This is a genomic window from Flavobacterium sp. NPDC079362, assembly GCF_050267765.1.
Classification (GTDB): Bacteria; Bacteroidota; Bacteroidia; order Flavobacteriales; family Flavobacteriaceae; genus Flavobacterium; species Flavobacterium azizsancarii.
The window spans coordinates 1-115,343 of sequence record NZ_JBNNFM010000003.1; the positions used below are offsets into that span (position 1 = coordinate 1).

Genomic DNA, 115,343 nt, shown 5'->3' on the forward strand with positions numbered 1-115,343 from the left:
GAACGATTAAATCATATAATGAAGAATAGGGACTAAACTGAATTTGTTGCTGTTGAATTAACATCTAAAAAGCCTTATGATTACACCCAAAAGATACAAAAAAAAGAGTAGAAAACTTTTAGCTTCTACTCCTTTAATTAACAATTATTCCTGAAAAGGACTTTTTCAGTGCCCTCATTTATTTATTCGGGCTTTTCTATTTATTCTTTTTTTACATCAGTTTCTGAATAATAATCTCTTCTGTGATTCCTTCAGCATCTGCTTTATAGTTTTTAATAATTCTATGACGCAAAATTCCGGTTGCTACCGCTTTTACATCTTCGATATCCGGTGAGAATTTACCATTAAAAGCTGCATGTGCTTTTGCTGCCAAAATCAAGTTTTGTGATGCTCTTGGCCCCGCTCCCCAATCTAAATAATTTTTCACAAAATCATTTGACAATGCATTGTCCGGACGTGTTTTACTTACCAAAGTTACTGCATATTCAATCACATTATCCGCCACGGGAATTCTGCGAATCAAATGCTGAAAATCGATAATTTCCTGAGCAGTAAACAAAGGATTAATTATTGTTTTAACATCAGACGTGGTACGTTTAACTACCTGAACTTCTTCTTCAAAACTTGGATATTCCAGCTTAATAGCAAACATAAAACGGTCTAATTGAGCTTCTGGTAACGGATACGTTCCTTCTTGCTCAATTGGGTTTTGAGTCGCCAAAACAAAATAAGGCAAATCCAGTTTATAATTTTGTCCGGCAATTGTAACTGAACGTTCCTGCATTGCTTCAAGTAAAGCTGCTTGAGTTTTTGGGGGCGTTCTGTTAATTTCATCTGCCAGAACAATATTAGAAAAAATTGGACCTTTGATAAATTTAAAATGCCTGCTTTCATCAAGAATTTCACTTCCTAAAATATCAGATGGCATTAAATCGGGCGTAAACTGAATTCTTTTAAAATCTAATCCTAAAGCCTGCGCCAAAGTATTTATCATTAACGTTTTTGCCAATCCCGGAACACCTATTAAAAGTGCGTGTCCGCCTGAAAATATACAAAGTAAAATTTGATCTACAACTTCATCCTGGCCTACAATGATTTTTGCTATTTCGGTTTTTAATTCGTTTCTTTTTTGAACTAAATTATGAATTGCTGCTACGTCAGACATTTAGATATGTTTTTAAAATTGAAAAGAGTTAGCTTTATGAATTCATAAAACTAACTCTTTTTATTTATTTAATAAAAATTATTTTTTCAACCAATTGTATACAAAATTACAATCTCTGTATTCTCCAATAATCTTAATGTAAGTATCTTTTATTTTAGTATCAAACCACTTTGAGATGGTTGTGATTTGTTTTTCTTTCAATGCTAATTCTTTAATCTTAGTGTAATCTTTAGCATAATCTGCTGTATGAGCATCAATTCTATTAGTGATAGTAATTAACTTATATGTTTTTTTACCTTTATCATCCGTGTTCAGAATTGGCTGAGAAACTTCATTGTCTTTTAGATTAGAAACCTGGCTGTATAAAGTTGGATCCATTTTAGTCAACTCAAAACGAGTATCCTGAGTATTAGGATTTACTAAAGTTCCTCCGTTTGCTCTGGTTTCTTTTTCATCAGATTCAGTTCTTGCGGCTTCAGCAAAAGTAATTTCTTTGTTTACTATCTTATTTCTTATATTGGTAATTCTTTCTTTAGCATCCTTTAGAGCATCTTCAGATACTGTAGGCGAAATTAAAATATGACGTAATTCAACTTCCTGACCTTTTATTTTATCAATCATAATAATATGATATCCAAAATTAGTTTCAAATGGCTCAGAAATTTCACCTTCACCTAAACTAAAAGCAACATCTTTAAACTCTTTTACAAAAGGAGTTTTTCTGGTCATTTTGTAATACCCTCCATTAGGTGCTGATCCTGGATCCAGCGAATATAAAACGGCTTTTGTCGCAAAGCTTGATCCTTCAAGAACATCTTTTCTGATCGCGTTTAATCTGTCGATTACTTTTTGTTTATCTTCTTTTGAAACTTTAGGTTCTACAACAATCTGTGCTACTTCCATTTCAGCTCCAAAAGTTGGCAATTCGTCTTTTGGTATTTTCTTAAAAAAATTACGAACTTCTTCTGGTGTAATTTCAACTGCATCAACAATTTTTTTAGTCATTTCTGACGCCAATTTTTGTTCTTTCAAGATATCAGAAAAATAGGTTTTGAATTCCTCTACTGAATTCTTTTTATAATAAGCAACAACCTTGTTGATATCCCCAACTTGTTGAATCATATAATTCAATCGGTCATCCATCATACTTCTAACTTCAGCATCACTAACCACAATACTATCCTGAATTGCCTGGTGCGCATACAATTTATCTTCTAAAAGCTTACCTAACATCTGGCATCTTGTAATATCTTTTGTAGAACCTCCTGATGCAGAAATTTCTAAATATCCTTTATCAATATCAGAATCTAAAACAATATAATCTCCAACATTAGCAATAATACCATCAATTTTTTGCTTGTGTCCAGAAGGAATTTCAACTGGTTTCTTAATCACAGTATCTTTTATAATTTCCTGAGCTGAGATAATTGAGGTGAAAAAAAATAAAAAACACATTGTCAATATTAACTTGTAATCAATTGTTTTTAACTGTAATTTTTTTAATAACATTATTTTAAATTTAATTTGAATGTAAAGATCTTGCTTTAGAATTTCGTTTTAAACTAAAATCACTTTACAATGTATTTTCAATGTTTATCCTGAAAATACTAAATAATTAAGATCTAGTTCAATTTACCTTATAACGAACAAAAATAACAATTCAATTACATAATACAACTATCGGCTATACTATTAACAAAAAATTATATGGATGATCGTTGAATTTCATACAGGACAACTGTTTCTATGGGATTAATCTCTTTAAAAAAACGGCAGTAATCTTTACCACAATGCTCACAAAGATCGATTTGATGAATATTTTATATACATTCAAAAGAAGCAACTTTTGATAAAATAAAAAAGTTATCAATACTACAACGTTTTCGCTGTATAAACATTTTCTTATAAAAACAAACCGAATCAAAAAACACATACTTTAGATAAATAATTGATAATTATTAGGGGATAAAATTACGAATAGCATTTACAAAACCTTTAATAAATATCAAATTACAAACTTTATTATCTAACCTAAACCCAAGTCTAACTATGAAAAAACCTATTGTAAAGATTTATCTGCTTGCAGCAATTACTATATTCCTATATTCGTGCTCGCAGAACGAAACAAATGAAACAGATCTAAAAGCTTCAAGTCAGCAATTTGAGATCATTAATGTTACCCATCATGACGGAAAACCATTCAGCACCGGAACTTCCAGTTCATCCCTAACAGGAAAATATGTCGATAATCCGGGCGGAGGAGTTATGATGCAAGCCTTTTATTGGGATGTTCCTGCCGGAGGAAATTGGTGGAATACTGTAAATAGTAAATTAACCGCGTGGTCAAATGCCGGGATAGGATCTATTTGGTTACCTCCTGCTTCAAAAGCTCAAAATGGGGCATTCTCTATGGGATATGATCCAACGGATTATTTTGATTTTGGAGATTACAACCAAAATGGTTCTGTAGAAACCCGATTTGGCTCTAAAACCGAATTGGTAAGTCTGATCACAAATGCACATACGGAGAACATGAAAGTATATGCAGATATAGTAATCAATCATAACAGTGGCGGTCAATCAGAAGCTAATCCGTTTACAGGAACAAATACCTGGACAGATTTTAGCGGAATTGCTTCTGGAAAATTTAAACGTTCTTATAATGACTTTTATAAAAACAGTTATGGTAATAATGATGAAGGTGCTTTTGGCGGATTTCCGGATTTATGCCATGCAAATCCGTATGTACAGGATTGGTTATGGGGAAGAGCTGACGGGGTTGGAAAATATTATAAAAACACCATGAAATTTGATGGCTGGAGATTCGATTACGTTAAAGGATTTGGTGCTTGGGTTGTAAATGCCTGGAATGCTAATGTAGGCGGGTTTTCGGTTGGGGAATTATGGGATTCAAATGTAAACGTATTAAATGACTGGGCTAATAACGCCAATAGTTCTGTTTTTGATTTTGCTTGTTATTATAAAATGAATGATGCATTCGACGGAAATAATCTTGCATTATTAAATGACGATATGATGTGGAAAAGAAACCCCTATAAAGCGGTGACTTTTGTAACAAATCATGATACTGATGAAATTTCTAATAAATTATTAGCCTATTCTTATATTTTAACTCACGAAGGATATCCTACAATTTTCTATAGAGATTATGAAGAATGGCTGGATAAAAATAAATTGAACAATCTGATTTGGATTCATAATAACAAGGCTACAGGCACAACTTCGATTTTATATTCAGATGATGACGAATATGTAGCCCGCAGAAATGGATATAATGGAAACCCTGGATTAGTAGTGTACATCAACAATTCAAACACTTGGCAAGAAAGATGGATCCAGACCAATTGGGCAAACACTCAAATTAAAGACTTTACAGGAAATTCAACATGGGTACCAACCACACAAGCAGATAAATGGGTAGAAATTCAATGTCCACCCAAAGGTTATTCAGTTTGGTCAGTTAACCAATAATTTAAATTTTAATAATTTTAAGGCTGTTTGAATAAAAACAGCCTTATTTTTTTGAATGCTGGCTGATTTGTAATAAAACGAAAGTCTTCCTAATTTAAGAAGTGAATATTTTTATTAAGCCGTAATTAATAGTACTTTTGCAACCTATTTATACGAAATATGAGCTTTTTAAAAGAAATACAACGCAGAAGAACATTTGGAATTATATCGCATCCTGATGCCGGTAAAACAACATTAACGGAGAAATTATTATTGTTTGGAGGGGCTATTCAGGAAGCTGGTGCTGTAAAAAACAATAAAATTAAAAAAGGAGCAACGAGTGATTTCATGGAAATCGAACGCCAAAGAGGTATTTCGGTTTCAACATCTGTGCTTGCTTTTAATTACCAGGATAAAAAAATCAACATTCTTGACACGCCTGGTCACAAGGATTTTGCTGAAGACACTTTTAGAACTTTAACTGCTGTTGATAGTGTTATTGTTGTTATTGACGTTGCAAAAGGGGTTGAGGAACAAACAGAGAAATTAGTTGCTGTTTGTAGAATGAGAAATATTCCGATGATTGTTTTCATCAATAAGTTAGACCGTGAAGGAAAAGATGCTTTTGACTTAATGGATGAAGTAGAACAAAAGCTTGGTCTTACGGTTACGCCTTTGAGTTTCCCAATTGGTATGGGTTATGACTTTCAGGGAATTTATAATCTTTGGGAACAAAACATTAATCTTTTCAGTGGAGACAGTCGTAAAAATATCGAGGAAACGATCGCATTCTCTGATGTACAAAGTCCGGAATTAGAAAAAATAATTGGTCAGAAACCAGCAGATAGATTACGTGAAGAATTAGAATTAATCGATGAAGTGTATCCTAAATTTGATCGTCAGGATTATTTAGATGGGAAATTACAACCTGTATTTTTTGGTTCTGCATTAAATAATTTTGGAGTTAGAGAATTGTTAGATTGTTTTGTAGCAATCGCTCCGTCTCCAAGACCTAAAGATTCTGAAACTCGTCTGGTAGATCCTACTGAAGAAAAAATGACTGGTTTTGTATTTAAAATCCATGCTAATATGGATCCTAAACACAGAGACCGTTTAGCTTTTATCAAAATTGTTTCCGGAACTTTTGAAAGAAACAAGCCTTATTACCACGTTCGTCAGAAGAAAAATTTAAAATTTTCTAGCCCGAATGCCTTTTTTGCTGAGAAAAAAGAAATTGTCGATATTTCTTATCCCGGTGATATTGTTGGTTTGCACGATACAGGAAATTTCAAAATTGGAGATACTTTAACCGAAGGCGAAATAATGAGTTTCAAAGGAATTCCGAGTTTCTCTCCGGAACACTTTAGATATATTAACAACGCTGATCCTATGAAAGCCAAACAATTGGACAAAGGTATCGATCAGTTAATGGATGAAGGTGTAGCACAGTTGTTTACATTAGAAATGAACAACCGTAAAATAATTGGAACTGTTGGAGCGCTTCAATATGAGGTTATTCAATATCGTCTAGAGCATGAATATGGTGCAAAATGCACTTACGAAAACTTCCCTGTTCATAAAGCTTGCTGGGTAAAACCTGATGATGCTAAAAACAATGAATTCAAAGAATTTAGACGTATTAAACAAAAATTCCTAGCGCACGATAAATACGGTCAATTGGTTTTCTTAGCTGATTCTGACTTTACGATTCAGATGACACAAAGTAAATATCCAAGCGTGAAGCTATTCTTTACTTCAGAATTTGACTAAGTTTTTATTTAAAATACAACATAAAAAAAGCGCTAATTTATAATTAGCGCTTTTTTTTAATTTGAATTAAACCAACCTTTATAAGTTATTATATTCCAAAAATTAATCCTTTTCTACAAGGAGAAACCAATTTAGCACAATAGTTTCATACTAAGAAATTTAGTCGATGAAAGTAAAACTAAATCAGTTGAATTACATTTTACTCTTACCTTAAAAAAAAAGCCCCATTAAAAAAATAATGGGGCTTTAATAATTTATGCTTGTCCTGCCGGACCAAAATTAAGCGGTATTGGTGCTTGTTCCGTCTCTTTGATTTCGCCGTGGGCTGCTTCAAAACGATGAATATTTTCTCCAATTGCTTTTAATAATCTTTTAGCATGTTGTGGTGTCAAGACAATTCTTGACTTTACCTTGGCTTTAGGAATACCTGGCATAATACTCACAAAATCTAAAACAAACTCTGATGATGAGTGGTTGATAATCGCAAGATTAGAATAAATTCCTTCTGCAATAGTCTCGTCTAACTCAATATTAATTTGCTCCTGTTGTTGTTTCGGATTACTCATAGTTTCCTAATTAATAGATATATTCTTCTTTATTAGCCATCATTTCATTGTAATCGTCTTTAGATCCTACGATAGTATTATCGTATTCTCTCATACCAGTTCCCGCAGGAATTCTGTGTCCAACAATTACATTTTCTTTCAATCCTTCCAGATTATCTACTTTACCAGCTACTGCAGCTTCGTTAAGTACTTTTGTTGTTTCCTGGAATGAAGCAGCAGAGATGAATGATTTAGTTTGTAGCGAAGCTCTTGTAATACCTTGTAGAACTGGTGTTGCAGTTGCAGTAATTACATCTCTTGCTACTACTAAATTTTTATCATTACGTTTAAGTAATGAATTTTCATCACGTAAATCACGAGGCGAAATAATCTGACCTGGTTTCAATACCGCAGAATCTCCAGCGTCTTCAACTACTTTCATACCATATAATTTATCATTTTGAACGATAAAATCTTTAGTGTGAATTAATTGATCTTCTAGGAACAATGTATCTCCCGGATCTTGAACTCTTACTTTACGCATCATTTGACGAATAACTACCTCAAAGTGCTTGTCATTAATTTTTACCCCTTGTAAACGGTATACCTCTTGAATTTCATTTACCAAGTACTGTTGAACAGCAGCCGGTCCTTGAATTCTTAAAATATCATCTGGTGTAATTGCACCGTCAGACAATGGTACTCCTGCTCTTACGAAGTCATTTTCCTGTACTAAGATTTGGCTAGAAAGTTTAACTAAATACTTTTTAATCTCACCAAATTTAGATTCGATAACAATTTCACGGTTACCTCTTTTGATTTTTCCAAAAGAAACAACACCGTCAATTTCAGAAACAACCGCTGGGTTAGAAGGGTTACGAGCCTCAAGCAACTCAGTAATTCTTGGTAAACCTCCTGTAATATCTCCTGCTTTAGAAGAACGACGTGGAATCTTAACCAATACTTTACCTGCTTTAATTTTCTCTCCATTCTCAACCATAAGGTGGGCTCCTACTGGTAAGTTATACGAACGAATTAATTCACCTTCTTTACCGTAAACCAATAAAGTTGGAATTAATTTTTTATTTCTTGCTTCAGAAATTACTTTTTCCTGGAATCCTGTTTGCTCATCGATTTCAACCATGAACGATTGTCCTTGCTCTAAATCCTCGTAAGCAATCTTACCAGTAAATTCAGAAACAATTACACCATTATATGGATCCCATTTACAAATAGTAGATCCTTTAGTAACTACTTCACCATCCTTAACGAAAATACTAGATCCGTAAGGGATATTATGTGTATTTAAAACGATTCCAGTTTTCTCGTCAACTAATTTTAATTCAGTTGAACGTGATACTACGATATCTACCGCATTACCTTCACTATCCTCACCTTTTACAGTTTTTAAATCTTCAATCTCAAGTCTACCGTTAAATCTTGTAACAATACTAGATTCTTCAGAAATACCTCCTGCAACCCCTCCAACGTGGAACGTACGAAGTGTTAACTGTGTACCTGGCTCTCCAATAGACTGAGCTGCAATAACTCCTACTGCTTCACCTCTTTGTGTCATCTTACCAGTAGCTAAGTTTCTACCGTAACATTTAGCACAAATACCTTTTAAAGCCTCACAAGTTAATGGAGATCTAACTTCTACTCTTTCAATCGGAGAAGCTTCAATAACTCTCATGATTGCTTCAGTAATTTGTTGACCTGATTGAACTAATACTTCATTAGTAAGAGGATTAATAACATCTTGCAATGCAACACGTCCTAAAATTCTTTCTCCTAAAGATTCAACAATTTCCTCATTTTTCTTCAAAGCAGAAACTTCAACACCTCTAAGAGTACCACAATCTTCGATGTTTACAATAACATCTTGTGATACGTCATGAAGCCTTCTTGTCAAGTATCCGGCATCGGCAGTTTTAAGAGCCGTATCCGCAAGTCCTTTACGAGCACCGTGAGTAGAAATGAAATACTCAAGAATCGAAAGACCTTCCTTAAAGTTAGAAAGAATCGGGTTTTCAATAATCTCACCACCACCGGCAGTAGATTTTTTAGGCTTAGCCATCAAACCACGCATACCTGTTAACTGACGAATCTGTTCCTTAGAACCCCTCGCCCCAGAGTCAAGCATCATATATACAGAGTTGAAACCTTGTTGGTCTTCTCTAATATTTTTCATTGCTAATTCTGTCAACTGAGCATTTGCAGAAGTCCATACGTCAATAACCTGGTTGTAACGTTCGTTATTGGTAATAAGACCCATGTTATAATTCACAGAAATACCTTCAACTTGCTCTCTGGCATCTGCAATTAATTTTGTTTTTTGTTCTGGAATTCTAATATCACCAAGAGAGAATGATAAACCTCCTCTAAATGCGAATTTATAACCCATATCTTTCATATTGTCCAAGAAAGCAGCAGTAGTAGGTACATTAGTCACACTTAAAATGTGTCCAATAATATCTCTAAGGTTTTTCTTAGTCAATACATCATTGATATATCCGGCTGCTTCAGGTACTACTTCATTAAATAATACACGTCCTGCAGTTGTTTGGATAATCTTGTACACTAATTCTCCAGCTTCATTAAAATCTTTTGCTCTGATTCTTACACGAGCATTCAATTCTAATCTTCCTTCGTTTAATGCAATATTTACTTCTTCAGCAGAATAGAATGTTAAGTCTTGACCTAAAATTATGTGTTCTGGTGTAGAGATACGTTCTTTGGTCATATAATATAGACCCAAGACCATATCCTGAGAAGGTACAGTAATTGGCGCACCATTTGCAGGGTTAAGGATATTGTGAGAAGCTAACATTAATAATTGTGCCTCTAAAATAGCCTCTGGTCCTAATGGTAAGTGAACCGCCATTTGATCCCCATCAAAATCGGCATTAAAAGCCGTACATACTAATGGGTGCAACTGGATTGCTTTTCCTTCAATTAATTTTGGTTGAAAAGCCTGGATACCAAGTCTGTGTAACGTAGGAGCACGGTTAAGTAATACTGGGTGACCTTTAATTACATTTTCAAGGATATCCCAAACAACTGGCTCTTTTTTGTCTATAATTTTCTTAGCAGATTTTACTGTTTTTACAATACCTCTTTCAATCAATTTACGGATAACGAAAGGTTTGTATAATTCAGATGCCATATCTTTTGGCAATCCGCATTCGAATAATTTTAATTCAGGACCAACAACAATTACCGAACGAGCAGAATAATCCACACGTTTTCCAAGTAAGTTTTGACGGAAACGTCCTTGCTTACCTTTTAAGGAATCAGATAATGATTTTAATGGTCTGTTAGATTCTGTTTTAACAGCAGAAGCTTTACGCGTGTTGTCAAATAATGAATCTACAGATTCCTGTAACATACGTTTTTCGTTTCTTAAGATAACTTCTGGAGCTTTAATCTCCATTAATCTTTTCAAACGGTTGTTACGGATGATTACACGACGGTATAAGTCATTTAAATCTGAAGTTGCAAAACGACCTCCATCAAGTGGCACAAGCGGACGTAATTCTGGCGGAATAACAGGAACCACTTTCATAATCATCCACTCAGGACGATTTTCGCGGTTTAAGTTAGACTCACGGAATGACTCAACAACTTGTAATCTTTTTAAAGCTTCAGTTTTACGTTGTTTAGATGTTTCGTTATTAGCACTGTGTCTCAATTGGTAAGACAACTCATCTAAGTCGATACGTGCTAATAAATCCATAATACATTCTGCTCCCATTTTGGCAACAAATTTATTAGGATCCATATCATCTAAATATTGATTTTCTTGCGGAAGAGTATCTAAAATATTCAAATATTCTTCTTCAGTTAAGAAATCTAATCTTTGTAATGATTCTCCATCTGCATTTTTAGCAATACCAGCCTGGATTACTACGTATCTTTCGTAGTAAATGATCATGTCTAATTTCTTAGATGGAAGACCAAGGATATAACCAATTTTGTTTGGAAGAGAACGGAAGTACCAGATGTGAGCAATTGGCACAACAAGGTTGATGTGTCCTACTCTGTCACGACGTACTTTTTTCTCAGTAACTTCAACACCACAACGGTCGCAAATGATACCTTTGTAACGAATTCTTTTATATTTACCACAAGCACACTCAAAATCCTTAACAGGTCCGAAGATTCTTTCGCAAAAAAGTCCGTCACGTTCTGGTTTGTGCGTTCTGTAGTTGATAGTTTCTGGTTTCAAAACCTCTCCTCTTGATTCTTTCAAGATAGATTCAGGTGAAGCCAATCCAATTGAGATTTTATTAAATCTTTTAACCGGATTTTTATCTTTATTATTGTTTCTATTATTCATCATAGTTTTTACTATTGATTTATCTGCAATTAAAAAATTGATTTCGCTTTAGTCAAAAGTTTAAAAATCGAAAGTCAAAAGTCATTTTCAGGACTTTAAGACTTTAAGACATTTTACTTTATGACTTTAACACTACCTCGGATTACTTCTCTAAACTTCAAACATCAATGTTGAAGCGCTAATTATAAAACTTTTCAGGTCTAAATAAAAAATCGGAACGGGTTACGGGTATAAATCCTAAAAACTTTTATTTTAATAAACAGCTTCAGTCTCAGCTTCCAGTGTTGAACTGAATACTGAGACTGTAACTGAAAACTTTATTTATTCTTCTAAACGAATATCAAGTCCAAGACCTTTCAATTCATGCATTAATACATTGAATGATTCTGGTAATCCCGGTTCTGGCATAGACTCTCCCTTAACGATAGCTTCGTAAGTTTTAGCTCTACCAATAACGTCATCCGACTTAACTGTTAAGATTTCACGTAGTGTACTTGATGCTCCATAAGCTTCAAGTGCCCAAACCTCCATCTCTCCAAAACGCTGACCTCCAAATTGAGCTTTACCTCCAAGTGGTTGTTGAGTAATCAACGAGTATGGACCAATAGAACGCGCGTGCATCTTATCATCAACCATGTGTCCTAATTTAAGCATGTAAATTACTCCCACAGTTGCAGCTTGATGGAAACGCTCTCCAGTACCACCATCATAAAGGTGTGTATGTCCGAAACGTGGAACTCCAGCTTCATCAGTTAATTCATTGATTTGGTCTAAAGAAGCACCATCAAAAATTGGAGTAGCAAATTTTCTACCTAAATTTTGTCCAGCCCATCCAAGAACAGTCTCATAAATCTGACCAATGTTCATACGTGAAGGTACCCCAAGTGGATTCAATACGATATCTACCGGTGTTCCGTCTTCAAGGAAAGGCATATCTTCATGACGGACGATTCTTGCAACAATACCTTTGTTACCGTGACGTCCAGCCATTTTATCCCCTACTTTCAACTTACGCTTTTTAGCGATATAAATTTTCGCTAATTTCAAGATTCCAGATGGCAATTCATCTCCGACTGTAATAGTGAATTTTTCTCTTCTTAAAGCTCCTTGTAAGTCGTTTAGCTTAATTTTATAGTTATGAATTAAATCATTAACCATTTTATTAGTAGCATCATCAGCAACCCATTGACCTTTGCTTAAGTGAGCAAAATCTTCTACTGCGTAAAGCATTTTCTGAGTATATTTTTTACCTTTTGGTAAAACTTCTTCACCCAAATCATTCATTACACCTTGAGATGTTTTTCCGTTCACGATCAAGAATAATTTCTCAACCAATCTGTCTTTCAATTCAACAAATTTAGTTTCGAATTCCATTTCTAAAGCGCCTAAAGCATCTTTATCCTGAGTACGTTTACGTTTATCTTTTACGGCTCTTGCAAATAATTTTTTGTCAAGAACTACACCGTGTAAAGATGGAGACGCTTTTAATGAAGCATCTTTTACATCTCCTGCTTTATCCCCGAAGATTGCACGAAGCAATTTCTCTTCCGGAGTAGGATCTGACTCTCCTTTTGGTGTAATTTTTCCGATCAAAATGTCGCCAGGTTTAACCTCTGCACCAATTCTGATCATACCGTTTTCATCTAAATCTTTAGTAGCTTCTTCAGAAACGTTAGGAATATCGTTTGTTAACTCTTCATTTCCTAACTTAGTATCTCTAACCTCTAATGAATAATCATCAACGTGGATAGAAGTAAAAATATCATCACGAACTACTTTTTCAGAAATTACAATCGCATCCTCAAAGTTATACCCTTTCCATGGCATGAACGCAACTTTTAAGTTTCTACCTAAAGCTAATTCACCATTTTGAGTAGCATACCCTTCTGATAATACTTGTCCAAGAACTACTCTGTCACCTTTTCTTACGATTGGTTTCAAGTTGATACTTGTTCCTTGATTTGTTTTTCTAAATTTAATTAAGTTGTATGTTTTTTCATCAGAATCAAAACTTACCATTCTTTCTTCTTCAGTACGGTCGTATTTGATAGTAATGATGTTTGCATCAACATACTCTATAGTTCCATCTCCTTCAGCATTAATCAATACTCTAGAATCTGAAGCTACCTGACGCTCTAAACCTGTACCAACAATTGGTGCTTCCGGACGGATCAAAGGAACCGCCTGACGCATCATGTTAGATCCCATCAAGGCTCTATTCGCATCATCATGTTCCAAGAAAGGAATCAATGAAGCCGAAATCGAAGCAATCTGGTTAGGAGCAACGTCTGTATAGTGTACTGCAGAAGGTTCAACAACCGGGAAGTCACCTTCCTCACGAGCAATAACATTAGTCGCCGTGATTTTACCAGTCTCATCCATTTCAATGTTTGCCTGAGCAATCATTTTTCCTTCTTCTTCTTCAGCACTTAAATAGATAGGTGTACTTACTAAATCAACTACACCATCTGTAACTTTACGGTAAGGAGTTTCGATGAAACCCATTCCGTTAACTTTTGCATAAACACCAAGAGATGAAATCAAACCAATGTTTGGTCCCTCTGGAGTTTCAATCGGACATAAACGACCATAGTGTGTATAGTGAACGTCACGAACCTCAAATCCAGCTCTTTCTCTCGAAAGTCCACCAGGTCCAAGGGCAGAAAGTCTTCTTTTGTGTGTAATCTCAGCTAATGGATTCGTTTGATCCATAAATTGAGATAACTGGTTCGTACCAAAGAAAGAGTTGATAACCGATGATAATGTTTTAGCATTAATCAAATCGATTGGTGTAAACACCTCGTTATCTCTAACGTTCATTCTCTCACGAATAGTTCTCGCCATACGCGCTAAACCAACACCGAATTGTTGAGACAATTGTTCTCCAACTGTTCTAACACGACGGTTTGATAAGTGATCAATATCATCAATCTCTGCTTTAGAGTTGATCAATTCGATCAAATATTTTACAATGGTAATGATATCTTCTTTGGTAAGCACTTGCTTTTCCATAGGGATATCTAAACCAAGTTTTTTGTTCATTCTGTAACGACCAACTTCACCTAAGTTATAACGTTGATCTGAGAAGAACAATTTATCTATAATACCACGAGCAGTTTCTTCATCAGGCGGTTCTGCATTACGCAATTGTCTGTAGATATGCTCAACAGCTTCTTTTTCAGAGTTTGTTGGATCTTTTTGTAATGTATTGTGAATAATACCATAATCTGCCTGGTTATTATCCTCTTTATGTAACAAAATTGATTTTACGTTTGCATCAATGATTTCTTCAACATTATCTTTGTCGATAATAGTATCTCTATCAAGGATGATTTCGTTACGTTCGATAGAAACTACCTCACCGGTATCTTCATCAACGAAATCCTCGTGCCAAGTGTTCAATACACGTGCAGCAAGTCTTCTTCCAATATATTTTTTAATTCCTGTTTTAGAAACTTTAATTTCCTCTGCAAGGTCGAAAATCTCAAGGATATCCTTATCTCTTTCAAATCCAATAGCACGGAATAAAGTTGTAACAGGTAATTTTTTCTTTCTATCAATATAAGCATACATTACGCTGTTTATATCTGTAGAAAATTCTATCCAGGATCCTTTAAAAGGAATTACTCTGGCAGAATAAAGTTTTGTTCCATTTGCGTGGAATGATTGTCCAAAGAAAACCCCAGGAGAACGGTGTAGTTGAGATACTACCACACGCTCAGCACCATTGATCACAAAAGTACCGCTTGGAGTCATATAAGGTATTGTTCCAAGATAAACATCTTGTACAATAGTTTCAAAATCTTCGTGTTCTGGATCTGTACAGTATAGTTTTAACCTGGCTTTTAAAGGCACACTATAAGTAAGACCTCTCTCTATACATTCTTGAATGGTATAACGTGGTGGATCTACAAAATAATCAAGGAACTCCAGTACAAAGTTATTTCTAGTATCTGTAATTGGAAAGTTTTCCATGAAGGTGTTGTACAACCCTTCGTCGCCTCTTTCGTCAGATTTTGTTTCTAATTGAAAAAAATCTTTAAACGATTTTACCTGAACATCAAGAAAATCCGGATATTGAGGTATGTTTTTTGTAGAGGCAAAATTCAATCTTTCAGTCTGATTTGTTATCATCAATGGACAAAATTTTGATTAAAAAAAAGTAGTTTTTTGTGTAAAAACACAATGTTTAATTGATACCTTCTTTTTGTAATCAATACATCTTTAAAAATAACCCGGTAAAAATTGGTTAATTTTTTTTCTTCGTACTGATCAAAAACTTTTTCGTATTTTAAACTATTTGATAATAAAACTTGATATATTTTATTATACGAAAAATGGTTTAGGCCATTGAGTGTTAACTCAAGACCTAAACCTAGTTCTTAAAACCGAGTAAACTTATTTAAGTTCAACTACAGCTCCAGCTTCTTCTAATGATTTTTTAAGACCTTCAGCCTCTTCTTTAGAAACACCTTCTTTAACGTTACTTGGAGCACCGTCAACTACATCTTTAGCTTCTTTCAAACCTAAACCTGTAAGTTCTTTTACTAATTTTACAACTGCTAATTTAGAAGCACCAGCTTCTTTTAATACAACTGTAAATTCAGTTTGTGCTTCTTCAGCAGCACCTTCTCCACCACCAGCAGCAACTACAACAGCTGCAGCAGCAGGCTCGATACCATACTCGTCTTTTAATATTGTTGCTAATTCGTTAACTTCTTTAACTGTTAAGTTAACTAATTGTTCTGCGAATTGTTTCAAATCTGCCATTTTTTCTATCGTTTAAAATGATTTGTAAAATATAATTTATTTATTGTGCGCTATTTAAGCAGCAAGGAAATAAAATTTCCTGCATTTGTTATTATGCTTCAGTTTCAGCCTCTTCGCTGTTTGCGAATTGGTTTTGTAAAGCAGAGATAACTCTTTGTGCTGGTGATTGCAATAATCCAATAAGCTCTCCAAGAAGTTCTTCTTTAGATTTAATAGTTGCTAATGCATCTAATTGATCATCTCCAATATAAACTTCAGAATTAATATAAGCTCCTTTTAATAAAGGTTTAGCCGATTTTTTTCTGAAATCTTTAATTATTTTTCCAGGTGCATTTGCTACATCTGAAATAAATATAGCACTATTACCAGTCAATACTGAAGGTAAATCACCATAGTCATTAGCAGAAGCTTCCATTGCTTTTGCAAGCAATGTATTTTTTACAACCTCTAATTTAATACCTGCTTTGTAACAAGCTCTTCTCAAGTTTGAAGTCGTTTCTGCGTTTAATCCAGAAATATCAGATACATAAATAATATTTGTACCAGCTAACTGTGCAGTTAAATCTTCAATCGCGATTGATTTTTCTTCTCTAGTCATACTAAAAATTATTAACTACCAATTATACTGCTTTAGGGTCCAATGCAATTGCAGGACTCATAGTGCTTGTAAGGTGAATACCTTTAATATAGGTACCTTTAGCAGCAGTTGGTTTAAGTTTGATTAATGTTTGAATAATTTCGTGTGCATTGTCATAAATTTGCTCAGCTCCAAAAGAAACTTTACCAATTCCTGCATGTACGATACCAGTTTTATCAACTTTAAAGTCAATTTTACCAGCTTTAACCTCTGCAACAGCTTTTGCAACATCCATAGTTACAGTACCTGTTTTAGGGTTTGGCATTAAACCTCTAGGTCCTAAAATACGACCTAATGGACCTAATTTACCCATAACAGCTGGCATAGTGATAATAACATCAACATCTGTCCAACCATCTTTAATTTTTTGTAAATAATCGTCAAGACCTACATAATCAGCTCCAGCAGCTAAAGCTTCTGCTTCTTTATCTGGAGTAACTAATGCTAATACTTTAACGTCTTTACCTGTTCCGTGAGGTAATGTAACTACACCTCTAACCATTTGATTCGCTTTTCTTGGATCTACACCCAAACGAACTGCGATATCAACAGACTCATCAAATTTTGCAGAAGCTATAACTTTAATTAATGCAGCTGCATCTTTTAAAGAGTATAGTTTGTTCTTTTCAATTTTTGAAGCAGCCTCTTTTTGCTTTTTTGTTAATTTTGCCATTTCTTTCTCTTAATTAAAAAGGAGCATCTCCTGATACAGTTATACCCATAGATCTAGCAGTTCCAGCGATCATGCTCATTGCAGATTCGATTGTGAATGCATTTAAATCTACCATTTTATCTTCAGCAATTGCTTTGATAACGTCCCAAGTAACGCTAGCTACTTTTTTACGATTTGGTTCACCTGATCCAGACTTTAGCTTTGCAGCTTCCAATAATTGGACAGCAGCTGGAGGAGTTTTTACAACAAAATCAAATGATTTGTCTTTATACACAGTAATTTGCACTGGGCATATTTTGCCAGGTTTATCTTGTGTTCTAGCATTGAACTGCTTACAGAACTCCATGATATTAACCCCAGCAGCTCCTAAAGCAGGTCCAACCGGTGGCGACGGATTCGCAGCACCTCCCTTAACTTGTAGTTTAACTACCTTACTAATTTCTTTAGCCATTTTTTAAAAAATTTAACACTATAATCATAGGAAGCAATTATAGTGGTTATTATAGATGTAACAAAAATTATACTTTTTCAACTTGCATAAAACTCAATTCTAATGGTGTTTTTCTTCCGAAAATCTTAACCATAACTTCAAGTTTACGCTTTTCATCATTTATTTTTTCAACCGTACCATTAAAGCCGTTAAATGGACCATCGATCACTTTAACAGTTTCACCTAAGTTGAAAGGAATTGCACGAGTATCTGTATTTACAGCTAACTCATCTACTTTACCTAACATTCTATTTACTTCAGAAAGTCTCAAAGGAACAGGTTCTCCACCTTTGATCTCACCTAAAAATCCAATTACACTAGTAATAGACTTAATAATATGAGGTATCTCACCAACCAAGTTGGCTTCGATCATAACATACCCAGGAAAATAAACTTTATCCTTAGACATTTTCTTTCCTTCTTTTACAGTAACTACTTTTTCTGTAGGCACTAAAACCTGGGAAACATAATCACCCATACCTAATCTGGCAATCTCAGTTTCGATGTAAGCTTTGACTTTATTTTCTTGTCCGCTTACAGCTCTTACTACGTACCATTTTTTCACATTATTATCTGCCATCACAAAAAAATTATCCTTTTAACCAGTTAAAAAATCCAGCCAAAGCTTTTGCAAAAAATTCGTCTACTCCCCATGTTGCCAAAGCGAATAAGATCGAAAATACAGCCACAACAATTGTCAATTTTTGAACCTCAGCCCAAGCAGGCCAAGTAACATTTGACTTTAACTCTTCGAAAGCCTCTGATAAATAATTCGTAACTTTTGTCATTTGATATATTTTTTTATTGCACGGGCGGAGGGATTCGAACCCCCATCAACGGTTTTGGAGACCGCTATTCTACCCTTGAACTACGCCCGTAATTAAAAGCCAGTGATTTCAGTTAAGAGAATCAGCTGGCTTTTTATAATATTTATAGGATTATCCTACGATTTCAGTTACCTGACCTGCTCCTACTGTTCTACCACCTTCACGGATAGCAAAACGTAAACCTACGCTCATTGCGATTGGGCTTAATAAAGCAACATTAATTGTCAAGTTGTCTCCTGGCATTACCATCTCTACTCCTTCTGGTAAAGTAATAACTCCTGTTACGTCAGTTGTACGTACGTAGAACTGTGGACGGTAGTTATTATGGAATGGAGTATGACGTCCACCTTCTTCTTTTTTCAAGATATAAACCTCAGCTTTGAAAGTAGCGTGTGGTTTTACTGATCCTGGCTTAATGATAACCATTCCTCTTTTGATAGATTCTTTATCAACACCTCTTAACAATAAACCTACGTTATCTCCAGCTTCTCCTCTGTCAAGAATTTTACGGAACATCTCAACTCCTGTAATAGTAGAAGTTAATTTGTCAGCTCCCATACCAATGATTTCAACAGCATCTCCTGTATTAGCAATACCAGTTTCGATACGTCCTGTAGCAACAGTTCCACGACCAGTAATTGTAAATACATCCTCAACTGGCATCAAGAATGGTTTTGCAGTATCACGGATTGGCTCTTCGATCCAAGAATCTACAGCTTCCATCAATTCAAGAATTTTAGGAACCCAAGCAGGATCATTATTCAATCCTCCTAAAGCAGAACCTTGAACAACTGGTCCATTATCTCCATCATATTCGTAGAAAGATAATAAATCTCTAATTTCCATTTCAACAAGCTCTAATAACTCAGCGTCATCAACCATGTCAACTTTGTTCATAAAAACAACCATTCTAGGAATACCAACCTGGCGACCTAAAAGGATGTGCTCACGAGTTTGTGGCATTGGACCATCTGTAGCAGCAACTACTAAGATAGCTCCGTCCATTTGAGCAGCACCAGTAACCATGTTCTTTACGTAATCCGCGTGACCTGGACAGTCAACGTGAGCGTAGTGACGATTAGCTGTTTCATACTCTACGTGTGATGTATTAATAGTAATACCTCTTTCTTTCTCCTCTGGAGCGTTATCGATTTGATCAAACGATTTTGCTTGACAGTAACCAGCATCAGACAATACTTTTGTAATTGCTGCAGTTAATGTAGTTTTTCCGTGATCCACGTGTCCAATTGTACCTATGTTTAAGTGCGGTTTGGAACGATTAAAATTCTCCTTTGCCATTTTACTTAATTTTTAATCTTAGTTATATATTAATTTTCAATTTCCTACTTACTTGAGCCAACTACGGGAATTGAACCCGTGACCTCTTCCTTACCAAGGAAGCACTCTACCTCTGAGCTAAGTCGGCAGAGAGTTCTGATTTAGATTGCATTTCAAAGATTTTAGTTTTAAAACCTGAAATCTACGTCCTAAAACCTTAACTTCTTTTTGTGGGGAGAGCAGGATTCGAACCTGCGAAGTTCACACAGCAGATTTACAGTCTGCCCTCGTTGGCCGCTTGAGTATCTCCCCTTTTTTTTATCAATAATCGTATGAACAATTTCAAATCGCATTTGAAATTTTAGAGCCGGCGGAGGGACTCGAACCCACGACCTGCTGATTACAAATCAGCTGCTCTAGCCAACTGAGCTACGCTGGCAATATCAATAAAAAAGTCCGCTATTTCTAACGGACTGCAAATGTAGCTATTTTATCTTTTAATCAAAACATTTTTTCAAAAAAATTTTCAATTATATGTGTGCTCTTATTTTTTCTTTCCTTTTTACTAATACACGCTCTAAAGATTCTGCCGAAAGCTCAATCGCCTCTTCAAAGGTTTTGCACTGTTTTTTAACCAAAAAATCATCTCCAGGAACATTAATCTTAATCTCTACTGCCTTATTCTCCTTATCACTTGTTCTTTCGACTTTTAAAAAAATGTCAGCCGAAACAACTCGATCGTAATACTTTTCTAATTTATCCATTCTTTCCTGAATAAAATCCACTAATTTTCTGTCAACAGTAAAGTTAACTGCATGAACATCTACCTTCATAATACAAATTTTAGGGTTAAACATTTCAGAACTGTTATTTATTCCTCGGATGCGCATTACCATACACCTTTTTAAGCTCTGCCAAACTATTATGAGTATAAACTTGTGTGGATGCCAAACTAGAATGTCCTAACAATTCTTTAACTGAATTTAAATCTGCTCCATTATTTAATAAGTGAGTCGCAAAAGTATGCCGAAGCACATGTGGACTTTTTTTTACCTTTTCGGAGACTTTACTAAAGTATGAATTTATTAATCGATACACAAAAGATTCACTCAATTTTAACCCTTTTCCTGAAATAAAAAAATAATCACCATCGACTATCTTTTCAACGGAAGTTCTTTCCTGCAGATACAAATTAAACTGTTCGACAATAATTGGCAAGACAGGAATAATACGTTCTTTATTTCGCTTTCCTAAAACCTTAATCACATTAGAAGACAAATCGACATTGTATCTCATTAAATTTATCAGTTCTGCTCTCCGCATTCCTGTTGTATAAAAAAGATCAACAATAAGCTTATCCCTCACCTCCTCAAACCCGGATGGATCACCAAACTGCTGCATTAGATCTGCCAATTCTTTTTCAGAAAAAGGAATCTGCACAATTTTAGGCGTCTTCAAGGCCTTATGCCTCAACATTGGGCTAACTTCTATTTGTTTTGTTTTTAAAAGGAACTTATAAAACGCTTTTAGAGATGACATCTTTCGATTTACAGAAACATTTGAAATATCCTGATCAACCAGAGAAACAATCCAACTTCTTATCTGACTATAATTAACCTGTTCGATATTCTCCTGATCAAAATGAGTTTTATTGAATGTTTCAAAAAATGAAATATCATTCAAATAAGCATTAATAGTGTGAACTGAATACTTTTTCTCTAATTGAAGATAATCCCGAAATGCTTCTTTATTTGCTTTCATAAAATAAGTACTTTTTTCCCTCTACTTACAGCGAATATTATTTATCTCAAAATTAAGCATAAAAAAACCGTTAGTATCAAAATTTTGATAACTAACGGCAATTATTTCTGATAAGCTAATACTAACTTTCTAAACCATCTTTCATGTTTTGAATGTAAGCTGCTTTTTGAATTTTGATTCTATTTTTAACAGAAGGCTTAATAAAAGCAGTACGCGCTCTTAATTGACGAACAGTTCCTGTTTTATCAAATTTTCTTTTATAGCGCTTTAATGCTCTATCGATATTTTCTCCGTCTTTAATTGGTATAATTAACATAATATAGACACCCCCTTTCGTTAAGTGTGCAAAAGTATATATTAATTATTGATTTCGGGTTATAAATTATCAATTATTTTTTTCAAAGAAAAAAGAAGATAGAAAAAAGAGAATACACTTAAAAAAACCATCTCTTATTAATGAGACAATTAAGCAAGATTTATGCTTTATTCTTTATTCTTTTAATAAATTTCTAGAGATAACTACTTTCTGAATTTCGGTAGTTCCTTCTCCTATTGTACACAACTTCGAGTCTCTATAAAATTTCTCTACAGGATAATCTTTTGTATAACCATAACCACCATGGATCTGAACGGCTTCGTTTGCAATTCTAACACAAGCTTCTGAGGCATACATTTTTGCCATTGCTCCAAGTGTTGTAACGGGCTTATGTTGCTGCTTTAAGAAAGCTGCTTTATGAAGCAATAATTCCGATGCTTCGATCTCCGTAGCCATATCAGCTAATTTAAATGAAATTCCCTGAAAATTACTAATAGGCTGACCAAACTGATGTCTCTCTTTTGAATATTTAAGAGCAGCTTCGTATGCACCTTTTGCAATCCCTAATGACAAAGCTCCGATTGAAATACGTCCTCCATCTAATATTTTCATAGCCTGAACAAATCCCTGGCCTACTTCTCCTAATCTATTTGCATCAGGAACACGGCAACCATCAAAAACCAATTCTGCAGTTTCGCTGGCACGCATTCCAAGTTTATTTTCTTTTTTACCTGAAGTAAATCCTTTCATTCCTTTTTCAAAAACAAAAGCGGTCATTCCTTTTGAATCACCTTTTTCTCCCGTTCGAACTATTACAACTGCAATGTCTCCGGAAATAGCATGAGTTATAAAATTCTTAGCTCCGTTTACAATCCATTCATCACCATCTTTAACAGCTGTTGTATTCATTCCGCCGGCATCTGAACCTGTATTATGCTCGGTTAAACCCCAGGCTCCTATATATTCTGCGGTCGCTAATTTTGGCAGCCATTTTTTCTTTTGCTCTTCATTTCCAAAAGTTAAGATGTGATTGGTGCATAATGAATTATGAGCTGCGACTGATAAACCAATTGAAGGATCTACTTTTGAAATTTCCTCTACAACTGTAATATATTCATGATAACCTAAACCTGATCCGCCATATTCTTCAGGAACTAAAACTCCCATAAATCCCATTTCGCCTAATTTTTTAAACAAAGGAATTGGAAAAATCTGAGCCTCGTCCCATTCCATTATATTAGGTCTGATATTTTTTTCGGCAAAATCTCTTATAGATTGAGCAATCATTGACTGCGTTTCGTTATATTCAAAATTCATTGTAAGCTGCTTTTGTTTTAGAACTCCAAATATAAACTAATTATTTTTGCTTTATCAACAGGAAAACCTTTAATTTTTGACAAATCCTCAATATTATTAATATTTCCGTTCATACTTCGATACGTGACAATTTGTTTTGCCAAGGTATATCTAAAATACGAAAACTGTGATAACTCTTTTAATGACGCTTCATTTATAGCGATCTTTTTAAACATTGAAGGAATTACAACCTTAAAATGCGAGTTCAATTCACTAATAACTTCGGGCGAAAGTCCCCAAACATCATTCATCTGTTCCATAGAAACAAAACATCCCAAGATTTCTTTCTGTTTTAATATTCTTAATGATAATGCTTCACCTATTCCGTAAAGTTTAATTAAATCCTCCTGCGTCGCCTCATTAATATCCAAAACTATAATTTTTTCTTTTTTAAAGTTTTCTTTATGAACAAATTCTTTTCTTTCTGTTTTCAAATCTTTTTTATTCTGAACCCAATCAGGAAATTTGAATAGAGGAGCCATCACATTTAATAAAGAATCTGAAATTTTTGTCACTTCCTGAAATTCTTTTGCGGAACTAACATATTTATTCTCTTTACGAAAAGCAAACAAACGATCTATCTGCTGAACTGACATTCCTAACTTGTACCCTTTATAATCTGTAATAAAATTTGGATTGAAAGAATACACTTTTGGCTTTTCATTAGACTTTACGAATTTCATCGAATCAATTTCTGACTGTAAAGACATCCATTCTTCTTTTTCAGGAAAAGATTTTTCGGGTAAACTAAAATCAACGAAAAAATATACCAACTGCAGTACTATTATTATAACAAAAAGGATAAAAACTCCCGTACGTTGTTGACTTGTAAACTTAAAATATAATTTTATGGTACTGAAATTCATATTATATAATGCAGTTATTTTAATTAGAGCTTTTTTAGCTTAATAAATTTATAAATATTTTACTACAATTATACGTTATAAAAAACTATTTACATAAGCTAAATGACATTTTTGCAATTCATATTTTAGTTCTTCTCCTACTAATAAAAGAGAAATGGCTTTCGAAAAGTTAAATATTCTTTTTTTATAACTTAAAACTTAATTATTGTTTTTATTTTTTATAAAAAACTATACATTTGGAGCTTAATAATAATAAAAACCACATATATGTCAATTTGGAAAAGAAAACCATTAAATCAGCTTTTGGCAGAAGCCGCTGATTCCGAAAAAGGATTAAAGAAAACATTAACGGCACCCGGATTGGTTGCTTTAGGAATTGGAGCTATTATTGGAGCTGGTTTATTTTCGATTACTGGTCTTGCAGCATCTATGAATGCAGGTCCGGCGATAACCATTTCGTTTCTTGTAGCTGCATTTGGATGTGTTTTTGCTGGTTTATGTTATGCTGAATTTTCTTCTATGATTCCAGTTGCCGGAAGTGCATATACTTACTCATTTGCAACAATGGGTGAATTTGTAGCATGGATAATTGGATGGGATCTTGTCTTAGAATATGCCGTAGGAGCAGCAACGGTCTCGATTAGCTGGTCGCGGTATTTTGGCAAATTCCTTAGTGGTTATGGTATTCATCTCAACGAGTCGTATATGCTTTCTCCTTTTGAAGGAGGGATAATTAATGTTCCTGCTGTAGTGATCGTAATGATAATGTCCTTAATATTAATTAGAGGAACAAAAGAATCTGCTTTCGTAAACAGTATTATTGTATTATTAAAAGTTACTGTTGTATTGGTTTTTATTGCTGTAGGATGGCAATACATAAGACCTGAAAATTACACTCCTTATATCCCTGCAAACACTGGTAAATTTGGAGAATTTGGTTTTTCAGGAATAATTAGAGCGGCTGCAATTGTATTTTTTGCATACATTGGTTTTGATGCTGTCTCTACTGCAGCACAAGAAGCTAAAAACCCTAAAAGAGATATGCCTATCGGAATTTTATTATCATTGGCAATCTGTACTGTTTTATATATTCTTTTTGCTCACGTAATGACTGGGGTTGTAAATTATCAGGCTTTTGCCGGTAAGGACGGAATCGCGCCTGTAGCAATTGCAGTTGAATCGATGGGACATGTGGGAGCAAACGGAATGATTACTCCGGCATACCCGTGGTTGAATAATGCTATTTTACTTGCTATCCTGGGTGGTTATGCTTCTGTAATTTTAGTAATGTTAATGGGACAAAGCAGGGTATTTTTCTCTATGAGTAAAGATGGGTTAATGCCAAAAGTTTTCTCTGAAGTACATTCAAAATTTAGAACTCCGGCAAAAAACAATTTATTGTTTATGGTAATTGTAAGTCTTTTTGCTGCATTTGTTCCTGCAAGAGTAGTAGGAGAAATGACTAGTATTGGTACTTTATTTGCTTTTATCCTTGTTTGTATTGGTGTATTGATTATGCGTAAAAAAATGCCGGATGCACCAAGAGCTTTCAGAACACCACTTGTACCTTTCGTGCCTATTGCAGGAGTATTAGTATGTTTATTTATGATGGTATTTTTACCATTGGATACCTGGATCAGACTAATTGCATGGATGATGCTTGGTTTTGACTTATATTTATTCTACGGAATGAAAAATAGTGTATTGAATAAAGGTACTTTTAGTGAGGGCAATTATAAAACTATCGCTTATTCCGGATACGCTATGGTAATAGCATTAGTTGCTGTTGCTTATATCAACCATTTAGATGCAAATGCTGATGGAGCTTTCTTGTATTACTTCTCTTTAATATTTGCAGCAATTCATGCCGTAATATTTACTTTCAGTTTTAATAAATCAAGATAAATAATTTCATTAAAAAAGGGCTCTGAAGTAATAATTACTTTAGAGCCCTTTTTTTATGATTAAAATTTAGTGTTACAGATCAAAAACAGATGTTCGTTTGGCGCGAATTAAATCCTTCAGTCGAATCCAAAATGCCAAAGTCAGGTATACTCCAAACCATAAACCTGCTGTAACAAACGAAATATAAATAAAGAACAACCTAACACTTGTTACTCTCATACCTAGCTTATCTGCAAGTCGGGATGAAACATGAAATCCATATTTCTCGAAGAAAAACTTCAGTTTTAAAATTGCTGACATCGTAGATTTTAGATTTTATCCTTTGGCTTCGCTCAGGATGGTTAATATTTGATAAGAAAGGCAAAAGTACAAAATTATTTTATTGACGCATTTTCTAATCGCCTAATTACTTTTCAGTAAATTTATTCCTAAAGCACATTTTAAACACGCTTTTTGATTACAATATTCATTTTTGAGTTCTAATAACGATTGTGCTTCGAAAGCATTTTTACAAGAAATGCCAAAGGAATTAAATTTATCAATAATGGCATTTTTTTCAAGAGTAATTTCATTCATAAACGCTATTAGATCTTCTGAAATAGATTCTCCTCTTATATTTGAGTAAGCAAACTGAATTGGGATTATAGTATTGATAATAATCAGATCTAAAAAAGCTTTTGATAAAATTTTGGGTCTCTTTATACTCTCTTTATCGAATTGATAGTGATTTTACCAATACAAACTTGCAGAAACACCTAAGAGATCGTAAACGTTTTTAACTGATTTTAAATCAATCATTTTCGAAAATATATTTTGGTGTTTATGATATAAATTAGCTAATTGTGAAAGTCTGATGGTTGGAAAATTATCCGGACGATGCTTAAAAAACTGCACCGAATCTATATGCTGTTTTTCTAACTGATATTTATTAAGCAGATAGTAATACCTTAATTTTAGATCCGTAAAATAAACATCTTCTTTCTCATCATCTAATAATCCTGAAGAGCCTAAAAGTATCGCTTCAAGATTTTCGACTTCAAAGCTTTCTTTTCGAATAATCGAAAACGGGACTGATTTTGCAATTTGTAAAAAGGAATTGCCATTGGTATTTAAGCCGAAACTTTTTGCCAATAAAGAAAATAAAACGGCCTCCCAATCTTGGTTTGTCTCTTCTAATAAATCATATATAAATTTCGATTTTCTTTCTAAGCGCTCAAAAAATAGCCGCTCCTGCCAATTTTTAAAAACAAACTCGTCAATTTCGCCAATACTTTTTTTACAAAATATCCATGATTTGGGAATTATTAAAGCATGATAATTTGCCAGAATATCTGAAGAAATATAATCTTTGAGTACCAAAACAGGAATTTCTCTGTTGTTTTTACCGTATATATCTGTATCATGTTCCCAGACTACATGCAAAATTACATTTTCGTATGCTGCATCATTCTCGTGACCATGTACATACCAGTCTGAAGATTTTAAATGAATTTCGACATTTCCCGCCCATTTTTGATCTCCAATAGTAATTTGAGCGTTAAAAAAATCGGGGCCCGGCAAGTCGTAAATAGTCCTCTGTTTTTATAATTGTGATAGATTCATTCTGGATTGTTTGCAAATTCAACGTATCGAACTTCTTGAATTTCCAGAGGTAATGAAGAAAATCTTCTTTCATTTCTAGGCTTTTACTTTAATTTATAAAAACCCTAAATATAATTAAAAATACTAATAATCTTACATTTTTGTTTGGTATTTATTTTAACAGATACAATTTCGCACACGCACGAGCATCAGATAAGGCTTCATGATGGTTCAGCTGAATTTTCATTTCTCTGCAGCAATCACTTAATTTAGTAGGTTTAAAACCTTTTGCTTTATAGATTTTAACTGTACATTCCCATTTTTCAGCTATATTTAAATCCTCATATTGCAATCCGTAAAGTGCCATAGATTTACTTAAAACATTTCTATCAAAACTTTCGTTATGTGCAACAACAACTCTATTTTTTAACCTTTTTTCGATTTCAGGATAGACTTGTACAAAAGATTTAGCATACACGGTATCACTTGGATAAATTCCATGAACACGAATTGTAAACGGATTATATTCATTATTGGGCGGTTTGATCAAAGTAACGAACTCATCTACAATTATGCCGTTCTCTACAGTAACAATACCAACTGAACAAGGATGATGTCCTGTGGCGGTTTCAAAATCTATTGCGGTAAAATTCATTAATAGTTTTATACAGATTATAAAAATAGGGATTGAGGTAACATTTCAAGGAAAGGTAGTGCGCTTGAATAATCTAAGACTTCATATTCTAAACCTAAAGTTCGTAAATTAGAATAATATAATTTATGTTTTTGATAATAATTCTTCTCGCTTTGAATAAACCATGCTTTTTCTCCAAGCTTTTCAGATAAAAACCATTTCTCTAAAAGCCTCGCTGAGCGGCCATTTCCATAATTCCAAGGATGAATTTTCACAAAAACCAAATGAATTAAGCTTGCAAAATAAAAAACTTCAGAAAAACTTAACTCTTCATTTAAAAGGTAATCAACATCATCATAAAACTTTTTCATTTCTTCATTGACAAGATCAGGAATTGTAGCTACATATTCGATTTTTCCGTCATCAGTTGTGATAAACATGTTTTGAATTCTATGTTTACCCTGATATGCCAATGCTACAATATTTCTTCCCAATAATTTATGAGCTTCCGAAATATTTTTTTTATTTAATGAATTTACTTTGGCAAAAGAATACGCTTCATATAAATCATCAATTTTCCTGGTATAATCAGGAAGAAATTCTATACCAAAACGTTTATGGTTAACATAAGAATTTAATTCAATTTCTTCTCCTTCGATCTTACTCGAAAAAACCGAAGCTACTGAAGTATAAAAGCTAAAAGAATCATTAGAAATCTCAGCATCACAAAGATTCTCAAACTTCTGTTCTAATTCTTTTGGGAAGTTTTTTTTATACTCTTCTAAAAGTAATTCCGGGATTATTTTCATTGAAAACTTAGTCATAGCACAAATATAAAACTTATATCAATAGTGTAAATTTATTACGGCAGATAACTTTAATTAAAAATGAGCTTTACAAAAATTCAACCATTTAAAACTAAAAATCCCACAGTTTAATAAACATGCAGGATTTTTAATATTTCTAATTACTTTTTTATTTTATAGATCCAATGATATCATATTTTGTAATAATATGATGATTTCCATTTCCCAGATCAACCAAAACAGCATCATTTTCTTTGGTAAATAATTTAGAAACTTCTTCTATAGGCGTTCCTAATTTTACAATAGGAAAAGGTTTTCCCATTACTTCCTTAATTGGTTTTTCGGCTACGTTTTTATCAGCAACATAACTTCTAAACAAATCTGTTTCATCTACAGAACCCACAAATCCGTTGATGTCTACAACCGGAATTTGCGAAATTTTATATTTACGCATACGTTCAATTGCATGCGAAACCAATTCTTCTGTACGTACAACGATCAGTTCCTTATCGATATGATCTTTGATTACATCTTCTGCCTTTGTTATGTTTTCTTCTAAGAATCCACGCTCACGCATCCAGTCATCATTGAACATTTTACCTACATAACGGCTTCCTGAATCGTGAAAAAGTACTACAACCACATCTTCCGGCTTGAAGTGTTCTTTAAGCTGCAAAAGCCCTTTTATACAAGCTCCGGCAGAATTCCCAACAAAAATTGCTTCTTCAAGCGCAATCTTTCTTGTATAAACCGCTGCATCTTTATCCGTAACTTTTGTAAAACCATCGATTAAAGAAAAGTCAACATTTTTAGGTAAAATATCTTCTCCAATTCCCTCAGTGATATAAGAGTAAATTTCGTTTTCGTCAAAAATTCCAGTTTCATGATATTTCTTAAAAACGGAACCATAAGTATCAATTCCCCAAATTTTAATATTCGGGTTTTTCTCTTTTAAATATTTTCCAACTCCGGAAATCGTCCCACCCGTTCCTACCCCAACCACAAAATGAGTAATTTTTCCATCAGTTTGTTTCCAGATTTCAGGTCCCGTTTGTTCGTAATGCGCCAAAGAATTTGACATATTATCGTATTGGTTTACGTACCAGGAATTTGGTGTTTCTTCAGCCAGACGCTTTGAAACAGAATAGTATGAACGTGGATCTGTTGGCTCAACATCTGTAGGACAAACTACAACTTTGGCACCAACAGCACGTAAAATATCCATTTTTTCTTTAGACTGTTTGTCTGAGATTACACAAATCAGTTTATATCCTTTTATGATAGCCACAAGTGCTAATCCCATACCTGTATTTCCAGAAGTACCTTCAATAATAGTTCCTCCGGGCTTTAAACGTCCATCTGCCTCTGCATCCTCCACCATTTTTACGGCCATTCTGTCTTTTACAGAATTTCCGGGATTAAATGTTTCGACTTTTGCCAATACTAACGCATCAATTTCAGCAACAATTTTGTTGAGTTTTACTAATGGTGTATTACCAATTGTTTCTAAAATGTTATTTGAAAAGTCCATTTTTATTTTAATTTTAATATTTGATTTTAATATAACTATTGATTTGATTTTACTGGAAGAAATTCCAAACTAAACCAAATCGGATAACGAAGTCACGATAAGGATTATTAGGCGCAGAATAATAATCGCTTTTAGAAAAAATAGAATTTATATGTTCCGCTTTTAAATAAAATCGAGTCTGACGAATTCTTGCATTTACAAAAAGATCAAATAACGGATAACCACCAATCTTTTTATTTTCCTGAACAAAAAACTCTCCAATAACCGGATTGTAATCATTTCCGTAATACTTTGTAAAATAATTAAAAACGATTCCGGTTTGCATAAACAAGGCTTTCTTGAAAAAGTAACCGGTATAATAAAATGTATTTCTTGTAACAAAATCCGGTACATTCAAAATCAGATCTGACTGATCTACTTTCTGATATAAAAGTGTATTATCTAATGCAAAGGGGCCAAATTTAAATTCACGACTTGCTTTTATTTCCAGATAATTGATTGCATTCCCGTATTGAGCAGGATTTATAATTTGTGTATTCACTTTTATCTGTTCTGGTGTAGAAACATCAGCGAAATACAAGTGATCATTTAGAACCGTGTACTGAACTTCAGCATTCAACCAAGGCGTAAGAACACTGGCACTAAGGGAGTTTATTTTTTCGTTTTTAAAATCCTTAGACCAATTATATTCTACATAACTACTTTGGTATAAATTATAGTTATTATTTGGTAATTTATTAATGTTGCGGTATCTAAAATCAAACTGGATTTTATCACTAAAGTCATATTTCAATTTAGCATCTAAATTAGAAAGCGACTGATTCGTAATTGATCTGGAATAGAAAAAACGCCCGTTCCATTTGTTTTTTTGATATTCATATTGTCCCCCAAAATTATTAATCTGAAGGTATAGATTATTTGGAATAACATTGTTTAAGCTATCTACTAATACTCTTCCGTATTCATAATTCGATCTGTAATCATCTACAAAGAAATTAAATTTGCCTAAAAGAGAATTTTCATAAGCAAGTCCAGCTCTGTTATACAGTCTTTCATATTTTGTATGATCATTTATGCCGCTGGTAACATAAGATTCTCCAAATCTTTGTACCGGTGTAGTACCAACAGTAGATAAAATAGTCTTCTGATTGTATTCAAAAAATTTAGTTTCGTAATTGAATTGATGTGTTACATATAAATTATTGCTTCCATCTGTTGGATTTATTCTAAACGCATGATCGAAAAACAAACGTCTTCCTTTTAGAAAGGACTTTGCATCTGTAAGATATACTTGTAATCTCTGGCGGTTTTTATAATCTTTATTATCACTCTCAAAATCCGAAGTCGATGTAATACCACCATTTTCTCCATTTGAAATATCCTGATAAGTATAATGCCCTTTTATTTCATATCTCTTATCAGTTGTTGCATAACTTGTTGTAAACCTAAAATTTCCCGCACTCACTAATTGATTTATATAATCTCCCTCTGAACGTAAACCTCTGTAAGCAATAGAAAAATTGAGGTTTTTTGAGGTATTTAATGTAATAAATGAATCTACGTTTTGACCTTTATTTATGGTTGTATTAAAAAACAGCTCTGTTAACGGTGTCGCTACTGAATAATAGTTGATTTGATCTGCCTGTAAATAATTAAAATGTTTACCGCTAAAACCTATTTCCGGATAAGGAGAAAAATTGGTCAGGCTGTATTGCAAAGTATTAAAAGTTTGTCCGATATTAGAAAAAGCCAAAAGTCCGAAATCATCCTTTCGAAGGTGATTTTGCTTATAGGCACTTTTCAGCGTTAACGACGTATCTACATAAGTAGTATCATGTTCCAGCGTAATAATCTGATATTGATCTATTGTCGCTATTTTTGCTTTCTTCTTTTTTACAGTATCGGTTATGCTTGAATATTTTGTATTCATATCTAAACCTTTTTGAGAAGTAGTTTTTTCCTGAGAAAACAATAAAGTTGGTACAACTAATAGATATAGAAAAAAGAATATTCTCATTTGATCGCTTTATATGGAATTATTTTGGCAAAATTTGTCTGGCAAAGGTAAAAGATAAAAACGTATAAAAAAACAAATCATTGTTATTGAGGTATTTTTTCAGACGTATCAATAGAAGCAAAAACCCCCAATCAGAAAAGTGATTGAGGGTTTTCAAAAAAATCAAAATATTTATTTTTTCTAATTCCAGTCTGGATTTTGTCCTAAACCTGGATTAGTGTTTAATTCAATTTGTGGTATAGGCCATAAGAACTTATAATTCTCATAGGGTATAGCAGCAATAGGAGTAGTAACAACAAAACTATTTCCTAATACATATGCAGCAGCAGCAGGTGCGCCATTAGCAAATTTTGCAGGAACTCCCTTATTAGCATCAGCAATAGCTGGTATTGGGTCATTTTGCAATCTATGAATATCTGTCCATCTGCGCCCTTCCTGTAAAAACTCAATTCTTCTTTCTTTAAGAATACCCGCGACCAAGGCAGCGTCTGTAGGGAAATCAGCAGCAACATAAGCTTGAGTAGCCGAAATAGCTAAAGATCTGTTTCTTACAGAGTTTAACAAAGTCAAAGCAGCAGTTGGATTTGACAAACGTGCCTGAGCCTCAGCCATGTTCAATACTACTTCAGCATATCTAATAACTGGTGCAGCATCTGTTCTGTTAGTAACGTCCGTATATTTATTAGAATATTTAATCCCAGAAGCAGGAGTAAAGATAAACTTGCCGTTTTCTCTTCGTTTATCATCAGCTAACCATTTAGAATCTCTCCAAAGAATTGGACTAATACAAACTAAAGCCCTGTCTTTTAATATACTAGCTAACGCAGCATTTGAACCAGGATTAGATATAGCAGAATGTTGGATAGAAAAAATAGATTCTGAGTTACTAGGCGCACTTCCAGTAGTATTCTGAAACGGAGCATAAGGATCAGCAGTAATTGCAAAAGCAGTTTTTAACTTGTCTCCTTCAAGAATTACATTTGCCCAATCTCTCTTTTGAAGATAAAGTCTAGTTTTGAACGCAATTGCAGCCCATTTAGAAGCTCTACCAACAACTCTTGATGAAAAACTAGTTGAGTTACCAGTTGTGATTAAAGTTTCTGCATCATTTAAATCTGCCAAAACTTTTGCATAAACATCAGCAACAGTATTTCGTGGCTTTGCTGATTCTGCTTTAATTTCTTCACTTGTATTAACCCCAACTTCTCTGTAAGGAACACCAGGATGCGTAGCACCAGGAGTAAAAAAATATGGTTTTGCAAAATAAGTAAGTAATTCTAAATGTGTAATCGCTCTTAAAAATTTAGCTTGTCCAATGTAATCATTTCCTACAGCCTGAGTAATTATACCCTTAGCAACAGCATCTGTTGTTCCTTCGATCATAATGTTACATCTGTTGATTAATCTGTAACCATCCACCCAGTAGTAAACATTATTAGCCGTTGTTGGATCGTAAGTACCTCTGTATGTTAACTCGTAAAAAGTTTGCATGTTTACAACATCTTCACCTCTTGTTTCACCTTGTTCTACAAACGCAGCTCCCCAAACATAACCTCTACCACCATTTGGACTGGTTGGTGCAGCATTATATTGACCAATAGCCGCAGCATTATAAACCCCATTCATGTAGGTAGAAATCAACGTAGGTGTTGTAAAAGCATCTGGACTTAGAATATTGTTTACTGGTTTTAAATCCAATATTTTTTCTTCTGTACATGAGCTCATCCCGAGTACGACTACAGAAAGTAAAATTGTTTTTATTATATTTTTCATATGTTTTTTTTATAAACTTACATTTAATCCAACTGATATCACTTTAGCACGTGGGGTACCATTCACATCTACTCCAGATGTTTCCATTTCAGGATTTATACCTTTATACTTTGTTATTAACCAGATATTTTGTGCCTGAACAAATAATCTAAAGTTATCTACTCCTATTTTGTCCATTACTAACTTAGGTAATGTATATCCTAAACTGATGTTATCAAGTGAGATAAAATCACCTTTTTCAACAAAACGCGTAGTGGCATTTCCTGAAAGATTCGTAAATGTATTAGAACTAGCAATTAATCTTGGTGTCCATCCGTCTCCAGGATTATCAACACTTTGCCACCTTCCTAATATCTCAGTACCATTATTGTTGAAATTTTGATTCATTAATTCTCTTCTGGTTGCGTTGAAAACTTTATTTCCTCCACTAAATCTAAACATGAAACCAAAATCAAGATTTTTATACTTCATAGTAGATGTAAAAGAACCATAATATGTAGGCAATGTATTTCCTAAGATAGTTTTATCAGCAGTTCCTAAAGATGCTCCAGTAGCTACGTTAGCAGGATTAGCAGGGTCATAAACAGCATACGTTGTTGTACTAAGATTTCCTTGTACTAAACTACCATCAGCTTTGTAATAAACAGGATTACCATTTGCGCTGTTAACACCCCAATATCTGTACCCATATAAAGAGTTAATCGATTCTCCTTCTTTGATAATAATGTTAGGTGCAATATTTGTATCTGTAGATGAACCACCTACAATTGGTTGCCCACCATATAAAGCAGTAACTTTATTTTTAGTAAAAGTCACGTTAGAAGATACATCCCATTTGAAATTTGCATTATTGATAGCTTTGAAAGTTACAGCAAATTCATATCCCTGATTGTACATTGCACCAACGTTTTGGTTGATTGTATTGTTTGGAATACCAATAGATGGAGGTGTTGGCGCAGCTAAAACTAAATTATCAATATCATTTTTATAATAATCAAATGCTACAGTCAAACGATTGTTGAACAATCCTAAATCTACACCAAAGTCCACTTTACTAGAAGTCTCCCATTGTAATAAAGGATTTCCAAATTGATAATAACCAATACCATTTGAACTTCCGTATGGAGAACCAATTGTAAGATCTTTTGAAGGATAAGATGCTCCGTTTAAAACATCAACGTTACCCACTTCAGAATAAGAACCTCTGAATTTCAAATCAGAAACTACACTATTAATTCCTTCCATAAATCCTTCTTTAGAAACTGTCCAACCTGCAGAAACTCCAGGAAAATTATGGTATCTAACATCTGATTCAAACTGAGAAATTCCGTCACGTCTAATAGATCCCTGAACAAAATATTTCTCTTTGTAGTTGTATGTCACACGACCTAAGTATGATATAATTCCTTTTTCTAAAATACCACCACCGGTATCTTTAGTATTAAAACTATTATTTACTAAGTTCTTATCAAAGAAGTCACTTATAATATCACTTCCCTGACCCCATAATGTTTTATCTTGTGATTTTTGATACTCAGCAACCCCTGTCACACCAAGGTTATGATCTTCAGCAAAAGTATGCTTGTAATTCAAAATATTTTGCCAGTTCCATCTCAACAGATTTCTATTCTCCTGGTACACATATCCATTAAATGAACGTCCGTCTCCATGAATAGGATTCCAGTAATAAAAGCCATCTGTTGAAGCATTATCTGCACTTACTTGTAATTTATAACTTAAGTCAGAAGTAATTTTTGCATTTGCAAATACACTTGCAATAATTCTTGTTGTTGTTGATTTATATTTGTTATGGTCAAGAACATACATAATATTTGTAATAGCGTCGCCTACAGCAGCTAAGTTATCCCACTGACCAACAGCAGCATTACCCGGTGCAAGATTATATCCAGTTGGATCAAGAGCATCATAAATCGGTGTGTTTGGTAATTGTCTGATTGTATTAAAAATATTACCCGACAATCCACTTGCATTACTATTCAAACCATTATACTCAGTTCTGTTCACATTTAAATTAGTCCCAAAACTTAACCATCTGTTGATATCCTGATCAATATTCGCTCTAATCGAATATTTTTTCATACTATTTGATAAATTGATACCATCTAAATCAGTAATTCCTAAAGACAAATAATATTTTGTTTTCTCAGAACCTCCACTAAAATTAAGATTATGTGTAGTTTGAGGAGCATTTCTTAAAACAGCACTTTGCCAATCTGTATTATACGTATTTCCTACAGCCCAAGGAGTTTGTCCTGCATTCGATCTCTTCTCATTAGAGATAGTAATGAAATCCGGAGTTTGTAATAAATCGTATTTTTTAGCTGCACTAGCAACACCAAAAACGCTTGAATAACTCACTTTTAGAGCTCCTCTTTTTCCGCTTTTAGTAGTAATCAAAATAACACCATTAGCAGCTCTCGAACCGTAAATAGCTGTCGCAGCACCATCCTTTAAAATGTCGAAAGATTCAATATCTTCCGGGTTGATGTCAGCCAAACCATTTGTAGCTGAAACACCACCAATATCGCCAGAATAAATAGGAATACCATCTACAACAATTAAAGGCTCTGTACTTCCGGAAATAGATCCAATACCTCTAATTCTAATTTTTGGAGCAGCACCAAGAAGACCTGTATTAGTTAAAACCTGGACTCCTGTTGCTCTACCTGCTAATACTCCCTCGAAACTTGGAGTAACTAAATTAGCAATATCACTTCCGGCAATTTTAGAAATAGAACCCGTAACTTCTTTTCTTTTTTGTACACCGTAACCAACAACAACAACTTCATTCATCAATTGAGCCTCTGACTCTAATTGAACATTTACACTGTTTGATGTTCCAACAGTAGCTTCTCTATTATTCATACCTACGTATGAAAATATTAAAACATCTCCAGTTTTTGCTTTCACGGAATAACTTCCGTCGAAATCTGTCTGGGTACTTACTTTAGTTCCTCTTACAAGAACATTTACTCCTGGAATGACGCCTGTTTTATCAGAGACCTTTCCGGTAACAGTTCTCTCCTGAGCGAAAGAAAACTGCATAGACAACGCTACTAATAGCGTACAAATCCATTGTAATTTTAATTTCATTTTAGTTTATTTTGAATTAGTATGCGGCAAACATCTTAATTATTTCTTAAAATACCAAAACATTTTAACTTATTTTTAATCTAATTTTTTAAACATCCATCAATTTATACCTTAAAAAGCACTAATTTTAATCGTTTTAATAAAATTATTCCTCGCTTTTTTGCATAAATTTCAAACTTACGTAAATCTGATACTTAACTTTTTTTTAACAATTAATCAAGACAAATTAGTAAACCTCATAAAAAACAATACCTACTTTTACGAACATCATCAAAATACATAGCTTATTTACTTTTTTGATAAATCCTAGATTATTATTAAAGAATTAAAAAAAAATATTTTATAATATTTGCATCTCAAAAAGAAAAAATAAAATGCTTGCAAAAAATTTCTCAGGTTTTATTTTAGAAACAGGAACAGATGAAGCCGGTAGAGGTTGTTTGGCAGGTCCTGTAACAGCGGCAGCTGTAATTCTACCTGCTGATTTTGAAAATTTAATTTTAAATGACAGTAAACTATTGTCTGAGAAAATAAGAGTATCTTTAAAACCAATTATCGAACAACATGCTGTTTGTTTTTCTGTGACACATTTACATCCTGACGAAATAGATGAGATCAATATATTAAATGCATCAATGAAGGGAATGCAGGAATGTATCCTGAAATTAAATCAGATTCCTGAATTTATTATTGTGGATGGTAATCGTTTACTGAATGCAAAACTGGGTTTAAAAAATACTTTTGGTAAACAATTTTCGAAAAAAGAAATCGAATTATTAAAATCCATACCCAATGAAAGTATTATAAAAGGAGACTCTAAATATATAAGTATAGCTGCGGCTTCTGTGTTAGCAAAAACATATCGCGATGAGTACATGGATCAAATTCACGAAGAATTTCCAATGTACAACTGGAAACAAAACAAGGGATATCCAACAAAAGAACATCGTGAAGCTATTAGAAAATATGGCCCAACAAAATACCACCGAATGAGTTTCAGGCTTTTGCCGGAACAACTCGAATTAATTTTTGAATGATTAAAAGACCTATATAATTACAAGTTTTTAATCATTCAAAAAAATAACTTTCCTTATTTTTTGCTTTTTAAAAACTCTGCAAATTGCTTTGTATCAAAATAAAATGGTCTAATGGCAATAATTTTCCCGTTTTTTAAATCGAGATGTTCTGAAATTGGCATTGAAAGTGTTTTACCTGATTTTTTTGCTTTCGCCTTTATTGTAAAATAAATAATAACTTCATTTTTAGTCGCGTCACTAAAATAAACAGGCTCTTTTTCTATTTGTAAATCAAAAAATTCAGTTGATTTTGTATACATCTTAATCCATTCGTTAAAACCAACATACGTTCCTCCGTAAGGCAATCCTTCGGCTTGGCTATATATTGCTCCTTCTTCGATTAAAGGTGCCATTGTGGTAAAATCTCTGGTTTTAAAAAAGCTTTCATAATATTGTGCTACAACTTTAAAATTATCGGTTTCAATATTTTTCAAAACTTCTGATTCTGGCAAAGTAGCTTCTGAATCCCAAAAACCAATAATTTTACTTACCTGTCCTTTTCCATTGAGTCTGGCAAAATCACGTCCTGCCATTATAAGTTTATTTTTTGAATCTAAAATTTTCCAGTCCCAACTTACATAATTGTCTTTTACTACTTTTGAGCCCGAAGTTAATATAGCATCCGGGAACTTTTTATAAAACTCATTGATAACATTATTAAGGGCAACTGTTCCCTTTATAGACGCAGAAGGATCTTCGAAAGTACTTTCCTCTAGCCAGATTGTTTTTATTATTTTTAATCTTGTCTCGCTATTGCGTTCTGACCAGACTTTTTCATAAACTGAAATTGGATATAATTTATCTTTTTTTTGAGCAAAAAGACCATTAAGCATAAAAAGGAAGCAAATAAAGTAGATTTTTCTCATATGTTATTTAATTAGATTTGGTTTAAAACTTTTATTAGAAGGGTCAAACCAAATTTAGCATAAAAAACCATACAATTACTACCCTTTTGTACAATTTACTATTCTAAAAAAGAAAACTATTAAGGAAAACTTATTGACCTATTTATCTTATTTCCCCACTTTAAAATATCATCTAAAAAAAGCATTCGGCCTTATCGAAATAAAAATGATATTGGTTTTTTAATCCTGAGTAGCAAAAACAAACGTAAATACTAAAGGAGCTACAATTATTATAAAATTGCAGCTCCTTCAGCATTTTTCCTATTATTTATATTTAATAAGCCAATTTAAACGAATTCAGCTTCAAACAGTTCAGCTAAATGTTTTACAATTTTCGCTTTTACTTCGGCTTCATCGACTTTTTCCACGCCTAGTTCTACTTGTAATGAAGTAACACCTTTACCGCGAATTCCACACGGAATTATATTATCGAAGTAACCCAAATCAACATTTACATTTAAGGCAAATCCGTGCATGGTAACCCAGCGTGAAGCACGTACTCCCAAAGCACAAATTTTACGTGCAAACGGTGTTCCGGCATCTAGCCAAACTCCAGTTTCGCCTTCGCTCCTGCCACATTTTAAACCATATTCTTCTAAAGTAAGAATAATAGCTTCTTCGAGAAAACGTAAATATTTATGAATATCAGTGAAGAAATTTTCCAGATCCAAAATAGGATAACCTACAATTTGTCCCGGTCCGTGATACGTTATATCACCCCCACGATTGATTTTATAAAAAGTTGCGCCTTTGGCTTCGAGTTGTTTTTCGTTTAATAATAAATTTTCCAGATCTCCGCTTTTACCTAAGGTATAAACATGAGGATGCGATACAAAAAGTAAATAATTTGGAGTTGGCAAATCGAGCTCTTCTCTCCTGTTTTTGATTTTTAAGTCGACTATATCTTTAAAAATTTCTTCCTGATATTCCCAGGTCGATTTATAATCTTTGCTTCCTAAATCCTGAAGTTGAATTTTTTTATTCATTTTAATTATTTCTCAAACTCAACATCAAAGTTAAGTTTCTCAGGATTCTCCATATAATCCGTGAAAGGGTATTGAATTGTAATTGATTTTCTATCCTCGCTAAACAAAGCACCTGGGTTTGATACTTTTTTGATTCGTTTAGGAAAATGATATTTTATGATATAAGTCGACGAAGCAAAAATCATTTTAGACATATCTGCAGCAGAATCTTTTGCTTTTGCAGCTAGTTTTTGTTTATCTATTATTGCTTTACGCGTAAACTTCTTCCCATCATAACTGTAACTTAACTTACTATTATTATCTCCTAAACCTTTTGCAAAAGGTGTTGAAGAATTTGCCCCGCCTTCTAATTTTTGAAGTGCGCTTAAAGATTGCAATGCATCTTGTAATTCATTTACGTTTTTAAAATCAGTCGAAAGTGTCATTAAGAACTCTTTTTTCTCTGCGTTCATTTTGGTATTTACTACAAAATTTTCCAGCTTTTTAAGTTCTTTTTGCGCTTCAGGGGATAATTTTGCAATACTATCCTTTTTCTGTTCAAATAATTGTTTGAAGGTAAAAGTAGAATCTATATTTTTCTTGGCATCAGCTCCCATTTGATCACCAAGCTGATCTCCTGCCATTGCCATTAAAGACGAACCATCCATGTCGACAGAAAACTTCCCGGTTCCGTTATCGTTTACATAAATATTTTCGGTTAATGTGCAGCTTGTTAACGTTGCTAATACAAAACAAAAACTAAGTAACTTGTATAATTTCATAATGGCGAATTTTTCATCAAAGATACGAAGACTATTTTTATTTTTTTATCGTGGATTTGTATAATTGTTGATGCGAAAATTGCTCACGGATTTGACGGATTGAAATGGGTTGAACGCAGGTTATTTCCGTTTAATCTTTGTCAAAGTTTTGACTTTGACAAAGATCGTGTCTTCAAAATAAAAAAAACAGCGTTAACCTGTTTAAATTCGTTAAATCCTTGCCCTATGATAATTCACTCTAAAACGACTTCTAAGCTTGTCATTTCAGGATTTTGCATACAATCTGAAAGCTTAAATTCTATTGTCATTGTTTTTTTATCTGAACTGATAATTGCTTTTTCATTTGAAACTGATTTTATTTTATGAGGAAAATGATATTGCAAAATATAGCTTTGCGTCAATTTTAAAGAAGCATATTTAGGATCCACATTCCTAAATTGATCTTTTTCTTTTTGTAGCTGCTCTGGATTTGTGACCGAAACCAAACGTTTAAAAACTTTTCCATCAAAAGAGTATTCTATTTTGTAATAGTGATTTTCAGCAGTTAAAGCGTAGTTGTGCCTGAGGTCATTTGCATAATCTTCTGTTTTATACAAATCGGCAATTTCTGAAACTTTACTAAAATTTGAGTAAATGTATTTCGGAATTCTTTTTCGAAGGAACTTTTTTTAAGATGTGCTTTTACATTCGCATACCTTTTAAATAATTGTTGTTCGACAGTTGTATATTTTAAAAATGTCTCGTTGTATTTTGTGATATATTCCTGAAAAACAAATGTTGTATCCTGAAAAGCTTCTTCTCGAGAATAGTTTTCTCCAACCACTTGCATATAACTATTTTCATCGCGAAGTTGTTCAACTTCAATATTACCGCTTCCGTCTGGTTTTATTGTGATGGTTTCTGTGATCTGACAACTTGTAAGAAGGAGTAGAATTATTAAGGCTGATATGTATTTCATTTTTTTTAAGGCTCTGAGGTTTTGAGAAGCTAAGATACTGCGGTTTTCGGTTTATTTCTTACATTTTTTTACACAATATTGTGTTTGTGTATTTTACTCATTAAGTATTGTTTTTTATTTCGACGAAGGAGAAATCACATCCAGTATTCTACAAAGATGGGCGAATTTCTTTGCGGAGTTCCTGGTGTGATTTCTCCTTCTTCGAAAGGACAGAAAAACCGAAAGGACAGAAACACTCCAACCAAAACATCTTTTAAAAACTAAAATTTCTAATCCAGCCCCGATAGAAGCGGTATCCTTTTTTGCTTTTTCTGCAAAAAAGATACAACCGAATAGCGGGACAAAAGAATCTTGAAACGCAATAAATTACTGCTACAAAAAATCTAAAACCTGCATTCTAAAATCTACATTCTTTTCTTTATCTTTGCACACTTAAAAAAGAGCACAAAATGGCATTATCAGAACAAGAAATCATCAGAAGAGAAAAACTTCAAAACTTACGCAACTTAGGAATCAATCCTTATCCTGCTAATCTTTTTCCAGTAAATCATACTTCAAAGCAAATAAAGGAGTCGTTTGAAGAAGGTAAGAAGGTGATCGTTGCCGGTCGTTTGATGAGCGTGAGAGATCAGGGAAAAGCTTGTTTTGCTGAATTGCAGGATAGCGAAGGACGCATACAATTGTACGTGAACCGCGATGTTTTGTGTGAAGGTGATGATAAAACTTTATACAACACTGTATTTAAAAAACTAACTGATTTAGGTGACTTTATTGGAATTGAAGGTGAATTGTTTACCACTAAAGTTGGTGCGCAATGTATTCGTGTTGACGGATTTACTTTCCTGAGTAAAACTTTACGTCCGTTGCCTTTACCAAAAGTAGATGAAGAAGGAAACGTTCACGATGCTTTTAATGATCCTGAATTACGTTACAGAATGCGTTATGTAGATTTAACTGTGAATCCGCAAGTTAAAGAGAATTTTATCAAACGTACAAAGTTGTATACTGCAATGCGTGGTTATTTTAACGATGCAGGATATCTTGAAGTTGAAACTCCGGTTTTACAATCGATTCCTGGTGGAGCTGCAGCACGTCCGTTTATCACGCACCATAATTCACTTGATATTCCGCTTTATATGCGTATTGCAAACGAATTGTATTTGAAAAGATTAATTGTTGGTGGTTTTGAAGGTGTTTATGAATTCTCGAAAAACTTTAGAAATGAAGGTATGGACAGAACGCATAATCCTGAATTTACCGCAATGGAAATATACGTAGCCTACAAAGACTACAACTGGATGATGGAATTTGCTGAAGGTCTTCTTGAGCATTGTGCAATTGCAGTAAACGGAACGAGCGAAGTTACTTTTGGTGAACACGAAATTAACTTTAAAGCGCCTTATGCCCGTGTAACGATGACGGATTCTATCAAACATTTTACAGGTTTTGATATTTCTGGTAAAACAGAGGAGGAATTGTTTGACGCTGCCAGAGGAATGGGAATTGACGTTAATAAAACAATGGGGAAAGGAAAACTGATTGATGAAATTTTTGGAGCAAAATGCGAAGGAAATTATATTCAGCCTACTTTCATTACTGATTACCCTAAAGAAATGTCGCCTTTGTGTAAAGAGCACCGCGATAATCCTGAACTTACAGAACGTTTTGAATTGATGGTTTGTGGTAAAGAAATTGCAAATGCTTATTCTGAATTAAACGACCCAATTGATCAACGTGAGCGTTTTGAAGATCAAATGCGTTTGGCTGAAAAAGGTGATGATGAAGCAAACGGAATTATCGATGAAGATTTCTTAAGAGCACTTGAATACGGTATGCCTCCAACATCCGGAATGGGAATTGGTATGGATCGTTTGATTATGTACTTAACAAACAATGCATCGATTCAGGAAGTTTTATTGTTCCCGCAAATGCGTCCGGAGAAAAAACAATTAATTGAATTGTCTGATGAAGAGAAAGCAATTATTGATTTATTAAAAGGAAACGAAAATAAAATGGATTTAGCACAACTAAAAGTTACTGCCAATTTAAGCGGTAAAAAATGGGATGCTGCCATGAAAAACTTATCTAGACACGGTTTAACAAAAGTGGCTGTTGAAGGTGAGTTTAAATTTGTAGAACTTGTAGAGTAAATTTTAAAATTCCAATTTTTAAAAATTCCAAATTCCAAAATTGTTATAATATTCAAACCCGACAAATTTTTAAAAATTTGTCGGGTTTTTTATTTATTTAACTTAAAATCCTTTAATCATGAATACTTTAAAATTTACCAATTCGAACAATATGAATTTGATATTCTGAAACAAAGCGAAGAGGATATAAAATATGACAGAGTTATTTCTTAAGAAGATTTAGATAGAGAAGACTTAGAATGGCTTTCTAAACTGGAGTTCTAAACCCGACAGGTTTTAAAAACCTGTCGGGTTTGCCAAAGACTGTTCTTTTCGGATGGCTTCTTTCTATTTTAAAACGAATACTTCTCTAATTTCTTTCCTTGAATATCCAACACCTTCGTATTTTCTTTAGGAACATCACCTTTCCAAATTTCCTGAACAGATGGATTGGAAGGATATTTACCATTCTTTATTTTTAGAAGATGAAATTTTCCTCCAGTTTCAAAAATAAGATCATAAAATTTATCCGATGTTGAAGTTGTTACTAATATTGGGAAATCTGTCACAGTAAACTTGTTGATTACACTTCCGTCATTGTTTAGGATATATCCTGAACAACCTCCGCTTCCGCAAAAATAAGGGTTGGAGAAACCTACGAAATATTCATCCTTTTTATCATTATTTAAATCGAAAGCACTGTAATAAAAGAATCTGTCGTCTTTTGTCATTGCAGGCAAATCTTTCTTTAATAGAATATTCAATTGTGTACGAATCAGTTCAACCGCTTTATCATCTTTTACGGGAGCATCGCTAACATCTGCAGTTCCTGCAACTGTTTTTGACAATGTATCTTCAGCAACTGTTTTAATGATACTTTTTGAGTCGGTTTTGTCCTTGTTTTGGCATGAAATCATTCCCAGAATCATAAATGCCATTAAAATTTTATTTTTCATAATTATTATTTTTTATAAGTTTAAAACACAGAGAATATTCAATGAGAGAAACTAATTCATTTTTAAACCAACAAAGCTGCTTTGTTTTCAATATCATTATTAGTCAGCAAAGATTTAATATTATTAAACGTAACCAAAGCAATCTGCGTTAAAGCTTCGTTGGTAAAAAACGCCTGATGTGCTGTAACCAAAACATTGGGAAAACTCATTAAACGCTGAATATTATCATCCTGGATAATATCTTCTGAAAGATCTCTGAAGAATAGTTTTTCTTCTTGTTCATAAACATCGATTCCCAAATAACCAATTCTACCTTCTTTTAAACCTTCGATTACAGACGCTGTCTCAATTAATCCGCCTCTACTCGTATTGATAATCATCACGTTATCCTTCATCGAAGCAATCGAGTTTTTATTTACTATATGTTTCGTCTGATCGTTTAAAGGACAATGAAGTGAAATAATATCACTCGATTTAAAAATCTCTTCTAATGATACAAATTCAACTCCGTCTTTTTCCATTTCAGGATTCGTTACAATATCATAAGCCAAAACTTTACATCCAAAACCCAATGCAATTTTCGCAAAAGCTTTCCCTATATTTCCCGTTCCGATGATTCCGATTGTTTTGCCGAATAAATCAAAACCTAATAATCCGTTTAGAGAGAAGTTTTGTTCACGAACTCTGTTATATGCTTTATGCGTTTTTCTGTTTAAAGTCAAAATCATGGCTATCGCATGTTCTGCAACTGCCTCTGGTGAATATGCCGGAACTCGGCAGACTTTTAAATTGTACTTTTTAGCCGCTTCTAAATCTACATTATTAAAACCGGCACAGCGTAAAGCAATAATTTTCACGCCTTTTTCTACCAATTGTTTTATAACTGCTTCGTTGACAATATCGTTTACAAAAACACAAACAATTGAAGCATTTTCGATTAAAATTACAGTTTGCGGATTCAGTTGCGTTTCGAAAAAATCCAATTGAAAACCAAACTCCTTATTATGCTTATTAAAAAAAGCCTTGTCATAAGGTTGTGTTGAAAAAAAAGCGATTTTATTGTTATTTACTGCGGTATTTAAACTCATAATAGTTTCTTTTGGATTGTTAATTTCCGGTTTTACTAAATTACGCAATTAATCTTAAAGTAAATTTCTGATCATAAAAAAAGAGCTCAAAATTGAACTCTTTTAAACTTCTCTAATTATTTGTCTTAGGTTTCTGCTATACCTCCTGCAGCAACTATTTTATTATTTCTTATTTTAAATTCAAGACCATGCTCAATATCTAAATCGTATCGAATTAAAATTTGAATCGTATTTCTTTTCAAGATTCTTATATATATTACATTTTTTATGTATTCAAAATGTTTCTCTTTTGCATCAATATTAAGAGGTTCTTTTCCAGACTGTTGACTCTCCTCCATTATATTTTAAATAATGAATTTTAAAATCATTCGTGAATTTTACTTGCAATCTTTTTTCAACATTTAACAAATCAAGTTCTGTAATTGACTTTTCACAGTTAGAAAATTTCACTTCTTCCATATTGAATTCTATTTAATTTATTTATCCCAAAAACTAAAATATCATTCTCTAAACTTCAAATGATCAGTACTAAAAAGCAACCCAATTCCGCTATAAGGATCTCTTTTTAAATCATAAAAATTACTTGCTCCTTCTAAATCTTTATACAAATCTGAAATTATCGAAGATTTCTGAAACCCATCAATGGTATGATTTATAATAGTATCTGCCAAACAAGTTAATTCTTTTGTTGCATTTGTAACCCCTATATTATTTCCTGTTTCCCAATCCCAAATAATCCAACTCCAATTGTGTTTTTTATGAATACAATCCATCCATAAATACGACAGATTCTTAATTTTAATTTTTCCTAATTCTTTCGTTTTCCAATATTCAATACTTTCGATTATAGCTTTAATTGCGTCATTTGTCTCGCCATAAACAAAATCAGAATTTGAGATTTGAATAATTTTTATAGCATCTGCTATTTTTGAGTTTATTGTTTTTAATTCCTTTTCATTCGGGTTTCTTAAAAAAGCAAATTCAATATCTATTCGGTCAAAAACAATTCCTGGCGATTTTATCTGCATTTCTGCAGGAATACATTTAATACTGGAATTTTCATCGAGAAACTCTTCCCTTGGATCAAACGAAAAATTTCCATCGACATAAAAACCGGAAATATATCTTTCTTCAATATCTTTTATTAATGGATAACTCTCAAAATTTATATCTTGCTTTATCTCGTCTTCGTTTTTGAATTTGCAAAAATAATCAGGCTGTAACATCCAATACAAGCAAAGTGCAGTTCCTTTATCCAGATAAATTTGCTTTATGATCCATTTAAAAGGTTCGATTCCGTCATCATAATTCCAATGCTGCACAAATTGATGTAATTCCGATGCAGTTAATTTTTGATACGACATTTCGTTATTTACTGCTTTAAGAACTCTGTTTTTATTTTTCTTATTGAATAATTCCATTTTTTTATTTGCTAAGGATATCTCTTTTAAAATTTTAAATTCTTTACAAATTTAAAAATGTGATTTAGAACAACACTACTAAATAAAATTAGATCTTGTTTTTCAATAACTATATATTGCACCAATCCTTTCCCGAACCTTTCCAAATTTAGGAACATCATTATATATTGTCTGCATAAGATTTTGATCTCCAGGCAATCCAAGAGCAACTAAAGCTTTTTGTTTAGGCAACGCCTGAAAAAATCCCACTCGATTAGCACCAAACGAAATAAGTAATGAAATAATTAAAATTACAGGAATCAGATATAAAATTAAATGCACAAATTCTTTAAAATCACTTGTCAAAAAAAATAGCGTAATACCTAAAGACAGTGAAGAAAACAGAAAGAAACCAAGAAAAATATATTTCATTGATTTAAACTCAAAATCAAGACTTAAACCGTTCCCATAAATTGGGTCGAATGCAATAATTCTTTTTATCGGACTATGTACTGCTATTATTTTATCCTCTTTTATAAGTAACTCAACTTCGTCTTGATCTTTAAAGAAAATCCCCCCTAGCCAACCTTTAAAAGGTCTCCCTTAATTTCCATCTCATCCCAATATAATTTACCTCTTGCAGCAGGATAATAACAATTCATAGCCATACCAGTTAAGGCGCCTGTACTATTTCCTGAAAGTGCTGATAAAACTGGAGCATATAATCTGGCATTACGCTCAAACTCTCCGGATTTAGTTTGACGTTCTTCTAAGGAATATTGAAGATTAGAAATTTTTCCGGTTATAGAACTGAGACCTGATTTCATTATCCTTTTTTCGACCGGTACTCTATTTATTATAGTTTCTGTTATTGTCATGCTGAATATATTTTAATAAAAAAATATTTTTTTGCAAGATTAAAGTATTCATTCTCTTTAATGTATTTACATAAGACAAAGTAATAATAGAATAAGACAAAATCACACACATGAAGGTCAAAATACAATATTGACTAATAATTTTTCGTTTTGTTAAATTATATACAATTCTGATTATCAGATTAAACCTAATGTTTTTAACTCAGTCTAATTGATCTAACAATTAAAAAACTTACATCATGAAAAAACTATTTATTGCAGCTTTGTTATTCGTTGGAGTAGCAAGTTTTGCGCAAGACAATGGCCAAAAACCTTCTCGTGAACAAAAAGAAAGACTAACTCCGGAACAACGAAATGAGAAACATTTACAAAAACTAACTACAGACTTAAATTTAGATGCTAATCAACAAGCACAAATCAAACAACTTTTAGCAGAAAGAAGTGCCAAAGCAGATAAATTACGAGAGGAAAGAAAAGATCGAAAAGACAGTAATGTAAAACCAACTGCAGCAGAAAAAGAAGCATTCAAAAAAGAAGTAATGGCTGAAAAAGATGCTAATGATGCTAAAATGAAAATGATCTTAAATGCAGACCAATACAAAAAATGGACGTCTATGCAGGAAGAAAACAAAGAGAAGGCCAGAGAAAAAATGAAAGAATATCGAAACGATAAAAACTAATTATAATTTACCAAAGAGAGGCCTTAACAGCCTCTTTTTTATTTTAAACATTCATTATGGTTTCGTTAATAGTTTTTGTTAATTAAAAGATAAATCTGACAAGATGATTAAACTTAGCAAAGTTATTGAAGTCTAATTGGTATAAACCTTTAAAAAAACGAATTATGAAAAAATTATTTATCGCAGCTTTATTGTTCGTTGGAATAGTAAGTTTTGCACAAGACGTCAAACAAAAACCGACAGGTGATCAAAAAGAGAATTTAACTCCTGAACAGCGTAATGAGAAACATTTACAAAAATTAACTTCGGAACTGAGTTTAGATAAAAAACAACAAGATCAGGTAAAACAATTATTAGCAGAAAGAAGCGCTAAAGCAGAAAAGTTTAAAGACGCCCGAAAAGACAGTAAAACAAAACCTACTGACGCAGAAAAAGAAGCTTTTAAAAAACAGATAGAAACTGAAAGAGCAGCAAACGATGCTAAAATGAAAGCAATTTTGAATGCGGATCAATACACAAAATGGACGGCTCTTAAAAAAGATCACGAGCGTAAAGGGAAACATCATAGAGATTCAAAATCCCCTCAAGAACGCGATCAGGCACTTCTACAAAAATTAACAACCGATTTAAGCTTAAATGCTGATCAGCAAAAACAAGTTGGTCAACTTTTATCTGACAGAAGTACTAAGTGGTCAATGCTTGAAAAAAGCCGAAAAGATTCCGGTACAAAACCAACTGCAGCGGATAAAGACGCCATGAAAAAACAAATGGCAGAAGATCAAAAAGCCTTTGATACAAAAATGAAATCTGTTTTGAATGCTGATCAATATAAAAAATGGACAGCGATTCAAAAAGAGCATAAAGACAAAATGAAAGATCACCGAAAAGATAAAATGTAATTGGGATCAAAAAGAAGAGGCTTTAAAAGCCTCTTCTTTGTTTTAATAAATTTCTATTTCGGATTCAGAATTAAATCAATTCTTTTAATACAATCTTCATAATGGTATTTTGTTTCCGTATTAACCGGTCTTGCCTTTGCTGCCAAAAGAGTACTTCGTAATGTTGTTAATACTCCACGAACCAAAGCCCTAACATCAGATTGACCTACATTATAATATATTACTGATCTGTCTGCAGGTTTAATTTCTTCCGTCATCAAAGCCCCCATTCTGTCAATATAACCACGTTGCAAATTTCTGCGATATATGGTTACATTCTCTGGCGTAGCCGCTTCTTTCCAGATTCCTTTTCGCGTATCTTTTAATAAATCCAGTGCTTTATAAGTATCCGCGCCAAGAATTTCATTATCGATCAATCGCCCAATACGTCCAATACTTAATAAACTATTTAAATGTCTTACCTGCAAATTTCTAAACCTTTCAGCATAACCTGCAAAATCTGTATTTTTTAAAGTATTGACATTTACAATCCAGGTTGGTGAAGCAAAAGCATTGGCCTGAAGCCAATTCATTGCCTCTATCTGTTTTGATTTAGACACAACTTCATAAACATTTCCCGGTTGATTTGGCTTTTTAGTATTTTCATAAACACCGCCAACATTGGTTACAACATGACCAACATATCTACTCCAAACGTCCAGCATTTCTTTATACAACTCGTCAAGATCATCATAATTATTAGTTGCTGTGCTCGTCCATTCACTTAAATGACCTGCAACAAATTCTAAATTTTTAAGTCCGTACGAACTTGCTTTCATTGAATTATTTCCAATATCTTCTGTTTGAGAAGTAGGATCAAAAGCACTGCTTTGTTTTCCGAATTTATACAACGGATTTCCAGCTTTTTCCAGAATCCATTTGTCCAGAGTTTTTATTTCATCCTGAGGAGATTTCGCATTTGGAATCACTCTGTATCCCCAATTTACTGCATATTGATCATAAGCCCCCATTTTACGAATAAAACGAATATTTTTATCTCCTGGCTGTGCTATATAATTAAAACGGGCATAATCCATTATACTTGCCGAAATTCCGTTTTGTTGCGTAAAATCACCATTTCTGTAACTCTCAACATCATAAGCACAACTTGCGCCCATGTTATGAGGAAATCCTAAAGCGTGTCCTACTTCATGAGCAATCACCATTCGCATCATTTCTCCCATTTCTTCATCACTGGTTTGCAATGTTCTTGCAGACGGATTAGCCGCTCCGGTTTCTAATAAATATCGGTTTCTATAAGAACGCAAATGATTATGGTACCAGATAACATCACTTTCTATAATTTCTCCTGTTCTGGGATCAGAAACACTTGGGCCAACCGCATTACGGGTTGTACTTGCTACATAACGAATTACAGAATAACGGATGTCCTCAGGGCTAAAATCGGGATCTTCCTCTTTTGTTGGAGCGTCTTTAGCAATAATGGCATTTTTAAAACCTGCACCTTCAAAAGGTTTTTGCCACTCTTCAATTCCCTGCTTAATGTATTTTCTCAATTTTTCAGGCGTTGCAGGATCTAAATAATAAACAATTGGTTTAATAGGCTCAACCAATTCTCCCCTATTATACGCCTCAGGATCTTTAGGTTCTAATCTCCAGCGTCTGATATAAGTTTTAAGATCAGATTTTAATTCCGTACTTCCGTAATCATATTGACTTACTGTAAACCATCCTACTCTGGGATCTGCTAATCTGGGTTTCATTGGCACTTCCGGCAATAAGATCATCGATTGATTCATCTGGATACTTATCGACTCTGTATCTGCTAACATTGATGGTTTCGAAGCATTATAAGTCATATCCTGAATTACTTCAATATTCATTGGAAAACTTTTGATTGTATTAATAAAACTTCTTGAATCATCAAGACCTTTTACTTTGTAAGTTTCCCTCATTTCTGCAGATATTCCGCTGATGGCTTTGACATCTGTACTGTAAAATTTAGTCACATCAATAACTGTATTTGCTGAATCTTTGCTAAAAGCTACGATATCAAAAGCAAATAATGTAGGTTCATAATTATTTGATTTTACAGAGATACTAATGGGTAAAGTATCGTTTGCAACTGCATTGTATGATTTTGACTTGATCAGAATCTTATCCTGAAATCGTTGCCATACAATTAATTGCTCGTTGGTCTCGGATCCTGCATTTACATATCCTCCACCCAAATTAGACGGCAATTTAGAAAGTCTGCTTACCAAAAGCATGTCTTTATCTAAATATTTATTGGGTATCTCGAAGTAATATTTTTTATCGACTTTATGAACCGTAAAAAGTCCTTCGTCAGAAATAGCATTTTTAGTAATTACTTTACTATATTCCTTAATTGTAGATTCTGATTTTTTCTCAGGTGGCGTAACTGCCGTTTCCTCTTCTTTGGATTTCTTTTTGTTTGATTGTGCAAATTGTTGAGTAGAAAACAGCATAAAAAATGCCATTGTAATAAAAATGAAAAGTTTCTTCATTTATTATAAGTTTAGTGATTATTTGATAAACAAAAATAATTTTTATTCTAATTTTAGAATAAAAAAACAACGTATTAACTTTTCATTAACTATCTCCTGAATAAAAAAAAGGTTCAGCTTTACTAAAAAAGCTGAACCTTAAATTGAAAAAAAAATATATTATGTTTTAGAATGTCTTTGAAACCTTATCAATTGCATTAATCGTAAAATCCAAGTCTTCGTAACTTAATGCATCTGTAATAAACCAGGTTTCGTAAGCAGATGGCGCAATGTAAATACCTTCGTTTAATAAACCGTGAAAGAATTTCTTAAAAGTTTCATTATCTCCTTTTGCAGCCGTTTGAAAATCAACAACCGGATTGGCATCAAAATGCACAGAAATCATAGAACCTACTCTATTGATGGTAAAAGCAACATTATTTGCTTTTAAAACTTTATCAATTCCTGCTTCCAGATAAGCTGTTTTTTCTTCTAAACGGGTAAAAATAGCGCGGTCATTATCTAATGCCTGCAACATTGCTAATCCGGCCGCCATTGCTAATGGATTTCCTGATAATGTTCCTGCCTGATAAACCGGACCAAGCGGTGCCAGATAATTCATGATTTCTTCGCGTGCAGCAAAAGCTCCAACCGGTAAACCACCACCAATTACTTTTCCAAAAGTTACAATGTCAGCATTGATATTATACAATTCCTGAACGCCACCGCGAGCCAGACGGAAACCGGTCATTACCTCATCAAAGATTAATAAAATTCCGTTTGCAGTACACAATTCTCTCAAACCTTCTAAGAAGCCTTTTTGTGGTGGGATACAACCCATATTTCCTGCAACTGCCTCGATAATAATCGCTGCAATTTCGTTTTTGTTTGCTTCGATTAAAGTTTTTACATTCTCTAAATCATTGTATTTCGCCAACAAAGTATCTTTTGCAGTTCCTTCTGTAACTCCCGGGCTGTTTGGAGAACCAAAAGTTACGGCTCCACTTCCTGCCTGAATCAAAAATGAATCAGAATGTCCATGATAACAACCTGCAAATTTTATTATTTTATCTCTTTTTGTAAATCCACGCGCCAGACGAATTGCGCTCATACAAGCTTCTGTACCTGAATTTACAAATCTTATTTTATCAATATTCGGAACCATAGAAACTGCTAAAGCAGCAATTTGAGTTTCCAGTTCTGTTGGCATCCCAAATGAAGTGCCTAATTTTGCTTTTTCGATAACAGCATCAACAACTGGCTGGTAAGCGTGCCCCAAAACCATTGGTCCCCATGAATTAATGTAATCTATTAATTTATTTCCGTCTTCATCATACAAATAAGCACCTTTGGCACTTTTTACAAAAATAGGAGTTCCCCCAACCGCTTTAAAGGCTCTAACTGGCGAATTTACTCCTCCCGGAATTACTTTTTCTGCTTCAGCAAAAAGCTGACTACTTCTTTTATATATCATTTTTGATTCTAGATTTTAGAGTTCTGATTCTAGATTTAAGCTATCTGCTTAAACCCTGATCTCTTATAAACTCATTAAAATATTTTTGTTCTGTTTGTTTTTCTACTGAAAGTTCTTCCAATTTTATATCTGACATTCCTTGAGGAGAATAAAATTTCCATTTCCAAGTTGGGCGATGTTTTACAAAAAGATGACTTTCCGCAAACTCATCATTATCGTAAACTCCGAAAAAGAATCTAATGATTAAAACTGCTGCAAAAGTAACAATTAGTATTAAAACTTTCTTTTTCATAATAACTGAAAACTGCCACTGAGACTAAAAAATTACTTCACTTTCAACCTCTGCCCTATTGAAATTGCATTATCTGAAAGATTGTTTTTCCGTTTTAAATCGTCAACAAGTACGTTGAATTTTTTTGAAATCGAATATAAGGTATCTCCTTTTTGAACTTCGTACGAATTTGGATCGTTTGAATTTGCATTCGAATTTGAAGAACTTCGAACGGGAGCTGAGGAACTTTTAGTCACAGTTGTTTTCTCAAAAGGTTTGTAATTTCTACCCGTAACCTGACAATCGTATTGATGAAGATTGTATCTTTCGATATAACTTATTAATTTATCCGGATAATTAGGATCTGTAGCATAACCTGCCGCTCTCAGCCCTTTTGCCCAAGCTTTGTAATCGTCTTTTTCGTAAGTAAATAAAGTCGCATATCTATTTTTTCCGACTAAAAACAAAGCGTGATCTCTATACGATTCCGCAGCTTCCGGATATTTCCTGAAACATTCCTGGGCTGAATCATCATCATGACGAACACTTTCTCCTAACCAGTCTTTATGGCATTTAATTCCGAAATGATTGTTTGCTTCAACAGCTAAATCACCTCTTCCTGCACCAGATTCCAAAATTCCCTGAGCCAGAATAATACTGGCAGGAATACCATATTTTTGCATATTACCCATTGCAATATCTTTATACAACAGGACGTAACTCGTAATTAAATCATTGGTTACAACTGTATTTGATGTAGATTGTATTACTTCTGTAGTATTGTTTGTAGAAGGATAATTTTTGCCAATTGGTTTAGCATACGCTGGCTTTCTGGTTGCTGCCACTCTGGGCTTCTGCATTGCTGCTTTTTTAGTCGTTGCAATAGTAGGTTTACTAGAGGAACAACTTACTAAAGTTGCCAGAATCAGGAATGTTATAATTTTTTTAACCATTGTTTTTGAGTATTGGTAATTTTTTCTGTCTCAATTTTATATTCATCCCTTCAATTCCCTGCAATCCGCCGGTATGAATGAGTACTATTTTTGAATTTTCAGGAAAATAGTTTTTATAGATTAAATCTATAACGCCAAAAACCATTTTTCCTGTATAAATTGGATCCAGGGGTACTTTATTATCTTCAAAAAAAGTATTGATAAATTCAATTAATTCTAAATTTATCTTCCCATAACCTCCAAAATGATAGTCAGAAATCAAATTCCAGTTATCTTGTTTTGCAAAAATACGAATTTCATCGGTTAAAAAGTCACCTTTTAACGCCGGAAACCCTAAAATTTTCTGATGTGGCAAGGCACTATTGATTAATCCGGAGATTGTTCCACCCGTTCCAACTGCGCAGCATACATAATCGAAAACAGCATCTTCGTCAGTCAAAATCTCTTCACAGCCTTTTACGGCCAATTCATTTGTTCCGCCCTCAGGTACTAAATAAAAATCTCCAAACTTATCTTTTAATTTTTCAATAAAGGAAATTTCACTTTTATGCCTGTAATCTTCCCGGCTTACGAACTCAAATTGCATTCCGTTTTCCTGAGCAAATTTCAATGTTGGGTTTTCTTCAATTTTATCAAAAAGTTCATCCCCGCGAATAACACCAATCGTTTTAAAACCCTGCTCCTTTCCCGCATAGGCAACAGCAGCGATATGGTTCGAAAAAGCTCCGCCAAAAGTCAATATTGTTCCTTGGTTTTCAGCTTTTGCCGCAAGTAAATTATATTTTAGCTTCCTTAATTTATTCCCTGATACAAAAGGATGATTGAGATCATCTCGTTTTATTGTAAGCGCAATATTATTTGGAAAAGTGATATGAATTGGTACGTTCAAAATCTATTTTTGTTTTAAAGTTATGTAATTCAAAAAACCAAAGAAAGATCTGTTTTTCAAATAATCCAAATCATTTTCATTTGTATAAGCTTCTCTTTCAAAACTTATATTTCGGTATGCTAAATCTTTATTTTTATATTGTATTAATCTAATTATATATTCAAAAACATAAAAAACATAAAACGGAAAAACCAGTAATTCTAATTGCTGTCTCAAATGAATCTTTTCATGATTTACAAAAACCAGATTGTCTTTATCAAAATCATATTTTAAAAACACAAACGGAAATAAAGTCATTCCCCGATATCCTTTTGGAATTAAATATTTAGCAACAATCAGAAACATTAGCTGTAAAATTTATAAATTTGTAGATAAAAATTGTTCAATTTCATTAAAATCACAATCTAACAGTAGATTTTGATTGAAAAAAAATAAGAATATGAACCCAATGCAGATTTATGAAAGAGCAAAGTAATGAAAATAAATTAATCGAAGGCGAAGATTTTTACTATACGCCCGAAGGTTATAAATGCTTTACTGAAAAACACCATTTAAAACGAGGTTATTGCTGCAAAAGTGGCTGTCGTCATTGCCCGTATGGGTTTGATAAACGAACCGGAAGAATAAACAAACCGCAATAAAAACTAAAACAATACAAAATGAAGGTTTTTATAACTAAAAATATACCCGAAGCAGGCATTTTGTTACTTCAGGAAAAAGGTATCAAACTTACCATAAATCCAACAGAGAATGTATCATCACGAAATGAGTTTATAAATTTCTGTAAACAAAATGACGCTCTTCTGAATGTTGGAACCAATAATTTAGATGAAGATTTTTTTCAGCAATGTCCTAATTTAAAAGGTATCGCTTTATTTTCTGTCGGATTTGATTCCGTAAATATTCCATCCGCTAATAGCCGCAAAATCCCTGTTGGCAATACTCCGGACGTTTTAAACAGAGCCACTTCAGATCTTGCTTTTTTATTGATGCAAAGTGTTGCGAGAAAATCATTTTTTAATCATAAAAAAATTATAAGCGGAGAATGGAATTCTTTTAATGCCTTAGAAAATTTAGGACAGGAACTTTACGGTAAAACATTAGGCATATTCGGTTTAGGCAGAATTGGTTTTGAAATGGCAAAAAAGTGCAAAGCTGCATTTGGAATGAATATCATTTACCACAATCGCTCTCATAATAACAACGCCGAAAAAGAACTTGATGCTCAATATGTAGATTTCGAAAGCTTGCTTAAACAAAGTGATGTTTTGAGTATTCATGCAAATTACAGCAAAGAAAGCAATGAACTTTTCAATAAAGATGCTTTTGCAAAAATGAAACGCAATGCTATCTTCATCAATACAGCAAGAGGAAAATTTCATAATGAGGACGACCTTTTTTATGCACTAACCAATGATGTCATTTGGGGCGCAGGACTTGATGTTACAAATCCTGAACCAATGAAACAAAATAACCCATTATTATCTTTGCCAAATTGTTGCATTTTACCACACATTGGCTCCGCAACATACGAAGCCAGAAATGCAATGGCAATTTGTGCTGCACAAAATATAATAGCACTTTTTGAGCATAAAAAAATGCCGTTTTGTGTTAATGAAGAAGTTTATTCTTAATTAAAAAATGGGACAATTTATTAATTAGATAATTTCTTAATTCGTCAATTAAAAAATCAACAACTAACAATTAATCATCAATAATTATAAATGGATATTCGCTCAAGAAAATTTAGGATTAAAATCCACAAATCTTATCATAGGTCGGATATTCGTTATCCGTAGGTTTTTAATTAGAAAATATGTCAATTTGAAAATAGATAATTCTTTTTAAACTGAATTTATATATCGCTCCAATGGAGCTTTTACTAAAAGATCTATTTTATTTCTATAAATATGACGCCTTTCCAAGGCTAAAATTAAACTCCGGAGGAGTGCCATATTTATAGCGGTATATTTATGCCGCATATTTATAGAATTTCATTTAACAATCAGATTTTTAGCCCCAGCGGGGCGACATAATTTAAAACTTATAATAACTAATTTATAGATTATAATTTTAGCCTTAGAAAAAGTCTAAAATCAATAATCTAAAATCTCAAATAAACCATGACTTTCAAAGAACAAATTCAACAAGGAATTCCTTCTATATTGCCTCCAAAAAAAGAGTATGATTTTGCAATTAACCATGCGCCAAAAAGAAAAGATATTCTTTCGAAAGAAGAAAAAAAACTGGCTTTAAAAAATGCATTGCGCTATTTTGAACCTCAGCATCACGCTGAATTAATTAAAGAATTTACCGAAGAATTAAATACTTACGGTCGTATTTATATGTATCGCCTGCGTCCTGATTACAGAATGTACGCAAGACCAATCGACGATTACCCCGGAAAATCAGTGCAGGCAAAAGCGATTATGCATATGATTCAGAACAATCTGGACTATGCTGTGGCGCAACATCCGCATGAATTGATTACATATGGCGGTAACGGAGCTGTTTTTCAGAACTGGGCACAATATTTATTGACGATGCAATATTTGTCTGAAATGACAAATGAGCAAACCTTAACAATGTATTCTGGACATCCAATGGGATTATTTCCTTCGCATTCTGAAGCGCCAAGAATTGTGGTTACAAACGGAATGGTGATCCCGAATTATTCTAAACCGGACGATTGGGAAAAAATGAATGCTTTGGGCGTTTCTCAATACGGACAAATGACGGCGGGAAGTTATATGTACATTGGCCCACAAGGAATTGTACACGGAACGACAATTACGGTTCTAAATGGTTTCAGAAAAATAAAATTAAATCCTGAAGGCAATTTATTCGTAACTTCAGGACTTGGCGGAATGTCCGGAGCACAACCAAAAGCAGGAAATATTGCAGGTTGTATCACGGTTTGCGCTGAAGTGAACCCAAAAATTACCAAAATCCGCCACGAACAAGGATGGATTAACGAAGTCGTAACTTCGACAGATGAATTGGTAAAGAGAGTGACTTTGGCAAAAGCCAATAAAGAAGTGGTTTCGATTGCTTATTTAGGAAATGTCGTTGATGTATGGGAATGTTTTGATAAGGAAAACATAAAAATTGACTTGGGATCGGATCAGACTTCACTTCATAATCCGTGGGCTGGAGGTTATTATCCGGCTGGAATTTCTTTTGAGGAAGCGAACGAAATGATGGCCAATAATCCTGATTTATTCAAAGAAAAAGTTCAGGAATCTTTGCGCAGACAAGCTAAAGCAATCAATAAACACACCGCAAAAGGAACTTACTTTTTTGATTACGGAAATGCTTTTTTACTAGAGGCTTCCCGCGCTGGTGCAGATGTAATGGCCGAAAATAATATCGATTTCAAGTATCCAAGTTATGTTCAGGATATCATGGGACCTATGTGTTTTGATTATGGTTTTGGTCCGTTTAGATGGGTTTGTACTTCTGGAAAACCGGAAGATTTACAAAAAACAGATACTATCGCAAGTGAAATTCTGGAAGAAATGGCAAAAACGGCTCCAAATGAAATTCAGCAGCAAATGCAGGATAATATCAAATGGATCAAAGGTGCTCAGGAGAATAAATTGGTTGTGGGTTCTCAGGCGAGAATTCTTTATGCAGATGCTGAAGGCCGCATTAAAATTGCCGAGGCTTTTAATCAGGCGATTGCAAAAGGCGAAATTGGAACTGTTGTTTTAGGTCGTGATCATCATGACGTTTCCGGAACTGATTCTCCTTACAGAGAAACTTCAAATATCTATGACGGATCCCGTTTTACTGCCGATATGGCGATTCAAAACGTGATTGGAGACAGTTTCAGGGGTGCAACCTGGGTTTCGATACATAATGGCGGCGGAGTTGGCTGGGGAGAGGTAATAAATGGTGGTTTTGGTATGGTTCTTGATGGTTCTCAGGAAGCTTCAAAACGTTTAGCATCAATGCTTTTTTGGGATGTTAACAACGGAATTTCAAGACGAAGCTGGGCTAGAAATGATGAAGCTATTTTTGCTATAAAAAGAGCAATGGAAGTTCAGCCGTTATTAAAAGTTACGTTACCTAATATTGTAGATGAAAATCTATTTTAGTTGACTAATGTAACCTTGAGTGGAGTCGAAAGGCTATAGAGGAAAAAGGGCTTCGACTCCGCTCAGCCAGACAAAGAAAGAAGAACATTAAAATTTTTAAACATATGAAAACATTCAAATTAGTACCCGTTTTTTTGCTTTTAATTCTTGCGTCATGCAGCACAGTCAGTGTTTATTCTGATTATGATAAAAACGTAGATTTCACGCCTTATAAGACTTATGCATTTTTTAAGCCGGGAATTGATAAGGTCGAAATTTCTGATTTGGATAAAAGACGTATCCTACACGCCATAGACGAAGAAATGCAAGCCAAAGGTTTTACAAAAAGTGAGAACCCAGATTTATTAATAAATATTTTTACAAAATCAAGAGAACAAGTTAATGTAAACCAATTTAGCGCCGGTTGGGGTTATGGTTGGGGTTGGGGATGGAATCCTTACATGATGTACGGAGGAAATCAAACTACTGTATCAACCTCTACAGAAGGAACTTTATTCATTGACTTAATTGATGCTAAAAAGAAAGAAATGATCTGGCAAGGTGAAGGTGTTGGAACTTTAACCAAAAACGTAGAGAAAAAAGATGCTAAAGTAAAAGAACTTGTATCAAAAGTTTTGGCACAATATCCTCCGGTTAAGAAGTAAGTTTTTAAGTCGCAGTTTTCAGTATTTGAAAAAACTAAAAAAAGTTATTAAATACTTTACGAAATAATTTATACATTTGCCATTCAATTATCTGAAATGAAAAACTTAAATATCATTATTATCTCTGTTAACATTATTGCAATTCAGCAATAATGGCGAGGTATTATATAAATAAGTAAACAAAATACAATTTATGAAACCTCCCAAACCGGGAGGTTTTTTATTTTAATAAATAATCAAAAGGTTGTCACAAATTTCACGTAGGTTCACAAATTATTTTTTTCTAATCAAACAATAAAATTTAGTGCTAATTCGTGGCAAAAAAACAAAACAAAATGAATTTATTTAACGAAGTACTTGCTGCAAAAAAGCAATTAGAAAATGTAGTAGCCGCTACTCCACTTACGCAAAATTTAAATCTTTCAGACGAATTTCAATCGACTATTTTATTGAAACGGGAAGATTTACAAATTGTACGATCGTACAAAATCAGAGGCGCTTATAACAAGATTTCTTCGTTGAATGATATCGAAAAAGCAACTGGAATTGTTTGCGCAAGTGCCGGAAATCATGCACAAGGTGTTGCATATTCCTGCCATATTTTGCAGATCAGAGGCAAAATCTATATGCCGAAAACGACTCCAAAACAAAAAGTAAAACAGGTTCAACTGTTTGGAAAATCGTTTGTTGAAATTGTGCTTATCGGAGATACTTTTGATGATGCTTATGCGTCCGCAACTGCAGATGCCGTAAAAAATCATAAAATATTTATTCATCCTTTTGATGATGAGAAAGTAATTGCCGGTCAGGGAACTGTTGGACTTGAAATTCTCGAAAATTATAAAGAAGCTATCGATTATGTTTTTGTCCCAATTGGCGGAGGTGGATTGGCTTCAGGATTATCTGAAGTTTTTAGACATCTGAGTCCTGATACTAAAATTATTGGAGTTGAACCTAAAGGTGCTCCTTCAATGAAAACCTCTATTGAAGAAAATAAAAATACTGCACTTGCAACTATTGATAAATTTGTTGACGGCGCTGCAGTAAAACAAGTTGGCGATAAAACTTTTGAAATATGCCGTAATAACTTAAACGACATCATTCTGGTTCCTGAAGGCAAAGTGTGCACGACAATTTTGCGTTTATACAACGAAGAGGCTATGGTTGTAGAACCGGCTGGAGCATTAACAATTGCTGCTTTAGATTTTTATAAGGATAAAATAAAAGGCAAAACCGTAGTTTGCGTAGTAAGCGGAAGTAATAATGATATCGAAAGAACGGCCGAAATAAAAGAGCGTTCTTTACTTTACGAAGGTTTGATGCATTATTTTATGATTCAGTTTCCACAACGTCCCGGAGCTCTAAAAGAATTTGTAAATAATATTTTAGGACCGGATGATGACATCACTTACTTTCAATTCGCTAAGAAAAACAGCCGTGAAGTTGGTTCTGTCGTAGTTGGATTAGAATTGAAAAACAAAAAAGATATTCTGGCAATTAAAATGAACATGACCAAAAATGGTTTTGAATTTCAATATCTGAATGACAACCAGGATTTGTTTACACAGTTAATAGGATAATCAAACTTTAACCCACTTTTTGTTTTTCTTTAAGTTTCACTGCATAATCTTTGTGTAACTTTGTGTACTGGATTTTCGCAGAGAATCACAAAGATTTCACCAGCTTTACAAAAGAAAGCACTTTATTTTTATTAAAAAAATGGCAACTCAGGATATCTCAAACATAGAAGACATCAAACTTTTAGTAAATACATTTTATGATAAAGTTCAGAAAGATGATTTAATTGGACCTATTTTCAATGAAAAAATGCTAGGAAGATGGCCTGAACATTTAGAAAAAATGTATCGTTTTTGGCAAACCATTCTTTTAGAAGAACATACTTATTCCGGAAGCCCATTTCCGCCACACAAACAATTACCTGTAAATCAGTCTCATTTTGATCGCTGGATGGAAATTTTCACTTCAACTGTCGATGAATTATTTATTGGAAAATTAGCTGAGGAAGCTAAAGTTCGTGCAGCAAATATGGCCTATATGTTCAATTACAAAATTGAATATTTTAGAAATCCTGAAAATCATTAGAAAAAAAATTGCCATCAATTTCACGAATTATCATGAATTATTTTATTGGAAATTTTTATCTCTATAAATTTAAAATGTTCTTTTGAAAACGGAAGTCCTAGCCCTGATGGAAGCGGCATCCTTTTTGTTTTTTCTTTAAAAACAAAAAGATACAGCGTACAGCAGGAATTAGCTCCTAAAACCTATATAAGATCTCAAGACAAACTTCACGAAAAACGCAATAAAAATCACCTTCGAATAAAATAATTGTAACAAATAGCAAAAAATAGCGGTGTTAATTCGTAATTTTGCATTCTAAACTACAACGTTTTCGAAATGAATGCAAGTATTGAAACAAACCCGTTATTAGAGCGATTGCCTAAACATTTAAAGCAGTTTATTAAACCTCAGGATTATAGCGATTACACTCCTATAAACCAAGCGGTTTGGCGCTATGTAATGCGTAAAAACGTAGATTATTTATCGAAAGTTGCACATAGTTCGTACTTAGACGGCTTACGCAAAACGGGAATCGAAATTGATGCGATCCCTAGTATGTATGGAATGAACCGGATTCTAACCGAAATTGGCTGGGCTGCGGTTGCGGTTGACGGATTTATTCCGCCAAATGCTTTTATGGAATTTCAGGCTTACAACGTTTTGGTTATTGCTTCAGATATTCGCCAGTTAGAACATATCGAATATACGCCTGCTCCGGATATTATTCACGAAGGTGCCGGCCACGCTCCTATTATTGCGAATCCTGAATATGCTGAATATTTACGCCGGTTTGGAGAAATTGGCTGCAAAGCCATTTCATCACATAAAGATTATCAGATGTACGAGGCGATTCGGTTGCTTTCAATATTAAAAGAAGCCGAAGATACTCCACAGGAAAAAATAGACGAGGCTGAAAAAGCTGTTGCCGATCTGCAAAATAATATGGGGGAATTGTCTGAAATGGCTCAAATTCGAAACCTGCATTGGTGGACTGTTGAATATGGCCTGATTGGAACTGTTGAAAACCCAAAAATATATGGCGCAGGATTACTTTCATCGATTGGAGAAAGTGCCTGGTGCATGACGGATAACGTAAAGAAAATACCTTACGATATCTCTGCTGCGAATCAGAATTTTGATATTACGCAATTGCAACCTCAATTATATGTAACGCCAAATTTCTCTTATTTAAGTTTGGTCCTGGAAGAATTTGCGAATAAAATGGCTTTAAGAACCGGGGGACTTTCGGGGATTCAGAAACTAATTCATTCCAATGCTTTAGGAACTATTGAATTGAGTACAGGTTTACAGATTTCGGGAGTTTTTACAAATGTATTAGAAGAGGAAGGAAAACCAATTTACATTCAGACAACAGGAAAAACAGCTTTATCGTATCGCGAAAAAGAATTAGTTGGCCACGGAACGCTAACACATCCGGAAGGTTTTGGAAGTCCGATTGGGAAACTGAAAGGATTCAATTTAGCAATCGAAGATATGAGCCCGAAGGATTTACAAGCTTATAGTATCGTTGAAAATGAAACTGTAAAACTGGAGTTTGAAGGCAATATTATTGTTGAAGGAGAAATCATTACAGGTTCCAGAAATTTACACGGTGAAATTATCCTGATTAGTTTTAGAAATTGTACCGTTACACATGGCGAAACAATTTTGTTTCAGCCGGAATGGGGAAATTATGATATGGCAATTGGTAAAAAAGTAGTTTCGGCTTTTTCAGGTCCAGCCGATGTAAATAGTTTCGATTTGATAAATTCGGTTCCTAAAACTACAACTATAAAAGCCAAACATTCAGACGAACGTGACGATCTGGAGATTTTGTACCAAACGGTTCGTATGATCAGAGAAAATAAAGATGCTAAATCTGAATTGAAATCTGTATTTGAGAAACTTCAAAAAAACCATTCTAATGATTGGTTGCTTTCTATTGAAATAGCGGAGCTTTCGAAGGATTCAAATGAAGCACAGCTTTTGCAGAAAGTATTGGTTTATCTGGATCAGTTGAAAATAAAACGTCCTGAAGTGGCACATTTAATTACTGGTGGATTGGATTTGATATTTAACGGTTCTTTGCCGGATTTGCCACAAAGACAATAAGACTTTTTGTTGTTGCGAAAATTTTGCCCACGAATCTTACTGATTTAAACTGATTAACGCAGGTTTTTTTTTAATCTCGCAAAGACGTGAAGTCGCAAAGTTTTTCTACAATTTTGTCATTTCGACCCAAGGGAGAAATCACACGCGGGATTAGACAAAGATTGACGACTTTCTGTGCGGAGCTTCTAGTGTGATTTCTCCCTTGGGCCGAAATGACAAACAATACGATTAATCATTAATTAAAAAAACTTAGAGTCTTTTTGCCTTTGTGGCAAACTACAATTTTAAATCTGTATTAAAATCTTTATCAGATTCAATTGTTTTTCCTTCGTATTGCAATTTCCAACCCATTGAATTTGTCAGGATCAGAATTTTAGATAACTCACTAATCAATCTATTTTGGGCATTGGTTTTCAAGGTCGATTTCTCGATTTTTTTCGCCAGATTGGCTTTTACTGATTTGTTGATTTTGTTGTAATCATCTCCTGTAAAAGGATTTAGTTTGCTTTGTTCAACATCGTAAAACTGAATATCCGGATTGATTGTAATTTCTTCTTTTGGAATATTAAGAATGGTGATGGTTTTATTTTTTTCGTCGATATCGTATTTGATTTTATGCAAATCATAAGCAACTGTAACATTTGCATTCACGACAACAAGTGCTTTCTTCTCAAAAGAAACCATATCCATCAAGTATTTCTGTTGATTTTTATAGGTAATGACTTCTGAAAAATGCCCTTCGGTGACTACTAATTTTCCAACATTTAAAATCTGCTGTTGAATTAAATTGGTATTGTAATCGATGGTAGAATCGTCGTCTTTTTTGAACTCACAATATTTGAAAGCCAAAACTATCAAAAGTACGACCGCAACGAAAACTATTATTCTCTTTATTAAATTTTGCATTCTATTATTTTATTAGACCAATTTACTTCTTTTTTCTAAGAGGTTAAAAGTTTTTCATCACTAAGTTTTTTCGCCATGACCCGAGCAACAGCGAACAGGCGAAGCAATTTCACGAATTTTCACTAATGCTTTGTTTATAATTTATAATGATGTGAATTTAAAATTTGTGAAATTGCTTATTATGCGCAAACTATATATCAGTGAAAATTCGTGAAATTTGCGGCAAAAAACGTGGCAAAATTCTTAAAATGGATAACCAATTGCGATATTCAAAATCAGGTTTTCTTTTCTCCACGGTCCGCTGCCAAAATTGATATCGTCGATTACCCATCTTTGTCCTTCCGGCAAATAAGGCTTTCTTAACGGAAATGCCAGATCTGTTCTTAGAACTAAGAAAGACAAATCAAAACGCAATCCCGCTCCGGCACCCACGGCAATCTCTTTCATGAAATCTTTGGTAATTTGTCCTCCTGGTTTATCTTTATCAGCATTTAAAAGCCAAACGTTTCCAGCATCTATAAATACTGCACCGCGAACAATACTAAAAAGTTTTGCCCTGTATTCTGTACTAAATTCTAATTTTAAATCTCCTGACTGATCCGGTAAGTATGAATTATCTGTGACAGTATTTACATAACTTCCAGGACCGAGAGATCGTGCTCTAAAAGCACGAATACTATTGGTTCCTCCTACCACAAATTGCTTAGACGTTGGCAATGCACCAGAATTTCCGTAAGGCAGTCCGGCACCAATAATAATTCTGCTTGCCAGTTCACTTTCTTTACCCAATTTTAAATAATGCCTGAAATCTCCTTTTAGCTTTACAAATTGACTAAACGGAACATCAAATATTTTTATGGTATCGTTCTTTTTTACATTAGCGCCTGTAGCCAAACCAGTTATATTTCCTGCCAAATCTAATTCTCCATTAAAATAAAACGTATTTTTTTTACGCTTCTGCATTGTATTTGTATATGTATACGAGTACGTTGGTCCAAAAATCAGTTGCTTTTCGATTACTTTCCCTAACGATGCATCTTCTATAATATCCTGACGATACTCTGCTGTTACATTATTTGGGCTCACATACGTAATATCAATAAGATTGAATTGGTGTTCTTTTCTGATGTTTTCTTTCCATTGATAACCAAATGATGTTTTAAACGAATTCAATGCATACAATTGTGTTCTGTTTTGATATTCATATCTCACTGTAGCTTTTGTTCTCGGCACATATTCGCTGGAACCTTCAATATGAAAAAACGGCACAATAAATCTCGGCCAGGTCAAGCTGGTTTCTGTTCCTAATTTATAAATATTTTTTCCGTTATTAGTTCCTGCAAGCTGAAAATCGGCTCCGCCAAAAACAGAAACCGTCAGCAGTTCAGCACCACGAAATAAGTTTCGGTTGTTCCAGTTTACATTCAGTTCTGTTCCTGTATAACTGGCTGAATTTGTTTTTCCTAAAACTTCTACACGAATAAATTTCTTCGGCAAAAGCGTCAGATAATAATAAGAATCCAAGGCGTTTTTTATACTATCAGAAGGTTTAAATTCGTTTTTTACAAAACTAAAAGTTCCCAGATTCACGAATCGGTTTAAAGTCAAATTGTGGTTCTTTCTATTGTATAAATCTCCTTTTTTAAAATAGATCGCCCGATCAAAAACCCTTGGTTTAAAAGTATCTGCAGTATCAATAATCGTAAAATCTTTGTATTGAACAATATCTTTACCAGTGTATTTCACGCTATCTTTTGAAACGGTAAAATTAGGATAAACTACAATTTTATTAATCTTGTAAGCGGTCAAAGCTTTTGGCGGTGCCTCAGGTTTTATTACCAACCTGATTTTTACTTCATGATCGCCTTTGCTGCTGTCTACCTGGGCTAAAATATAATCCGGATTAAAGTAGTAATATCCTTTTTCTTTAAGCCTTGCATCTATTCTTTCTCTCTCTGCTTTTATGACATCCAAATCATATGGTTTTCCTACTTTCAATAAACTTCTTCGGCTTGATCGCCCAATTATTCTTGACATGGCCAGAGAGTCATCCGGAAAAATTACACTTTTAATAATATACTGTCTTTTAGGCACAACCGTATATTCTGCAGTTGCTCTTTTGTTACTAACAGTAGAATCTGCACTGACACGCGTTTTAAAATAACCTCTGTTTTCTGTGAAATTTCGTAAAACCGAAGCATTATAATCTAAATCGACTTTGCTAAAAAGTACTGGCGCTTCTCCCACTTTATTACGCAGCCAATATCGAATTCCTTTTTGTTTTTTAGGTTCGCCTGCAATATTGTAAATCCATAATTTAGGTCGTAAACCTAATATTTGCTTGTTGGGTTTTGGTCGCAATAAATCTTCTAGTTCATTCTCGAAAGCTTTTCTTTCTTTCTTTTTAATAGTAGAATCCTTTACTGTCACAGAACCTCCTGTGTACAATAAATCTCCTTCGGGCAAATATTTAGTATTGCTGCATCCAAAAACAAAAAATAAGGATAGCGCTATAAAATATTTTACATATCTAATTTCCATATTGCTATGTCTTTTGTTCATTTCCTTCAATTTTATTTTCTTCGTCTTCTTTTTTATTCTCTTCCTTCTCTTTCTGCTTCTTTTTCTCTTTTCGCAGTTTTTCTTCTTTTATCATTTCTTTTTCGGCTGCACTTCTATGAAAAAGTTCACGGAATTTATTGTAACTCATTGTAATAATAAACGCAACTCCTGTCTCGACAACCTGACCTTCGACTGCAACCTGATATTCGTTTTTGCGATACGCACGAAGCATATATCGGCCGTCTTTTGTTAGTTGATAATCTAATGCTACGTCGCCGGCAATATTGGTACTTTCTTCATTTGCGCGTTCTTGTCCTTCGACAGCAAAACTGCTTCCTACCGTAACTTTTAATCGATCATTTAAAAGTTTTTTAGAAACACCCACATTCAAATCTGTTCTGTTTTCCCTGTTTCCGGTAGTATAATCATCTGTAGATTCAAGATCAAACTCTAATTGAACTCCGCTAATTAACTCTCCTGCAAGATCATTTAACTGTTGAGAAAGTATTTTACTCACACTTTGTCTTGCCAATGATTCTGCACTTGTTCCGCCGCTTTCACTCGCAAAAGGGTTTTCACCAATAAATCTGTTTAATAATAACAGTGCAAAAACCTGTTTGTTCAATTCATTTGGTTCTTGTCGTAATTGCTCTAATTTATTTTGGGAAGCTGTTACGATATCTGATGAAACATCATAATTCCCGTCAGGCAGCACAATATCAAATGTGATTTCCGGTTTCAGTAATTCTCCATTCATTTTCAATAATGTCTGGAACGGAATTTTCTGTTTGTATGTGTTTTTAACCGTCGGACTCATTGCTCCTAACTGGTTTCCAAGTAAATCTATTGGTGCTGTTTCTACTTTATAAATGGCTGTAATATTCAGACTTGCCATTGTAGGTTCACCATTCCAGGTAATAGAACTTCCTTTTTGAATATCAAATTTTCTTCGGATCATGTTGAAATTCATTTCATACGCTCCTTCAGAAAACTCATATTTACCCGTTAAAGTAGTTTTTCCTGACGGATCGATTCCTCCTGTAAGCTGTGCTTCACCTTTTAGATTCAGATAATCTCCGTTTCCTTTGTCAATCACCAAGGTAAGTTCAGCTTCTTTATCAATGGCAATTTCAACGCTCACATCCATACCAATTAACTGAGATTGATTCAGTTCTTTCTCCATCGCAACAGTTTGTTTCAGCAACATATTATCTTCATCGACAAACTCAACAATACCTTCACGATCCGCAATAGAAGGATCTGATTGTGGTAAAACAACTGTAAATTTAGTGTCTTTGTTTATTTTGATATTTCCGCCAACAACAGGATTTTTAAGCGTTCCTTTTATGTTTAGTTTGGTATCCAGAATTAAATCTCCATAAAACAAATCATTATCTGCTTCTTTAGAATGTATGGCTCTAAAATCGTCTGCAACAACTGTTAAACCAAAATCGAAATTACTATAATCAGCAGACTTAATCGTTCCGTCTATTGTTAACTCGTTATCATTCTCGTCATGAAAAGTAAATTTATCAAACGTAATTACATCATTTTGAAGCGTGATTTTTTCATCAACCGTTTTAAAGAAAGAATTCAGTTTAGTTACTCTGAAACCTGTTTCCTTAAAGTCTAATTCTCCAATTACTTTTGGCTCGCTTGCATTGCCCGTAATTTTAAAATTCCCGGTTAAATATCCTGTTCCTTCTTTAATATTACCCATACTGAATCCCTGAATACTTTTTATATTCAGTTTATTCAAATCTAAATTGAAATCAAGATCTCCATCGTCAACTTTATAATTCCCGGTAAGACTTACATCATTATCCTGACCCGTTAATGTAACATTTGCGGCCAATAAATTATCCACTTTGTTATCTACTTTAATACCAATATCACCAACAGGTTCCCCTTTAAAAGCGAACTGATCTACTTTTAAATCTGATGTAAAAGTGGGTTTTGTCATTATATTCTCAACAACTGCATTTCCGTTAATCAGACCTTGCATTAAAATCTCGTCTTTTTTAACCATATTCATAATGGTTTCGATTTTAAAGTTTACAAAATCAACTTTCAACGGTGCATTATCCTGTTCTCCCTGAGATTGTATCTTTAATTCATTGCCTGAATTTGATAAATAAAACTTATTAATATAAAGTCTTTTTCCTCCAAATTCAATTACATTTTCAGGATCAACCGTCCATTTATCGTAATTAAGCACAAAGTTTTCTGCATCGATTTTGAAGATATTTTTAGAATCTTCTGTTTTAAATTCTCCCGCAATAAAATACTGTTGTTTGTCTTTTACATCTTTCACTTCAAGAGCATAAGTCAAAATATTATTTTCGACTTTTCCTGCTAAACTTGTGAATGGAATTTTTAAAGAGCCACTTTCGATCGTTGCTACAGAAACCATATATTCTAAAGCATTCTCTTTTCCTTCGATATTTATTTTTCCATCGGCAATTGTGTTATCGGCATACACAATTCTTGGTATTGTCCCTTTTATTTCTAATGAATCTGTTACGTTATTGTACTTTCCTGTAATATTGACAGGCTCTAAACCAGTTAATTTTGGAACCAGTTTAAAAAGCAGCGGATCATTATCAATCTTTAACTTAAAGACCAAACGTTGTTCATCTGCTTCTCCATTTACTTTTGGATTTTTTAAATCAATATATTTCGATAATGATTTTTTTATTGCCGCTGTTAATGTGGTCAATTTATATTTTCCGTCAACTTCCGCTTTCAAAAACTGAGATGCAATTTTGATGTTATTTCTCGTATTATCCGCAAAAGCAATTATACGCACTGAATCCAGAACAATAGGTGCGGCATCTTGTACCACCTGTATATTGGAAAGAAATACTTTACCGTTTAAAAAATCAGGATTACTGTTGGCAATATCTGCATCTACATTACCACGCAGTTTCATTGGTCCGGCATGAAGATTTAGTTTTTCCAGATCAGCAATATCCAGATTTAATTTTAATTGTATGGATGGATATTTATCTTTTGTATTTCCACTTGCTACAAGATCAAAATGCAAATTAGGATCTTTCATTCCCGATTTTACATCAAATGATCCGTTTTCTATATTTCCTTTTAAAGCTAAATCCTTATAAGTATATTTATTAAAAACTGCTTTCTGAACCAATCCGTCAAATTGCGCCTGAGCTGTTTTTGGATCGAGTCCTTTCCCATCTACTTTCGCTTTAAGCGTAATTTTTCCGATTGAATCATTTTTGATTAATTTTCCCAAATCAAAATCCAACAAATAAACTGTTGCATTGTACTTCTCTTTTTTCTTAACACGCTGATCGAATAATGCATCGACTTTCGCATTTCCGAAACTACTGTTTAAGGCCAGGTTTGTTTTGAAATTCTGAACAGAACCTTTAAATTTTCCTTGCAGGTTTAATTGAGAAGGCAACTGAATGTTTTTCGGAATTGTTCCTGCCGGTACAAACGTATTAATATCCTTTGAAGTACTTGATATTTTTTTTATATCTAAATCGTAATAGGCTTTTTGGGCATCCGGCAACCCTGTTATTTTTCCAGAAAGAGAAACTTTTGTCGTTCCTATTCCACTCATTTCGAATTGTGGAATGTTAAGATCTTTAATTTTTCCGCTCAAGCGTGTATTAACGTACAAAATCGCATTTGGATTACTCTTAAACGGATTTGTCTTTTGCAAATCCGGAACAAAAAGCAAAATATCTTTAAAACCAATTTTTGATTGATTTAAATTAGCGTCTAAAGAAAGGTTTCCTAAATCTTTAGAAATTGTTGCAATCGAAGAATAAGCGACTTTAACTTTATTTTGAAGTAAAGTTTGAGGCGTTTTCAAATACAAATCATTCAGATATGCATTTTTAGGTCCGTAAAAGAAATCGGTTTTTAAAGACTGAATTTGTAATCCGCTTTTATCGTTTGCCGTTAAAGCTTTTATGTTCCCGGAAATGGTGTCGTTTCCGTAGTATAATTTCTCTGCTTTAAAATTTAATTTATCCAAATCAAGATGACTGTAATCAATACCTTTTAAAACTGGTTTCGATTGCATATCGTCAAACCTGAAGGCGACATCCTGTATATCTATATTCTTTAATTTTACTTTCCATCCTGCTTGCTTAATTGCAGTTGAATCTAAATCAGGAGTTTTTATTTGTTTGTCTTTTGTACCTAAACGTAAGTTCCCTTTTAGATTTTTCAATTCGAAAGTATCAAAATCTAAAAGCTGATTGTTCAGGTCAATTTTATTGACCGATAAATCAAGATTCCCCAGTTTTATTCCTGAGTCTAATTTGGAATCTTTATTATCATAAGCAATATCAATTTTCGACAAACTAATTTTACCTAAATTCAAATTAGAATCTTTTCTTTTCGAAATAGTATCAACGGTTTCTACCGATACTTCGGCAATTTTTTCGACTGCATCCTGATCTAAAACTAATTTTAATCCGTCTAACTTAATATTCGGAATATCGAAATTCATTTTATCCAAATCAAATTCCTTGAATTTTGTATCAAAATGTGTCAGATTGACCTTCACATCATTCTTAGAAAAATCATCTTTAAAACTGAATTTAACATTGTCCAGATTTACATTTACAACTGATATTTTGAATGGTTTACTATCCGGATCTTCAACCTTTGGTTCTTTAGATTCGAAAGCTTTTATTATATAATCAAAATTAAAAACGCCGTCTTTATTTCTGGAAATATTAGCATTGACATTTTCAAGGGAAACTGAATTTATCTCGAGCTCACTGCTTATTAGCTTAAACAAATCGACATCTAACTCTAAACGTTTACCGCTCAACAAAGTATCTTTCTTTTGATCTTCAAAATAGAAACCTTCCAAAACTATATCTTTTGGAAATTTAATAGAGATATGATCCAAAGCAACTTTGGTTTTTATTTTATTATGCAAATAGGTTATCGCTTTATCCTTTGCATAATTTTGGATCGACGGAACCTGAATTAAAACAATTAGAAGTAATAAAAGTGCAATGATAGAAACCACGCACCAAAGTAGTATACGTAGTGTTTTTTTAAGAAAATGAATTGGTTTCTTATTCATAAGTCAATAAAACACGGTTAAATTAAAGTTGTGTCATTATAAAGCTGTATTTCTACAGTTTACAAAATTGTAAATTTTAAACCTTAACAATTTACATAATTACATGCAATTATTCTAAAATTTTATGGACAAATAATTATTTTCTTACTTTAATTAGCCACGAAGGTGCTAAGGCACGAAGATTTTTAATAAACTTTGGTTTAAACAATGGAATTGAAATGTTTCTAAATTAAAATTTAATGTGCTTCCATTTTTCCTGAATCGCATTTATCTTCTGCTGAAGTTTTGCTAAGAATTTCTGGTGTTGTTCTGATTCCGGATTGAAGCTTCTGTGACGCAAACTTTTTTGTATTTCTGAAACCTCTTGCATCGTTGAAATACTATTTTCAGAAATATAGTTTTCACTGAATTTCTGCCAGATATAATCGATTGCTACTTGATTGGGATGTAACATATCTTCGGTATAAAAACGATAGTCCCGCAGTTCGTCCATCATGATTTCGTAGGACGGGAAGTATTCAATTCCCGAAAGACTTCGACTTTGCTCAGGATGACAATCGTTTAAAATAGAATGAACCGCCGCAAACAAATGTGATTTACTTAATTGATTTTCAGCAAAACCATCTTTGATATGACGAACGGGAGAAACAGTAAATATAAAATTGATTTTAGGATTTAACGTCTTAATAAAATCAACTGTATTTTGAATACTTTGCTCAATTACATTTACCGATAATAATTGTTTCGTAAATTGCTTTTGCGGTACTTTATGGCAATTGGCTACAAACTCATCGCTTTCTATGTTTCTGTAAATCCAGGAAGTTCCGTACGTGATAATAATGTGCGTGGCTTCTTTTAAGTATTTAGAGGTTTCTGAAATAGCCTTATTCAAAGTTTCCAATAATTCCTGTCGATCTGAATTACTTAAATCCGAATGTACTTCATAACTATGCCAGCGCTCATTATAAAAGAAAACATCTTTCTCTGTATAAAATTCTTCCTTAATAATCCTGCTGATTATCTTCTCGATCGAAACCGGATTAAAAATAATCCCAAACGGATTTGTCTGGTTTTGAAATTTAAAATAATCGAATTTCTCCGCCATATTTTCAGCAAAACAGGAACCAATAGAAATGATCTTCGAGTTATAATCGATTGGACTATTGGTTTTAGAAATTGGTATTTGCGTTCTGAATTGCATGATTTTTTTATTCAAAAATACAGTTTAAAACTCATTTAAAGATCTAAAAAAATCCCCAACATCAATTATTGATGATTGGGGATTTATTATTGTATTAAAAGCTAATTAATAAGCAATCTCTAATTTAAAAGAGTTTTTAGCATCTCCAGAGAATATTTCAGTTGCAAAATTATTAGCATTGTATTTATTGGTATTCGTTACTGTTACTGTTCCAATAACTTTTCCTGAAGCATCAGTTTCTACAGTAACATTTTTAACTGTATTATTTGCTGAATAAAAATCAAAATTATCATCTAAATCCAACAAAAGTTTAGCTCCTGTAATATTGGTAAAAGGGTTTTTCTTGTCATCAAATGTACTTGTACTTTTTTCCCTTACAGCATCGATAAACTCAGTAGAAATTATATTTCCATTTGCAAAAGTATAAAGTCTTGTTGTATCATATTTAACTTCCTGTCTGTTGATTATCTCAGAATAATTTGCGTTAACAGTACCGTTTGCATTGTAAACAAAAGTTAGTTTTTGTGGAGGAGTAGAACTGAAAGCACTCGTAGTAAGTTTAGAAACTAATTTTCCAGCTTCGTACGTATATACATCTGTAGATTGTAACTCACTTGATTTGAACTCCTCAACTTTAGTGATTACTTCTCCTGTATACGTATAAACAAATTTAGAAGCATCTGAAAGAGAAATTTGCTTTAATTTATTTCCGTCGTAAGTAAACGTAAAATCAAGACTTCCTGACTTTCCATTTTCAACAGTTGTTTCAACAATTTTTTTAGGTAATAATGTTTCAGATGCAACATCTGTCGAATCGTCACTAGAACAAGAAGAAATCAGCACCATAGATAAAGCACTAAAAAGACATAAAATTTTTTTCATTTTTATTTGTTAAATTTGTTATTGCGGCAAACTTAATACAACCAAAAATCAAAACCTTACGGCATCCCACATTCAAACTAAAAAAATACAGCATGCAACCCCACTACTTACTAAAGCATTAATAAAGAATAACATAAGCAAACAATTACCTTAGTAATAAAATTTAACCAAAAATAATCCCATTTAAATACCTGATTGTTTTCTTCGTTTTTTTTATAACGCCAGTGTTAAAAAATATATTTTATAAAAAATTAAGACACTCAAGACTAAAAAAACACGCCGCTAATTTCAACTGTAAAAAAATTTAGTTTTTTAATAACTAAAAGCAACTTTACAAAGCCAAACTATTCACTACTTTTGCATCTTCAATAAATTTAAACTCACACATGAAATTATTATATTCTTATATAATCAAACACAAAATGCTCTTGCTTTTTGCGTTGATTATGGCTTCTATAAACATTTGTTTCAGCTTATCAGACTCAATTATTACCGGTAAATTAATGCAGGATTGCGGTGTTGGTTTGCATAAATATGAGGGAAATGAAATAGGTTTTTTAAAATCTTTATCCTTCTGGCTGGGGCTTTCCCTTGGTGCTGCAATGATCTCAAGAATTACCAAAAACTTTCAGGATTACTTTACCAATGTCGTAATTCAGCGTACCGGAGCTCAAATGTATACTGACGGAATCAAAAAATCGCTTGATTTACCTTATGCCGAATTCGAAGATCAGCGAAGCGGTGAAACTTTAAGTAAATTGACGAAAGTACGCTCTGATTCTGAAAAATTAATTACGCTTTCGATCTCTTTGATTTTTCAAACCATTATCGGATTTATATTTGTAATCGTTTACGTTGCCCGAATCGATTACCGTATTTCACTAATCTTTTTGGTTACGGCTCCCATTATTGCTTTAATCAGTTCGTATTTAGGTAAAAAAATAAAAATCGTTTCCAGAAAAATTGTCAATCAAACCAATGCTTTGGCTGGTTCTACAACCGAGAGCTTGAGAAATATTGAATTGGTAAAAAGTCTTGGATTAACGTATCAGGAAGAAAAACGTCTGAACTTAAACACTTTTAAAATTCTGCAATTAGAGTTAGAAAAAATTCGTTTTATCAGAAGCTTGAGTTTTATTCAGGGAACAACCGTTCACTTTTTAAGAACTTGTGTTGTCTTTACGTTGTATTATTTCTTGTTTGGACATAAAATTATCGTGGGTGATTTATTGACCATGGTATTTTTTACTTTCTTCATTTTTGGACCATTACAAGAATTAGGAAATTTCATTATTGCATTGAATGAGACTAAAGTTTCAATGGAAAATTTTAAGGTTTTATTAAGCGCACCAAAAGAGTTTCGCCCAAAAAGTCCGAAACATGTTGGAGCAATAAGGTCTTTACTTTTTACCAATGTAAGTTTTCAGCATAAAACTGCAAAATTCAAAGCGGTAGAAAATATTAATTTCGAAATTAAACAAGGTGAAACCGTTGCTTTTGTTGGTCCGTCAGGTTCCGGAAAAACAACTTTAGTAAAACTATTAGTCGGATTGTATACTCCTGCCGAAGGGCAGGTTCTTTATAATGATATTGATTCTACAGAAATTGACTTGTTAGATTTACGAAAACAATTGGGGTTTGTAACTCAGGATGCTCAATTATTCTCAGGAACAATTCGTGAAAATTTACTGTTTGTAAGACCTAATGCTACTGATGAAGATTTGTATGATGCTCTTAAAAAAGCGAGTTGCGAAAAATTATTGCAACGTGCCGAAGATGGTTTAAATACAACAATTGGCGAAGGCGGAATTAAAGTTTCCGGTGGTGAAAAACAACGTTTATCAATCGCCAGAGCTATTTTAAGAAATCCTAATCTATTGATTTTTGATGAGGCTACTTCTGCATTAGATTCTATTACTGAAGAAGAGATCAATGCTACGATTAGAAATATCTCCGACCAAAACAGAATAACGGTTTTAATTGCGCACAGATTGTCTACTGTATTGCATGCCGACAAAATATTTGTCTTGGAACAAGGTAAAATTATCGAATCCGGTAAACATGAAGAACTGATTGTTGAAAAAGGTTTGTATTACGCTATGTGGCGTCAGCAAATTGGGGAAAGAAAATAGCTTTTTTTAAGGTTCTGAGCTGCTAAGGCGCTAAGTTGCTAAGTTTTTTTTCAGATAGTGTCCAGCTTTAGCTGAATGGAACAAAAAAGTTTAAAATTGAAGGGCTTTAGCCAGACTATTACGTTTGGCTAAAGCCCTTTCTTTTATTAAGACAACCAATTACACGTAACTATTTATCATTTCGTTTTCTAGATAAAACTAAATCTTTTTTCAGGAGCTAATCCCGCTTTCCGTTTCCATATTTTGTGGCGAACCCCGCCACAAAAGGATTTTCTCTTCTATCGGGGCTAGGCCAATCATTTTCATAAGAATGTTTTCGTTTAGTATGTCATTTTAATTGTTTAACCTATGGTAAAAAATTGAATTTATATGCAAAACCCGACAGGTTTTAAAACCTGTCGGGTTCGCTTTTTAGATCTTATAAAAAACTTAGAACCTTAGCAACTAAGCTTCTTAGTAACTTTTCTTTACTTCACAAAATCAACTGCGTGAGACAAAGCTTCCGCGATTCCTGCAGCATTTTTACCTTTTCCGGATGCGAAGAAAGGCTGTCCTCCTCCATTTCCTTCAATATATTTTCCTAATTCTTTGATAACAGCATTTGCATTTAGGCTTTTGCTTGCTACTAAATCCTTAGAGATATAACAATGAATATTTGGCAAACCGTCTTCTATAGAAGCTAAAAACACAAAAGAATCTGCTTTTGAAGCCCCTAAAACAGAAGCTAATTCTTTAGTCGATGCCATGCTTAAATCTACTTTTTTTGCAAGGAAATTGATTCCGTTTACTGCCTGGAAATCTTTCTCTAAATCAGATTTTAAAGCATTTACTTTTTCTTTAAGCAATTGCTCAATTTGCTTTTTCAATTTAGCATTATCATCTTGTAAAGAAGCCACTGATTTTAAAATATCCTGTGGATTTTTTAATGTTTCTTTTATTTCAGCTAAGGTATTCTCCTGATTTTTATAGAAGTCTTTTACAGCATCACCTGTAATTGCTTCAATACGACGAATTCCCGCCGCTACTGCGCCTTCAGAAATGATTTTGAAATGCCAGATTTCTGCCGTGTTTTTTACGTGAATTCCACCGCAAAGCTCTTTACTATCACCAAATTCAATCATACGAACATTATCCCCGTATTTCTCTCCAAATAAAGCCATTGCACCTTTATCTAATGCCTCTTTAATCGGAATATTTCTGTGTTCTACTAATTGCAATTGTGCTTCGATTTGCGCATTTACACTTGCTTCAACCTGACGTAATTCTTCGTCTGAAACCTTAGAAAAATGCGAAAAGTCAAAACGCAAATAGTTAGGATTTACCAATGAACCTTTTTGCTCTACGTGAGTTCCAAGAAGCTTTCTCAAAGCCAAATGCATTAAATGCGTAGCCGAGTGATTTTTAGAAGTTGAACTTCTTAAATCGGTATTTACTTTTGCTGTAAAACCAGCTTCAATATTTTCAGGCAATTGTTTTGCAAAATGCAAAATCAAATTGTTCTCTTTCTTCGTATCAATGATTTCGATCGTTTCGTTTGCAGAAACTAACGTTCCTTTATCACCCACCTGTCCTCCTCCTTCTGGATAAAATGGTGTATTGTCTAAAACAATTTGGTATAAAATTCCGTCTTTTTTAGAATCTACTTTACGAATTCTCGTGATTTTGACGTCGTTTTCTACTTTGTCATATCCAACAAACGTTTCTACATTTCCTGGAATCAAAACAGTCCAGTCTTCTGTTGAAACTTCTGATGCTGCACGTGAACGTGCTTTTTGCTTCTGCATCGATGCATCAAATTCTGCTTCGTTAAGAGACATTCCTTTTTCTTTCAGGATCAATGCTGTTAAATCTTTCGGAAAACCAAAAGTATCATACAATTCAAATGCTTTTGCTCCAGAAACTTCAGAACCTTTGGTTTGTGCAATTACATTGTCTAACAATTGTAATCCCTGATCTAAAGTTCTTAAGAAAGAAGCTTCTTCTTCGCGAATTACATTCGTAACCAATTGTTGCTGTAATTTAATCTCAGGAAAAAATTCTCCCATTTGGTTTGCCAGAACTTCTACCAATTTATTGATAAAAGGTTCTTTCGTATCCAAGAACGTAAATCCGTAACGAATGGCACGACGCAAGATTCTACGTATTACATAACCTGCTCCTGTGTTTGATGGTAATTGTCCGTCGGCAATTGCAAAAGCAACCGCACGTACGTGATCTACTACAACACGAATCGCAATATTCGTTTTGTTTTGTTCTTCACTGATGTTTTTAATTTCATTAGATGTATATGTAAAACCTGTAATTTGTTCTACTTTCTCGATAAGCGGTGTAAAAACATCGGTATCATAATTTGATGTTTTTCCTTGCAAAGCCATACACAAACGTTCGAATCCCATACCGGTATCTACGTGTTGTGCAGGAAGTTTTTCAAGAGAACCATCAGCTTTACGGTTGAATTCCATGAATACATTATTCCAGATTTCAACTACCTGAGGATGATCGTTATTTACCAAACTTTTACCTGAAACTTGTGCTTTTTCTTCTGCTGAACGTAAATCAACGTGAATTTCAGAACAAGGTCCGCATGGCCCCTGATCTCCCATTTCCCAGAAATTATCTTTTTTGTTTCCAAGGATAATTCTGTCTTCCTCGATTAATGTTTTCCAGATATCCCAAGCTTCCTGATCAAAAGGAACATTCTCTTCTTTGCTCCCTTCAAAAACAGAAACATAAATATTCTCTTTCGGGATTTTATAAACTTCTGTCAACAATTTCCATGAAAAATTAATCGCTTCTCTTTTAAAATAATCACCAAACGACCAGTTCCCCAACATTTCGAACATAGTATGGTGATACGTATCAATTCCTACCTCTTCAAGATCATTTTGCTTACCGGCTACACGAAGACATTTTTGCGTATCGGCTATTCGTTTACTTTTTGGAGTTGAATTTCCTAAAAAATATTCTTTGAACTGGGCCATTCCCGAGTTGTTGAACATTAAGGTTGGATCGTCTTTAAGCACAATAGGAGCCGACGGAACGATTAAGTGCCCGTTGCTTTTAAAAAAATCTAAAAATTGTTTACGTACGTCTTGTGATTTCATGTTATAATTAGAAATGTAATAATGTGATAATTTGATAATGTGTCAATTAGATAATTTAGTTCATCTGAAAATATATTAATGTATTTTTTAAATTAGAAATTTATCATTCTAAACAATAAATTTCACTTTAAAGACATTATCTAATTATCAGATTGACACATTACCTAATTCTATTTTATTCTTGAAAAAAGCTTCGAACATCTGAAACATTTATTAAATTTGTTCTACTAACTTATTTTACAAGCTGCAAAAATAGGGTATTTTAAAATATGGCGAAAGTAAAATATTATTACGACTCAGAAAATCTGGCTTATACAAAAATAAAGACCAGAAAAAGAATCAAATTTGGCTATGCATTATTGTTTTTGCTGGCTTCGGCATTGTTTGGTTTTTTAGTTTTTGTTCTCTTATTGAATACTCCTTATTTTGAAACACCAAAGGATCGTTTACAGGCTCGTGAAATCGAGAATCTGAAATTGCAATATTCAATTTTAAATAAAAAACTGGATGAAATCGACGATGTAACTGAGGCATTAGAAAATAGGGACAATAATATTTACAGGGTTTATTTTAATAAAACTGAAATTCCCGATTCTATCCGAAAAGCAGGCTTTAAAGATTCTAAACGTTATAGAGACCTAGAAGGCTACAACAACTCACAATTGGTTTTAAATACGACAAAACGCATTGACAGATTATCAAAAGAATTAGCCATTCAATCGAAATCATTAGATGAAATTTTGAAACTGGCGAGTACAAAAGGCAATTTATTATTGGCAATTCCGGCGATTCAGCCTGTTCGTAACGAAAACCTTAAGCGAATGGCTTCAGGATTTGGATATCGCACTGATCCTTTTACAAAAGTGAGGAAAATGCATAACGGAATGGATTTTACAGCCAACACAGGCACTCCTGTTTATGCCACTGGCGATGGTGTTGTAGAAAGAGCAGATAATTCGGCTTCAGGATTTGGAAACCACGTCGTCATCAGGCATGGTTTTGGATACGAAAGTTTGTACGCCCATTTAAGCAAATACAATTGCAGGGCCGGACAACATGTCAAACGTGGTGATGTTATTGGATATGTGGGAAGTACCGGCAGATCTGAAGGTCCGCATTGCCATTATGAAGTACATAAAGACGGAAAAGTCGTAAATCCGCTGAACTTTTATTACGGCAATATATCGGCAGCAGAATATGTGGCAATTTCACAAATGGCAAATCAGGAAAACCAATCATTAGATTAATCCTCCAAAAAGTTGTATTTTTGGAATAAAAACAGAAAATTACAAATCATGCATATTGAGCTTTCAAAAGATAAAAGATATTATAGTATTGGCGAAGTTGCCAAAGCTTTTAATGTCAATGCATCATTGATTCGATTTTGGGATAGTGAATTTGATATTTTAAAACCAAAAAAGAATGCCAAAGGCAACAGAATGTTTACTCCGGATGATATTACCAACCTGCAATTAATTTATCATTTGGTAAAAGAAAGAGGTTTTACACTTGATGGCGCCAGAACACACCTTAAAGAAGGACAAAAGAAAACATTAGATAAGTTCGAAATAATACGTAAATTAGAGACCATAAAAACACAATTAAACGATATTAAGAACGAATTATAGTATATTTATTAAATAAATCAAAAACAAACTTAAATTAAAACAGATATGAAAAAATGGTTAATCCCCGTAGGAATTATTATAGCGCTAATTGCTATTATTGCTTTTTGGTCAATTGGAATTAAAAATACTGGTTTGCAAAAAAATCAAGCAGTTAATAAAGAATGGGGAAATGTAAGTACTACTTACCAAAGAAGAAATGACCTTATTGGAAATTTAGTTAACACAGTAAAAGGTGCTGCAGATTTCGAAAAATCAACATTGACAGCTGTAATTGAGGCTCGTGCAAAAGCTACTTCGGTAACAATCGATCCAAGCAATGTAACTCCAGAGCAATTGGCTCAATACAACCAGGCTCAAAGTGGGGTATCCTCTTCTTTATCAAGATTGTTAGTTTCTGTTGAACAATACCCAACATTAAAAGCGAATGAAAACTTCCTTAAATTACAGGATGAATTGGCTAGTACAGAAAATCAAATTTTAACGGCCAGAACACGTTTCAACGAAGCTGTACAAGATTATAATGGTTATATTCTTGCTATCCCGAACAAATGGTTCTTAGATTACAAAGAAAAACCATATTTCGAAGCTGTTGCAGGTGCTGATAAACCAGTTGAAGTAAAATTCTAAAAAAGAATTTTACATTTTAGGTAAATCTAAAATCAACAAACTAAACTCTAAAATAACTCCAATGTCAAAAGTAGAAGATTTTTTATCCAAAGAAGAAGAACAACATATTGTTGATGCTATTTGCGTGGCTGAAAAAAACACTTCTGGCGAGATTAGGGTACATATAGAACAAACAACTTCTAAAGTTCCTTTTGATAGGGCTTTAGAAGTTTTTCACGAATTAAAAATGAATGAAACCCAACTAAAAAACGGGGTTTTATTTTACTTTGCTGTAGCAGATAAAACATTTGCAATTTGTGGAGACAAAGGTATTCATGATGTTGTTGCATCAGATTTTTGGGACTGCACCAAAGAGACCATGATTGCCCAATTTAAGTTAGGAAACTACAAGCAAGGTATTGTTGATGGCATTCTGAACGCCGGCGAACAATTAAAAAAATACTTTCCTTCGTTTGAAGGGGACACTAACGAATTATCAAACGAAATCTCAAAAGGATAAATAATGAAAATTTCCACAAACAAAATATCTCATTCAAAAGGACTTTTTCAATTTACCTTTTTGTTAATCGCTTTTTTTACCACCAATTGTATTTTTGCACAATTTACAATTCCGGAAAAACCAAGTTTTCAGACTTCAGTTTATGATTATGCGAATGTTTTAAGCGCATCTGAAAAGGCACAATTAGAAGAAAAACTAATTCGTTATTCTGATTCTACCACAACACAAATTGTAGTTATTACAATCGAAAGTTTAAAAGGAGAAGATGTTAGCCAACTAGCTACAAAATGGGGACAAACCTGGGGAATTGGAGGAACTAAGCAAGATGATAATGGTGTAATTATTTTATTGGCTAAGGCCGAAAAGAAAATAGCCATTAATCCGGGATATGGAGTTGAAGATCGTTTGACTGCAGGAATTGGTGGAACAATAATCAGAAATATTATTATTCCGGAATTCAAAGCAGGCAGTTTTTATAATGGTCTTGACAAAGGAACAGATGCCATAATTGATGTTTTTAAAGGCAAATTCAAGGGAGAACGCAAACAGGCAAAAGGAAATGATTTTCCGATACTGCCATTCATTGTTATTGTTGTAATTGTATTAATTTTGCTGTCCCGAAATAAAGGCGGCGGTGGAAATTCAGGCAATAACGGCGGTGGAGGTCCAAGTTTACTCGATGTTATCCTTCTAAGCAGTCTTGGAAGAAGCAGCGGTGGCGGATTTGGAGGAGGTTTTGGTGGCGGATCATCCGGTGGCGGAGGTGGCTTTGGCGGAGGTTTTGGCGGAGGTGGTTTCTCCGGCGGAGGTTCCAGCGGAGGCTGGTAAAGTTTTTAGTTTCAAGTTTTTTTAGTTTCAGGTTTTAAGTTGATACTAATAAAATTTAGTTTAAATTTATCATTCATAATTTACAATTTATAATTCAAAATAGATGTTATCACATAAAGCAAAATACGCCCTTAAGGCCTTACTTTATTTAGCAGAACAGGACGAAAATCACATTTCCAGAACGATAGAAATTGCTGATGGCGCCAATATTCCTAAAAAGTTTTTAGAACAGATTTTATTAGATCTAAAACGAGGACGTTTTGTGAGTAGTAAGCAAGGAAAATTTGGCGGATATTATCTGATACGCTCCAAAAATGATATTACTTTGGCAGAAATTCATCGTTTATTCGACGGTGCAATTGCGCTTTTACCATGTGCTTCGTTAAACTTTTACGAACCATGCTCAGATTGCAAAACTGAGGAAGAATGTAGCCTAAGACACGGCTTAATGATCATTCGAGACGAAACTCTTAAAGCGATGCAAGGCATCACAATCGCCTCACTTGTAAAGAAATAAAAAAATATTTCCTAATTCCTAGTAAATCTATAGAATTTACATATATTTGCAAAAAAATCAACTAACCAATTTACAAATTTTAACCAATATGAAAGTAAATTACAATCGATCGGGTGTGTCAAAAAATCTTTTGCAAAAAAACCAAAATAGTCAATTCAAGACTGTAAAAAACAATTCTTCTATGATGTGTATGTGCTGGTAAAAAAAATTTAATTTAAATTCTACTAATCACATATAACTAATATAAAAATGAAAAATTCTATAAAAAATATACTTACACTATTATCTGTTTTTACTTTCTCTATTTCATTTGCACAAAACATTGAAGGCGTTGTTAAAACAAGTGAAAACGTTCCATTAGAAGCCGTCAACGTTGTTATAAAAGGAACAACTTCTAACACAACTACAGATCCTAGCGGAAAATTTAGCCTTGATACAAAAGGAAGACTTCCTATCACTATTTTAGTTCAATATGTAGGCTATAAAACTACTGAGATTGAACTTGTTGATTTACCTACTACTCCATTACAAGTAACGCTTAAAGAAGAAAACGAACTTATAGAAGTTGTTGTATCTTCCAGACGCCGAATAGAAAAAGTTCAGGATGTACCAATTGCAATATCAGTTATTACTGGAAAACAAGCGGAGCAAACAGGAGCTTTTAACGTTAACCGTATTAAAGAATTAGTTCCTTCTGTACAGTTATATTCATCAAATCCCAGAAATACAGGAATCAACATTCGTAGCCTTGGTTCTCCTTTTGGACTTACTAATGATGGTATCGATCCCGGAGTTGGTTTTTATGTTGATGGTGTATATTATGCACGTCCCGCTGCTACGACTTTAGATTTTATCGATATCGAGCAAATCGAAGTATTACGCGGACCACAAGGATCTTTGTTTGGTAAAAACACCACCTCCGGAGCTTTTAACATTACAACGCGTAAACCAAGTTTTACTTCAGGAGCTGATTTTGAAGTGAGTTACGGAAATTATGCCTTTCTACAAGCTAAAGCATCTGTTACAGGAGCTTTAGGAAAAAAATTAGCAGGTCGTTTATCCTTTTCAGGAACACAACGTGACGGTCTTATTGACAATGTTGCTACAGGAAGACCTACAAATACTTTAAACAATCAGGGGATTAGAGGTCAGTTACTTTGGACTCCAACTGTAAATACCAATATTATATTTGCCGGAGATATCACAACGCAACGCCCTGACGGATATGCACAAGTTGTTGCCGGTGTTGCTCCTACTCAAAGAGCTGCTTATCGCCAGTTTGATGCTATTATTAAAGATTTAAATTATCAACTACCAAGCTTAAATGCTTTTGACCGTAAAATTGACCACGATACTCCATGGCGTTCAGGACAAGATATGGGAGGTTTATCTCTTAATATTGACACAAAAATTGGATCTGGAACTCTTACTTCAACTACAGCTTGGCGTTTTTGGAACTGGGATCCATCAAATGACAGAGATTTTACGGGATTACAGGTATTGGCAAAATCACAAAACCCAACAAGACAAACACAATTTACACAAGAAGTACGTTACGCAGGTCAGTTAACCTCTAAAGTAAGCGGTGTTGTAGGGGTATTTTTTATAGATCAGACATCTCAAACAAATGGTACTGAAGAATCTGGGAACGCTCAATGGAGATTTGCACAAAGTTCAACAAGTCCCTTATGGAAAACTCCCGGTCTTTTTGAAGGATACGGAATCAAAACTGATGCAAATATCAGAGCATCGAGTGCGGCAGTATTTGGCCAAATTGATTGGGCAATTACAGAACGTTTACACGTATTGCCAGGTTTAAGATATAATTTCGATAAAAAAGATGCTCGTTATGCTCGTACAACATACGGAGGTCTTCAAACTACAGATCCGGCATTACTTGCTTTGAAAAAATCTGTTTACTCTGATCAGGCTTTTAATTCAAGTACTGATAATACAGATTTCTCTGGAAATATAACAGTATCTTTTAAAGCTTCTGACAAAATCAATGCTTACGCAACTTATGCAAAAAGTTACAAACCGGTTGGTGTAAATGTAGCTGGACTTCCAACTGATTCAAAAGGTTTACCATTACTTGATCTTGCAGTAATTAAGCCTGAAAAAGTAAATCATTATGAAATTGGGGTAAAAACATCTCCTTTTAGAAATTCAGTTTTCAACCTGACATTCTTTAATACTGACATCAAAGATTTTCAAACAAACGTTCAGGCTGCTGAATTAGGTGTAAACCGCGGGTATCTTGCCAATGCAGATAAAGTACGTGTGAGAGGTGCTGAACTTGATGCAAGTTTTGTAATAAGCCAACACTTAACAATCAATGGTGCTGCAACTTATACTGATGGTAAATACATCAAATTTACAAATGCACCACTTCCGTTAGAAGAAACTGGAGCTGCTGTAGCCTTCAAAGATGTTTCAGGAACTGAATTACCGGGTGCTTCAAAATGGGCAGGATCTCTAGGCGGAGAATTATCCGATAATGCTAAATTCTTTGGAAACGCAGGAAAAATATTCCTTGGTTTAGATTCTTATGCTCGTTCTGAATTTTCGTCAAGCCCATCGGCTTCAAAATATTTAGTAGTTCCGGGTTATGCCATTTTTAATGCTCGTTTAGGTTTCCGCGCTTCTCAAGGTTTATCTGTTCATTTCTGGGGACGTAACCTTTTGAATAAAGATTACTACGAACAATTATTACCTGCTGGTGGAAACACAGGTCAATATGCGGGTGTAATTGGTGATCAAAGAACTTACGGAGTAACATTGAAATATTCATTGTAACACAGTTAGTTTTAATCATATTAAACGAGATAGGTTTTTAAATCTATCTCGTTTTTTTTATGCAATCAAATATGCTAAATCACAAAATAAAATTTAAAACAAGTTTTATTGTTTAGTAGTTATATCTCGATTTGTATATATTCGCAGCCTGAATTGATACAAATTGAATGAAAGTTCTTAGATTGCTACTATTACTTGTTTTAATAAATCCTTTTTTATCAGCACAAAGTCTAAAAAAGACGGACCAACAAACCTTAACCTGGATACGATATTACAACATTTTACCCATAACCGAAAAATGGGCTATTCACCCTGAGTTTGACAACAGAAGTTTCGTTAATCCTCTTCACGAAAATTTATTTATTATAAGAGTTCAGGGAAGATATCGAATTCATAAAAATATAGATTTAGGCAGCGGCCTGGCTTATTTTAATGTCAATACGCAAGATCCTCATGTTGATCCTGACTTTGCTGTACCGGAATACAGAATCCAACAAGATGTCACTTTTATTAATGATATTGCTAAAATTACTTTCCACAATCGTTTTCAGCTTGAAGAACGGTTTATTCAAAAAGCAACTAAAACAGCATTACTCGATGACTTTTCTTTTGCTTACCGATTTAGATACAGATTACAATCGACATTTGATCTTTGGAAAAAAGATAAACAAAGTTTAAAAGCTACCATTTCTGACGAAATCATGTTTAATTTCGGAAAAGACAACAAAAGAAATACTTTCGACCAAAATCGAATTTATGCAGCATTACGATATCATTTCAACCCTAATATAGCTTTGGAATTAGGGTATTTAAAAAGCTTCCAAAGGCGTTCCAGTGGGGTCGATTTTTACGATCGTGATATTATCCGTTTTACGGTTTATCATAGAATTAATCGGAAACCAAGGATTTAGAACAGAAAACTCTAAATAAAATCTCAGTATAAAAATTCCAAATTCCAATAAAAAAACTTCCGATAAAATCCTTATATCTTTTCTAAAGAGAATTCACGATTAAAAATTTTAAAAATTGATGTAAAATCTATTCCATCCGCAAAAATCCGTAGGCATAAAAAAAGACGCACTGCTGTGCGCCTCTACATAAAACCATTGAAACTTTGAACCTTTGTTCCTTTCTCTACTCCATTCTCTGTCTTTTCTTTCCTCCTTTTTCAGCGCCTGCAAAATTTCCAATTTTATAACTTAGAGAAAACATTACGTAACGTTTCAAAACTGTATTTTCTTCATCACGAATCGAGGTTGCCGAAATCGTTCTTGTTGCACTTAAATTTTGATTCAGAACATCGTAAACTTTTACTTTGGCATAGATTTTTTTATCAAAAAAGCCATAAGACAAACTTGTATTCCACAGATAGAAATCTTTCTTGAAGTTGCTCGAAATATTAGAATTATAAGTATATCCAAAATCATTCCCGAAGATTAAATTTGCCGGCCAATAACTTGTGGTTTGCAGATTAATTCTGTGTACAACATTCGAGCTGGCATCTCTTGAAGAATTTTCATAATCGGTTTGATTGTATGATAAACTATACGATGGCGAAATAATAAGTAAATCTCCATACTCATACGTCATATTTACTTTTGGTGTAATGGCGGTTGATTTTGCATTGTATAAAACAGCATTTGTAAAACCTTTATCAAATGAATAACTACCATTTAATCCAAAACCATATCTTACAACATGAGCATCCCATTTGATCGATTGATTCCAGTTTCCTCCAATCGAAGCAATATAAGTACCGGATATATTTACGTAAGTAGTCGTTCTTTTTCCGCTATCGTCATAGATTGAAGTCGAAACCACGTCGTTGTTGTAATAATCTCCTTTTATGTAAAGGCTATAACCTGAACGTGTACGGAAATCATAATTTCTAAAACTAAAATTCGCACTATTTTTTTCGATAGGATTCAAATCCGGATTTCCCGTAATTGTATTTAATGGATTGGTTAAATTTAAAACCGGCATTAACTGAACTGCTGACGGAAGTGCGTTCGAATAATCATATCTGAATGACAGATTCTTTGAACGGCTAAACTTATACCTAATCTGAAAATCACCATATGGCAAAGCATATTTTTTATTCAGATCGGTCGCATTGTTAAGGTATAAAGAGTGATTGTCGAAGGCTACAATTGCTGTTCTCGAATTCAGGTTGACAGTAAATTTACTCTTCTGCCAAGTAATACCAACTTTGGGACTGAATGAATTTTGCTTTGACGTAGTATAATTTGTCAAAGATTCGTTTAGATTACTATACGATTGTGATGCAGCATCAAAATCGTATGTTTTCATATCTTTCATTTCGCTTTTCCAGTCAAAATCAGAACCGAACCTTATTCTTAATGAATCAGTAACGGGTTCCGTATATTCAAACTCAAGAGAATAAACATCTGAATTACTTATGTTTTTACTTTGCTGATTTCTATCGTCATTTGGTTTGCCGTCCTGATAAAAAATAGTTTGAGAAAGATTGAGTGCCTCAGCATCTGTCTTGGCATTATTATTATCAAATACAATACTAAAATTACGGGACTTTTTCTTAAACGCTTTATTGAAATTAATCGTGTTCCCAAAGGTTGTATTGGTACTTTCTGAATAATTTTTTGCATTACTTTCATTCAAAGCATCTCCGTTTTCATCTTCAGAAGAACTGGAGGATGTTGAATTACCATTCGTACGGGATTGATTGACTTTTGGCACGATCACCAATCGGGTTGTTGGATTTATTTTATATTCTAATTCAAAATTTACGTTGTTTCCGGTACTTTCGTTTCTTGTTTTAGAATCAGCCGAAGTAGCAATATTGCCGCTTGGTAAAAAACTAACCTGATCCGATTTACTTTCGTTATTATTAACTGAATTCGAAAAATTATAACTTCCCATCGCTGCTAAACTTTTAGACCAGTCATCAGAATAATTCAGCCCTATAAGGTTCGATTGCGTGATTCCTTTGCCACTTCCTGAGCTTCCGCTGCTGCCTTTGCTGTTTCTCCCGCCTCCCATATTATCAAACACCTCATCCATCGCAAAACCGGTAGAATTAATATTATTTGAAGAAGCGAGAACGCTAATTTTTTGCTTATTATTAAAGAAGTTCAAAAGAAGACTGCTTTCATAACGATCATCAGATCCATATCCGCCCAGAATTTTACCAAAGTAACCTTTGTTTTTCTTTTCGTCAATAGTGATATTAATACTCGAAAAATCCGAAGTCGATTCTTGTTTAGATAGTTCTTCTTTCTTTGTTTTAAAATCAGAAACCTGAATTTTTTTGATGATTTCTGCCGGTAGGTTTTTCAAAGCAATGGCACCATCTTTATCAAAAAATGTCTTTCCGTTTACTAATACCTGATTAACTTCCCGCCCGTTTACAGTAATTTTTCCATCAGTACCTACATCAAATCCCGGTAATTGTTTTAGCAAAGTCTCCACATTCGAGTCTGGTCGCACTTTATAAGAACCCGCATTAAACTCGAGCGTATCTTTTTTGATTGTAATTGGCGGTGCTTCGCTTTTTATAACCACATTATCTAAAGCATTTGCAGCCTCAAGTAAATACAATTTACCAAAGTCTTTACTTTCCAAAAGTCCTTTCTCTTCTTCAAAATATGGTTGATATCCCATATAATTTACCTTTAGAAAAATAGGTTTATCATATTTTTTTGTTTTAATAGTAAAAGATCCGTTTTTATCCGTTGTAGCATATTCGATTACTGTAGAATCTTTTACTGTTGTAAAATAAACAGTCGCTAACTCGAGTGGCAATTGTGTATTGATATCAACAACAGTTCCTTTAAGAACAATATCATTCTGAGCACTTGCCGAATAACAAAAAAGAGAAAAAATCAGGAAATAATAAATTTTGGTCATAAATTGGTTAGTTAGAAACAGTAAGACTCAAAAAGAGCTAAAAGGTTTAATTGTATTTTTAACATTTATTCAAATAGTATGCCATTTAGTATGAATATCATCAATTCGAATAAAAACAAGGCGTAAAAAAAGTCCCTTGTGAGGACTTATTTATTTTATTTTTCTCTGATATAAATATCGATTGGTACTCCTGAAAAGTCCCAGTTTTCTCTAATCTTATTTTCGAGATATCTTTTATACGGTTCTTTAACGTACTGTGGCATGTTTGCAAAAAACACAAACTGAGGCGTTAAAGTTGGTAACTGCATGCAATATTTAATTTTTACATATTTACCTTTTGTTGCAGGCGGCGGATAAGCTTCGATCACCTTCAACATAAATTCATTGAATTTAGAAGTTGGGATTCTTTGCTTTCTATTTTCAAAAACCTGAACTGTAGCTTCTAATGCTTTCAATAAACGCTGTTTCGTTAAAGCCGAAACGAACAAAATTGGCACATCTGTAAAAGGCATTAATTCTTCTCTAATTTTTGCTTCGTAATCACGTGTAGACATGGTATCTTTTTCGACCAAATCCCATTTGTTTACTAAGATTACAACACCTTTACGGTTTTTCTCTGCCAGCCAGAAAATACTCTGATCCTGACCTTCAAACCCACGGGTAGCATCGATAATCAAGATACAAATATCTGCATGCTCAATCGCACGAACAGAACGCATTACTGAGTAAAACTCCAAATCTTCCTTTACCTTCGCTTTACGACGGATTCCCGCAGTATCTACCAGGTTAAATTCAAAACCAAAACGGTCAAATTTAGTATCAATTGCATCACGGGTTGTTCCTGCAATATCAGTTACCATAAAACGTTCTTTACCAATTAATGCATTGATAAAACTTGATTTTCCTGCATTAGGACGTCCTACAACAGCAAAACGAGGTAAAACAACTTCTTCCTGAACTGGTTCTGGTTTTACAGGAAATGAGTCAATTAGAGCATCTAATAAATCTCCAGTTCCACTTCCTGAAATACTTGCAAACGTGTAATACTCCCCTAAACCAAGGTTATAAAACTCAATTGCATCTTTCTCACGCATTGCGTTATCTACCTTGTTTACCGCTAATAAAACCGGTTTAGTCACTTTACGCAACAAACGGGCAACAACGTCATCCATTGGTGTAATACCTTCCTCAACATCAACTACAAAAATAATAACATCAGCTTCGTCGATCGCTAATTCTACTTGTTTACGGATTTCACCTTCAAAAACGTCATCAGACCCGCGAACGTATCCACCGGTATCAATGACAGAAAACTCTTTTCCGTTCCACTCGCTTTTACCGTAGTTTCTATCTCTGGTAACTCCAGAAACTGAATCTACAATAGCTTCTCTTCTTTGTATCAGCCTATTAAAAAGGGTTGATTTCCCTACATTAGGTCTTCCTACTATCGCAACAATGTTATTCATTTTTGTAAATTTTAGATTTTAGATTTCAGAATTTAAATTCTAGTTTCCTAGAATCCTATCTCTTACAAATCCAAAATGCTTTATTTTAATTTTTTGCAAAGGTAGTCTTTTTTTACTTTCTAGTTCACTGTTTTAAGCATTCAGTGAAAATGTCTGAAAATTACCACCTAAAAATCAAAAAAGAATCACTTTTTTGATATATTAGCTTTAACTTATACAGCTAATCACTTCATTATCTACTTTATGGACACCAATAACGATATCCGTCTACGTCTGCGTTTTTACAAAGAGGTCGATCAAAACATAGATTCCCTGCTTCAGAAATTCAACTATTTTACCACCAAAAACTCGCCTGATTTCATCCTGAAAATAAAAGGGTATCATATTTGGATCGATATAAAAAGCTCTAAAAAGGAATATTGGTCGCCACATTTACATCTCGAAATGGAATCAAGAGGCAAAAATCAAAGTCACATTCGTGGTTTATTTGGACCTGATCCTAATTTATGGACATTTTTTATGTTTCTGCACTTTATGATCGCAGGAACATTTATCATTTTTTGCGGAATCGCCTATACTCATTACGTCCTAAAAACACCAGTGTAAACTGATCTTATTATACTATCCTTGATGGTGATCGCCTGGATTTTGCTTTATTTTATCGCTAAGCAAATTCGGAAAAATGGCGAAAAACAAATGAATGAAATCGAAAAAGTATTTTTAGAAATCTTAGGATCTTAAACAGATCAAGAAACCTTAACGATTTTTATGAATTACAAGAATTATATTTTTTTGAGGAGCTATTCCAGCTCTGCATTTCAACTCCTCGCAAAAAAAATTGTTCTAATGCATTTGCAAAGCTTCCGTTGGTCGCTTTGCAAATACAAGAACAATAATATTTTTATACTGCGGGGTTTTTATTTCGATCTGGGCTAAAAAAAACAGAATGATTTCTTAATAACTTTCAGATCTAAAAACTATTTCACCTCTTATTGATTATAACCAAAACGTTTCAACATATTGGCATTACTTCTCCAATTTTTGTTCACTTTTACTACCAGTTCAATATGAATTTGTTTTCCGAAGAATTTCTCTAAATCAGCACGAGCTTCAGTACCTACTTTTTTAAGAGCTGCACCTTTGTGTCCAATGATGATTCCTTTTTGAGTTTCACGTTCTACCATAATGATCGAACGGATTCTGATTATATTTTCATCTTCAAAAAATTCTTCTGTTACGATTTCAACCGCATATGGAATCTCTTTGCTGTAATTCAACAAGATTTTCTCACGAATTGTTTCGTTTACGAAAAAACGTTCCGGCTTGTCTGTTAATTGATCTTTTGGATAATATGCCGGTGATTCCGGTAATAACTCAATTATTCTCCCAAAAACTTCCGGTACATTAAAATTCTGTAAAGCCGAGATTGGGAAAATTTCAGCATTTGGTACTTTTGCTGTCCAGAATGCTACTTGTTCTTCTAATTGTTCCTGATTTGAATTGTCGATTTTATTCAACAACAGCAAAACCGGAATTTTAGCATGAATGATTTTATTAAAGAAAGCTTCGTCTTTTAGATCCTGCTCTCCTATTTCGACCATATAAACCAGAATATCAGCATCCTCAAAAGCTGATTTTACAAAGTTCATCATCGATTCCTGCATTTCATAAGCGGGTTTGATGATTCCGGGAGTATCCGATAATATAAGTTGAAAATCTTCGCCATTCACGATCCCTAGAATACGGTGACGAGTTGTTTGTGCTTTTGATGTAATGATTGATAATCTTTCTCCAACAAAGGCGTTCATCAATGTTGATTTTCCAACGTTTGGATTCCCGATGATGTTTACAAAACCTGCTTTATGTGACATTTGTGTATTATTTAATTTGCAAAGGTAGTCATATCAACTCAATACAGAAAATAAAACATTTTTTAAAGTTTTCGTTGGATTTCTCAAAAAACGGCGTATCTTTGCACCCGAAACAACGCGGGATAGAGCAGTAGGCAGCTCGTCGGGCTCATAACCCGAAGGTCACAGGTTCGAGTCCTGTTCCCGCTACTAAGACAAAAGCTTCAGAGAAATCTGGAGCTTTTTTTTATGCTCAAAAATTATACATAGGTAGAATAAAAAGTGGTCCCCTTTTATTGAAATACCTAATAAAAAATCACAACCAACAATAATTTACTAATTTTTAATATTTACTTTAGTAAAAAAACGATTTAAAATGCTACCAACTTTTGTTTTAGACCTATTCCGAGAAAATTACAAACCTGATATTACCAAAGATTTTTTAAATGAACTTGAGGAAAAAGCCGATTATTTAGAAATTCCAAAAGGAGAAATTTTGTTTACGGATAAAGACCCACGTAAAACTTTTCTAATTATAAGCGGAAGTTTAGTGCAATTTGTTATTACTCCCCAAGGTGAAGAAAAAGCCATTATGTTCCATACCGAAAGTTTTTTGCCTTTTAGCGGAAACACTTTTTTTGGAGTAGAAGAATCATCAGTTCACCATTTCGCTAGGGTAAATGAAGATATTAAAGTAGTAGTTATTCCTTATGATTTTGTTGTAGGCGCTGTAACCAAATATCCTTTCTTTGCTCAAAAAGTTTATCTAAAAACATTACTGTATATCCAAACACTTAATCGATTACAAAACCACGTTACAGGACTTACAAGTTTGGCGTTTTTGGAGTGGCTTTTAGAACACTATAGTTTCTTGTTTCAGCGGTTTCAGTCCAAGGACATCGCTAGTTTTATGGGAATTACGCCAACTTGGCTAAGTAATCTCAAACTGAAAGTTCATAAAAAATAAAAAATTTTCTGTTATTTAGTGTATGAAAATTTTTAAGGATAATACACGAAATCAAATTAATTTGAGTGAAAGTGTTGTTTGTAACATTAAATTAGCCTAAACATTTAACAGTAAAAAACTATGACAACATTTTATGATAAGTTTGACTTTGCATGGCCGTGGATAGGCTTGGGCATTGCTCTACCAATGCTGGTGATTTTGTTTTTCACAAATATTTTTCGAAGAGATATCACTAAACCATTCTATAAAGATTACTATTGGTGGGGGTGGCTAGCTGTTCCACTTTATTTATTGCATCAATTTGAAGAATATGCCTTGCACATTGATGTAAGTACAATGTCCTATAAAATTGTGGAAGATGTATGTCGAGCACAATATGCAGGAAAAGAATGTCTTATACCATTAGTGCATTATCCCGTTGTAAACATCGCATTAGTTTGGCTCGCTGCTCCTATTGCCGCCTTTATGGGGAAGCGAAACCCAATGATGGCGTTAACCTTTTATGGTTTTATATTAGTCAATGGGATTGTACATCTATTGACCGTACTGGTTATAGACAAGGTTCCACTATATGAGAGCCCTGGAGCATTTACAGGTATTTTTCTATTCATTCCGATTTCTATCTGGATAAGTTATGTGCATCCAAAAAATAATGTACTAACGGGAAAAGAAATGATAATTTCTATGTTCGGAGGTGTCGTTGGGCATATTGGTTTATTTTTAGCGTATCAGGCTGTTAAAATATCAGGACCAATGACCATGCTCGTTACAGATGTCATTGTCGTTTTCTTACCTATTTTAATAGTTTATCCTTTGAGTCGGAGATTCAGAAACGCTACATAATCCCGCTCAAGAACATTGTTTGTTTAATTTTATATAAGCAAAGGATAATTTCTTCAAATCTTCGATAAAAAAGTTCGACAATTCAATAGTCATCGGTACATTATCCTAAAAGTAATCACAAGCACAAACAATTTTATAGAAATCATCAATAAATTGGTTAGATTTATCAAGATTTCCCGCTACTAAGAGAAAAGCTTCAGAGAAATCTGGAGCTTTTTTTATAGAATAAATTTAGGTTATCGGGCTTATATCCGCCGCCGCGGACACAGGTTCGAATCTTCGCCGCGGCGAACTACTAAGAGAAAAGCTTCAGAGAAATTTGGAGCTTTTTTATTTTTAAATACTTTACGTTCACGAGCGAGACGCTCGCGCCAGCAAGAGAATGCTTAATAATTCTTTAAGCTTTTAGTTAATCATTTCTTAATCCTTTAAGAAAACCATCACTATTAATCTAAATTCGTCTTATCAATTCGTGCGAAATAAAGTACATTTTAACAAATGCTTATTGACAGAATTGTTTAAAACAAACTGAAACCAAATTTTAAAACTAACTTTTCATTAAACTTTGATTTATACAACACTTTTAAATATTGCGATTTTTCAGGGAATTGTCTTAGGCTTAATTATTTTGAAGTCTTCTTTATTCAATAGTAATTCAAACAAATACCTGGCCTTTTTACTATTTGCACTTTCCATTGTTTTGCTAAATTATGTTTTTGAAATTGAAGGTGTATTTACATCCTATCCTTTATTACGTTTTATAGACGCTATCGATTGGATATTTCTATTACCTGTTTTCACATTTTTGTTTATTATAAACCGCATTGATGATGACGTAAAAAACAGACAAAAAATTTATTTGTGTTATATTCCATTTGCCTATAACAGCATTCTTAATATTACAGTCTCTCTTGACATTGTAGCAAGAATTTATAAAATTCCTGAGGCTTACATGTACCTAATCAATATACTTCAGCTGATTCAGCTTTTATTGGCCGTTATCATCATTCTATTTCTACCTCTTTACTCTTATTTTATGATAAGGAGTTTAAAAGACCCTCAAGAGAAAAAATGGGTCATTATCTTATTAACTACAATGTATTTACTGCTGCTTGTCTGGCTAACTACCTATTTGGCTGGCTTGTTTTTTCAATTAGACAATTCTTCTACAATGAGTGGGGTGGCTATATCAGCAACATTAATAATGCACTGGACAGCTTATATAGGCATTTACAAATACAAGCTTGCCAAGAACAAAGATGCCATCTATAATTTTCTAAATACCAATTTAGCTGTTTCGTCTGCCAGTCTTCAATTTAAAGAAAACAGCCTAACGGAAGAAAATAGTACACCCGAAGAATATAGGGAATCTATCACGGCAGATAATCTTTATTTTCAAAAACTGGAACTTCTTTGCAAAGAGCACCACATTTATACTGACAGTACTTTAAACAGAGAAAAAGTCGCTGAAAAACTAGGTATAAGCGCGGGATATGTTTCACAAATTATAAATACAATAACAGGAGATAACTTTGCCAATTACATCAATCAATATCGGGTTGAAACTGTCAAGAAAATGATCTCCAGTTCTGAATATGAAAACTATAATTTGTTGACGATGGGATTAGAATCCGGGTTTACTTCAAAAACGACTTTTTACAAAGCCTTTAAAAAAGTTACTGGTCAGACACCAAATGAATATAAAAACGCCAGCAAATAAGTACCAATTTATACAGTTTTAAGCTTTTGAAACCTTTTCTAGTTTTTCTTATGTGAATTTTGGGTCTAAATAATTCAAATCACTTTTTATGAAAAAAAACTATGCACTGCTTATTGTTTTGTTTGTATTTTATTCTGCTAATGCTCAAAATGAAACTGATCCTTATCAGAAAAATAATGAAATTAAACTAAATACTCTTGCTCCTTTATGGCAATCTTTTCAGGTTGGTTACGAAAGACATTTAAACCATAATTCGTCATAGGACTTTCTTTTCATTATGTATTTGATAATACAAAAAATGAAAAGGATGTAAATTACTCAATATCTCCGTATTACAGAAGATATTTTGGTAAAAAATACGCTTCAGGCTGGTTTATTGAAGGATTTGGAATGCTGGCTTCAACAGATGGCAAAAAAATATACGCTTCAGAAGATCATTCAACATATACCGAAAATCCCGACGTTATTAATTTTGCTCTCGGTGCCGGCGGAGGCTGGAAATGGGTCAGTAAAAGCGGATTTCTTTTTGAAGCAAATATTGGTTATGGCGGTATACTAGTTAATGCAAATAAAACAGACCATAATATTGTTGCAAAATTTGGATTGAGTGCTGGATATAGATTTTGATAGAATTTATGATTCGATCTAAAAAAGAAGTCAAATTCTTGTTGCAACTTTATAAAAATCTTCAATAAACCGGTTAGATAATTGAATGCTTCCCGCTACTAGTAAATTCAAAAGCCTGATAAATCTCGATTTATCAGGCTTTTTTGTGCATTCGATAAATTTAATTTCATTTTATAAAAAACACAAGCATGCAGTGTTTTCAAGGAAAAGTTGGTTCGAGTCCCATTAAGTTAAAAAACGAAATGATAATACTAATTTAACTTTAATACTTCTGCAATCTAAACTTGATTTCTTTGACGAGATAATACAATATTTGATTATTTTTCTTTCACTAAAATCATAGATTTTCTATTAAATCACAAATTTTATACGATACATTGTCTAAAAAATTTTATTTTTTCACATATCATAAATACTTATTTTTCCCGATCTTAGAAATTCAAAAAAATTTACCCCTTGATATTTACATGTTTGCTGAATACTTAAAAGAGTGAGATAATCTTGAATCCCTTTTTTTGTCGGCAAACCATCATACTCCCTACGATACAATGCAACGGCTTTTATAGCTGCTTCTGCATTGTTATTATTCCAAGGTACTCCATCATAATTTAAAAAAGTAAAAAGTTCGTTTCTAGTTGAGTTAAATCTTTTTTTCCATTTTAAACAAATATTTGTTTCAAAATCAGTTTTATTCAACATTTTGAAAAAAAAATCAACTTCCTTTTTATGCTTATTTAAATTTCTTTTCTTCAACCCAAATTTGTTAATTGTAGTTGTAATATTGGTTAATAATTTGGAAAAATTCATCACTATAACTCTAAAACTAACGTCAAATTGATTCTTAACCAAATCGTCATTTATATCCCGTATTAAATGAATTAAACATCTTTGTTTTGCACATTTCATTGCGTCATAACCCGCATAAAAATCACTAATCAGAACGCCATTAAAATCACATAAAAATTCTTTTAAAAAGTCCGCTTCTCGAGTTGGTCTAAATAAATAAAAAACAGCATCAATATTTGTGAATACCCATACGTAACAAGATTCATTCCTGATATGAAAAACTGTTTCGTCAATATGAATAACAGAACTACTCTTAACTATATTGATAATTTCATTGAATGTTGTTTTATACTTGTTTGCAAATTGCACTTTAGTGCGCATTATATTGCTATGGATAAAATCAATATCAAAACTTTCTTTTAATTGTTCAGAAATCTTATTGTAACTAATTCGGTATTGAATCATTTGATTGATAATCCAATTCTGTAATTGAAGTCCATATTTGCTTCTGATGTTAAACTCATCTGTGGGCCTTACTATTTTCTTACAATTATCACATTTGTATCTTGCATTTTTATAGAGAATAATAATTCTCCTAATTCCTGTTTTCGTTATTTTTAAATCTACAACCGTCCTATCTTCAATGCTGTGTCTATACATTTTTTCACAATTACACGATTCACATTTTTTAGGACGTTGAGAAGTAATAATCTTATTTGGTCGCAGTGAAATTATCGACTTAGTTCTAGTGGTCTTTTGCAATCCAATTTTAGGATAAGTCTTTATTAGAACTTTTTCCCTTTGGTAATTAAAATGAGCATAACTATTAATAATTTGAAAATCTGGAACTAGAAAATTTGCTCTCTCCCACTTATACACAGATTTTTTTTTTAAATCTTTAACATCTTCAAAATTTTCATTATCAAGTTTAGGAATACTACAAATCCAATCTTTTATAACTTTTAGGGCTGTACAATCTTCAATATTATATCTAATTAATTTATCCTTATAGCTAGCTTGATTATCAAGCTCCCAACTATATCTCCAAAAAATACTTTGTAAACCTGATGCATTTTTATCTGACCATTCAAAATTTAAAAAATGAGCAATATCTTTAAGGCTATTGGTATAAGTTGGTGGATAAATGCAATTAGTAAGAATAGTTAAAAGATTAAATGAATTGTCAATTAAGGTGTTAATGTAATTCTGGTCTTCAGGACTTATCTTTTTTAAAATCCTTTTTAATCCCTGAATTTCATAAGTGCCATAATGGTACAACACAAAGTTTTTGAAAGGTTTTAGTACCTTAATTAATTCGATAAAAATATTAGTTTCTTCTTCTTCAGTATTAGCCCAAAATGAATATTTATTTTCTATATCACCATTTCTTATAATTAAACCAATTAGATAATTTATACTTCTGTCGGGAATACCTTCAAAATCTATAAACACCTCAATATCATGTTTTTCCAAATCAACCCTCTCAAGGATATACGTTTTTTGTTCCCGAATCGCTAATGCTTTTAATTCTGGTAAAAATTTTCTCTTGATATATGGATTTTTTTTAGCCCTAAATATATATGATAATTGTTTCACAGAAAAAATACCCCTATTATTTTTCAGTTGTATCTCTTTTTCTTTCAAATTACCTAAAAGACTCAAGTCATCTCTCTCAAGAAGCTTATCAAGACAGTCTTTACTGAATTCACAAACTTGACAATGCGTATTTTTATAAAAAACTGGTGGATTAACTGCATTTTCAAGATTTCTTATTAAAGAGATAATTTCGCTTATTTCCTTTTGAAAATTGGAGAGTTTTAATTTTGCTTCTTTAAATTGTTTTCCAAACACTATTTTAACGAAATCAATCTTCAGTTTAAATTCAGACTGAATGAAATATGATTGAAGTGCAACAGTTAACTTATCTAGTTTAGTTACTTTTTCTAAAGGACTAATTAGAATAAGACACATCTTCTTTTCGTCAAAATACAATCCATCCACCTTAATGTTTATTTTGTTTTTGCTAAATACTGTATCTATGTAAATTTGGTTTACCTCATAATGATTTTTATCCTTGAATAATTGTCCCTTAAACTCTTGTTTTATCGAATTTTTATCAATGTAATTTTGTTTTTTAATATTCCGTAGTTCATCAATAACATTTTCAAAATCAGTTTTTAAGGACTGAGAATTCAAACCTTTTAAATAGGCTTTATAATTGCAGTGAATTAATGCGGTTAATATTTCATTATTGATAATCATCGAAATTCTCGATTTACAAAAAATAGTGCTTTAATTTTTCCAAAATAGCACTTCTTCGAATCTTCTAAGAACAAAAAACATTTCTAAAAGTTCAATACTGTCCGAAGTATCCCGGCTACGTGCACGCTTCAATATTCGTCGAAATCATACCCGTCGCCGAAAACACAGGTTCTTGGCTTAACCACGGGAAACTACAAAAAAACAATATAATAGATCTAAGGAAAACACCTCTCCAACTTCTCTACTTTAGCTAATAATTTTATTTTCATTTGAAATCAACATATGAGATTGTAAGCTCCCGGACTTCATAAAATTTATCCCCTAAACTTTTATCTGATTCTCATCCCCCTAGGCCTTGGAAAAGTCAAACCTAAATGTGAATATAATCCCCTTACCTTACTTCTCCATTCAATTTTTGATACTACCCATTGTTTATTTTCTCCTACGATATGTAGATTATCATGCGAATGAGAGGGCATTTTCATTGAGTCTTGAACATCATCAAATTTTAAAAGAAGTTGAGGATTATCAATTGGAGACTGGTTTTTATCTAAATCAAAAATAGTCCTGTCTTTTTCGTTACTGTATCTGGATATTTTTATTTTTAATTCATCATAGAGTTTTACCAAAGGAATTTCATTTGTTATAAAATCAAGATCGTAAATATCTTTTTTTGTCGCACGATTTGCTGCACTGACCAATTTGAACAATCCAATATCCAGCTTTGACAATAACCGAATACCTTCTTTAATTTCAATTGGATAAAGGTTCTTCATATTTTGAAGAAGTTCAACTTTTAAAACTGTTTCTTTGGAAATCACAATAAAAAATCTCATAAAAACAAACTGGTCGTCAATATCACAGGGATTATCAAATCGAATAGCTTTATCACCATAAAACATTGACACTTCATCTTTTATTCTATTAAAACCTCTTCTTCCAATTATATCGGGACAAAATAAATCAATATCATCAGATACTCTATGATTATACTGCATAGCAAGATTGGTCCCTCCTCCCAAGGCAAATTCCGAGAGTGAAGGCAAACTCTGCAATTCCAAAATAGTTTTTAATATTTCCGAAGACACAGCATTCATTTATAAAGGATATTAAATTGACAGTACAAAACGCTGAAAAGGCTTCACGTGATATCGATCAGCAACACTCAGACATACCTTATTACTTATATTCTCTTTTGTCTGTTTTAGATATTTTACAATATCAGAAGAAGTATAGAGTCCTTCTAGAAGCTGAATATCTGCTTCGAAAGTTTCCGAAGTAGTGGCATACAATGCCCTCGGAATTATAATAGCTTTATCTTTTTCAATATCAAGCTCACTATAATCCATATCCCAAAATAAATATTTAGGAAAAACGTCCACTATGTTGACTTTTGGTCTCATTTTACAAATATACAACTATTGTATTATATTTAATATTCTCCTTGCTTCTTTCTTATTTTTAACACTTTAATAATCAGTATCATTAAACATTGTAGGTAACAGTAACATTCTAAGAATTCTTGAACTTTCTGTTCCTCTTTGTCTAACTGTATTATAAGTATAATGACTTATCATTTTTTGGAAATCTGAAAATTATCAATTAATCATTTTCCCCTTTCAATATTTTTAAATCATTCACAAAACGGTTCGAGAATTGTCCCGTTAGGGCTACAAGTAAAAGTAAAAGCCTGAGAAATCTAGATTTCTCAGGCTTTTTTGTGTTTCTAAAAATCTTTTTTAATTAAAAAACACAAACTATCAGTGAGTGTGTTCAAGGAAAATTGTTTCGAGTCTTTATAAGTCCTTTTGGAGTTGTTGTGCACCCAACGTCATAGGACTACAGCGTTTAAAAATAAATTAAACCCATTCTTTGGATTTACCAAATTATAACAAATACAAAACTAACTTTTCATTAAGCCGATTGCCCAAATCTGTTGTAGCATCTATGTTATGTGGCGTGCTTTTATCTCTGGTTCAGAACCTCCAATATTTCTTCTGAAGGAGCATCACATTCTGAGTTCGTCAAGTACAAGTCAAAAGCTTGATTCAGGACTTCTTTGACAATTTTAGATAACTGTTTTTTGGTAACACTTTTTTCTGGAAAGTCATAATCTATTTCAAGATTAAAAATGATATCGTCAACCTCCGTTTCATAGTCATTTAAATCTTGAATGCTATTTTCAGCATTTCCTAGAGGATTCCACTGCTTTAGTATCGACTTAATTTGTTCAATTTTTTGTTGATTCATTTTGTCTATGGATATTTGTATTTAGTTTAAGAGCCTTATTTAATATTGGATTTTATATTTACTTTATGATTAAAAGTTCTGAACATTTAGCTCGGTAGCATGCCACATAACGTTCTAGTAGTGCAGCGGGTCTGGAATTAAATTAAGCCCATTTTTCAAATTTATCAAATCATCACAAATATAAAACCAACTTCCTATTAAGCCTATTGCGTAAATCCATTGTAGCATTCTAAATTATACGTTCGTTTTTATTCTTTTTCGTAATATTTTTATAGTGATGTTCAAAATTTTTTAAATCCAGTTCGTTTTTGGTTAAGTACTAAAGTATAAAGTCTTTTCATTTTGATTTATATGATTGTAGCAGTTCGCCAAAATGACGCATAACTTGTTTATAAGTGTGACAAAATTAAACAAAGTGATCCAAATCTGACTCGATACATGTGATAAATTTCACACATTATTTATTTTAAAATATTTTTTTTTCTTAAATTATCAAAAAAACTTTTAATTTTATTAATATTTTCTGTCACTTATATGAGTGTCTACACAAATAAAAAGTAGAGAAAAAAAAATTAAGATGCACATGCTAGAACATTATAATAATCTTTGAAAAATTGGTTAGATAATTGAATGCTTCCCGCTACTAAGACAAAGCTTCAGAGAAATCTGAAGCTTTTTTGGTTTATACTATTTTTATAATTAAAACATTTAGATTGCGGGTGCAAAGTCAGGAGAACTCTTCGGTGAGATGTGCTCCTTTTTTCATCTTACATCTTCAACAAATATAGAATTTGCATATCCGTTTTTCGCACCATCTGTAAGATTTTTAGCCTCCCCATTAATCCATAATTTTGCAACATCTCTATCGTTATCATTTTTTTCATACCCTACTACATAAATATTATTTTTATGTACAAATACTGAATTGGCTATAGAACGATATTTGCCATCCGTAAGATTTTGAGCTTTGCCATTAGACCATAATTTTGCCACCTCTATTCCATTTATAGTTTCACTACCAACAATGTAAACATTGCCTTTGCTAATAAAAATTGATTTTGCAAAAGCATTATTTTTGCTATCAGAAATACTTTGCGCTTTGCCATCTATCCATAATTTTGCTATATATTTATTATTTTCTATTTCATATCCTACTACATAAACAACACCATTGTCTATATATAAAGAGAGTGCATACGCATTATTATGTCCATCGGTTAAATTTTGCGCTTTCCCGTTTTTCCAAATTTTTGCGATACTATTATTCTTGTAACGTTGTTCATCTCTATCTCCATTTTGTTCATGACCACAAATGAAAACATCTCCCTTGTAAATAAACATGGAAGATACATCTACCCAATTCTCACTTCTAATCACATCTGTTGAAATTCCATTTTTCCAAACTTTCGCTACATAATTAGTTAAATCATATTTGGCTCCTAAAATATAAACATTATTGTTTTTTATACACACTGATCTTGTATAAGCAGATTTTATTCCATCTGTCAGTTTTTGTATTTCCCCATTTTTCCACATAGCTGCCACATATTCTTTATGAGGTCTAATAGAACCCACTACATAAACATCTTGTTTTTTTACCGCTACTGCAGTTGCTTCTGAATACAATTCTTTATTTTCTAATGGAATATCTATTCCGTTTTTCCACAATTTCACAACTTGTTTCATGCCTACTTCATCGGCTATTTCTTCGATTGAACTTTCAAACTTACTATCGTTATATTCATATCCTGCTACATAAATATTCACCTCCTTTATATCATTTTTTTCTCTAACGAGTGATTTGTTAGTTTTGCATGCAGGAAACAATACAATGATAGAAATAGCAATTATTATTTGATTTAGGTATTTTATTAAATTTAAATTCATCTGTTTTATTAATTATATTTTATTCGGAGCAACTTATTTTGGCAAGGATATACTTTAAAATGTCGCCTAACTTCCTATTACTACAGTGGTTTTTGGTACTAAATTGAACCCTATTTTCAGATTTACCACCTGAGCCATAGCGAACAGGCGAAGCAAATCATCCCAAATAAAAAACTAACTTTCCATTAAGTCAATTGCCCAGATCTGTTGTAGCTGTTAGTTGCAGATTTTTTATTTACAATATTCTTTTATTCCTTTTTCAGCATCAGGTTCACCATATTTTTTTGCGTTGTAATAATCTTCACAGAAATCGGATATTCCAATTTGTTGTTTTGCTTGAGCCAGAACAATGTAACCATAACCATATTGGGGATTTATTTTAATTGATTTACCAGCATCCTCTAATGATTTTTGATATTGACCTAGTTCCAAAAATAAAAATGAACGGTAACCAAATGCTCTAAAAAAATCAGGTTTCAATTCTAAAGACTTATTAAAATCTTTTTCAGCATTTTCATAATTTTTTAATTTCCTATAGCAAAGTCCTCTGTCAATATAGGGAACGTGGTTTTTTGGATTTAGTTCAATACGTTTTGTTGAGTATTGTATTGATTTTTCAAAATTATTCATATCAAAATATAACAAGCTTAAATTATCATAAATTTGATCGATTACTGCTTCCGGAAGAGATAAGGCCTTAAGATAATCCTTTTCGGCATTTACATACTCTTTAATTTGAAAATAGCAGTAACCTCGATTTAAAAAATTATCTGATTTTGCAGCCTTATTGTTTATCAACATTGTGTAGGCAATAATGCCTTGTTTATATAATTTATTTACAACAAATACATCCGAGGCATATTGTAGTTTTTGATTTAAAGTACCATTACAAATTGAATCGGGGACTTGAAAGGGATTTCGATGCCCTAATTTTATTGCATTTTTTCCATCTTTACAAGCCAAATCAAAATTTAATAATGCGAAGTTAATTTTAGCTCTTGCCGAATACGCTTCTGGATATTTATTATCTAGATTAATTGCTTTATTAATCATTACCAACGCTTTTTCATTCTTTCCGCTTTCTGACAAAAGAATTGCAAAATTGTTAAACAATTGTGAGCTTTCAAATTTATATTCAATAGCTGTTTGATAATCATTTTCAGCACTCTGCATTCTTCTCAACCGTTGGTTTACAATACCTTTCCAGTAAAAATATTCACCCTTTTTTTTTATATCTGTAGCCTTTTCAAATGCTTGCAACGCTATTTCAAGTTTATCGATTTTATTGTTAAGCATACCTTTTTCAAAATACAACTCTGAATCGTTTGGGCTTAATTTAATCGCTTTATCAATACCGGATGAAGCATCTTCGTATCTAAAAAAAACAAATGAAGCTTTTGAATATCTGAGCCAATAATTTGAACTAATTGAATCTTTTGCAAAATCTTCTTTAAGCTTTTTAATTGCGTTCATCGAGTTTATCATTGAATTACTCTCGATTAAAGAATCAATTTCATGGTATTTAATATCCGTTTGTCCTTGTAATGTAATGCTAAATATAATTGAAATTATGAATAATATTTTTTTCATTTGTGTGTGTTGTATAAAATTTGTAACTAACGTGTTACTACAGCTTGATAAAAAACTTGAGAGAATCTGAGACTTTTTTTGTTTTAGAATAATTTATAAAAAGTTAATATCCTTTATAAAATTTATGATTTACCATTAAAGCCAATGAACAATTTCTTCGTAGTAGTTGCTAGCCACAGTAGCTTTTGATTATGGTTTCTGACTCTCTTTTCATTTCTTCAAATGTGCGTATAAATTCGTCACACCTTTCTTTTAAAAGTGGATTATTCTTTTTTACAAATCCTGCTCTTTTACCTAAAAATTCAAAATTGTCTTGATAGTCCCAACATAAGTCCCATGAACATCCTTCAACAGCAGGAATTGCAGATTGTAAAAAAGCATATTCATTTGTTTTGAAAGTTGCTCGTCCAATTTTTATTTTCTTCAAATTCTTTAAATGCAAAATCGGTAAAAAGGCCGGGAATTCCGACTTGTTGATTATAAAGCCCAATGAAAAAACTTCAAGGTTTGGAAGTTCTTTTAAAAACTCAAAATTTCCAATTGGTTGGTTCCAATCAATAGTCCCATCAATATGTAAATAGCGTAAACTATCTATTTCTTTTAGTCCGTCAAAATTGGAAACTTTACGAATATTTTCAAAATGTAAAGATTTTAGTTTTGTAAGTTTTGAAAGTGGAGTCAAATCAGAAAACCCCGAAACATATTCGAAAATAAGCTCCTCCAAATTATTTAGGCTACTAATGAACTCTATGTCTGTTGCTCTGAAAAAAGTTATTCTTAACCGTTTTATGTTTTTTAGTCTACCAATAGCTTCAACTTGTTCTTTACTTGGATCATTAAGTGTTATTTCTTCAAGATTTGGACAGTCAAACATTTGTTCCCAATTTACTTTCTCTTGTTTTTTGCTTATAGTTAGAATTTTCACTTCGTCTTTGTTTGCGATTGTAAAATCTGCAATAAATGCAAATCTTTCTCTATTTGGAATTATCGTCCAATAGTCTCTTGTTCTGTCTAAAAAATCTCCAAAGTGATGTTTCATTACCTGTTATGTTCTTGAGTTTTCTGTGTCATCTAATGCTATTTTGGTAAACTTTCTAGTACTGTTGAGGATTTGAAGCTAAATGAAGTTCATTCTTCGAATTTGCCAAATCAAACCAAATACAAAACCAACTTCCCATTATGTCAATTGCCTAAATCCGTTGTAGCTGTTACCAGTTGCCTCTATTTACGATTTTTTAATTGTTCTAATCTCTGTAAAGCTTTGGGTAAATCATATTCCTCTTTTGGCAACTCTTCCATTAGTTCATAATTTAAGAATCTATATCTTTTTATTCCACAACCTTTATCGAGAATATTGAGTTCAGAACATTTTACACATTTAATGATGTCAAACTCAAAACTAGGAATGTCATTATCTCGTTCCAAAATAAAAGTTTCCAATTGAGTTTTGCATTTTTGGCATTCTATGGAAAGAATTTCATGTCTTTTTCTTTCTTCTGCTAATATTTTTTCCGAAGCTTTTTTAATAGCCTTCTCATGGTCATAATCCTCAATTCCGTATGTCCAAAAGTTTAATTTTTCATTAATACTCCGAATGTTTCAAATTTTCGCAATCTCAGCAAAATTATCCACAACAAATTCTATTTCTTCTGTATCTAATTCGTCAGATTTAATTTCCTTGAAATAGCGTCCAAATACGTTCTCAATTTCTTTATCTGATTTATTTGAATTATTGGCAGAAATTAAATCCGATAGTAAATCATTAAAAGAATTTTCAAGTGTAATGCATAGACTTTTTTCTGAAGGATTCAATCCACGATTTTCCCATTCTTCGCTTGAGAATTTTTCAATGCTTTTTAATTTTTCTAATGCTAAAATTGTATTATTCACTATTGTTTCTTTAAGGTAACTGCTAACTTGTTTATGCCTATTACAAACCACACAAAGCCAACCAAATTCGGGTAGATATTTGTGATAAATTTCACACATTATTTATTTTCAAATATATAATTTTTTCACTACAAACTATCAAATACACTTTTAATCTGATTGATGCTTTTTTGGCACTTATATGAGCGGAAATGCAAACAAAAAGCAGAGAAATGTTTCTCGCTATTAAAACAAGGCTTTAGCCCATTTTGTCAAATATCTCTTTGCTCACACTAGCTGTAGAGAAAGTATAGAAACAAATAAGTCCTAAAAGTGATTTTAATCGAAATCTCGTTTACTTTTGCCAAATGTTAGAAATTCTTTACCAGGACGAATATATTATAGCAATTAATAAACCAAGCGGATTATTGGTTCACAAGTCATTTTATGCGCGCGATGCAAAAGTGTATGCTATTCAGGAATTGAGAAATCAAATAGGGCAACATGTTTATCCCGTTCATCGGTTAGATCGCAAAACATCTGGTGTCTTGTTATTTGCATTGGATAAGGAAGTTTTGAAAATTATGAATGATCGTTTTGCCACACGCGAAGTCGAAAAAAAATATTTAGCAATTTTACGGGGCTGGTCGCCCGAAGAACAAACGATTGATTATGATTTAACCAATGATGATAACGTTACACAAAATGCAATAACATACTTTCATCGTTTGCAAAATGCCGAAGTTGAGTTAGAATTTAACAACAAGCCCACGTCACGATATTGTTTGGTAGAGGCGATTCCTGAAACGGGACGTATGCATCAATTACGAAAACATTTTAAACATATTTTTCATCCTATTTTAGGAAGTCGGCCACATGGTTGCAACAAACAAAATAAATTATGGCTGGAGAATTATGACCTGAAAGGAATGATGCTTCACGCACATCAGTTAATTTTTAATCATCCAATAAAAAATGAACAGCTCATCCTGAATGCCAGGATTAATGAAGAGTTTAGCAGGGTTGGTACTATTCTTAATCTGGATTTGAGTAAGTATAAATAGAATAACAATTTTGAAATTTAAGATGTGTATGCTAAAATACTGCAGCTATTTCAATGCTTGGCGCTATTGATACAAAGCTTCAGAGAAATCTGGAGCTTTTTTCGCTTATATCCATTTACAAAACAATCTCTGATTCAGGTGCGAATTCAGGAAACAATCGTACAGCTTGCATGAGAGCTTTTTGGGGCGAAACATTTTAGTTAATCATTTCTTAATCCTTTAAGGAAGTAATTAGTATTACTATAAATTCGTCTTGTCAATTCGTATGAAATAAGTTATGTTTAAAAAAATGACTGATTATCATGATATCCCAGAACAAATCTCAGAAGCAACTTTTATATTAAAAAATTGATTTATACAACACTTTTAAATATTGCGATTTTTCAAGGTATAGTCTTGGGCTTAATTATTTTAAGGTCTTCCTTATTCAATAGTAATTCAAATAAATATCTGGCGTATTTACTATTTACACTTTCAATTATTTTACTTACTCAGGTTTTTCAGATTGAAGATGCATATACTTCCTATCCTCTTCTACACATTATTGACAATGTCGTATGGCCATTTCTGTTACCTGCTTTTCTATTTCTGTTTATTATAAACCGGATTGATGATTCTGTTAAAAACAAACAAAAAATTTATTTGTGTTTTATTCCCTTTGTCTATTCCGCTGTCCTTAATATTATAAACGACCTTGATCATGTTGCAGGACTTTATGCTATTCCTAAATTAGGTACAGCTATAATCACAATACTTGGTCTTATTCAACTTTTTTAGCCGTTACATTTATACCCTCCCTGCTGCTTTACTCTTATTTTATTATAAGACATTTAAAAGATTCACAAGAAAAAAAATGGATCATTACCTTATTAACAATTGTTTCTTCTTTGTTATTTGCCTGGCTTATTACTTGTCTGGCTGGCCTATTTCTTGAATATGACATTTCTTCTACTTTGAGTGCTCTCGCTTTATCAGCAACATTCATAATTCATTGGACAGCTTACATAGGTATTTACAAATACAAACTGGCCAAAGACAAAGATGCTGTCTACAATTTTCTAAATAATGACTTCGCTATTTCCTATAGCAATCTACAAATTGTAGAAAATAGCAGACCCGAAGAATACAGGGAAGCAATCACGGCTGATAATCTTTATTTTCAAAAACTGGAACTTCTTTGCAAAGATCAGCACATTTATACTGACAGTACTTTAAACAGAGAAAAGGTTGCCGAAAAACTAGGTATAAGCCCAGGATATGTTTCACAAATTATAAACACGATAACAGGAGATAACTTTGCTCATTACATCAATCAATATCGGGTTGAAGCTGTCAAGGAAATGATCTCAAATTCTGAATATGGCAACTATAATTTGTTGACGATGGGATTAGAATCCGGGTTTACGTCTAAAACGACTTTTTACAAAGCTTTTAAAAAAGTTACTGGTCAGACACCCAATGAATATAAAAACACCAGCAAATAAGTACCATTTTATACATTCTTAAGCTTTTGAAACCTTTTCTAGTTTTTCTTCTGCGAATTTTGGATTCAAATAATTCAAATCACTTTTTATGAAAAAAAACTTTTTACTACTTATCGTTTTGTTTGCCTTTTATTCTGCTCATGCTCAAAATGAAACTGATCCTTATCAGAAAAATAATGAAATTAAATTAAATGCAATTGCTCCTTTATGGCAATCTTTTCAGGTTGGTTACGAAAGGCATTTAAATCATAATTCGTCATTAGGACTTTCTTTTTATTATGTGTTTGACAATACAAAGAATGAAGAAGATTTAAATTATTCCGTATCTCCGTATTACAGAAGATATTTTGGTAAAAAATATGCATCAGGCTGGTTTGTTGAAGGATTTGGAATGCTGACTTCTATAGATGGCAAAAAAATATACGCTTCAGAAGATCATTCAATATATACCGAAAATCCCGACGTTATTGATTTTGCTCTCGGTGCAGGCGGAGGCTGGAAGTGGGTCAGTAAAAGCGGATTTCTTTTTGAAGCAAATGTTGGTTATGGCGGTCTATTATTTAATGCAAATAAAACAGACCACACTATTGTTGCAAAATTTGGATTGAGCGCTGGATATAGATTTTAATAAACTGATAAAATAAATATTAGTTTGCGAAATTAATTTCACGTAATGAATTTGTGTCAATTAGTGAAATTCGTGTTCAAAATTGATTTATAATATTTGTTTACAAACGGTAGGCCACTAAGATAAAGCTTTAGAGAAATCCAGAGCTTTTTTATTTTGGACTCCCCTGAAACAACTTTGCGTTTACGAGCGGGACACTCACGCCCAATATCACCTTAAGGAGATTTCCATGATTTGTTGCAAAATAAATCTCTCCTAAAATTGTAAAGTTTTTTTGTTTCAGGCAGATTTAGGAGATCAGGCAGATTTTTCTAATATTTTTAATCCTTTAATCTGTGGCTTTGAGAAAAAAAAGATAAGTAAATAAGTGCCAATTTATCCATTTTTAAGCTTTTGAAACCTTTTCTAGTTTTTCTTATGTGAATTTTGCATTCAAATAATTCAAATCACATTTTATGAAAAAATTTTTATTACTAGCTGTTCTTACAGTTTTAGGATTCGCAAATGTCAATGCCCAAAAAATTAAATTTGGCGCTAAAGGAGGTTTAAACTTTGCAAATGTCAGCGGAGATAATACCAAAGGTCTTGATGTCGTAACATCATTTAATTTTGGTGTTGTATCAGAAATTCCAATCTCAGATAAATTTTCTTTTCAACCTGAATTAATGTATTCCGGTCAGGGATATAGTTTCAATGACAATACAGTTGCTTTAAATTATCTGAACATTCCTTTAATGGGAAAATATTATGTAACAAAAGGATTAAGCGTTGAAGCCGGACCACAAATAGGTTTTTTACTTTCTGCTAAAAATGAGAAGACAGATGTAAAAGATGCTTTTAATACTTTTGATTTTGGCGTTAATCTTGGCTTAGGCTATAAACTTGACAACGGACTTAATTTTGGTGTAAGATACAATCTGGGATTAACTGATATTAATAATGTGGATAATTCTTCCATTAAAAATAAAAATGGAGTATTTCAAGTATCTGTTGGTTATTTCTTCTTCTAGAATTTAATAATTGTATCGCTTTTATCCCTAAGACTGCCTGGAAAAATAGCCGCCTTTTTACCGGTGTGATTTGTACTCGTTTTACCTATCACAGATTTTTTAAACAGATTGGGATCAAAATTAAAAGAGGTAAACAATGAAATAAAAGCTTCAGAGAAATCTGGAGCTTTTCGTTTTTATAATTCCCCTTATTACTGATAAACACTGATATCTGACTAACAATATAAAACCTGGCTATTTGACATTTTTTATAGAGGACCAATAGTAAATACAATACGAGCACTATAGTTAGCAACCGGAATTATAACAGACACACCGCGTATTTGAAGGTTTAAACCAATATTAGTTACTGCTGCTAATGATAAAACAGCAGTTACTCTAAATAACTCCGTATCACTCGTTAAAACCTCCTGATATGGCGTCGCCTGATTTGGTAGCATGCTACAAAGCACGCATAAACCTGATCCATTATTCAATTTTTTTACATCAATTTTCAGAGAATTATTCCATGTAGGATTGGGTTCATATCTGACTGAAACCTTTCCTGTGCCTAAAAGAAGTGGTACTGACAAACTTAAATTAATTTGAGAAGAGCTGCTTTCATAAGTTCCCACATAATCAGATCCCGCTTCTGTAATTGTTGGGATAACAGGAGTCCAATCTGTACCTCCTACCGTAATCGTTTGAGATTTGGTAACAACGCACACAAATAACGCACCAACTAAAGACAATAATCTTATAGATGTATTTATTCGATTTCTTATACTAGATTGTTTCACCATGTTTTTAGTTACTAATAGTATAGGTTATAGTAATTATTTTATTAGTAGTTTGTACTAATTTCTTATAATCATCCATTTCTAAAGAAATATTTAACAAATGTCCGTTATTGATACCATTTCCCGTAAAAGCACCGCCAATACCTGTTATAATTGTTGTAGGCACAGTGGTTAGTGTAACTTTACCCACAGGAATCCCTCGTGTACCTCCCCCACTACCGCTCGCAGCCGCAGCCTG

The 115,343-nt window shown here is 33.2% G+C and carries 94 protein-coding genes, 5 tRNA genes and 1 pseudogene (1 of these 100 running past the window's edge); 34 read left to right on the forward strand and 66 right to left on the reverse strand.

Features of this window, described 5'->3' with window-relative positions:
* Positions 1–211: 211 nt before the first annotated feature.
* Positions 212–1,165, reverse strand: a complete 954-nt coding sequence (locus ACQKCJ_RS03955) for an AAA family ATPase (protein ID WP_271334888.1) — start codon at positions 1,163–1,165, stop codon at positions 212–214.
* A 78-nt stretch (positions 1,166–1,243) separates the two neighbouring features.
* Positions 1,244–2,674 carry a peptidylprolyl isomerase gene (locus ACQKCJ_RS03960; protein WP_271334889.1) on the reverse strand — a complete coding sequence of 477 codons (1,431 nt, stop codon included), beginning with the start codon at positions 2,672–2,674 and terminating at the stop codon, positions 1,244–1,246.
* A gap of 540 nt (positions 2,675–3,214) precedes the next feature.
* On the opposite strand from ACQKCJ_RS03960, the gene ACQKCJ_RS03965 reads away from it, so the two are divergent.
* A complete protein-coding gene (locus tag ACQKCJ_RS03965) occupies positions 3,215–4,657 on the forward strand; it encodes an alpha-amylase (protein WP_427401429.1) in 1,443 nt (480 codons plus the stop codon).
* A gap of 159 nt (positions 4,658–4,816) precedes the next feature.
* Complete coding sequence (locus ACQKCJ_RS03970) at positions 4,817–6,406, forward strand: peptide chain release factor 3 (protein ID WP_271334891.1); 1,590 nt, start codon at positions 4,817–4,819, stop codon at positions 6,404–6,406.
* Positions 6,407–6,660: 254 nt separating this feature from the next.
* Here ACQKCJ_RS03970 and ACQKCJ_RS03975 read toward each other — a convergent pair whose 3' ends face one another.
* From ACQKCJ_RS03975 to ACQKCJ_RS04065, 19 genes are all read right to left on the reverse strand, one after another.
* Positions 6,661–6,972, reverse strand: coding sequence for a DUF3467 domain-containing protein (locus tag ACQKCJ_RS03975; protein WP_072959407.1), 312 nt, complete (start codon positions 6,970–6,972; stop codon positions 6,661–6,663).
* Between the two features lie 10 nt (positions 6,973–6,982).
* Positions 6,983–11,293 carry a DNA-directed RNA polymerase subunit beta' gene (gene rpoC / locus ACQKCJ_RS03980; protein WP_271334892.1) on the reverse strand — a complete coding sequence of 1,437 codons (4,311 nt, stop codon included), beginning with the start codon at positions 11,291–11,293 and terminating at the stop codon, positions 6,983–6,985.
* 318 nt (positions 11,294–11,611) lie between these two features.
* Entirely contained in the window at positions 11,612–15,424 is a 3,813-nt protein-coding gene (rpoB, locus tag ACQKCJ_RS03985; protein WP_271334893.1) for a DNA-directed RNA polymerase subunit beta, read from the reverse strand.
* A 264-nt stretch (positions 15,425–15,688) separates the two neighbouring features.
* Positions 15,689–16,060, reverse strand: coding sequence for a 50S ribosomal protein L7/L12 (rplL, locus tag ACQKCJ_RS03990; protein WP_007807437.1), 372 nt, complete (start codon positions 16,058–16,060; stop codon positions 15,689–15,691).
* Positions 16,061–16,151: 91 nt separating this feature from the next.
* On the reverse strand, positions 16,152–16,658 hold the full coding sequence (rplJ, locus tag ACQKCJ_RS03995; protein WP_271334894.1) for a 50S ribosomal protein L10: 507 nt from the start codon (positions 16,656–16,658) through the stop codon (positions 16,152–16,154).
* 22 nt (positions 16,659–16,680) lie between these two features.
* Positions 16,681–17,370, reverse strand: coding sequence for a 50S ribosomal protein L1 (gene rplA, locus ACQKCJ_RS04000; RefSeq protein ID WP_072944426.1), 690 nt, complete (start codon positions 17,368–17,370; stop codon positions 16,681–16,683).
* Positions 17,371–17,383: 13 nt separating this feature from the next.
* Positions 17,384–17,821, reverse strand: coding sequence for a 50S ribosomal protein L11 (rplK, locus tag ACQKCJ_RS04005; protein ID WP_007807442.1), 438 nt, complete (start codon positions 17,819–17,821; stop codon positions 17,384–17,386).
* Positions 17,822–17,888: 67 nt separating this feature from the next.
* Positions 17,889–18,440 (reverse strand): transcription termination/antitermination protein NusG, encoded by a 552-nt coding sequence (gene nusG / locus ACQKCJ_RS04010; RefSeq protein ID WP_271334895.1) that lies wholly within the window; start codon positions 18,438–18,440, stop codon positions 17,889–17,891.
* Positions 18,441–18,450: 10 nt separating this feature from the next.
* On the reverse strand, positions 18,451–18,648 hold the full coding sequence (gene secE / locus ACQKCJ_RS04015) for a preprotein translocase subunit SecE (RefSeq protein ID WP_008466927.1): 198 nt from the start codon (positions 18,646–18,648) through the stop codon (positions 18,451–18,453).
* Between the two features lie 19 nt (positions 18,649–18,667).
* Positions 18,668–18,738: transfer RNA gene (locus tag ACQKCJ_RS04020), tRNA-Trp, on the reverse strand.
* A 60-nt stretch (positions 18,739–18,798) separates the two neighbouring features.
* Entirely contained in the window at positions 18,799–19,986 is a 1,188-nt protein-coding gene (tuf, locus tag ACQKCJ_RS04025) for an elongation factor Tu (protein ID WP_072959420.1), read from the reverse strand.
* 55 nt (positions 19,987–20,041) lie between these two features.
* Positions 20,042–20,113, reverse strand: a tRNA-Thr gene (locus tag ACQKCJ_RS04030).
* An 83-nt stretch (positions 20,114–20,196) separates the two neighbouring features.
* Positions 20,197–20,277 (reverse strand) — tRNA-Tyr (locus ACQKCJ_RS04035).
* 53 nt (positions 20,278–20,330) lie between these two features.
* Positions 20,331–20,404, reverse strand: a tRNA-Thr gene (locus ACQKCJ_RS04040).
* A gap of 91 nt (positions 20,405–20,495) precedes the next feature.
* A complete protein-coding gene (gene hpf / locus ACQKCJ_RS04045; RefSeq protein ID WP_213302146.1) occupies positions 20,496–20,798 on the reverse strand; it encodes a ribosome hibernation-promoting factor, HPF/YfiA family in 303 nt (100 codons plus the stop codon).
* A gap of 34 nt (positions 20,799–20,832) precedes the next feature.
* Complete coding sequence (locus tag ACQKCJ_RS04050) at positions 20,833–21,726, reverse strand: tyrosine-type recombinase/integrase (RefSeq protein ID WP_427401430.1); 894 nt, start codon at positions 21,724–21,726, stop codon at positions 20,833–20,835.
* A 121-nt stretch (positions 21,727–21,847) separates the two neighbouring features.
* Positions 21,848–22,042 carry a 30S ribosomal protein S21 gene (gene rpsU / locus ACQKCJ_RS04055; RefSeq protein WP_072959426.1) on the reverse strand — a complete coding sequence of 65 codons (195 nt, stop codon included), beginning with the start codon at positions 22,040–22,042 and terminating at the stop codon, positions 21,848–21,850.
* A gap of 174 nt (positions 22,043–22,216) precedes the next feature.
* A complete protein-coding gene (locus ACQKCJ_RS04060) occupies positions 22,217–23,359 on the reverse strand; it encodes an acyl-CoA dehydrogenase family protein (protein WP_271334897.1) in 1,143 nt (380 codons plus the stop codon).
* Between the two features lie 17 nt (positions 23,360–23,376).
* Positions 23,377–24,264: a ComEA family DNA-binding protein gene (locus ACQKCJ_RS04065; protein WP_427401431.1), complete on the reverse strand. Its 888-nt coding sequence runs from the start codon at positions 24,262–24,264 to the stop codon at positions 23,377–23,379.
* 267 nt (positions 24,265–24,531) lie between these two features.
* On the opposite strand from ACQKCJ_RS04065, the gene ACQKCJ_RS04070 reads away from it, so the two are divergent.
* Entirely contained in the window at positions 24,532–26,169 is a 1,638-nt protein-coding gene (locus ACQKCJ_RS04070; RefSeq protein ID WP_427401432.1) for an amino acid permease, read from the forward strand.
* A gap of 72 nt (positions 26,170–26,241) precedes the next feature.
* Here ACQKCJ_RS04070 and ACQKCJ_RS04075 read toward each other — a convergent pair whose 3' ends face one another.
* The 8 genes and pseudogenes from ACQKCJ_RS04075 to ACQKCJ_RS04110 all read right to left on the reverse strand — a co-directional run bounded on the left by ACQKCJ_RS04075 (position 26,242) and on the right by ACQKCJ_RS04110 (position 37,625).
* Positions 26,242–26,469: a PspC domain-containing protein gene (locus ACQKCJ_RS04075; RefSeq protein ID WP_264204740.1), complete on the reverse strand. Its 228-nt coding sequence runs from the start codon at positions 26,467–26,469 to the stop codon at positions 26,242–26,244.
* A gap of 102 nt (positions 26,470–26,571) precedes the next feature.
* Positions 26,572–27,844 (reverse strand): annotated as a pseudogene (locus tag ACQKCJ_RS04080) (DUF2851 family protein).
* 78 nt (positions 27,845–27,922) lie between these two features.
* Positions 27,923–28,405, reverse strand: coding sequence for a 3'-5' exonuclease (locus ACQKCJ_RS04085; RefSeq protein WP_271334900.1), 483 nt, complete (start codon positions 28,403–28,405; stop codon positions 27,923–27,925).
* 17 nt (positions 28,406–28,422) lie between these two features.
* The gene (locus ACQKCJ_RS04090) at positions 28,423–29,208 is read right to left on the reverse strand and encodes a Fic family protein (RefSeq protein ID WP_427401433.1); all 786 of its coding nucleotides are present in this window, start codon (positions 29,206–29,208) and stop codon (positions 28,423–28,425) included.
* A gap of 151 nt (positions 29,209–29,359) precedes the next feature.
* Complete coding sequence (locus ACQKCJ_RS04095; RefSeq protein ID WP_427401434.1) at positions 29,360–30,721, reverse strand: pyridoxal-phosphate dependent enzyme; 1,362 nt, start codon at positions 30,719–30,721, stop codon at positions 29,360–29,362.
* A 49-nt stretch (positions 30,722–30,770) separates the two neighbouring features.
* Entirely contained in the window at positions 30,771–32,738 is a 1,968-nt protein-coding gene (locus ACQKCJ_RS04100; RefSeq protein WP_427401435.1) for a putative porin, read from the reverse strand.
* A gap of 180 nt (positions 32,739–32,918) precedes the next feature.
* On the reverse strand, positions 32,919–34,511 hold the full coding sequence (locus ACQKCJ_RS04105) for a RagB/SusD family nutrient uptake outer membrane protein (protein WP_427401436.1): 1,593 nt from the start codon (positions 34,509–34,511) through the stop codon (positions 32,919–32,921).
* A 9-nt stretch (positions 34,512–34,520) separates the two neighbouring features.
* On the reverse strand, positions 34,521–37,625 hold the full coding sequence (locus ACQKCJ_RS04110) for a SusC/RagA family TonB-linked outer membrane protein (protein ID WP_427401437.1): 3,105 nt from the start codon (positions 37,623–37,625) through the stop codon (positions 34,521–34,523).
* 374 nt (positions 37,626–37,999) lie between these two features.
* Here ACQKCJ_RS04110 and ACQKCJ_RS04115 point away from each other — a divergent pair, with 374 nt between their 5' ends.
* A complete protein-coding gene (locus ACQKCJ_RS04115) occupies positions 38,000–38,662 on the forward strand; it encodes a ribonuclease HII (protein ID WP_271334907.1) in 663 nt (220 codons plus the stop codon).
* A gap of 53 nt (positions 38,663–38,715) precedes the next feature.
* Here ACQKCJ_RS04115 and ACQKCJ_RS04120 read toward each other — a convergent pair whose 3' ends face one another.
* The 5 genes from ACQKCJ_RS04120 to ACQKCJ_RS04140 form a co-directional block, all read right to left on the reverse strand.
* Entirely contained in the window at positions 38,716–39,567 is an 852-nt protein-coding gene (locus ACQKCJ_RS04120) for a nuclear transport factor 2 family protein (RefSeq protein ID WP_427401438.1), read from the reverse strand.
* A gap of 326 nt (positions 39,568–39,893) precedes the next feature.
* Entirely contained in the window at positions 39,894–40,592 is a 699-nt protein-coding gene (lipB, locus tag ACQKCJ_RS04125; RefSeq protein WP_427401439.1) for a lipoyl(octanoyl) transferase LipB, read from the reverse strand.
* Positions 40,593–40,597: 5 nt separating this feature from the next.
* Positions 40,598–41,353, reverse strand: coding sequence for a hypothetical protein (locus tag ACQKCJ_RS04130; RefSeq protein WP_427401440.1), 756 nt, complete (start codon positions 41,351–41,353; stop codon positions 40,598–40,600).
* Positions 41,354–41,586: 233 nt separating this feature from the next.
* Complete coding sequence (locus ACQKCJ_RS04135; RefSeq protein ID WP_427401441.1) at positions 41,587–41,949, reverse strand: hypothetical protein; 363 nt, start codon at positions 41,947–41,949, stop codon at positions 41,587–41,589.
* On the reverse strand, positions 41,898–42,311 hold the full coding sequence (locus ACQKCJ_RS04140) for a hypothetical protein (RefSeq protein WP_427401442.1): 414 nt from the start codon (positions 42,309–42,311) through the stop codon (positions 41,898–41,900). The genes ACQKCJ_RS04135 and ACQKCJ_RS04140 overlap by 52 nt, the downstream gene beginning before the upstream one ends.
* Before the next feature lie 449 nt (positions 42,312–42,760).
* Between ACQKCJ_RS04140 and lysS the strand changes: the two genes are divergently transcribed.
* On the forward strand, positions 42,761–44,461 hold the full coding sequence (lysS, locus tag ACQKCJ_RS04145) for a lysine--tRNA ligase (protein WP_271334912.1): 1,701 nt from the start codon (positions 42,761–42,763) through the stop codon (positions 44,459–44,461).
* A 332-nt stretch (positions 44,462–44,793) separates the two neighbouring features.
* On the opposite strand, the gene ACQKCJ_RS04150 is transcribed toward lysS, so the two are convergent.
* The 6 genes from ACQKCJ_RS04150 to ACQKCJ_RS04175 all read right to left on the reverse strand — a co-directional run bounded on the left by ACQKCJ_RS04150 (position 44,794) and on the right by ACQKCJ_RS04175 (position 48,762).
* Positions 44,794–45,396 carry a hypothetical protein gene (locus ACQKCJ_RS04150; RefSeq protein WP_271334913.1) on the reverse strand — a complete coding sequence of 201 codons (603 nt, stop codon included), beginning with the start codon at positions 45,394–45,396 and terminating at the stop codon, positions 44,794–44,796.
* A 62-nt stretch (positions 45,397–45,458) separates the two neighbouring features.
* The gene (locus tag ACQKCJ_RS04155; RefSeq protein ID WP_271334914.1) at positions 45,459–46,484 is read right to left on the reverse strand and encodes a 2-hydroxyacid dehydrogenase; all 1,026 of its coding nucleotides are present in this window, start codon (positions 46,482–46,484) and stop codon (positions 45,459–45,461) included.
* 125 nt (positions 46,485–46,609) lie between these two features.
* Positions 46,610–46,822, reverse strand: coding sequence for a hypothetical protein (locus ACQKCJ_RS04160; RefSeq protein ID WP_427401443.1), 213 nt, complete (start codon positions 46,820–46,822; stop codon positions 46,610–46,612).
* A gap of 162 nt (positions 46,823–46,984) precedes the next feature.
* Complete coding sequence (locus ACQKCJ_RS04165; protein WP_427401444.1) at positions 46,985–47,905, reverse strand: DUF4274 domain-containing protein; 921 nt, start codon at positions 47,903–47,905, stop codon at positions 46,985–46,987.
* Positions 47,906–48,007: 102 nt separating this feature from the next.
* Positions 48,008–48,316: a hypothetical protein gene (locus tag ACQKCJ_RS04170; protein ID WP_427401445.1), complete on the reverse strand. Its 309-nt coding sequence runs from the start codon at positions 48,314–48,316 to the stop codon at positions 48,008–48,010.
* Positions 48,317–48,462: 146 nt separating this feature from the next.
* Entirely contained in the window at positions 48,463–48,762 is a 300-nt protein-coding gene (locus ACQKCJ_RS04175) for a hypothetical protein (RefSeq protein ID WP_427401446.1), read from the reverse strand.
* 239 nt (positions 48,763–49,001) lie between these two features.
* On the opposite strand from ACQKCJ_RS04175, the gene ACQKCJ_RS04180 reads away from it, so the two are divergent.
* Complete coding sequence (locus tag ACQKCJ_RS04180; protein WP_271334919.1) at positions 49,002–49,442, forward strand: hypothetical protein; 441 nt, start codon at positions 49,002–49,004, stop codon at positions 49,440–49,442.
* 164 nt (positions 49,443–49,606) lie between these two features.
* Entirely contained in the window at positions 49,607–50,341 is a 735-nt protein-coding gene (locus tag ACQKCJ_RS04185) for a hypothetical protein (RefSeq protein WP_271334920.1), read from the forward strand.
* Positions 50,342–50,394: 53 nt separating this feature from the next.
* On the opposite strand, the gene ACQKCJ_RS04190 is transcribed toward ACQKCJ_RS04185, so the two are convergent.
* The 6 genes from ACQKCJ_RS04190 to ACQKCJ_RS04215 all read right to left on the reverse strand — a co-directional run bounded on the left by ACQKCJ_RS04190 (position 50,395) and on the right by ACQKCJ_RS04215 (position 56,780).
* Complete coding sequence (locus tag ACQKCJ_RS04190; protein ID WP_427401447.1) at positions 50,395–52,869, reverse strand: zinc-dependent metalloprotease; 2,475 nt, start codon at positions 52,867–52,869, stop codon at positions 50,395–50,397.
* A gap of 166 nt (positions 52,870–53,035) precedes the next feature.
* The gene (gene hemL / locus ACQKCJ_RS04195) at positions 53,036–54,322 is read right to left on the reverse strand and encodes a glutamate-1-semialdehyde 2,1-aminomutase (RefSeq protein ID WP_271334922.1); all 1,287 of its coding nucleotides are present in this window, start codon (positions 54,320–54,322) and stop codon (positions 53,036–53,038) included.
* Positions 54,323–54,362: 40 nt separating this feature from the next.
* On the reverse strand, positions 54,363–54,614 hold the full coding sequence (locus tag ACQKCJ_RS04200) for a hypothetical protein (protein WP_271334923.1): 252 nt from the start codon (positions 54,612–54,614) through the stop codon (positions 54,363–54,365).
* A gap of 32 nt (positions 54,615–54,646) precedes the next feature.
* On the reverse strand, positions 54,647–55,546 hold the full coding sequence (locus ACQKCJ_RS04205; protein ID WP_271334924.1) for a glucosaminidase domain-containing protein: 900 nt from the start codon (positions 55,544–55,546) through the stop codon (positions 54,647–54,649).
* Positions 55,539–56,435 (reverse strand): 1-aminocyclopropane-1-carboxylate deaminase/D-cysteine desulfhydrase, encoded by an 897-nt coding sequence (locus tag ACQKCJ_RS04210; protein WP_271334925.1) that lies wholly within the window; start codon positions 56,433–56,435, stop codon positions 55,539–55,541. The genes ACQKCJ_RS04205 and ACQKCJ_RS04210 overlap by 8 nt, the downstream gene beginning before the upstream one ends.
* A gap of 3 nt (positions 56,436–56,438) precedes the next feature.
* A complete protein-coding gene (locus tag ACQKCJ_RS04215) occupies positions 56,439–56,780 on the reverse strand; it encodes a hypothetical protein (protein WP_271334926.1) in 342 nt (113 codons plus the stop codon).
* 113 nt (positions 56,781–56,893) lie between these two features.
* Between ACQKCJ_RS04215 and ACQKCJ_RS04220 the strand changes: the two genes are divergently transcribed.
* The 7 genes from ACQKCJ_RS04220 (at position 56,894) to ACQKCJ_RS04250 (ending at position 65,373) form a co-directional block, all read left to right on the forward strand.
* Positions 56,894–57,076, forward strand: a complete 183-nt coding sequence (locus tag ACQKCJ_RS04220) for a DUF5522 domain-containing protein (protein WP_271334927.1) — start codon at positions 56,894–56,896, stop codon at positions 57,074–57,076.
* Positions 57,077–57,094: 18 nt separating this feature from the next.
* Positions 57,095–58,069: a 2-hydroxyacid dehydrogenase gene (locus ACQKCJ_RS04225; protein ID WP_271334928.1), complete on the forward strand. Its 975-nt coding sequence runs from the start codon at positions 57,095–57,097 to the stop codon at positions 58,067–58,069.
* A gap of 489 nt (positions 58,070–58,558) precedes the next feature.
* On the forward strand, positions 58,559–60,535 hold the full coding sequence (locus ACQKCJ_RS04230) for a urocanate hydratase (protein ID WP_271334929.1): 1,977 nt from the start codon (positions 58,559–58,561) through the stop codon (positions 60,533–60,535).
* 104 nt (positions 60,536–60,639) lie between these two features.
* On the forward strand, positions 60,640–61,179 hold the full coding sequence (locus ACQKCJ_RS04235; RefSeq protein WP_271334930.1) for a DUF4136 domain-containing protein: 540 nt from the start codon (positions 60,640–60,642) through the stop codon (positions 61,177–61,179).
* Between the two features lie 335 nt (positions 61,180–61,514).
* Complete coding sequence (ilvA, locus tag ACQKCJ_RS04240) at positions 61,515–62,759, forward strand: threonine ammonia-lyase IlvA (RefSeq protein WP_271334931.1); 1,245 nt, start codon at positions 61,515–61,517, stop codon at positions 62,757–62,759.
* A 139-nt stretch (positions 62,760–62,898) separates the two neighbouring features.
* Positions 62,899–63,282 (forward strand): group III truncated hemoglobin, encoded by a 384-nt coding sequence (locus ACQKCJ_RS04245; protein ID WP_271334932.1) that lies wholly within the window; start codon positions 62,899–62,901, stop codon positions 63,280–63,282.
* Between the two features lie 315 nt (positions 63,283–63,597).
* Complete coding sequence (locus tag ACQKCJ_RS04250) at positions 63,598–65,373, forward strand: aromatic amino acid hydroxylase (RefSeq protein ID WP_271334933.1); 1,776 nt, start codon at positions 63,598–63,600, stop codon at positions 65,371–65,373.
* Positions 65,374–65,649: 276 nt separating this feature from the next.
* Here ACQKCJ_RS04250 and ACQKCJ_RS04255 read toward each other — a convergent pair whose 3' ends face one another.
* From ACQKCJ_RS04255 to ACQKCJ_RS04275, 5 genes are all read right to left on the reverse strand, one after another.
* On the reverse strand, positions 65,650–66,279 hold the full coding sequence (locus tag ACQKCJ_RS04255; RefSeq protein ID WP_271334934.1) for a DUF4230 domain-containing protein: 630 nt from the start codon (positions 66,277–66,279) through the stop codon (positions 65,650–65,652).
* A 243-nt stretch (positions 66,280–66,522) separates the two neighbouring features.
* On the reverse strand, positions 66,523–68,841 hold the full coding sequence (locus ACQKCJ_RS04260) for a BamA/TamA family outer membrane protein (RefSeq protein ID WP_271334935.1): 2,319 nt from the start codon (positions 68,839–68,841) through the stop codon (positions 66,523–66,525).
* The gene (locus ACQKCJ_RS04265) at positions 68,825–73,921 is read right to left on the reverse strand and encodes a translocation/assembly module TamB domain-containing protein (protein ID WP_271334936.1); all 5,097 of its coding nucleotides are present in this window, start codon (positions 73,919–73,921) and stop codon (positions 68,825–68,827) included. Before ACQKCJ_RS04265 ends, ACQKCJ_RS04260 begins: the two co-directional genes overlap by 17 nt.
* Positions 73,922–74,150: 229 nt before the next feature.
* A complete protein-coding gene (locus tag ACQKCJ_RS04270; RefSeq protein ID WP_271335009.1) occupies positions 74,151–75,122 on the reverse strand; it encodes a GSCFA domain-containing protein in 972 nt (323 codons plus the stop codon).
* 105 nt (positions 75,123–75,227) lie between these two features.
* Positions 75,228–76,004: a hypothetical protein gene (locus tag ACQKCJ_RS04275; protein ID WP_271334937.1), complete on the reverse strand. Its 777-nt coding sequence runs from the start codon at positions 76,002–76,004 to the stop codon at positions 75,228–75,230.
* A 386-nt stretch (positions 76,005–76,390) separates the two neighbouring features.
* Between ACQKCJ_RS04275 and ACQKCJ_RS04280 the strand changes: the two genes are divergently transcribed.
* Entirely contained in the window at positions 76,391–78,136 is a 1,746-nt protein-coding gene (locus ACQKCJ_RS04280) for an ABC transporter ATP-binding protein (RefSeq protein ID WP_271334938.1), read from the forward strand.
* Positions 78,137–78,603: 467 nt separating this feature from the next.
* Here the strand turns inward: ACQKCJ_RS04280 and alaS are convergent, their stop codons facing one another.
* Positions 78,604–81,240, reverse strand: coding sequence for an alanine--tRNA ligase (alaS, locus tag ACQKCJ_RS04285; RefSeq protein ID WP_427401448.1), 2,637 nt, complete (start codon positions 81,238–81,240; stop codon positions 78,604–78,606).
* Positions 81,241–81,509: 269 nt separating this feature from the next.
* Between alaS and ACQKCJ_RS04290 the strand changes: the two genes are divergently transcribed.
* The 8 genes from ACQKCJ_RS04290 to ACQKCJ_RS04325 all read left to right on the forward strand — a co-directional run bounded on the left by ACQKCJ_RS04290 (position 81,510) and on the right by ACQKCJ_RS04325 (position 89,046).
* Complete coding sequence (locus ACQKCJ_RS04290) at positions 81,510–82,487, forward strand: M23 family metallopeptidase (RefSeq protein ID WP_271334940.1); 978 nt, start codon at positions 81,510–81,512, stop codon at positions 82,485–82,487.
* A gap of 48 nt (positions 82,488–82,535) precedes the next feature.
* The gene (locus ACQKCJ_RS04295; protein ID WP_271334941.1) at positions 82,536–82,868 is read left to right on the forward strand and encodes a MerR family transcriptional regulator; all 333 of its coding nucleotides are present in this window, start codon (positions 82,536–82,538) and stop codon (positions 82,866–82,868) included.
* A 45-nt stretch (positions 82,869–82,913) separates the two neighbouring features.
* Positions 82,914–83,495: a LemA family protein gene (locus ACQKCJ_RS04300; RefSeq protein ID WP_110837347.1), complete on the forward strand. Its 582-nt coding sequence runs from the start codon at positions 82,914–82,916 to the stop codon at positions 83,493–83,495.
* 61 nt (positions 83,496–83,556) lie between these two features.
* A complete protein-coding gene (locus ACQKCJ_RS04305; RefSeq protein WP_271334942.1) occupies positions 83,557–83,994 on the forward strand; it encodes a TPM domain-containing protein in 438 nt (145 codons plus the stop codon).
* Between the two features lie 3 nt (positions 83,995–83,997).
* Entirely contained in the window at positions 83,998–84,822 is an 825-nt protein-coding gene (locus ACQKCJ_RS04310) for a TPM domain-containing protein (protein WP_427401449.1), read from the forward strand.
* Between the two features lie 103 nt (positions 84,823–84,925).
* A complete protein-coding gene (locus ACQKCJ_RS04315; protein WP_041517419.1) occupies positions 84,926–85,339 on the forward strand; it encodes an RrF2 family transcriptional regulator in 414 nt (137 codons plus the stop codon).
* Between the two features lie 249 nt (positions 85,340–85,588).
* The gene (locus ACQKCJ_RS04320; protein WP_271334944.1) at positions 85,589–88,135 is read left to right on the forward strand and encodes a TonB-dependent receptor; all 2,547 of its coding nucleotides are present in this window, start codon (positions 85,589–85,591) and stop codon (positions 88,133–88,135) included.
* A 167-nt stretch (positions 88,136–88,302) separates the two neighbouring features.
* Positions 88,303–89,046, forward strand: coding sequence for a DUF2490 domain-containing protein (locus ACQKCJ_RS04325; RefSeq protein ID WP_427401450.1), 744 nt, complete (start codon positions 88,303–88,305; stop codon positions 89,044–89,046).
* Positions 89,047–89,269: 223 nt separating this feature from the next.
* Here ACQKCJ_RS04325 and ACQKCJ_RS04330 read toward each other — a convergent pair whose 3' ends face one another.
* Both ACQKCJ_RS04330 and der read right to left on the reverse strand, forming a co-directional pair.
* Complete coding sequence (locus ACQKCJ_RS04330; protein ID WP_427401451.1) at positions 89,270–92,023, reverse strand: outer membrane beta-barrel protein; 2,754 nt, start codon at positions 92,021–92,023, stop codon at positions 89,270–89,272.
* 155 nt (positions 92,024–92,178) lie between these two features.
* The gene (gene der / locus ACQKCJ_RS04335) at positions 92,179–93,489 is read right to left on the reverse strand and encodes a ribosome biogenesis GTPase Der (RefSeq protein ID WP_271334947.1); all 1,311 of its coding nucleotides are present in this window, start codon (positions 93,487–93,489) and stop codon (positions 92,179–92,181) included.
* Between the two features lie 243 nt (positions 93,490–93,732).
* On the opposite strand from der, the gene ACQKCJ_RS04340 reads away from it, so the two are divergent.
* Positions 93,733–94,095 carry a GTP-binding protein gene (locus ACQKCJ_RS04340; protein WP_271334948.1) on the forward strand — a complete coding sequence of 121 codons (363 nt, stop codon included), beginning with the start codon at positions 93,733–93,735 and terminating at the stop codon, positions 94,093–94,095.
* A 383-nt stretch (positions 94,096–94,478) separates the two neighbouring features.
* Here ACQKCJ_RS04340 and era read toward each other — a convergent pair whose 3' ends face one another.
* Positions 94,479–95,360 (reverse strand): GTPase Era, encoded by an 882-nt coding sequence (gene era / locus ACQKCJ_RS04345; RefSeq protein ID WP_041517423.1) that lies wholly within the window; start codon positions 95,358–95,360, stop codon positions 94,479–94,481.
* Positions 95,361–95,476: 116 nt separating this feature from the next.
* On the opposite strand from era, the gene ACQKCJ_RS04350 reads away from it, so the two are divergent.
* The 6 genes from ACQKCJ_RS04350 to ACQKCJ_RS04375 all read left to right on the forward strand — a co-directional run bounded on the left by ACQKCJ_RS04350 (position 95,477) and on the right by ACQKCJ_RS04375 (position 99,496).
* A tRNA-Met gene (locus ACQKCJ_RS04350) sits at positions 95,477–95,549 on the forward strand.
* A gap of 166 nt (positions 95,550–95,715) precedes the next feature.
* Positions 95,716–96,306 (forward strand): Crp/Fnr family transcriptional regulator, encoded by a 591-nt coding sequence (locus tag ACQKCJ_RS04355; RefSeq protein WP_427401452.1) that lies wholly within the window; start codon positions 95,716–95,718, stop codon positions 96,304–96,306.
* A 120-nt stretch (positions 96,307–96,426) separates the two neighbouring features.
* Entirely contained in the window at positions 96,427–97,149 is a 723-nt protein-coding gene (locus tag ACQKCJ_RS04360) for an HXXEE domain-containing protein (protein WP_427401453.1), read from the forward strand.
* 565 nt (positions 97,150–97,714) lie between these two features.
* Positions 97,715–98,869: a helix-turn-helix domain-containing protein gene (locus ACQKCJ_RS04365; protein WP_427401454.1), complete on the forward strand. Its 1,155-nt coding sequence runs from the start codon at positions 97,715–97,717 to the stop codon at positions 98,867–98,869.
* 88 nt (positions 98,870–98,957) lie between these two features.
* Positions 98,958–99,131: a hypothetical protein gene (locus ACQKCJ_RS04370; RefSeq protein WP_427401455.1), complete on the forward strand. Its 174-nt coding sequence runs from the start codon at positions 98,958–98,960 to the stop codon at positions 99,129–99,131.
* Positions 99,132–99,259: 128 nt separating this feature from the next.
* On the forward strand, positions 99,260–99,496 hold the full coding sequence (locus tag ACQKCJ_RS04375; protein WP_427401456.1) for a hypothetical protein: 237 nt from the start codon (positions 99,260–99,262) through the stop codon (positions 99,494–99,496).
* 399 nt (positions 99,497–99,895) lie between these two features.
* Here the strand turns inward: ACQKCJ_RS04375 and tnpC are convergent, their stop codons facing one another.
* The 9 genes from tnpC to ACQKCJ_RS04420 form a co-directional block, all read right to left on the reverse strand.
* Complete coding sequence (gene tnpC, locus ACQKCJ_RS04380) at positions 99,896–102,544, reverse strand: IS66 family transposase (protein ID WP_427401457.1); 2,649 nt, start codon at positions 102,542–102,544, stop codon at positions 99,896–99,898.
* 329 nt (positions 102,545–102,873) lie between these two features.
* Positions 102,874–103,641, reverse strand: coding sequence for a nucleotidyl transferase AbiEii/AbiGii toxin family protein (locus tag ACQKCJ_RS04385; protein WP_427401458.1), 768 nt, complete (start codon positions 103,639–103,641; stop codon positions 102,874–102,876).
* Positions 103,642–103,653: 12 nt separating this feature from the next.
* A complete protein-coding gene (locus tag ACQKCJ_RS04390; protein WP_427401459.1) occupies positions 103,654–103,947 on the reverse strand; it encodes a DUF6922 domain-containing protein in 294 nt (97 codons plus the stop codon).
* A 562-nt stretch (positions 103,948–104,509) separates the two neighbouring features.
* On the reverse strand, positions 104,510–104,794 hold the full coding sequence (locus tag ACQKCJ_RS04395; protein ID WP_427401460.1) for a hypothetical protein: 285 nt from the start codon (positions 104,792–104,794) through the stop codon (positions 104,510–104,512).
* A gap of 762 nt (positions 104,795–105,556) precedes the next feature.
* Positions 105,557–106,681: a hypothetical protein gene (locus tag ACQKCJ_RS04400; protein ID WP_427401461.1), complete on the reverse strand. Its 1,125-nt coding sequence runs from the start codon at positions 106,679–106,681 to the stop codon at positions 105,557–105,559.
* Between the two features lie 231 nt (positions 106,682–106,912).
* Positions 106,913–108,271 carry a tetratricopeptide repeat protein gene (locus ACQKCJ_RS04405; RefSeq protein ID WP_427401462.1) on the reverse strand — a complete coding sequence of 453 codons (1,359 nt, stop codon included), beginning with the start codon at positions 108,269–108,271 and terminating at the stop codon, positions 106,913–106,915.
* A 169-nt stretch (positions 108,272–108,440) separates the two neighbouring features.
* Positions 108,441–109,310: a leucine-rich repeat domain-containing protein gene (locus tag ACQKCJ_RS04410; RefSeq protein WP_427401463.1), complete on the reverse strand. Its 870-nt coding sequence runs from the start codon at positions 109,308–109,310 to the stop codon at positions 108,441–108,443.
* 182 nt (positions 109,311–109,492) lie between these two features.
* Positions 109,493–109,711 carry a hypothetical protein gene (locus tag ACQKCJ_RS04415; protein WP_427401464.1) on the reverse strand — a complete coding sequence of 73 codons (219 nt, stop codon included), beginning with the start codon at positions 109,709–109,711 and terminating at the stop codon, positions 109,493–109,495.
* A gap of 159 nt (positions 109,712–109,870) precedes the next feature.
* Complete coding sequence (locus tag ACQKCJ_RS04420; protein WP_427401465.1) at positions 109,871–110,161, reverse strand: hypothetical protein; 291 nt, start codon at positions 110,159–110,161, stop codon at positions 109,871–109,873.
* 347 nt (positions 110,162–110,508) lie between these two features.
* On the opposite strand from ACQKCJ_RS04420, the gene ACQKCJ_RS04425 reads away from it, so the two are divergent.
* The 4 genes from ACQKCJ_RS04425 (at position 110,509) to ACQKCJ_RS04440 (ending at position 114,326) form a co-directional block, all read left to right on the forward strand.
* Positions 110,509–111,204: a pseudouridine synthase gene (locus ACQKCJ_RS04425; RefSeq protein WP_271334955.1), complete on the forward strand. Its 696-nt coding sequence runs from the start codon at positions 110,509–110,511 to the stop codon at positions 111,202–111,204.
* A gap of 887 nt (positions 111,205–112,091) precedes the next feature.
* Entirely contained in the window at positions 112,092–112,688 is a 597-nt protein-coding gene (locus tag ACQKCJ_RS04430) for a helix-turn-helix domain-containing protein (protein WP_427401466.1), read from the forward strand.
* A gap of 88 nt (positions 112,689–112,776) precedes the next feature.
* On the forward strand, positions 112,777–113,316 hold the full coding sequence (locus ACQKCJ_RS04435) for a DUF3575 domain-containing protein (RefSeq protein WP_271334957.1): 540 nt from the start codon (positions 112,777–112,779) through the stop codon (positions 113,314–113,316).
* A gap of 455 nt (positions 113,317–113,771) precedes the next feature.
* On the forward strand, positions 113,772–114,326 hold the full coding sequence (locus tag ACQKCJ_RS04440) for a porin family protein (protein ID WP_427401467.1): 555 nt from the start codon (positions 113,772–113,774) through the stop codon (positions 114,324–114,326).
* A gap of 248 nt (positions 114,327–114,574) precedes the next feature.
* Here ACQKCJ_RS04440 and ACQKCJ_RS04445 read toward each other — a convergent pair whose 3' ends face one another.
* On the reverse strand, positions 114,575–115,108 hold the full coding sequence (locus tag ACQKCJ_RS04445) for a hypothetical protein (RefSeq protein WP_427401468.1): 534 nt from the start codon (positions 115,106–115,108) through the stop codon (positions 114,575–114,577).
* Positions 115,109–115,112: 4 nt separating this feature from the next.
* Positions 115,113–115,343, reverse strand: partial view of a hypothetical protein gene (locus ACQKCJ_RS04450; RefSeq protein ID WP_271334960.1) — the 3' portion only. 318 nt of this gene lie beyond the right edge of the window; 231 of the gene's 549 nt are visible here — the last part of the coding sequence; the start codon falls outside the window, past its right edge — the gene reads right to left on this strand; it ends in the stop codon at positions 115,113–115,115.

Excerpts from the sequence above, each read along its gene's own strand:
- ACQKCJ_RS03955 (WP_271334888.1), bottom strand. The coding sequence starts at position 1,165 with ATGTCTGACGTAGCAGCAATTCATAATTTAGTTCAAAAAAGAAACGAA.
- ACQKCJ_RS03960 (WP_271334889.1), bottom strand. The coding sequence starts at position 2,674 with ATGTTATTAAAAAAATTACAGTTAAAAACAATTGATTACAAGTTAATA.
- ACQKCJ_RS03965 (WP_427401429.1), top strand. The coding sequence starts at position 3,215 with ATGAAAAAACCTATTGTAAAGATTTATCTGCTTGCAGCAATTACTATA.
- ACQKCJ_RS03970 (WP_271334891.1), top strand. The coding sequence starts at position 4,817 with ATGAGCTTTTTAAAAGAAATACAACGCAGAAGAACATTTGGAATTATA.
- ACQKCJ_RS03975 (WP_072959407.1), bottom strand. The coding sequence starts at position 6,972 with ATGAGTAATCCGAAACAACAACAGGAGCAAATTAATATTGAGTTAGAC.
- rpoC (WP_271334892.1), bottom strand. The coding sequence starts at position 11,293 with ATGATGAATAATAGAAACAATAATAAAGATAAAAATCCGGTTAAAAGA.
- rpoB (WP_271334893.1), bottom strand. The coding sequence starts at position 15,424 with ATGATAACAAATCAGACTGAAAGATTGAATTTTGCCTCTACAAAAAAC.
- rplL (WP_007807437.1), bottom strand. The coding sequence starts at position 16,060 with ATGGCAGATTTGAAACAATTCGCAGAACAATTAGTTAACTTAACAGTT.
- rplJ (WP_271334894.1), bottom strand. The coding sequence starts at position 16,658 with ATGACTAGAGAAGAAAAATCAATCGCGATTGAAGATTTAACTGCACAG.
- rplA (WP_072944426.1), bottom strand. The coding sequence starts at position 17,370 with ATGGCAAAATTAACAAAAAAGCAAAAAGAGGCTGCTTCAAAAATTGAA.
- rplK (WP_007807442.1), bottom strand. The coding sequence starts at position 17,821 with ATGGCTAAAGAAATTAGTAAGGTAGTTAAACTACAAGTTAAGGGAGGT.
- nusG (WP_271334895.1), bottom strand. The coding sequence starts at position 18,440 with ATGGCAGATAATAATGTGAAAAAATGGTACGTAGTAAGAGCTGTAAGC.
- secE (WP_008466927.1), bottom strand. The coding sequence starts at position 18,648 with ATGACAAAAGTTACGAATTATTTATCAGAGGCTTTCGAAGAGTTAAAG.
- tuf (WP_072959420.1), bottom strand. The coding sequence starts at position 19,986 with ATGGCAAAGGAGAATTTTAATCGTTCCAAACCGCACTTAAACATAGGT.
- hpf (WP_213302146.1), bottom strand. The coding sequence starts at position 20,798 with ATGAAGGTAGATGTTCATGCAGTTAACTTTACTGTTGACAGAAAATTA.
- ACQKCJ_RS04050 (WP_427401430.1), bottom strand. The coding sequence starts at position 21,726 with ATGAAAGCAAATAAAGAAGCATTTCGGGATTATCTTCAATTAGAGAAA.
- rpsU (WP_072959426.1), bottom strand. The coding sequence starts at position 22,042 with ATGTTAATTATACCAATTAAAGACGGAGAAAATATCGATAGAGCATTA.
- ACQKCJ_RS04060 (WP_271334897.1), bottom strand. The coding sequence starts at position 23,359 with ATGAATTTTGAATATAACGAAACGCAGTCAATGATTGCTCAATCTATA.
- ACQKCJ_RS04065 (WP_427401431.1), bottom strand. The coding sequence starts at position 24,264 with ATGAATTTCAGTACCATAAAATTATATTTTAAGTTTACAAGTCAACAA.
- ACQKCJ_RS04070 (WP_427401432.1), top strand. The coding sequence starts at position 24,532 with ATGTCAATTTGGAAAAGAAAACCATTAAATCAGCTTTTGGCAGAAGCC.
- ACQKCJ_RS04075 (WP_264204740.1), bottom strand. The coding sequence starts at position 26,469 with ATGTCAGCAATTTTAAAACTGAAGTTTTTCTTCGAGAAATATGGATTT.
- ACQKCJ_RS04085 (WP_271334900.1), bottom strand. The coding sequence starts at position 28,405 with ATGAATTTTACCGCAATAGATTTTGAAACCGCCACAGGACATCATCCT.
- ACQKCJ_RS04090 (WP_427401433.1), bottom strand. The coding sequence starts at position 29,208 with ATGACTAAGTTTTCAATGAAAATAATCCCGGAATTACTTTTAGAAGAG.
- ACQKCJ_RS04095 (WP_427401434.1), bottom strand. The coding sequence starts at position 30,721 with ATGGACTTTTCAAATAACATTTTAGAAACAATTGGTAATACACCATTA.
- ACQKCJ_RS04100 (WP_427401435.1), bottom strand. The coding sequence starts at position 32,738 with ATGAGAATATTCTTTTTTCTATATCTATTAGTTGTACCAACTTTATTG.
- ACQKCJ_RS04105 (WP_427401436.1), bottom strand. The coding sequence starts at position 34,511 with ATGAAAAATATAATAAAAACAATTTTACTTTCTGTAGTCGTACTCGGG.
- ACQKCJ_RS04110 (WP_427401437.1), bottom strand. The coding sequence starts at position 37,625 with ATGAAATTAAAATTACAATGGATTTGTACGCTATTAGTAGCGTTGTCT.
- ACQKCJ_RS04115 (WP_271334907.1), top strand. The coding sequence starts at position 38,000 with ATGCTTGCAAAAAATTTCTCAGGTTTTATTTTAGAAACAGGAACAGAT.
- ACQKCJ_RS04120 (WP_427401438.1), bottom strand. The coding sequence starts at position 39,567 with ATGAGAAAAATCTACTTTATTTGCTTCCTTTTTATGCTTAATGGTCTT.
- lipB (WP_427401439.1), bottom strand. The coding sequence starts at position 40,592 with ATGAATAAAAAAATTCAACTTCAGGATTTAGGAAGCAAAGATTATAAA.
- ACQKCJ_RS04130 (WP_427401440.1), bottom strand. The coding sequence starts at position 41,353 with ATGAAATTATACAAGTTACTTAGTTTTTGTTTTGTATTAGCAACGTTA.
- ACQKCJ_RS04140 (WP_427401442.1), bottom strand. The coding sequence starts at position 42,311 with ATGAAATACATATCAGCCTTAATAATTCTACTCCTTCTTACAAGTTGT.
- lysS (WP_271334912.1), top strand. The coding sequence starts at position 42,761 with ATGGCATTATCAGAACAAGAAATCATCAGAAGAGAAAAACTTCAAAAC.
- ACQKCJ_RS04150 (WP_271334913.1), bottom strand. The coding sequence starts at position 45,396 with ATGAAAAATAAAATTTTAATGGCATTTATGATTCTGGGAATGATTTCA.
- ACQKCJ_RS04155 (WP_271334914.1), bottom strand. The coding sequence starts at position 46,484 with ATGAGTTTAAATACCGCAGTAAATAACAATAAAATCGCTTTTTTTTCA.
- ACQKCJ_RS04160 (WP_427401443.1), bottom strand. The coding sequence starts at position 46,822 with ATGGAGGAGAGTCAACAGTCTGGAAAAGAACCTCTTAATATTGATGCA.
- ACQKCJ_RS04165 (WP_427401444.1), bottom strand. The coding sequence starts at position 47,905 with ATGGAATTATTCAATAAGAAAAATAAAAACAGAGTTCTTAAAGCAGTA.
- ACQKCJ_RS04170 (WP_427401445.1), bottom strand. The coding sequence starts at position 48,316 with ATGAAATATATTTTTCTTGGTTTCTTTCTGTTTTCTTCACTGTCTTTA.
- ACQKCJ_RS04175 (WP_427401446.1), bottom strand. The coding sequence starts at position 48,762 with ATGACAATAACAGAAACTATAATAAATAGAGTACCGGTCGAAAAAAGG.
- ACQKCJ_RS04180 (WP_271334919.1), top strand. The coding sequence starts at position 49,002 with ATGAAAAAACTATTTATTGCAGCTTTGTTATTCGTTGGAGTAGCAAGT.
- ACQKCJ_RS04185 (WP_271334920.1), top strand. The coding sequence starts at position 49,607 with ATGAAAAAATTATTTATCGCAGCTTTATTGTTCGTTGGAATAGTAAGT.
- ACQKCJ_RS04190 (WP_427401447.1), bottom strand. The coding sequence starts at position 52,869 with ATGAAGAAACTTTTCATTTTTATTACAATGGCATTTTTTATGCTGTTT.
- hemL (WP_271334922.1), bottom strand. The coding sequence starts at position 54,322 with ATGATATATAAAAGAAGTAGTCAGCTTTTTGCTGAAGCAGAAAAAGTA.
- ACQKCJ_RS04200 (WP_271334923.1), bottom strand. The coding sequence starts at position 54,614 with ATGAAAAAGAAAGTTTTAATACTAATTGTTACTTTTGCAGCAGTTTTA.
- ACQKCJ_RS04205 (WP_271334924.1), bottom strand. The coding sequence starts at position 55,546 with ATGGTTAAAAAAATTATAACATTCCTGATTCTGGCAACTTTAGTAAGT.
- ACQKCJ_RS04215 (WP_271334926.1), bottom strand. The coding sequence starts at position 56,780 with ATGTTTCTGATTGTTGCTAAATATTTAATTCCAAAAGGATATCGGGGA.
- ACQKCJ_RS04220 (WP_271334927.1), top strand. The coding sequence starts at position 56,894 with ATGAAAGAGCAAAGTAATGAAAATAAATTAATCGAAGGCGAAGATTTT.
- ACQKCJ_RS04225 (WP_271334928.1), top strand. The coding sequence starts at position 57,095 with ATGAAGGTTTTTATAACTAAAAATATACCCGAAGCAGGCATTTTGTTA.
- ACQKCJ_RS04230 (WP_271334929.1), top strand. The coding sequence starts at position 58,559 with ATGACTTTCAAAGAACAAATTCAACAAGGAATTCCTTCTATATTGCCT.
- ACQKCJ_RS04235 (WP_271334930.1), top strand. The coding sequence starts at position 60,640 with ATGAAAACATTCAAATTAGTACCCGTTTTTTTGCTTTTAATTCTTGCG.
- ilvA (WP_271334931.1), top strand. The coding sequence starts at position 61,515 with ATGAATTTATTTAACGAAGTACTTGCTGCAAAAAAGCAATTAGAAAAT.
- ACQKCJ_RS04245 (WP_271334932.1), top strand. The coding sequence starts at position 62,899 with ATGGCAACTCAGGATATCTCAAACATAGAAGACATCAAACTTTTAGTA.
- ACQKCJ_RS04250 (WP_271334933.1), top strand. The coding sequence starts at position 63,598 with ATGAATGCAAGTATTGAAACAAACCCGTTATTAGAGCGATTGCCTAAA.
- ACQKCJ_RS04255 (WP_271334934.1), bottom strand. The coding sequence starts at position 66,279 with ATGCAAAATTTAATAAAGAGAATAATAGTTTTCGTTGCGGTCGTACTT.
- ACQKCJ_RS04260 (WP_271334935.1), bottom strand. The coding sequence starts at position 68,841 with ATGAACAAAAGACATAGCAATATGGAAATTAGATATGTAAAATATTTT.
- ACQKCJ_RS04265 (WP_271334936.1), bottom strand. The coding sequence starts at position 73,921 with ATGAATAAGAAACCAATTCATTTTCTTAAAAAAACACTACGTATACTA.
- ACQKCJ_RS04270 (WP_271335009.1), bottom strand. The coding sequence starts at position 75,122 with ATGCAATTCAGAACGCAAATACCAATTTCTAAAACCAATAGTCCAATC.
- ACQKCJ_RS04275 (WP_271334937.1), bottom strand. The coding sequence starts at position 76,004 with ATGAAAAAAATTTTATGTCTTTTTAGTGCTTTATCTATGGTGCTGATT.
- ACQKCJ_RS04280 (WP_271334938.1), top strand. The coding sequence starts at position 76,391 with ATGAAATTATTATATTCTTATATAATCAAACACAAAATGCTCTTGCTT.
- alaS (WP_427401448.1), bottom strand. The coding sequence starts at position 81,240 with ATGAAATCACAAGACGTACGTAAACAATTTTTAGATTTTTTTAAAAGC.
- ACQKCJ_RS04290 (WP_271334940.1), top strand. The coding sequence starts at position 81,510 with ATGGCGAAAGTAAAATATTATTACGACTCAGAAAATCTGGCTTATACA.
- ACQKCJ_RS04295 (WP_271334941.1), top strand. The coding sequence starts at position 82,536 with ATGCATATTGAGCTTTCAAAAGATAAAAGATATTATAGTATTGGCGAA.
- ACQKCJ_RS04300 (WP_110837347.1), top strand. The coding sequence starts at position 82,914 with ATGAAAAAATGGTTAATCCCCGTAGGAATTATTATAGCGCTAATTGCT.
- ACQKCJ_RS04305 (WP_271334942.1), top strand. The coding sequence starts at position 83,557 with ATGTCAAAAGTAGAAGATTTTTTATCCAAAGAAGAAGAACAACATATT.
- ACQKCJ_RS04310 (WP_427401449.1), top strand. The coding sequence starts at position 83,998 with ATGAAAATTTCCACAAACAAAATATCTCATTCAAAAGGACTTTTTCAA.
- ACQKCJ_RS04315 (WP_041517419.1), top strand. The coding sequence starts at position 84,926 with ATGTTATCACATAAAGCAAAATACGCCCTTAAGGCCTTACTTTATTTA.
- ACQKCJ_RS04320 (WP_271334944.1), top strand. The coding sequence starts at position 85,589 with ATGAAAAATTCTATAAAAAATATACTTACACTATTATCTGTTTTTACT.
- ACQKCJ_RS04325 (WP_427401450.1), top strand. The coding sequence starts at position 88,303 with ATGAAAGTTCTTAGATTGCTACTATTACTTGTTTTAATAAATCCTTTT.
- ACQKCJ_RS04330 (WP_427401451.1), bottom strand. The coding sequence starts at position 92,023 with ATGACCAAAATTTATTATTTCCTGATTTTTTCTCTTTTTTGTTATTCG.
- der (WP_271334947.1), bottom strand. The coding sequence starts at position 93,489 with ATGAATAACATTGTTGCGATAGTAGGAAGACCTAATGTAGGGAAATCA.
- ACQKCJ_RS04340 (WP_271334948.1), top strand. The coding sequence starts at position 93,733 with ATGGACACCAATAACGATATCCGTCTACGTCTGCGTTTTTACAAAGAG.
- era (WP_041517423.1), bottom strand. The coding sequence starts at position 95,360 with ATGTCACATAAAGCAGGTTTTGTAAACATCATCGGGAATCCAAACGTT.
- ACQKCJ_RS04355 (WP_427401452.1), top strand. The coding sequence starts at position 95,716 with ATGCTACCAACTTTTGTTTTAGACCTATTCCGAGAAAATTACAAACCT.
- ACQKCJ_RS04360 (WP_427401453.1), top strand. The coding sequence starts at position 96,427 with ATGACAACATTTTATGATAAGTTTGACTTTGCATGGCCGTGGATAGGC.
- ACQKCJ_RS04370 (WP_427401455.1), top strand. The coding sequence starts at position 98,958 with ATGAAAAAAAACTATGCACTGCTTATTGTTTTGTTTGTATTTTATTCT.
- ACQKCJ_RS04375 (WP_427401456.1), top strand. The coding sequence starts at position 99,260 with ATGCTGGCTTCAACAGATGGCAAAAAAATATACGCTTCAGAAGATCAT.
- tnpC (WP_427401457.1), bottom strand. The coding sequence starts at position 102,544 with ATGATTATCAATAATGAAATATTAACCGCATTAATTCACTGCAATTAT.
- ACQKCJ_RS04385 (WP_427401458.1), bottom strand. The coding sequence starts at position 103,641 with ATGAATGCTGTGTCTTCGGAAATATTAAAAACTATTTTGGAATTGCAG.
- ACQKCJ_RS04390 (WP_427401459.1), bottom strand. The coding sequence starts at position 103,947 with ATGAGACCAAAAGTCAACATAGTGGACGTTTTTCCTAAATATTTATTT.
- ACQKCJ_RS04395 (WP_427401460.1), bottom strand. The coding sequence starts at position 104,794 with ATGAATCAACAAAAAATTGAACAAATTAAGTCGATACTAAAGCAGTGG.
- ACQKCJ_RS04400 (WP_427401461.1), bottom strand. The coding sequence starts at position 106,681 with ATGAATTTAAATTTAATAAAATACCTAAATCAAATAATAATTGCTATT.
- ACQKCJ_RS04405 (WP_427401462.1), bottom strand. The coding sequence starts at position 108,271 with ATGAAAAAAATATTATTCATAATTTCAATTATATTTAGCATTACATTA.
- ACQKCJ_RS04410 (WP_427401463.1), bottom strand. The coding sequence starts at position 109,310 with ATGAAACATCACTTTGGAGATTTTTTAGACAGAACAAGAGACTATTGG.
- ACQKCJ_RS04425 (WP_271334955.1), top strand. The coding sequence starts at position 110,509 with ATGTTAGAAATTCTTTACCAGGACGAATATATTATAGCAATTAATAAA.
- ACQKCJ_RS04435 (WP_271334957.1), top strand. The coding sequence starts at position 112,777 with ATGAAAAAAAACTTTTTACTACTTATCGTTTTGTTTGCCTTTTATTCT.
- ACQKCJ_RS04440 (WP_427401467.1), top strand. The coding sequence starts at position 113,772 with ATGAAAAAATTTTTATTACTAGCTGTTCTTACAGTTTTAGGATTCGCA.
- ACQKCJ_RS04445 (WP_427401468.1), bottom strand. The coding sequence starts at position 115,108 with ATGGTGAAACAATCTAGTATAAGAAATCGAATAAATACATCTATAAGA.